This window comes from Bombilactobacillus sp. ESL1197 (assembly GCF_058107145.1).
Map to the genome: position 1 here is coordinate 980,414 of NZ_JBYLTY010000001.1, position 115,343 is coordinate 1,095,756.

The 115,343-nt window shown below is 38.5% G+C and carries 132 protein-coding genes, 1 tRNA gene, 1 pseudogene and 1 other annotated feature (2 of these 135 running past the window's edge); of the genes and pseudogenes, 118 read left to right on the forward strand and 16 right to left on the reverse strand.

Features of this window, described 5'->3' with window-relative positions:
* The 10 genes from AC3B6B_RS04510 to AC3B6B_RS04555 all read left to right on the forward strand — a co-directional run.
* Positions 1-22, forward strand: partial view of a carboxymuconolactone decarboxylase family protein gene (locus AC3B6B_RS04510; protein ID WP_489757478.1) — the end only. Its footprint begins 305 nt before the window's first position; only the last 22 of its 327 coding nucleotides appear in the window; the start codon falls outside the window, past its left edge; its stop codon occupies positions 20-22.
* Between the two features lie 2 nt (positions 23-24).
* Positions 25-450: a cupin domain-containing protein gene (locus tag AC3B6B_RS04515; RefSeq protein ID WP_489757479.1), complete on the forward strand. Its 426-nt coding sequence runs from the start codon at positions 25-27 to the stop codon at positions 448-450.
* Positions 450-1,100 carry an NAD(P)H-binding protein gene (locus AC3B6B_RS04520; protein WP_489757480.1) on the forward strand — a complete coding sequence of 217 codons (651 nt, stop codon included), beginning with the start codon at positions 450-452 and terminating at the stop codon, positions 1,098-1,100. Before AC3B6B_RS04515 ends, AC3B6B_RS04520 begins: the two co-directional genes overlap by 1 nt.
* A gap of 11 nt (positions 1,101-1,111) precedes the next feature.
* Positions 1,112-1,522: a MerR family transcriptional regulator gene (locus AC3B6B_RS04525; RefSeq protein ID WP_489757481.1), complete on the forward strand. Its 411-nt coding sequence runs from the start codon at positions 1,112-1,114 to the stop codon at positions 1,520-1,522.
* 152 nt (positions 1,523-1,674) lie between these two features.
* Positions 1,675-2,091 carry a MerR family transcriptional regulator gene (locus AC3B6B_RS04530; RefSeq protein ID WP_489757482.1) on the forward strand — a complete coding sequence of 139 codons (417 nt, stop codon included), beginning with the start codon at positions 1,675-1,677 and terminating at the stop codon, positions 2,089-2,091.
* 109 nt (positions 2,092-2,200) lie between these two features.
* Positions 2,201-3,043 (forward strand): SDR family oxidoreductase, encoded by an 843-nt coding sequence (locus AC3B6B_RS04535; RefSeq protein WP_489757483.1) that lies wholly within the window; start codon positions 2,201-2,203, stop codon positions 3,041-3,043.
* Between the two features lie 195 nt (positions 3,044-3,238).
* On the forward strand, positions 3,239-3,730 hold the full coding sequence (locus AC3B6B_RS04540) for a PTS sugar transporter subunit IIA (RefSeq protein ID WP_489757484.1): 492 nt from the start codon (positions 3,239-3,241) through the stop codon (positions 3,728-3,730).
* Between the two features lie 15 nt (positions 3,731-3,745).
* Positions 3,746-5,011: a PRD domain-containing protein gene (locus tag AC3B6B_RS04545; RefSeq protein ID WP_489757485.1), complete on the forward strand. Its 1,266-nt coding sequence runs from the start codon at positions 3,746-3,748 to the stop codon at positions 5,009-5,011.
* A complete protein-coding gene (locus AC3B6B_RS04550; protein ID WP_489757486.1) occupies positions 4,963-5,943 on the forward strand; it encodes a PTS sugar transporter subunit IIC in 981 nt (326 codons plus the stop codon). The genes AC3B6B_RS04545 and AC3B6B_RS04550 overlap by 49 nt, the downstream gene beginning before the upstream one ends.
* Positions 5,944-5,946: 3 nt before the next feature.
* On the forward strand, positions 5,947-6,708 hold the full coding sequence (locus tag AC3B6B_RS04555; RefSeq protein ID WP_489757487.1) for a ChbG/HpnK family deacetylase: 762 nt from the start codon (positions 5,947-5,949) through the stop codon (positions 6,706-6,708).
* Between the two features lie 95 nt (positions 6,709-6,803).
* On the opposite strand, the gene AC3B6B_RS04560 is transcribed toward AC3B6B_RS04555, so the two are convergent.
* The gene (locus tag AC3B6B_RS04560; RefSeq protein ID WP_489757488.1) at positions 6,804-7,265 is read right to left on the reverse strand and encodes a MarR family winged helix-turn-helix transcriptional regulator; all 462 of its coding nucleotides are present in this window, start codon (positions 7,263-7,265) and stop codon (positions 6,804-6,806) included.
* A 91-nt stretch (positions 7,266-7,356) separates the two neighbouring features.
* Here AC3B6B_RS04560 and AC3B6B_RS04565 point away from each other — a divergent pair, with 91 nt between their 5' ends.
* From AC3B6B_RS04565 to AC3B6B_RS04705, 29 genes are all read left to right on the forward strand, one after another.
* A complete protein-coding gene (locus AC3B6B_RS04565) occupies positions 7,357-8,322 on the forward strand; it encodes a quinone oxidoreductase family protein (protein WP_489757489.1) in 966 nt (321 codons plus the stop codon).
* Between the two features lie 60 nt (positions 8,323-8,382).
* On the forward strand, positions 8,383-8,940 hold the full coding sequence (locus AC3B6B_RS04570) for a TetR/AcrR family transcriptional regulator (protein WP_489757490.1): 558 nt from the start codon (positions 8,383-8,385) through the stop codon (positions 8,938-8,940).
* Positions 8,940-9,530: an NAD(P)H-dependent oxidoreductase gene (locus AC3B6B_RS04575; protein WP_489757491.1), complete on the forward strand. Its 591-nt coding sequence runs from the start codon at positions 8,940-8,942 to the stop codon at positions 9,528-9,530. Before AC3B6B_RS04570 ends, AC3B6B_RS04575 begins: the two co-directional genes overlap by 1 nt.
* Positions 9,531-9,611: 81 nt before the next feature.
* Positions 9,612-9,809 carry a CsbD family protein gene (locus AC3B6B_RS04580; RefSeq protein WP_489757492.1) on the forward strand — a complete coding sequence of 66 codons (198 nt, stop codon included), beginning with the start codon at positions 9,612-9,614 and terminating at the stop codon, positions 9,807-9,809.
* Between the two features lie 92 nt (positions 9,810-9,901).
* Positions 9,902-10,582, forward strand: coding sequence for an NAD(P)H-dependent oxidoreductase (locus AC3B6B_RS04585; protein WP_489757493.1), 681 nt, complete (start codon positions 9,902-9,904; stop codon positions 10,580-10,582).
* Positions 10,575-10,754, forward strand: a complete 180-nt coding sequence (locus AC3B6B_RS04590; RefSeq protein WP_489757494.1) for a hypothetical protein — start codon at positions 10,575-10,577, stop codon at positions 10,752-10,754. Before AC3B6B_RS04585 ends, AC3B6B_RS04590 begins: the two co-directional genes overlap by 8 nt.
* A gap of 142 nt (positions 10,755-10,896) precedes the next feature.
* Positions 10,897-11,136, forward strand: coding sequence for a hypothetical protein (locus tag AC3B6B_RS04595; protein ID WP_489757495.1), 240 nt, complete (start codon positions 10,897-10,899; stop codon positions 11,134-11,136).
* 60 nt (positions 11,137-11,196) lie between these two features.
* Positions 11,197-11,266 (forward strand) — a sequence feature (ribosomal protein L21 leader region).
* 8 nt (positions 11,267-11,274) lie between these two features.
* The gene (rplU, locus tag AC3B6B_RS04600) at positions 11,275-11,583 is read left to right on the forward strand and encodes a 50S ribosomal protein L21 (RefSeq protein ID WP_489757496.1); all 309 of its coding nucleotides are present in this window, start codon (positions 11,275-11,277) and stop codon (positions 11,581-11,583) included.
* 2 nt (positions 11,584-11,585) lie between these two features.
* Positions 11,586-11,945, forward strand: coding sequence for a ribosomal-processing cysteine protease Prp (locus AC3B6B_RS04605; protein WP_489757497.1), 360 nt, complete (start codon positions 11,586-11,588; stop codon positions 11,943-11,945).
* A gap of 5 nt (positions 11,946-11,950) precedes the next feature.
* Positions 11,951-12,232, forward strand: a complete 282-nt coding sequence (rpmA, locus tag AC3B6B_RS04610) for a 50S ribosomal protein L27 (protein ID WP_489755942.1) — start codon at positions 11,951-11,953, stop codon at positions 12,230-12,232.
* Between the two features lie 159 nt (positions 12,233-12,391).
* Entirely contained in the window at positions 12,392-12,955 is a 564-nt protein-coding gene (efp, locus tag AC3B6B_RS04615; protein ID WP_489757498.1) for an elongation factor P, read from the forward strand.
* Between the two features lie 28 nt (positions 12,956-12,983).
* Complete coding sequence (locus tag AC3B6B_RS04620) at positions 12,984-13,397, forward strand: Asp23/Gls24 family envelope stress response protein (RefSeq protein WP_489757499.1); 414 nt, start codon at positions 12,984-12,986, stop codon at positions 13,395-13,397.
* Positions 13,398-13,416: 19 nt separating this feature from the next.
* Positions 13,417-13,839, forward strand: coding sequence for a transcription antitermination factor NusB (gene nusB / locus AC3B6B_RS04625; protein ID WP_489757500.1), 423 nt, complete (start codon positions 13,417-13,419; stop codon positions 13,837-13,839).
* A gap of 115 nt (positions 13,840-13,954) precedes the next feature.
* A complete protein-coding gene (locus AC3B6B_RS04630) occupies positions 13,955-14,806 on the forward strand; it encodes a bifunctional 5,10-methylenetetrahydrofolate dehydrogenase/5,10-methenyltetrahydrofolate cyclohydrolase (RefSeq protein ID WP_489757501.1) in 852 nt (283 codons plus the stop codon).
* Complete coding sequence (gene xseA / locus AC3B6B_RS04635) at positions 14,803-16,161, forward strand: exodeoxyribonuclease VII large subunit (protein WP_489757502.1); 1,359 nt, start codon at positions 14,803-14,805, stop codon at positions 16,159-16,161. Before AC3B6B_RS04630 ends, xseA begins: the two co-directional genes overlap by 4 nt.
* Positions 16,136-16,390, forward strand: coding sequence for an exodeoxyribonuclease VII small subunit (locus tag AC3B6B_RS04640; protein WP_489757503.1), 255 nt, complete (start codon positions 16,136-16,138; stop codon positions 16,388-16,390). Before xseA ends, AC3B6B_RS04640 begins: the two co-directional genes overlap by 26 nt.
* On the forward strand, positions 16,383-17,273 hold the full coding sequence (locus AC3B6B_RS04645; RefSeq protein ID WP_489757504.1) for a polyprenyl synthetase family protein: 891 nt from the start codon (positions 16,383-16,385) through the stop codon (positions 17,271-17,273). Before AC3B6B_RS04640 ends, AC3B6B_RS04645 begins: the two co-directional genes overlap by 8 nt.
* Positions 17,273-18,100, forward strand: a complete 828-nt coding sequence (locus tag AC3B6B_RS04650) for a TlyA family RNA methyltransferase (protein ID WP_489757505.1) — start codon at positions 17,273-17,275, stop codon at positions 18,098-18,100. Before AC3B6B_RS04645 ends, AC3B6B_RS04650 begins: the two co-directional genes overlap by 1 nt.
* 12 nt (positions 18,101-18,112) lie before the next feature.
* Positions 18,113-19,825, forward strand: coding sequence for a DNA repair protein RecN (gene recN, locus AC3B6B_RS04655; protein WP_489757506.1), 1,713 nt, complete (start codon positions 18,113-18,115; stop codon positions 19,823-19,825).
* A 59-nt stretch (positions 19,826-19,884) separates the two neighbouring features.
* Positions 19,885-20,502 carry a guanylate kinase gene (gmk, locus tag AC3B6B_RS04660; protein ID WP_489757507.1) on the forward strand — a complete coding sequence of 206 codons (618 nt, stop codon included), beginning with the start codon at positions 19,885-19,887 and terminating at the stop codon, positions 20,500-20,502.
* A gap of 1 nt (position 20,503) precedes the next feature.
* Positions 20,504-20,788, forward strand: coding sequence for a DNA-directed RNA polymerase subunit omega (gene rpoZ, locus AC3B6B_RS04665; RefSeq protein WP_489757508.1), 285 nt, complete (start codon positions 20,504-20,506; stop codon positions 20,786-20,788).
* A 56-nt stretch (positions 20,789-20,844) separates the two neighbouring features.
* A complete protein-coding gene (gene priA, locus AC3B6B_RS04670) occupies positions 20,845-23,229 on the forward strand; it encodes a primosomal protein N' (RefSeq protein ID WP_489757509.1) in 2,385 nt (794 codons plus the stop codon).
* A gap of 3 nt (positions 23,230-23,232) precedes the next feature.
* Positions 23,233-24,174: a methionyl-tRNA formyltransferase gene (gene fmt, locus AC3B6B_RS04675; protein ID WP_489757510.1), complete on the forward strand. Its 942-nt coding sequence runs from the start codon at positions 23,233-23,235 to the stop codon at positions 24,172-24,174.
* The gene (gene rsmB, locus AC3B6B_RS04680) at positions 24,158-25,492 is read left to right on the forward strand and encodes a 16S rRNA (cytosine(967)-C(5))-methyltransferase RsmB (RefSeq protein WP_489757511.1); all 1,335 of its coding nucleotides are present in this window, start codon (positions 24,158-24,160) and stop codon (positions 25,490-25,492) included. Before fmt ends, rsmB begins: the two co-directional genes overlap by 17 nt.
* Before the next feature lie 3 nt (positions 25,493-25,495).
* Positions 25,496-26,254 carry a Stp1/IreP family PP2C-type Ser/Thr phosphatase gene (locus tag AC3B6B_RS04685; RefSeq protein ID WP_489757512.1) on the forward strand — a complete coding sequence of 253 codons (759 nt, stop codon included), beginning with the start codon at positions 25,496-25,498 and terminating at the stop codon, positions 26,252-26,254.
* Complete coding sequence (pknB, locus tag AC3B6B_RS04690) at positions 26,247-28,220, forward strand: Stk1 family PASTA domain-containing Ser/Thr kinase (protein WP_489757513.1); 1,974 nt, start codon at positions 26,247-26,249, stop codon at positions 28,218-28,220. Before AC3B6B_RS04685 ends, pknB begins: the two co-directional genes overlap by 8 nt.
* A 1-nt stretch (position 28,221) precedes the next feature.
* Positions 28,222-29,100 (forward strand): ribosome small subunit-dependent GTPase A, encoded by an 879-nt coding sequence (rsgA, locus tag AC3B6B_RS04695; RefSeq protein WP_489757514.1) that lies wholly within the window; start codon positions 28,222-28,224, stop codon positions 29,098-29,100.
* A gap of 4 nt (positions 29,101-29,104) precedes the next feature.
* Positions 29,105-29,767 (forward strand): ribulose-phosphate 3-epimerase, encoded by a 663-nt coding sequence (gene rpe / locus AC3B6B_RS04700; RefSeq protein ID WP_489757515.1) that lies wholly within the window; start codon positions 29,105-29,107, stop codon positions 29,765-29,767.
* On the forward strand, positions 29,764-30,399 hold the full coding sequence (locus AC3B6B_RS04705; protein ID WP_489757516.1) for a thiamine diphosphokinase: 636 nt from the start codon (positions 29,764-29,766) through the stop codon (positions 30,397-30,399). Before rpe ends, AC3B6B_RS04705 begins: the two co-directional genes overlap by 4 nt.
* 101 nt (positions 30,400-30,500) lie before the next feature.
* Here the strand turns inward: AC3B6B_RS04705 and rpmB are convergent, their stop codons facing one another.
* Positions 30,501-30,686 (reverse strand): 50S ribosomal protein L28, encoded by a 186-nt coding sequence (gene rpmB, locus AC3B6B_RS04710; RefSeq protein ID WP_489757517.1) that lies wholly within the window; start codon positions 30,684-30,686, stop codon positions 30,501-30,503.
* Positions 30,687-30,875: 189 nt separating this feature from the next.
* Between rpmB and AC3B6B_RS04715 the strand changes: the two genes are divergently transcribed.
* The 15 genes from AC3B6B_RS04715 to rplS all read left to right on the forward strand — a co-directional run bounded on the left by AC3B6B_RS04715 (position 30,876) and on the right by rplS (position 46,223).
* Entirely contained in the window at positions 30,876-31,241 is a 366-nt protein-coding gene (locus AC3B6B_RS04715; RefSeq protein WP_489757518.1) for an Asp23/Gls24 family envelope stress response protein, read from the forward strand.
* A gap of 16 nt (positions 31,242-31,257) precedes the next feature.
* A complete protein-coding gene (locus tag AC3B6B_RS04720; RefSeq protein WP_489757519.1) occupies positions 31,258-32,931 on the forward strand; it encodes a DAK2 domain-containing protein in 1,674 nt (557 codons plus the stop codon).
* A 45-nt stretch (positions 32,932-32,976) separates the two neighbouring features.
* Positions 32,977-35,001 carry an ATP-dependent DNA helicase RecG gene (recG, locus tag AC3B6B_RS04725; protein ID WP_489757520.1) on the forward strand — a complete coding sequence of 675 codons (2,025 nt, stop codon included), beginning with the start codon at positions 32,977-32,979 and terminating at the stop codon, positions 34,999-35,001.
* A gap of 13 nt (positions 35,002-35,014) precedes the next feature.
* Positions 35,015-36,022 (forward strand): phosphate acyltransferase PlsX, encoded by a 1,008-nt coding sequence (gene plsX / locus AC3B6B_RS04730; RefSeq protein ID WP_489757521.1) that lies wholly within the window; start codon positions 35,015-35,017, stop codon positions 36,020-36,022.
* Positions 36,023-36,036: 14 nt separating this feature from the next.
* Entirely contained in the window at positions 36,037-36,276 is a 240-nt protein-coding gene (acpP, locus tag AC3B6B_RS04735) for an acyl carrier protein (RefSeq protein ID WP_489757522.1), read from the forward strand.
* 39 nt (positions 36,277-36,315) lie between these two features.
* Positions 36,316-37,014, forward strand: a complete 699-nt coding sequence (gene rnc / locus AC3B6B_RS04740) for a ribonuclease III (protein WP_489757713.1) — start codon at positions 36,316-36,318, stop codon at positions 37,012-37,014.
* 12 nt (positions 37,015-37,026) lie between these two features.
* A complete protein-coding gene (smc, locus tag AC3B6B_RS04745) occupies positions 37,027-40,587 on the forward strand; it encodes a chromosome segregation protein SMC (protein ID WP_489757523.1) in 3,561 nt (1,186 codons plus the stop codon).
* Positions 40,574-41,950 (forward strand): signal recognition particle-docking protein FtsY, encoded by a 1,377-nt coding sequence (gene ftsY, locus AC3B6B_RS04750; protein WP_489757524.1) that lies wholly within the window; start codon positions 40,574-40,576, stop codon positions 41,948-41,950. The genes smc and ftsY overlap by 14 nt, the downstream gene beginning before the upstream one ends.
* A complete protein-coding gene (locus AC3B6B_RS04755; RefSeq protein WP_489757525.1) occupies positions 41,943-42,287 on the forward strand; it encodes a putative DNA-binding protein in 345 nt (114 codons plus the stop codon). Before ftsY ends, AC3B6B_RS04755 begins: the two co-directional genes overlap by 8 nt.
* 32 nt (positions 42,288-42,319) lie before the next feature.
* Positions 42,320-43,756 (forward strand): signal recognition particle protein, encoded by a 1,437-nt coding sequence (gene ffh, locus AC3B6B_RS04760; RefSeq protein WP_489757526.1) that lies wholly within the window; start codon positions 42,320-42,322, stop codon positions 43,754-43,756.
* A gap of 101 nt (positions 43,757-43,857) precedes the next feature.
* Positions 43,858-44,139: a 30S ribosomal protein S16 gene (gene rpsP, locus AC3B6B_RS04765; protein ID WP_489757527.1), complete on the forward strand. Its 282-nt coding sequence runs from the start codon at positions 43,858-43,860 to the stop codon at positions 44,137-44,139.
* Between the two features lie 11 nt (positions 44,140-44,150).
* Positions 44,151-44,405: a KH domain-containing protein gene (locus AC3B6B_RS04770; protein ID WP_489757528.1), complete on the forward strand. Its 255-nt coding sequence runs from the start codon at positions 44,151-44,153 to the stop codon at positions 44,403-44,405.
* 99 nt (positions 44,406-44,504) lie between these two features.
* Positions 44,505-45,032 carry a ribosome maturation factor RimM gene (rimM, locus tag AC3B6B_RS04775; protein WP_489757529.1) on the forward strand — a complete coding sequence of 176 codons (528 nt, stop codon included), beginning with the start codon at positions 44,505-44,507 and terminating at the stop codon, positions 45,030-45,032.
* The gene (trmD, locus tag AC3B6B_RS04780) at positions 45,022-45,753 is read left to right on the forward strand and encodes a tRNA (guanosine(37)-N1)-methyltransferase TrmD (RefSeq protein ID WP_489757530.1); all 732 of its coding nucleotides are present in this window, start codon (positions 45,022-45,024) and stop codon (positions 45,751-45,753) included. Before rimM ends, trmD begins: the two co-directional genes overlap by 11 nt.
* Before the next feature lie 119 nt (positions 45,754-45,872).
* Positions 45,873-46,223 (forward strand): 50S ribosomal protein L19, encoded by a 351-nt coding sequence (rplS, locus tag AC3B6B_RS04785; RefSeq protein WP_489757714.1) that lies wholly within the window; start codon positions 45,873-45,875, stop codon positions 46,221-46,223.
* Between the two features lie 114 nt (positions 46,224-46,337).
* On the opposite strand, the gene lexA is transcribed toward rplS, so the two are convergent.
* On the reverse strand, positions 46,338-46,964 hold the full coding sequence (lexA, locus tag AC3B6B_RS04790; RefSeq protein WP_489757531.1) for a transcriptional repressor LexA: 627 nt from the start codon (positions 46,962-46,964) through the stop codon (positions 46,338-46,340).
* Positions 46,965-47,047: 83 nt separating this feature from the next.
* On the opposite strand from lexA, the gene AC3B6B_RS04795 reads away from it, so the two are divergent.
* From AC3B6B_RS04795 to AC3B6B_RS04810, 4 genes are all read left to right on the forward strand, one after another.
* A complete protein-coding gene (locus AC3B6B_RS04795; RefSeq protein WP_489757532.1) occupies positions 47,048-47,308 on the forward strand; it encodes a DUF896 domain-containing protein in 261 nt (86 codons plus the stop codon).
* A 216-nt stretch (positions 47,309-47,524) separates the two neighbouring features.
* Positions 47,525-47,743: a YneF family protein gene (locus AC3B6B_RS04800; protein ID WP_489757533.1), complete on the forward strand. Its 219-nt coding sequence runs from the start codon at positions 47,525-47,527 to the stop codon at positions 47,741-47,743.
* Between the two features lie 177 nt (positions 47,744-47,920).
* Positions 47,921-49,654, forward strand: coding sequence for an ABC transporter ATP-binding protein (locus AC3B6B_RS04805; protein ID WP_489757534.1), 1,734 nt, complete (start codon positions 47,921-47,923; stop codon positions 49,652-49,654).
* A 12-nt stretch (positions 49,655-49,666) separates the two neighbouring features.
* Entirely contained in the window at positions 49,667-51,448 is a 1,782-nt protein-coding gene (locus tag AC3B6B_RS04810) for an ABC transporter ATP-binding protein (RefSeq protein ID WP_489757535.1), read from the forward strand.
* 50 nt (positions 51,449-51,498) lie between these two features.
* On the opposite strand, the gene AC3B6B_RS04815 is transcribed toward AC3B6B_RS04810, so the two are convergent.
* On the reverse strand, positions 51,499-52,128 hold the full coding sequence (locus AC3B6B_RS04815) for a lysophospholipid acyltransferase family protein (RefSeq protein WP_489757536.1): 630 nt from the start codon (positions 52,126-52,128) through the stop codon (positions 51,499-51,501).
* A gap of 54 nt (positions 52,129-52,182) precedes the next feature.
* On the opposite strand from AC3B6B_RS04815, the gene AC3B6B_RS04820 reads away from it, so the two are divergent.
* The 29 genes and pseudogenes from AC3B6B_RS04820 (at position 52,183) to AC3B6B_RS04960 (ending at position 88,243) form a co-directional block, all read left to right on the forward strand.
* Positions 52,183-52,908 (forward strand): tRNA1(Val) (adenine(37)-N6)-methyltransferase, encoded by a 726-nt coding sequence (locus tag AC3B6B_RS04820; protein WP_489757537.1) that lies wholly within the window; start codon positions 52,183-52,185, stop codon positions 52,906-52,908.
* Positions 52,901-53,173: a GIY-YIG nuclease family protein gene (locus AC3B6B_RS04825; protein ID WP_489757538.1), complete on the forward strand. Its 273-nt coding sequence runs from the start codon at positions 52,901-52,903 to the stop codon at positions 53,171-53,173. The genes AC3B6B_RS04820 and AC3B6B_RS04825 overlap by 8 nt, the downstream gene beginning before the upstream one ends.
* A gap of 368 nt (positions 53,174-53,541) precedes the next feature.
* Positions 53,542-57,306, forward strand: coding sequence for a BspA family leucine-rich repeat surface protein (locus AC3B6B_RS04830; RefSeq protein WP_489757539.1), 3,765 nt, complete (start codon positions 53,542-53,544; stop codon positions 57,304-57,306).
* A gap of 169 nt (positions 57,307-57,475) precedes the next feature.
* Entirely contained in the window at positions 57,476-58,264 is a 789-nt protein-coding gene (rpsB, locus tag AC3B6B_RS04835) for a 30S ribosomal protein S2 (protein WP_489757540.1), read from the forward strand.
* A gap of 156 nt (positions 58,265-58,420) precedes the next feature.
* Positions 58,421-59,299: a translation elongation factor Ts gene (gene tsf / locus AC3B6B_RS04840; RefSeq protein ID WP_489757541.1), complete on the forward strand. Its 879-nt coding sequence runs from the start codon at positions 58,421-58,423 to the stop codon at positions 59,297-59,299.
* Positions 59,300-59,401: 102 nt separating this feature from the next.
* Positions 59,402-60,127: a UMP kinase gene (gene pyrH / locus AC3B6B_RS04845; RefSeq protein WP_489757542.1), complete on the forward strand. Its 726-nt coding sequence runs from the start codon at positions 59,402-59,404 to the stop codon at positions 60,125-60,127.
* Positions 60,127-60,684, forward strand: coding sequence for a ribosome recycling factor (gene frr, locus AC3B6B_RS04850; protein WP_489757543.1), 558 nt, complete (start codon positions 60,127-60,129; stop codon positions 60,682-60,684). Before pyrH ends, frr begins: the two co-directional genes overlap by 1 nt.
* 338 nt (positions 60,685-61,022) lie before the next feature.
* Positions 61,023-61,745 (forward strand): undecaprenyl pyrophosphate synthase, encoded by a 723-nt coding sequence (gene uppS / locus AC3B6B_RS04855; protein ID WP_489757544.1) that lies wholly within the window; start codon positions 61,023-61,025, stop codon positions 61,743-61,745.
* A gap of 14 nt (positions 61,746-61,759) precedes the next feature.
* A complete protein-coding gene (locus AC3B6B_RS04860; RefSeq protein ID WP_489757545.1) occupies positions 61,760-62,575 on the forward strand; it encodes a phosphatidate cytidylyltransferase in 816 nt (271 codons plus the stop codon).
* Between the two features lie 15 nt (positions 62,576-62,590).
* Positions 62,591-63,862, forward strand: coding sequence for an RIP metalloprotease RseP (gene rseP / locus AC3B6B_RS04865; protein WP_489757546.1), 1,272 nt, complete (start codon positions 62,591-62,593; stop codon positions 63,860-63,862).
* Between the two features lie 28 nt (positions 63,863-63,890).
* Complete coding sequence (locus AC3B6B_RS04870) at positions 63,891-65,597, forward strand: proline--tRNA ligase (protein WP_489757547.1); 1,707 nt, start codon at positions 63,891-63,893, stop codon at positions 65,595-65,597.
* An 18-nt stretch (positions 65,598-65,615) separates the two neighbouring features.
* Positions 65,616-69,911, forward strand: a complete 4,296-nt coding sequence (locus AC3B6B_RS04875; RefSeq protein ID WP_489757548.1) for a PolC-type DNA polymerase III — start codon at positions 65,616-65,618, stop codon at positions 69,909-69,911.
* Between the two features lie 150 nt (positions 69,912-70,061).
* Complete coding sequence (rimP, locus tag AC3B6B_RS04880) at positions 70,062-70,535, forward strand: ribosome maturation factor RimP (protein ID WP_489757549.1); 474 nt, start codon at positions 70,062-70,064, stop codon at positions 70,533-70,535.
* A gap of 18 nt (positions 70,536-70,553) precedes the next feature.
* A pseudogene (gene nusA / locus AC3B6B_RS04885) lies at positions 70,554-71,636 on the forward strand (transcription termination factor NusA); the annotation flags it as partial.
* Between the two features lie 24 nt (positions 71,637-71,660).
* Complete coding sequence (gene rnpM, locus AC3B6B_RS04890; protein ID WP_489757550.1) at positions 71,661-71,969, forward strand: RNase P modulator RnpM; 309 nt, start codon at positions 71,661-71,663, stop codon at positions 71,967-71,969.
* Positions 71,966-72,271 carry a L7Ae/L30e/S12e/Gadd45 family ribosomal protein gene (locus tag AC3B6B_RS04895; RefSeq protein WP_489757551.1) on the forward strand — a complete coding sequence of 102 codons (306 nt, stop codon included), beginning with the start codon at positions 71,966-71,968 and terminating at the stop codon, positions 72,269-72,271. Before rnpM ends, AC3B6B_RS04895 begins: the two co-directional genes overlap by 4 nt.
* Before the next feature lie 13 nt (positions 72,272-72,284).
* A complete protein-coding gene (gene infB, locus AC3B6B_RS04900) occupies positions 72,285-74,999 on the forward strand; it encodes a translation initiation factor IF-2 (RefSeq protein ID WP_489757552.1) in 2,715 nt (904 codons plus the stop codon).
* Between the two features lie 11 nt (positions 75,000-75,010).
* Positions 75,011-75,361 (forward strand): 30S ribosome-binding factor RbfA, encoded by a 351-nt coding sequence (rbfA, locus tag AC3B6B_RS04905; RefSeq protein ID WP_489757553.1) that lies wholly within the window; start codon positions 75,011-75,013, stop codon positions 75,359-75,361.
* Between the two features lie 107 nt (positions 75,362-75,468).
* Positions 75,469-76,368, forward strand: coding sequence for a tRNA pseudouridine(55) synthase TruB (truB, locus tag AC3B6B_RS04910; protein ID WP_489757554.1), 900 nt, complete (start codon positions 75,469-75,471; stop codon positions 76,366-76,368).
* A gap of 7 nt (positions 76,369-76,375) precedes the next feature.
* Entirely contained in the window at positions 76,376-77,320 is a 945-nt protein-coding gene (ribF, locus tag AC3B6B_RS04915; RefSeq protein ID WP_489757555.1) for a riboflavin biosynthesis protein RibF, read from the forward strand.
* A gap of 92 nt (positions 77,321-77,412) precedes the next feature.
* Positions 77,413-78,489 carry a heat-inducible transcriptional repressor HrcA gene (gene hrcA, locus AC3B6B_RS04920; protein ID WP_489757556.1) on the forward strand — a complete coding sequence of 359 codons (1,077 nt, stop codon included), beginning with the start codon at positions 77,413-77,415 and terminating at the stop codon, positions 78,487-78,489.
* An 11-nt stretch (positions 78,490-78,500) separates the two neighbouring features.
* Positions 78,501-79,109, forward strand: coding sequence for a nucleotide exchange factor GrpE (gene grpE / locus AC3B6B_RS04925; RefSeq protein ID WP_489757557.1), 609 nt, complete (start codon positions 78,501-78,503; stop codon positions 79,107-79,109).
* Positions 79,110-79,136: 27 nt separating this feature from the next.
* Positions 79,137-80,984 carry a molecular chaperone DnaK gene (dnaK, locus tag AC3B6B_RS04930; RefSeq protein WP_489757558.1) on the forward strand — a complete coding sequence of 616 codons (1,848 nt, stop codon included), beginning with the start codon at positions 79,137-79,139 and terminating at the stop codon, positions 80,982-80,984.
* A gap of 207 nt (positions 80,985-81,191) precedes the next feature.
* Positions 81,192-82,328, forward strand: a complete 1,137-nt coding sequence (gene dnaJ / locus AC3B6B_RS04935; RefSeq protein ID WP_489757559.1) for a molecular chaperone DnaJ — start codon at positions 81,192-81,194, stop codon at positions 82,326-82,328.
* 394 nt (positions 82,329-82,722) lie between these two features.
* A complete protein-coding gene (lepA, locus tag AC3B6B_RS04940; protein ID WP_489757560.1) occupies positions 82,723-84,558 on the forward strand; it encodes a translation elongation factor 4 in 1,836 nt (611 codons plus the stop codon).
* 57 nt (positions 84,559-84,615) lie between these two features.
* A complete protein-coding gene (locus tag AC3B6B_RS04945; RefSeq protein ID WP_489757561.1) occupies positions 84,616-85,275 on the forward strand; it encodes a class A sortase in 660 nt (219 codons plus the stop codon).
* A 12-nt stretch (positions 85,276-85,287) separates the two neighbouring features.
* Positions 85,288-87,600 carry a single-stranded-DNA-specific exonuclease RecJ gene (gene recJ, locus AC3B6B_RS04950; protein WP_489757562.1) on the forward strand — a complete coding sequence of 771 codons (2,313 nt, stop codon included), beginning with the start codon at positions 85,288-85,290 and terminating at the stop codon, positions 87,598-87,600.
* A gap of 20 nt (positions 87,601-87,620) precedes the next feature.
* Positions 87,621-88,133: an adenine phosphoribosyltransferase gene (locus AC3B6B_RS04955; RefSeq protein ID WP_489757563.1), complete on the forward strand. Its 513-nt coding sequence runs from the start codon at positions 87,621-87,623 to the stop codon at positions 88,131-88,133.
* Positions 88,134-88,154: 21 nt separating this feature from the next.
* Positions 88,155-88,243, forward strand: a tRNA-Ser gene (locus AC3B6B_RS04960).
* A 217-nt stretch (positions 88,244-88,460) separates the two neighbouring features.
* Here AC3B6B_RS04960 and AC3B6B_RS04965 read toward each other — a convergent pair.
* On the reverse strand, positions 88,461-89,600 hold the full coding sequence (locus AC3B6B_RS04965; RefSeq protein ID WP_489757564.1) for a site-specific integrase: 1,140 nt from the start codon (positions 89,598-89,600) through the stop codon (positions 88,461-88,463).
* A gap of 357 nt (positions 89,601-89,957) precedes the next feature.
* Between AC3B6B_RS04965 and AC3B6B_RS04970 the strand changes: the two genes are divergently transcribed.
* The gene (locus AC3B6B_RS04970; RefSeq protein WP_489757565.1) at positions 89,958-90,149 is read left to right on the forward strand and encodes a hypothetical protein; all 192 of its coding nucleotides are present in this window, start codon (positions 89,958-89,960) and stop codon (positions 90,147-90,149) included.
* A gap of 5 nt (positions 90,150-90,154) precedes the next feature.
* Here the strand turns inward: AC3B6B_RS04970 and AC3B6B_RS04975 are convergent, their stop codons facing one another.
* The 5 genes from AC3B6B_RS04975 to AC3B6B_RS04995 all read right to left on the reverse strand — a co-directional run bounded on the left by AC3B6B_RS04975 (position 90,155) and on the right by AC3B6B_RS04995 (position 93,547).
* On the reverse strand, positions 90,155-90,730 hold the full coding sequence (locus AC3B6B_RS04975) for a TIR domain-containing protein (protein ID WP_489757566.1): 576 nt from the start codon (positions 90,728-90,730) through the stop codon (positions 90,155-90,157).
* Positions 90,730-91,176: a DUF4231 domain-containing protein gene (locus AC3B6B_RS04980; protein ID WP_489757567.1), complete on the reverse strand. Its 447-nt coding sequence runs from the start codon at positions 91,174-91,176 to the stop codon at positions 90,730-90,732. Before AC3B6B_RS04980 ends, AC3B6B_RS04975 begins: the two co-directional genes overlap by 1 nt.
* 90 nt (positions 91,177-91,266) lie before the next feature.
* On the reverse strand, positions 91,267-91,884 hold the full coding sequence (locus AC3B6B_RS04985; protein WP_489757568.1) for a DUF3862 domain-containing protein: 618 nt from the start codon (positions 91,882-91,884) through the stop codon (positions 91,267-91,269).
* Between the two features lie 141 nt (positions 91,885-92,025).
* Complete coding sequence (locus AC3B6B_RS04990) at positions 92,026-93,198, reverse strand: ImmA/IrrE family metallo-endopeptidase (protein WP_489757569.1); 1,173 nt, start codon at positions 93,196-93,198, stop codon at positions 92,026-92,028.
* Complete coding sequence (locus AC3B6B_RS04995; protein WP_489757570.1) at positions 93,188-93,547, reverse strand: helix-turn-helix domain-containing protein; 360 nt, start codon at positions 93,545-93,547, stop codon at positions 93,188-93,190. The genes AC3B6B_RS04990 and AC3B6B_RS04995 overlap by 11 nt, the downstream gene beginning before the upstream one ends.
* Before the next feature lie 244 nt (positions 93,548-93,791).
* Between AC3B6B_RS04995 and AC3B6B_RS05000 the strand changes: the two genes are divergently transcribed.
* The 3 genes from AC3B6B_RS05000 to AC3B6B_RS05010 are packed head-to-tail and all read left to right on the forward strand — an operon-like array spanning position 93,792 to position 95,036.
* Positions 93,792-93,998: a helix-turn-helix domain-containing protein gene (locus AC3B6B_RS05000; protein WP_489757571.1), complete on the forward strand. Its 207-nt coding sequence runs from the start codon at positions 93,792-93,794 to the stop codon at positions 93,996-93,998.
* Positions 93,999-94,010: 12 nt separating this feature from the next.
* Positions 94,011-94,775 (forward strand): phage antirepressor, encoded by a 765-nt coding sequence (locus tag AC3B6B_RS05005; RefSeq protein ID WP_489757572.1) that lies wholly within the window; start codon positions 94,011-94,013, stop codon positions 94,773-94,775.
* A 42-nt stretch (positions 94,776-94,817) separates the two neighbouring features.
* Positions 94,818-95,036 (forward strand): hypothetical protein, encoded by a 219-nt coding sequence (locus tag AC3B6B_RS05010; RefSeq protein WP_489757573.1) that lies wholly within the window; start codon positions 94,818-94,820, stop codon positions 95,034-95,036.
* Here the strand turns inward: AC3B6B_RS05010 and AC3B6B_RS05015 are convergent.
* Positions 95,020-95,397, reverse strand: coding sequence for a DUF2513 domain-containing protein (locus AC3B6B_RS05015; RefSeq protein ID WP_489757574.1), 378 nt, complete (start codon positions 95,395-95,397; stop codon positions 95,020-95,022). The two genes, AC3B6B_RS05010 and AC3B6B_RS05015, sit on opposite strands and share 17 nt — an antisense overlap.
* Before the next feature lie 54 nt (positions 95,398-95,451).
* On the opposite strand from AC3B6B_RS05015, the gene AC3B6B_RS05020 reads away from it, so the two are divergent.
* From AC3B6B_RS05020 to AC3B6B_RS05100, 17 genes are all read left to right on the forward strand, one after another.
* A complete protein-coding gene (locus AC3B6B_RS05020; protein WP_489755862.1) occupies positions 95,452-95,655 on the forward strand; it encodes an XRE family transcriptional regulator in 204 nt (67 codons plus the stop codon).
* Positions 95,656-95,660: 5 nt separating this feature from the next.
* Positions 95,661-95,981, forward strand: coding sequence for a DUF771 domain-containing protein (locus tag AC3B6B_RS05025; RefSeq protein ID WP_489757575.1), 321 nt, complete (start codon positions 95,661-95,663; stop codon positions 95,979-95,981).
* Between the two features lie 205 nt (positions 95,982-96,186).
* Positions 96,187-97,467, forward strand: a complete 1,281-nt coding sequence (locus AC3B6B_RS05030; protein WP_489757576.1) for an AAA family ATPase — start codon at positions 96,187-96,189, stop codon at positions 97,465-97,467.
* Complete coding sequence (locus AC3B6B_RS05035; protein ID WP_489757577.1) at positions 97,467-98,501, forward strand: ATP-binding protein; 1,035 nt, start codon at positions 97,467-97,469, stop codon at positions 98,499-98,501. Before AC3B6B_RS05030 ends, AC3B6B_RS05035 begins: the two co-directional genes overlap by 1 nt.
* 10 nt (positions 98,502-98,511) lie before the next feature.
* Positions 98,512-99,018, forward strand: coding sequence for a hypothetical protein (locus AC3B6B_RS05040; RefSeq protein WP_489757578.1), 507 nt, complete (start codon positions 98,512-98,514; stop codon positions 99,016-99,018).
* Positions 99,019-99,031: 13 nt separating this feature from the next.
* On the forward strand, positions 99,032-100,621 hold the full coding sequence (locus tag AC3B6B_RS05045) for a DEAD/DEAH box helicase (RefSeq protein ID WP_489757579.1): 1,590 nt from the start codon (positions 99,032-99,034) through the stop codon (positions 100,619-100,621).
* Positions 100,622-100,624: 3 nt separating this feature from the next.
* Positions 100,625-102,877, forward strand: a complete 2,253-nt coding sequence (locus AC3B6B_RS05050) for an AAA family ATPase (RefSeq protein WP_489757580.1) — start codon at positions 100,625-100,627, stop codon at positions 102,875-102,877.
* A gap of 227 nt (positions 102,878-103,104) precedes the next feature.
* Positions 103,105-103,497, forward strand: a complete 393-nt coding sequence (locus AC3B6B_RS05055; RefSeq protein ID WP_489757581.1) for a RusA family crossover junction endodeoxyribonuclease — start codon at positions 103,105-103,107, stop codon at positions 103,495-103,497.
* An 87-nt stretch (positions 103,498-103,584) separates the two neighbouring features.
* Complete coding sequence (locus AC3B6B_RS05060) at positions 103,585-103,770, forward strand: hypothetical protein (protein WP_489757582.1); 186 nt, start codon at positions 103,585-103,587, stop codon at positions 103,768-103,770.
* Positions 103,721-104,215, forward strand: a complete 495-nt coding sequence (locus AC3B6B_RS05065) for a hypothetical protein (protein ID WP_489757583.1) — start codon at positions 103,721-103,723, stop codon at positions 104,213-104,215. The genes AC3B6B_RS05060 and AC3B6B_RS05065 overlap by 50 nt, the downstream gene beginning before the upstream one ends.
* 10 nt (positions 104,216-104,225) lie before the next feature.
* On the forward strand, positions 104,226-104,426 hold the full coding sequence (locus AC3B6B_RS05070) for a hypothetical protein (RefSeq protein ID WP_489757584.1): 201 nt from the start codon (positions 104,226-104,228) through the stop codon (positions 104,424-104,426).
* A 12-nt stretch (positions 104,427-104,438) separates the two neighbouring features.
* Complete coding sequence (locus AC3B6B_RS05075) at positions 104,439-104,768, forward strand: hypothetical protein (RefSeq protein WP_489757585.1); 330 nt, start codon at positions 104,439-104,441, stop codon at positions 104,766-104,768.
* Positions 104,769-104,788: 20 nt separating this feature from the next.
* Complete coding sequence (locus AC3B6B_RS05080; RefSeq protein ID WP_489757586.1) at positions 104,789-105,358, forward strand: DUF1642 domain-containing protein; 570 nt, start codon at positions 104,789-104,791, stop codon at positions 105,356-105,358.
* A 1-nt stretch (position 105,359) separates the two neighbouring features.
* Complete coding sequence (locus tag AC3B6B_RS05085) at positions 105,360-105,884, forward strand: hypothetical protein (RefSeq protein WP_489757587.1); 525 nt, start codon at positions 105,360-105,362, stop codon at positions 105,882-105,884.
* 28 nt (positions 105,885-105,912) lie between these two features.
* Positions 105,913-106,122: a hypothetical protein gene (locus AC3B6B_RS05090; protein WP_489757588.1), complete on the forward strand. Its 210-nt coding sequence runs from the start codon at positions 105,913-105,915 to the stop codon at positions 106,120-106,122.
* 4 nt (positions 106,123-106,126) lie between these two features.
* A complete protein-coding gene (locus AC3B6B_RS05095) occupies positions 106,127-106,315 on the forward strand; it encodes a hypothetical protein (protein ID WP_489755846.1) in 189 nt (62 codons plus the stop codon).
* 90 nt (positions 106,316-106,405) lie between these two features.
* A complete protein-coding gene (locus AC3B6B_RS05100; RefSeq protein ID WP_489757715.1) occupies positions 106,406-106,825 on the forward strand; it encodes an ArpU family phage packaging/lysis transcriptional regulator in 420 nt (139 codons plus the stop codon).
* A 109-nt stretch (positions 106,826-106,934) separates the two neighbouring features.
* Here AC3B6B_RS05100 and AC3B6B_RS05105 read toward each other — a convergent pair whose 3' ends face one another.
* Positions 106,935-107,039: a type I toxin-antitoxin system Fst family toxin gene (locus tag AC3B6B_RS05105; protein WP_489755844.1), complete on the reverse strand. Its 105-nt coding sequence runs from the start codon at positions 107,037-107,039 to the stop codon at positions 106,935-106,937.
* 202 nt (positions 107,040-107,241) lie between these two features.
* On the opposite strand from AC3B6B_RS05105, the gene AC3B6B_RS05110 reads away from it, so the two are divergent.
* The 7 genes from AC3B6B_RS05110 to AC3B6B_RS05140 all read left to right on the forward strand — a co-directional run bounded on the left by AC3B6B_RS05110 (position 107,242) and on the right by AC3B6B_RS05140 (position 109,981).
* Entirely contained in the window at positions 107,242-107,946 is a 705-nt protein-coding gene (locus AC3B6B_RS05110; RefSeq protein WP_489757589.1) for a hypothetical protein, read from the forward strand.
* Positions 107,947-107,987: 41 nt separating this feature from the next.
* Positions 107,988-108,470: a phBC6A51 family helix-turn-helix protein gene (locus AC3B6B_RS05115; protein WP_489757590.1), complete on the forward strand. Its 483-nt coding sequence runs from the start codon at positions 107,988-107,990 to the stop codon at positions 108,468-108,470.
* Positions 108,463-108,690 (forward strand): phage terminase large subunit, encoded by a 228-nt coding sequence (locus AC3B6B_RS05120; RefSeq protein ID WP_489757591.1) that lies wholly within the window; start codon positions 108,463-108,465, stop codon positions 108,688-108,690. The genes AC3B6B_RS05115 and AC3B6B_RS05120 overlap by 8 nt, the downstream gene beginning before the upstream one ends.
* A 58-nt stretch (positions 108,691-108,748) precedes the next feature.
* Positions 108,749-108,901 carry a phage terminase large subunit gene (locus AC3B6B_RS05125; RefSeq protein ID WP_489757592.1) on the forward strand — a complete coding sequence of 51 codons (153 nt, stop codon included), beginning with the start codon at positions 108,749-108,751 and terminating at the stop codon, positions 108,899-108,901.
* A 46-nt stretch (positions 108,902-108,947) separates the two neighbouring features.
* Positions 108,948-109,244: a hypothetical protein gene (locus tag AC3B6B_RS05130; RefSeq protein WP_489757593.1), complete on the forward strand. Its 297-nt coding sequence runs from the start codon at positions 108,948-108,950 to the stop codon at positions 109,242-109,244.
* Positions 109,245-109,319: 75 nt separating this feature from the next.
* On the forward strand, positions 109,320-109,484 hold the full coding sequence (locus AC3B6B_RS05135; RefSeq protein ID WP_489757594.1) for a hypothetical protein: 165 nt from the start codon (positions 109,320-109,322) through the stop codon (positions 109,482-109,484).
* Positions 109,485-109,783: 299 nt separating this feature from the next.
* Positions 109,784-109,981 (forward strand): hypothetical protein, encoded by a 198-nt coding sequence (locus AC3B6B_RS05140; protein WP_489757595.1) that lies wholly within the window; start codon positions 109,784-109,786, stop codon positions 109,979-109,981.
* A gap of 154 nt (positions 109,982-110,135) precedes the next feature.
* Here AC3B6B_RS05140 and AC3B6B_RS05145 read toward each other — a convergent pair whose 3' ends face one another.
* The gene (locus AC3B6B_RS05145; protein WP_489757596.1) at positions 110,136-110,300 is read right to left on the reverse strand and encodes a hypothetical protein; all 165 of its coding nucleotides are present in this window, start codon (positions 110,298-110,300) and stop codon (positions 110,136-110,138) included.
* A gap of 206 nt (positions 110,301-110,506) precedes the next feature.
* Here AC3B6B_RS05145 and AC3B6B_RS05150 point away from each other — a divergent pair, with 206 nt between their 5' ends.
* Positions 110,507-110,968 carry a hypothetical protein gene (locus AC3B6B_RS05150; protein ID WP_489757597.1) on the forward strand — a complete coding sequence of 154 codons (462 nt, stop codon included), beginning with the start codon at positions 110,507-110,509 and terminating at the stop codon, positions 110,966-110,968.
* Here the strand turns inward: AC3B6B_RS05150 and AC3B6B_RS05155 are convergent.
* A complete protein-coding gene (locus AC3B6B_RS05155) occupies positions 110,960-111,610 on the reverse strand; it encodes a hypothetical protein (RefSeq protein ID WP_489757598.1) in 651 nt (216 codons plus the stop codon). The genes AC3B6B_RS05150 and AC3B6B_RS05155 overlap by 9 nt on opposite strands.
* A gap of 520 nt (positions 111,611-112,130) precedes the next feature.
* On the opposite strand from AC3B6B_RS05155, the gene AC3B6B_RS05160 reads away from it, so the two are divergent.
* Both AC3B6B_RS05160 and rbsK read left to right on the forward strand, forming a co-directional pair.
* Positions 112,131-112,511, forward strand: a complete 381-nt coding sequence (locus AC3B6B_RS05160; RefSeq protein ID WP_489757599.1) for a type II toxin-antitoxin system HicB family antitoxin — start codon at positions 112,131-112,133, stop codon at positions 112,509-112,511.
* A 1,155-nt stretch (positions 112,512-113,666) separates the two neighbouring features.
* Positions 113,667-114,608, forward strand: coding sequence for a ribokinase (rbsK, locus tag AC3B6B_RS05165; protein WP_489757600.1), 942 nt, complete (start codon positions 113,667-113,669; stop codon positions 114,606-114,608).
* Positions 114,609-114,630: 22 nt separating this feature from the next.
* Here the strand turns inward: rbsK and AC3B6B_RS05170 are convergent, their stop codons facing one another.
* A complete protein-coding gene (locus AC3B6B_RS05170; RefSeq protein WP_489757601.1) occupies positions 114,631-115,134 on the reverse strand; it encodes a hypothetical protein in 504 nt (167 codons plus the stop codon).
* 123 nt (positions 115,135-115,257) lie between these two features.
* A protein-coding gene (locus AC3B6B_RS05175; protein WP_489757602.1) for a hypothetical protein crosses the window boundary here: on the reverse strand, positions 115,258-115,343 show its 3' portion. Its footprint extends 109 nt past the window's final position; only the last 86 of its 195 coding nucleotides appear in the window; its start codon lies off the right edge, out of view; the stop codon is at positions 115,258-115,260.

Consider the following 115,343-nt stretch of genomic DNA (forward strand, 5'->3'; position numbering starts at 1 on the left):
CTATGAAGAACAGGGAGAATAATAATGGCTAAAAATGAAGATGTTAAAAATGGAGTAATTTTTGGTAGTGGTGACAAAAATGATGCCTTTGCCCAATATTTTGTCGGACAAAGTTATTTAAAGAATTTAGTCTCAGATCCTGACGTGAACGTTGGTGTTGGCAACGTAACTTTTGAACCAGGTTGCCGTAATAATTGGCATATTCATCATGATGGCTTCCAAATTTTATTAGTTACTGGTGGCGAAGGTTGGTACCAAGAAGAAGGCAAACCAGCGCAACATCTAACCCCTGGTGATGTGGTTGTAACGCACGACGGCGTGAAGCATTGGCACGGTGCTACTGCCGATAGTTGGTTTGAACATCTGGCAATTACAGCTGGTACTCCTGAGTGGTTAGAACCAGTGTCTGATGAAATTTATGATGCTTTGGATACGAAGGAAGCTAAATAATGTCACAAAATATTACTGTAATTGGCGCTAATGGACAAATTGCACGGTTGGTTGAGCAGCATTATCTCAACCATGATCAAGTTAATTTAAAATTATTTGCTCGTAATGTGCAGCGCTTACCACAAGAATTTGCAGCGGCCAATAATGTTCAAATTATTGAAGGCGACGCCCGTAATTATAACGATGTTTTCAAAGCGGTAGCTGGTAGCGATTTAGTTTACACTAATTTGGGTGGCGTCTTTACGCCGATGGTCCAAAATATTGTTCAGGCGATGAATGAGCAACAAGTACGGCGGTTAATTCATGTGACTGGTTTAGGCTTGTATCACGAGGTACCAGATCCTTTTGGTACCTGGGTCGAAGAATCTTGTGGTCATGCGGTCATGGAAGATACCAGAGATGCAGCCAAGCTAATTGAAGAGAATGGTCAGTTAGACTATACGATTATTCGGGCTGGTTACATGTCGAATGCGCCGGCAGTTGATTATGAATTAACTCATCGTCATGAACCTTTTAAGGGAACAACCATTTCACGAGCCAGTATCGCCGATTTAATTGAACGAATGATTGATGATCCCACACTGTTTGTCAATGATAGTTTGGGAATTGCCCAAGCAGGAACTGATGGTGCGACACCGGTTTACAAATAGGAGTCAATTAAATGACGAAAACTTATCGGATTGGTGAATTTGCGAAAGTTGTCCAAACCACGCCTTATACCTTGCGCTTTTATGAAAAGGAAGGTTTGCTGACTGTGCAAAAAGTTCATGGTCAACGTTTGTATACGGACCAAGATGTTTTGTGGTATCAATTTCTGCAACATCTCAAAGGCGCGGGTTTTAGTTTGTTTGAAATGAAGCAATACGTGACTTGGCGGGCTCAAGGTGATGCCACGATTGGCAAACGCCAAGAGTTACTGCAAACTAAAAAGCGTGAGCTAGAAGCCAAAATTCAACAAGAACAAGAGCATTTACAAGTTGTTCAAGATAAAATTGATTTTTATGCAGCGTTAAAACAACATGCTATTACCGATGACTTTGAAACTTTTCGGCAACAGCGGCATGTAAATTAAAATAAAGGAAACGTTTGGTAAATTGGCAAAATTTATACAAACGTTTTTTGAGTTTTCAATGTAAATGTTCGCATTTGGTAAAGGTCATTGCTTGAATTAGTCTAACTAGTTAAGATAGTTTTAAAAATAAATGAATAAAGGAGTGGGCAGTGATGATTAGTATCAAAGACGCGGCAGCACAAACTGGACTCTCAGCTGACACTATTCGTTATTATGAAAAGCTGGGCTTATTACCCGAAGTCCGTCGTTCCAGTACAGGCATTCGTCAATTCGATGCGGCCGTTTTGAGTCGTTTAGCATTTATCAAAAAGATGCGACAAGCAGGAATGTCACTAGATAGTTTACAAAAATATATTAATTTATATCAATCAGCTGAGGATACAACACAAGAACAATATCAACTATTAAAAGAACAACGGCAAATTATGGAGAATAAAAAACAGGCTCTTCAGGTGGCAATTGATCACTTGGACTTTAAAATTCAACATTTTAGTGATCATGTTTTACCAGCGGAGGATCAATTGCACCGCTTAGAAAATGAACGTTTGTCTGAAATTATTAAAAAATAAAATTATTGCTTGTCTTGGAGTCAACTCCAAGTTGTATCTTAATGATAGTCAATCGTAATAAGGCAAAGATCTTATGGATTGACGCTAATCTTAGATGCTCTTGAGGAGGATGTTGATAATGACAGAAGTAATGGTAGTCACGGGCGCTGGCCAAATCGGAATGGCCATTGCACGGCGCGTAGGTTTTGGCAAAAAGATTTTTTTAGGTGACAAAAATTTGGCGAATGCTCAGGCAATTGCGAAGACAATGACTGATGCAGGTTTTGATGTGACACCAGTGGAGATGGATTTAGCTAGTCGGACATCCATTCAAAATTTATTAACACAAGCGCAAGCTAGTGGTGAGATTACGATGGTTGTGAATGCGGCGGGGGTTTCACCAAGTCAAGCATCCATTGAAACGATTCTCAATGTTGATTTATACGGCACGGCTGTTTTGTTAGAAGAGGCGGGCAAAGTGATTGCACCCAATGGTGTCGGCGTGGTAATTTCTAGTCAATCGGGCCACCGAATGCCAGCCTTAACGCCACAACAGGATCGTCAATTAGCCATGACCGCGACTGAAGAATTGTTAGATCTAGACTTTTTGCAACCTGATCAAATCGAAGATTCCTTAAAAGCTTACCAATTGGCCAAACGGTGTAATGAAAAGCGCGTGATGGCCCAGGCCGTTGAATGGGGCAAAAGAGGAGCACGGATTAATGATATTGCCCCGGGGATTATTGTCACACCTTTAGCAATTGATGAGTTTAATGGGCAACGTGGTGACTTCTATAAGAATATGTTTGCAAAAAGTCCTGCTGGTCGCCCAGGAACGGCCGATGAAGTAGCCAATGTAGCAGAATTATTAATGAGTCCTGCTGGTCAATTTATCACGGGTTCCACATTTTTGATTGATGGTGGAGCAACTGCCTCTTATTACTATGGGCCTTTACAACCAGAAAATAAGTAGGAATTGAAATGCGGCTGGGCGTTAAATTGACATAGCTAAATCTGTTTTGCAAACGTTTTTTTGATATGCTATACTAAAGAAGTTCATTATAAGGATTGTTACTCGCTTTTTGAGGCATTACCTTTTCTATTTTGATGGAAAGGTAAGTTATACCTCAAAAAGCGTTTTTTAGTTTCAAGGAAAGGATGTGTCTTTTTGCCATTTTGGAAAGTTCAACAAGCCTCAATTTTAGAAATTGCCGCACCAATTGCTGGCAAAATTATCCCATTATCAGAAGTGGACGATGAAGTTTTTGCTCATAAAATGATGGGTGAAGGTTTGGCAATTCAACCGGCAGTAAGGGCTGATACCATCGTGGCTCCTGTCAATGGTCAAATTGTTGCTTTGCCGCCATCGAAACATGCAATAGGAATTAAGGTCGCAAAATTTAAGCTGGAAATTTTAATCCACATTGGTTTAAACACGGTGATGTTAAATGGAGAAGGGTTTAAAGCCTTAGTTCAAGTCAATGATTATGTTACGCAGGGCTTCCCCTTGATTCGCTTTGATCCCCAATTAATGGCACAGCATCATTTAGACATGACTACAATCTTAATTTTTACTAAGGGTTATGATCAGCAGTTACATTTGGGAAAATTAGCGCATTCTTTGGTCAAACGCGGTCAAATCTTGTTGCGAACAGAATAATTTTGAGGGTAAAGTATGCTAGCAATTAAAAAAATTAATAATAATGTTGCATTATGTCGTGATAATGATGACCACGAATTAATTGCCTTTGGTAAAGGAATCGGTTTTCCAACCATGCCGTATGAAATCACAGATTTAAGCCGAGTAACGATGACTTTTTACAAATTAAATTCACAATATTTACAGTTGTTAACAGAATTGCCAGAAGATGTAGTGGCTGTTAGTTTACAGATTGTGCAACAAGCCCGTAGTTTAATTACCCGTCCGCTAAATCCGAATATTGTGTTCAGTTTAGCTGATCATATTAACTTTGCCATTATTCGATCACAAAAGCAGCAAAACGCATCTTTGTTGTATTCCTATGATATTGCACAATTCTATCCGCAAGAAACGGCAGTAGGTCAATACGCACTTCAATTGATTGAACAACAATTGCATGTCAAACTACCACCAGCAGAAATCACGGCGATTGCTACACACTTTTTAAATAGTCAAGAAGTCGTTAGTGATGGCACGATTCAGCAAGAACAAAAAGTGATTGAACAGGCATTAGATATTGTGGAGCGACACTTTAATATAAAGATTAATCACCAAAGCTTTACTTATAATCGATTTGTGGTGCATCTGAATTATTATTTACGTAGGTTACAGCAAGCACAACAAATGGCTAGTAGCCAGACTGAAGGATTATATCAAGCTTTTCAAAAGCAATTTCCTGAAATTTATCAATGCGCCTGTGAAATTAGTAATTTGATGGTGAAGAGTAAAGAACAAACCAACCGTATTATTGCCCAGAAAGTCTTACAAGCAGTGGGCGGTAGTACTAATGTTGAGTCAGTAACACATTGTATGACACGCTTACGTTTTATTTTAAAAGACAACAGTTTGCCAGATGACCAAGCTGTGAACCAAATTGCTGGGGTCATTGGCGTCCGGCGTTCAGCGGGCCAATATCAAGTAATTATTGGGCAAACGGTGGACTTAGTGTACGACCAATTGTGCCAAATCGCTCATTTACAGACGACACCGCCCATTACAGAAAACCTCGATACTGAAAAAACGCAGTCTAAGTTAACATGGAAAAGTATTGGCACAATTATCATGAACAAATTAGCTGGATGTTTAACACCCTTGATTCCAGTATTAGTTGCGGCTTCCATGTTTAAAATGTTTGCGGCCGTTTTAGGTCCGAGTATGTTAAATGTTTTAAGTGTAATAGTGATACTTATCGTTTGTTCACGTTTGTTGGTGACGCTGGCTTTTATTTTTTCCCAATTTTAATTGGTTATACAGCCTCCAAACAATTTCATACGCAACCGTTAGTATCCATGTTCTTAGGTGCGATTATGTTACATCCAACATTAATTAAAATGGTCACTACCGGTAAACATTTTTCTGTTTTTGGCTTGCATATGCCATTGGTCAACTATAGTGCGACGATCATACCGATAATTTTGTCAGTATGGTTGATGTCTTATGTGGAACGTTTCTTGAAAAAATTTATTCCCGCTTCGTTAAGTACGATTTTTGTCCCCACATTAACGATCATTATCATGTTACCTATTACTTTATGTATTGTTGGCCCAGCTGGTGGCTTCATTGGCAAGTATATTTGTGACACAATCATTGGTTTTGGTAAATTAGGTGGTATTTGGAGCATTTTAGCGATTGCCATTATTGGTGCTGTTTGGGAGTTATTAGTAATGACGGGAATGCACTTAGTCTTAATTTGGGCAATGATGATGGTCATTGCCCAAAATGGTTTTGATAACTTTACGTTATTAGGATCTTTAGCCGCTAGTATGTCAGTAGCAGGTATGTGTATTGGCGCAGCGCTACGCTTGAAAAATAAGGATCAAAAAGCTTTAGCTTGGAGCTATTTTGTTGCTAGTTTTATTGGTGGCGTAACAGAACCCGCTTTGTACGGAATTGCGGTGCGCTATAAACGTAGCTTCTTAGGGATGATGATTGGCGGTTTTTGTGGGGGACTATATGCTGCCATTTGTCATATTAAAGGTTATGTTTTGGTGCCTGTGGCTAATTTTATGTCTTTGACGGCTTATGTTCATAATGATCCCACTAATTTGATTAATGGAATTTTGAGTGGGGTGATTGCAATCGTGGTGGCAGCTGTTGCAACTTACTTCATCGGTTTCCAGAGGAAAGATAATTCAGACACTAAAATTTCAGAATTAAAACCAGTGGAGGAATAAGCGATGAAAACTAAAATTATTGTAAGAGCGGATGATTTGGGTTACAGCGAAGCCGTTAATCTCGGAATTTTGAAAACTGTGCGCGATGGCATAATCAATAACATTGGTATTATGGTTAATATGCCCACTTCTAAAGCTGCAGTCCAATCATTGCTGAAGCTGACGCATAAACCGTTAGACTTGGGCTTACACGTAGTAATTTGTACTGGCCGTCCCGTTGTTAGCGCCGCTCAAGTGCCTAGTTTGACCACTGCTACTGGTGAATTTAAGCCATCCAAAGTTTATCGCAATTCCGTAAAAGATTTTGTTGATTTAGATCAAGCCGTTATCGAAATTGAAGCGCAGTATGCCCGTTTTGTCGAATTAGTAGGGCGTAAACCGGATTATTTTGAAGGTCATGCTGTGGTTAGTGACAACTTTGTTAAAGCGTTAAAAATTGTAGCGCAACGACATCAATTACGCTTTTTAGAATATCATTTTGACGACAGTCCGACGCTATTAAATCATCAAAAATTATATCTAGAAATGAAAAGCATGCAACCAAATTATAATCCTTGGAAAACCTTACAAACAGCGGCACTAACGCAGCATAATGATGGCTATGAAGTGATGGTTTGCCATCCAGGATATTTGGATGACTTTATTTTGACGCACTCTAGTTTGACGATTCCGCGAACACAAGAAGTTGCGATGCTGTGTGCTCCCCAGACTAAGATTTGGTTATGGGACCATGAGGTGGAGTTAATGCGCTATAGCCAAATTTAACCAATCATTAAATTAACTTGACTGGCTGTTGATTACAAAAAGTGAATAACCTCAAAATGGGCCTAGGCATAGGCCCATTTTTAATAGAATTGTTGTTACTTTTGATTGTTCAAATCAATATTTTCAAAGGCCTGATTGAGTAAAGTTATGTCATCTAAAATTTGTAACTGCTTGCTTGAGGGAACAGAGTTGAGTATTTGCTTGATCATTCGTAAACGTGTTTGCGTCAAACTGTGATTTAAAGTTTGACCGAGCTGGCTTAGTTGAACCTCACGTTTGCGTGAATCGTGCGTATTAATCTGTGTTGTAATCAACTCGGCACGTTCTAAGCGGTCAAGTTGACGGCTGATGGTGGAATGAGAAGCTCCCAAAAAATGTGCTAAGTTTTGGACATTGGTCGGCTGTTGGCGGGCAATGGTAGCAAACAAAGGAAATAATTTATAATCAAGTTGCACGTGCGCCGCTTTAATCAAAGCTTGGTCATTTTGGGGTTGATTAAAAAAATAAGCTAGTTCAATTAATTGTTCGTAAAAAGTTTGGATTTGTTGATTATTCATAATATCAATTATACTAAATTAACGTGCAAAATGCACGTAAGTATGCTATTCTTTTTGTGTGCAAAATGCACCTAAAAGGAGGACATTAATTATGCAAGCAGCGATAGTTCAACAACCAGGAATGGTTCCGGTACTGCAAGCAGTTGCTGAACCAACGGTTAATTCTCAGCAAGAAGTGATTGTTATGCCGCAAGCGAGTGCTTTAAGTACAGTTAGTAAAGCTCAGTCGATGGGCCAACATTATTCTAGTAGTGCCCAGTTTCCGCGGATTGCTGGTACTGAAGGCGTCGGACGTTTAGCTAATGGGCAAAGTGTTTATTTTGCTAAACCACGCTGGCCATATGGTTCCTTGGCAGAAAAAACAGTGGTTTCAAAACACTCGCTGATTCCGGTGCCTGCTAAATTAAATCCGATCATGGCGGCAGCAATTGCTAATCCGGGTATGAGTTCCTATGCAGCGTTAGTCTATCGTGCCCAAATTCAAACAGGTGATGTGGTCCTTATTAATGGAGCAACCGGTACTGCTGGAGCGTTAGCGGTACAAATGGCGTATGCTTTAGGGGCAGTAAGAGTTATTGCTTTAGGACGTAATGCAGAGAAACTAGCCCAAGTTGGTGCTGATGAGTACTTTTCCTTTGGAGATTATGATTTAACGGATGCTCAACAATTTGATCAATGTCAATTGGCATTGCAAGCAATCATTGCCCAAGCAACGATTGTCTTGGATTATTTGTGGGGAGCCAGTGCTGAGCTACTGTTAACAATCTTATCTCACAGCAAATCATCCCAAGCAATTAGATATGTAGAAATTGGTTCCACTGCGGGTCAACAAATTAGCTTGCCAGCGCCGCTTTTACGCTCCTTCAATATTCAACTCATAGGTTCGGGAATTGGTTCTTTGGCCCCAAAAGAACTTTTTACTTCCATTCAAAAAGTTTTTACTTTAGCGTCTCAGAAGCAATGGACGGTCCCAATCAAGCAATATTCATTGCCGGAACTGGCGCAAGCTTGGCAAGCACCTAATGCTCCACGAGCTGTGATTAAAATTGCAGATTGAATTTAAAAAAGGCTTGTAGTTTGAAGATAACAGTGTTATCTTTTTTCTAGGAGGCTTGATATGAAAGATAATCAAACGAAAGCACAATTGTTAGATTGTGCGGTGCAATTACTTCAAGAAGATAACTTGGAGTCATTATCTTTACGTAAATTGTCACAAAAACTAGGTTTAACGACAGGAGCTTTTTACAAACATTTTAAAAATAAAACTGAATTATTGACTTTGGCAATGCAGAGACTGTCACAACAGATTACACAACAATTTGAGCAACAAATTGGCTCGTTGGCAGAGCTTGATGCCCAAGAAAAGTTAGTTCAATTAGGAAAGTTTTTTGTAGAATATTTTGTCCAGCACCCCCAGTTAGTTAATGCCTTATTTTTTAGTGAGATAGGTAAAGCAGCGTTACAGCAAACTAACGGTCAATTCGCGTTATTAAATTTGACTAGACAGTTAATTCATCAAATCAATGTTAATTCAGATATTTCTGATGATGCTTTATTTGTGCAGACGTGGTCATTTATTCAAGGCTACGCTTTGTTAGTACAAAAGCAGGTAGTTAGTTTAGATTTAACGTTGATTCGCCAGACTTTATGTGCATTTATGCAAGGAGAAAATTAATGGCCCCCGTAATCGTTATTTATTGTCATCCCTATCCCAATAGTTTCAATCATGCGGAATTAGAAGCTGTTCAAACTAATCTGCAGCAACATCACCAGCCTTTTGAAGTGATTGATTTGTACCAAGATCAATTTCAACCATATTATGATCAAGAAGAGTTACGTTTATATCATACTGGTGCCAGTCATGATCCGTTAACGCAAAAATATTTACACTTATTACAAGCAGCGCAAGGATTAATCTTTATTACGCCAGTTTGGTGGAACACACTGCCCGGAATGTTAAAAGGTTTTATTGACAAGGTCATGAAAGAAGGCCCTGGTTTATCACATACCGTGACCAAGTATGGCATTCATGGGGAACTCAAAAATTTACGGCAAGCGTATGTTTTAACGACTTCCACATCACCGACTTTTTATTTGAAATGGTTTTGTGGCGATGATATTCAAAAGGTTTTTGTTAAAAAAACTTTGAAACAAGTTGGCGTTAAACATGGTCATTGGCAAAACTTTGGGAGAATCTCTAATTCGACTCTAGAACGCCGGCAGCGATATTTACAGCAGTTGGTTCAGACAACATTTAAGTTTTAAAAGCAGCTTGGCAAGCACTTTACTTTACGAAAAGATTACTCACCTTTTACAATAAGTTTAGATATAATAGGGGGCATGAAGATGAGTAATGATGGTAAAATGAATCAAGCTAAAGGTAAAATCAATGAAAGTGTTGGTAAAGTCGTCGGCGATGATTCCAAAGAACTCAAAGGTAAGGCCGAACAAGCTTTGGGTAAAGCTAAAGATCAGCTGGAAGATGCGAAAGACGACGTTTCTAAAAAAATCAATGAAAAAATTGATAAGCATAAACAGGATTAGTGCTTTATACTAATACTGAGATTATGAACTGTGGCAAAACGGTCTAACTGTTTGGAGGTCACAGTTTCTTTTTAATTAAGGGGGCCGAATTTTTGAAGACGTTAATTATTGTTGCTCATCCCCAGCTTGACAATTCCGCAACGCAACAATTTTTAAAACAAGGAGCTGCTATCGCTCAGGCAACTTGGCATGAAGTAAGTGCAACACAATCAACTTCCAGTGTGCAAGAACAGCAGTTACTACAACAAGCTGACCGAATTATTTTTCAGTTTCCACTCTATTGGTACACAATGCCGGCGCAATTGAAACAATGGCAGGATCACTACTTGACGACGAAATTTATTGAACAAAAACTAATCGGTAAACAATTAGGAGTAGTGGTCTCAACGGGTTTACCACAAACAGCGTTTCAAGCTGGAGGGCGCGTAGGCTTTAGCTTAGATCAATTACTAACGCCCCTACAAGCCTTGGCGCGCCAAGCGCAAATGATTTGGCTGTCAGTGTTTCCAATTTATCAATTTGCTTACTTAAATGAAGCCGAACAACAGCAATTATTGATGGATTATCAGCGTTATTTAAGCCAAGACCAACCAGATTCTTTAATTAAGCGTAGTCAATGGTATTTACAACAACTAACCCAATTGAACGCAACTGCAACTAATCCGCTGATTGATTTACTACAGGAACAATTGAGTCAAAATTTGTTACAACTAGAAACCAGTAACGATACCTTAAAATTAATTAAAGCAGGTGAAACAGATAATCTTGAATGATAATAATCAATGGGCCGTTGCGCAATTAGAGCAATTAATTCAGCAGGAGCCACAATATGAAAAACGAGCTTTTTGGCGCGGCTTAACTACTTTAATCAAAGAGCAAGATCGGAGATTGCAGCAACTACAATCAGAGATCGATGGTCGTTTATGGAATCATGATCAATGGTAATAATCTGTTAAACAGTTTTTAGACATGAAGCTATCACCAAAAGAAAAAGGTGGTTACACAATTCGGGGCAATTTTTGTTCCCACACGTTAAATGTGGTAAGATTAAAAATAAATAAATTTTAATTGCTTGGTGATTATGATTATGAAGAAAAAAACAATGAAAGCAATGCTTAAAAAATCTAAATCTGTTACGCGTCCCCAAATTACGGCGCAGTTAACTTTTTCTAATGGTCGGATACTTAATGTGCCGGTATATGCTGATGATCAGGCAGCAATTGATCATTTGAAGCAGCAATTGCGTGATAAAGATGGCAACTTTACGGATGTCCAAGGTCGAGATTATGACCTACGCAGTTTAGTACACTATGAATTTTTAGATTAATTAAATTTAGTTGACGAACCAATATTTTTTTTGTACAATTAAACAGTTGTAATTGTGCTACCACAGCTGCAACCGCACATGACTAGGTTAAAGCTTAACAGCGCCTAGTGTGGCGAGTCTAAGAATGGAGGTGTACAAATGTACGCAATTATTAAAACTGGCGGCAAGCAATACAAGGTTGAAGAAAACAAAGCCATCTTTGTAGAAAAGCTTGATGTCCAAGAAGGTCAAGAAGTAACTTTTGATCAAGTTCTTTTGATTGGTAGTCGTTCGATTACTATTGGAACTCCTACAATTGAAGGTGCTAAGGTTACTGGTACTGTTGAAAAGCAAGGCCGGGAAAAGAAAGTTATTACTTACAAGTATAAGCCTAAGAAACATTCCCATACTAAAAAGGGTCATCGTCAACCTTATACTAAAGTTGTAATTAAAAAGATTGAAGCTTAAAGATGATTCAAGCAACTTTTGTTTGTAATTCAGCTAAGCAATTAACAAAGTTTGTGATTGAAGGTCATGCCGATTCTGGCCCTTATGGTCAAGATATTGTTTGTGCAGCCGTCTCAGTGATTGGACTGGGAACGATTAATTCGCTTCAAACTGTGGCTCAAGTTAAGCCACAGGTTAATAGTGAAGCACAAAGTGGTGGTTATTTAGAATGTCAGGTTGATTATTCTCAAATTACTGCGCATGATCAATTGGTTCAAACACAAACTTTAATGGCTAATTGTTATCAGATATTACACTCGTTAGTTGACAATTACGGAGATTTTATCCGGGTTGATTTAAAACAAGAAACAGTTGGGAGGTAACAATTATGTTAGAAATGAATTTACAGTTCTTCGCTCACCATAAGGGGGGCGGTTCAACTGCCAATGGTCGTGATTCTGCTGGTCGGCGTTTAGGTGCTAAGAGTGCTGATGGCCAAAGAATTAATGCTGGAACTATTATTTATCGGCAACGTGGAACCAAGATTCATCCTGGTGCTAATGTTGGTCGCGGTAGCGATGATACATTATTTGCTTTAAAGCCAGGCGTGGTTAAGTTTGAACGTCTTGGTCGTGATAAGAAGCAAGTTTCAGTGATTACTGAAGATTAAATTAAAGAAGCCGCGTGAGCGGCTTTTTTTAAACTATCAAGTTTTAATTGGGTTTATGATATAATAAATTAGTATAGTAAAGACTACTGAAAATAATTATAAAAATTTTCAAAAATGTTTTTTTGTTTTATGCACAATTTTATAACACAGGAGTTTATGATGATTTCAGTTAATGAATTTAAAAATGGTTTAACAATTCAAGTTAATGGTGAATTATGGCGGATTGTTGAATTTCAGCATGTCAAGCCTGGTAAAGGTAGTGCTTTTGTTCGTTCCAAATTAAAAAATTTGCGTTCCGGGGCCGTTCAAGAAAAGACTTTCCGTTCCACTGAAAAAGTTGAACAAGCTCAAATTGACAATAAAAAGATGCAGTATCTCTATGCCGACGGTGATAATTATGTCTTTATGGACACTAATACCTATGAACAATTATCACTACCCCGGGAAAATATGGGTGATGCTTTAAATTATTTAGTGGAAAATATGGAAGTTAATGTCATTATGCATGATGGTGAGACATTAGGAATTGATATTCCAAACGTTGTGGACCTGAAAGTGGCCGCTACGGAGCCGGGCATTAAAGGTGACACTGCTTCTGGTGGTAGTAAGCCAGCTACGATGGAAACTGGTTTGGTTGTGCAAGTGCCATTTTTCGTTAATGAAGGCGATGTTTTGACTATCAATACAGTTGATGGTAGTTACAGTTCACGGGCCAATAAATAATTGTAATTTGGATTAAGGAGGCTTTGGGATGACTGATGGTAAATATTTACAAATAGCACCAACACAAGCCAATGAATTAGGACAAATTCATGTGGCAACAGATGTCTTGGAAGTTTTGTTGGGTATTGCAGCTACACAAGTTGCCGGTGTTTATGAAATGCGCGGTACGTTAGCGAATAATATCAATTCGTTGTTAGGTCGGCAAAATCGTGCGCAAGGTGTCCGGGTTTCTTATGATGAACAAACGCAGCAGTTAATTGCCGATGTTTATGTCTATTTAGAATATGGTGTATCAGTTCCTAAAGTAGCCAATGATTTACAGAAATCTCTTAGTCAACAATTACAATTTATGACGGATCTAACAATGGCCCAAGTAAATGTGCATGTGGTTGGTTTAATGGCTAAGAAGAATGATAGTTCAGAAAAATTAGCTAAAATTTAATCCAGAAAGTGGCGTGGAAGTGACTTTAAATAGACATAATGTACGGGAAATTGCTTTTCAAACTTTGTTTTTGATAGATTCTTTACCCGATCAAGATATTGATGCGGCTTTACAGGAAGTTTTGAGTTTACAGAATATAACAGAAGCGCCGGCTTATTTAGATTTTTTAGTACGTGGTGTTGTTGAACATATTAGTGAACTAGACGAACAGTTAAGTCAACATCTCAAAAAGGGCTGGTCTTTAAAGCGGATCAGTCGTAGTGACGTGAACTTGATGCGTTTAGGATTATTCGAAATTTTGTATAGTCCGGCAGTTCCTGCAAAAGTAGCAATGAATGAAACACTAGAATTGACAGAGCAGTTCAGTGAACCACAATCAAAAAAATTTATTAATGGGGTGCTCTCTCATTTCCTGGATCAGTCACCGACTGAACCAAAGTAAGGTGCTGGTAAAACAGCACCTTTTTTGAAATTATGTTAAAGCTGCTTAAACAAGCAAGCTTTTAATACTCAGAATTTAAAACCAACAGATTTAAAGACTTAAAGGAGGAACAGCAATGGTTGTCATAATGGATGGTAAACAAGCTGCCCAACAAGCTGATCAACAGTTTGCCCAGCAAGTTCAGGATTTGAAGCAACACAATGTTATCCCAGGGTTAGCTGTTGTTTTAGTAGGAGATAATTCAGCGAGCAAAATTTATGTTCGTAATAAAAAACGACGAGCTGAAAAAATCGGCATTAATTATCAGCTATATCATTTGCCGGCTGATGTTAGTCAAAGTGAAGTGTTAGCTTTAATTAAACGCCTAAACCAAGCCGCAGACATTGATGGCATTTTAGTACAAATGCCTTTGCCCGCACAAATAGATGCTGATTTGGTAATGAATACCATTGCGGTACAAAAAGATGTTGATGGTTTTGGCTTATTAAATATTGGACGTTTGTGGTCCGGAGAGGCGGGCAATTTTCCCGCAACACCGCGCGGCATTTTGCGGTTGTTACATGATTATCAGATCCCCATTGCGGGCCAACATGCTGTGGTAGTAGGACGCAGTAATATTGTTGGTAAACCAATGGCTGGTTTGTTATTGCGCGAAAATGCTACCGTTACGATGGCGCATTCCCATACACAAAATTTACAAGTATTGACCAAAACTGCGGATATTTTAATCGTGGCCATTGGCCAGGCGGAGTATATTACGGCTGATTTTGTTAAACCCGGAGCGGTAGTCATTGATGTAGGGATGGATCATAATGCCGCTGGTAAATTAGTCGGCGATGTTGACTTTGCTACAGTGCAAGAAGTAGCCGGTTATTTGACGCCAGTACCCGGTGGCGTAGGGCCCATGACCATTACTGGTTTGTTAGAGCAAGTGATTACTTTAGCACAACAGAGGGTAGCAGTTTGAGTACACCAGAATATTTGACAGTTAGCGCGCTAACACAGTACTTAAAACGTAAATTTGATTTGGATCCCTATTTAAATCGTCGAGTTTATTTAACCGGCGAAATCTCTAATTTTCGACTGCGTCCGCGCCATCAATATTTTTCACTCAAAGATGCGCATGCTAAGATTTCTGCCATTATTTTTCAGAATGCTTTTCAAAAATTAAAATTTACTCCTGAAGAAGGCATGAAAGTCTTAGTTTGCGGTCGTATTTCCATTTATGAAGCAACAGGGCAATATCAAATTTATGTAGAACAAATGCAACCCGATGGTGTTGGTGCCTTGTATCAAGCTTTTGAACAGTTAAAGCAAAAATTACAAAAAGAAGGTATTTTTGCTTTACCGAAACAAAAGATTGCTCCTTTTCCGCAAAGAATTGCCGTCATTACGAGTCCTTCAGGGGCCGTGATTCGTGATATTATAACGACTGTTCATCGCCGTTATCCGATTGCCCAATTAGTTTTATTTCCCGCCCAAGTTCAAGGTGATAGTGCGGCGGCGAGTTTAGTCCAGCGCTTAGAGCAAGTTAATCAACTAGGAAATTTTGATACGATTATTATGGGCCGTGGTGGTGGTTCAATTGAAGATCTCTGGCCTTTTAATGAAGAAGTAGTCGCGCGGGCGGTTGTGGCTTCCAAAATTCCGGTGATTTCGTCAGTTGGTCATGAGACAGATACGACGATTACAGATTATGTAGCTGATTTACGAGCACCAACGCCGACCGCCGCCGCTGAATTAGCCACGCCGGTTTTGAGTGAAGTATTGGCTGATTTGCGTCAAAGCAAGGTGCAAATGTATCAAGCAGTTAAGCAAATTTTAGTGCGTAAACACCAAGAACTAGTTCGTTATCAAAATAGCTATTTATTTCAAAATCCACAAACCTTGTATCAAGAGTATTTACAACGCGTGGATCAATTAATCACAGCTTTAAAAGACGCAATGTTGCAATTATTAAAAGAACAACAGCATCGCTTAAAGTTGTTGCAGCAGAGCTTACGATATCAACAACCCCAATTAGTAGTCCCAGTACAACAAGTAGCGAACTTAAAACGTAATTTAAAGCAAAATTATCATAATTATCTGGAGCAACGATCCCAACAAGTCATGGGCTTGATTAATTTGTTAGAGGATTTAAGCCCGTTAAAAACGTTAACTCGCGGTTATGCTGTGGTGCAAAAGCAAACCCAAGTCGTGACTAGTGTGCAACAAATTCAAGCTCAAGAACAAGTGCAAATTCAACTCCAAGACGGTAGCTTGACAGCCACTGTCACAGAAGTGAAGGAAGGTCAACATGACGGAAAAAAAGCAAAGTTTTGAAGAAAGTTTAGCCAGCCTGCAGCAGATTGTTGAACATTTACAAAGTGGCGACGTACCTTTAGAAGAAGCCATGGATCAATTTCAAACAGGTGTCGCTTTAAGTAAAAAATTGGAGCAAACTTTAACACAAGCGCAGGAAAAATTAACTAAAGTAATGAGTGAAGATGGTCAAGAGACTGATTTTCAATTAAATGCACAAACAAAGCAGGATAAGACAACTGATGAATAAATTTGAAATTTTGCAAAAGCAGTTATTAGTTCCATTTAATGAATTTTTAGAGCAGCAGTTAACTAAAGAAATACAACAACCGCAATTACGAGCAGGGATGTTATATTCTTTACAAGCTGGTGGTAAACGGTTGCGCCCTCTTTTGTTTTTGGCAACCTTACAAGCGGTGCAGATTAACCAAGACATTGAGTTAACGAACTATTTTAAAATTGCGGGCGCTTTAGAGTTGGTGCATACCTATTCGTTAATCCATGATGATTTACCAGAAATGGACAATGATGACTATCGGCGTGGACAATTAACTAATCATAAGCGTTTTACAACGGGACGCGCGGTTTTAGCGGGTGATGGTTTGTTAACCCATGCTTTTGTTTGGCTGACAGACAATGGTTTACCCACAGCTATTCAAGCACAATTAGTTTATACGTTGGCTAAAGCGGCTGGTGTCCAAGGCATGGTTGCTGGGCAAATGACGGATGTAGTACAAACAGGTCATAGCTTGACCGTAGAGCAAATCACCCAATTGGATCGGCAAAAAACGGGGGCTTTAATTCAAGCTAGTGTGGAAATGGGAGCAATTTGCTTAGAGCTACCAGTAGACGTTAAACAACATTTGATTGCGTTTGCCCAAAATTTTGGCTTGGCTTTTCAAATTTATGATGATTTACTAGATATAGTTGGTGATCAAACTACTTTAGGTAAAGCAGTTGGCAAAGATCAATTAGTAGGTAAAAATACTTATCCAGCAATTTTTGGTGTTCAAAAGGCCCAAACCAAACTGCAACAAGTTATAACAACGGCTCAACAGGAATTAGCGGCCATTGCTTTAGCAGATAGTTGTTTAGCTGATTCTTTAGCTTATTTCCAATTGGAGGATCAATAATGGCTGCTAATAAAGAACGGGTGGATGTTTTAGTCGTTAACCAAGGTTTAACTGCTTCAAGAGAACAAGCAAAACGCTCAATTATGGCTGGTGAAGTTTATAACGCAGATAATTTGCGTTTAGATAAACCCGGAGAAAAAATTGCGAGTGATACCCAACTCCATTTAAAGACCTTAAAACATCAACAATATGTCGGTCGCGGGGCTTTAAAATTGGCGAAAGCCATTAAAGTGTTTAAGATCGACTTAAAGGATTTATTGTGTCTGGATATTGGTGCTTCGACTGGTGGTTTTACAGATGTAGCTTTACAAAATGGAGCGCGGCGAGTCTATGCGTTAGATGTTGGCTACAATCAGTTAGCTTGGAAATTACGGACTGATCCACGGGTAGAAGTTATGGAACGGGTGAACTTTCGTTATAGTCAACCACAGGATTTTGCCCAAGGATTGCCAGAATTTGCAATGACGGATGTTTCTTTTATCTCATTGAAATTAATTTTGCCACCCTTGACCAAAATTCTATTACCAGATCATGATGTCGTTTGTTTGATTAAACCACAATTTGAAGCAGGCAAAGAAAATGTTGGCAAGCACGGAATTGTTCGTGATCCACAAGTTCATCGCCAAGTATTACAAGATATCTTAAGCTTTGCCACGGCCCACAATTTTGATGTTTTAGGTTTGGATTATTCACCGATTACTGGTAGTGGTGGGAATATTGAATTTCTAGTTCATTTGCGATTACGCCAAACGACAGGGACTATTGCACCAACAGTACAAATTGAGCAAGTTTTAACGCAAGCATATCAACAATTGAAGTCACATTAGTGAGGGATCCAAATGTTGCAAGAGTTAATTATTCAAGATTTTGCGATTATTAAGCGGATAGATGTTCATTTTCATCAAGGATTGACGGCATTAACTGGTGAAACAGGAGCCGGCAAGTCCATTATTATTGATGCATTAGGATTATTAATTGGGCAACGTGGTTTGAGCGAATATGTGCGTCACGGTGCTGATAAGGCGTTAGTTCAAGGTATGTTTACAATTGAACCGGATAACCAGGCAGTTATCGCCAATTTTTGTCAAAACCTTGGTTTGGATTTTAGTGAGCATAGTTTAATTGTGAAACGCGAGTTGCACCAAAACGGGCGCAATGTTTGTCGTATTAATGATCAGTTAGTGCCAGTAACTACCTTAAAACAATTGGGGCAATATTTAGTAGATATTAGTGGTCAAAATCAAAGTCAGCAACTATTGAATCCCCATAGTCATGTACATTTGTTAGATCAATTCGGTGGTTCTGCAACACTAACGAGTTTAAAACAATACCAACATACTTATCAAAAGTATCAACAATTACAACAGCAGTATCAAGATTTACAGCAAAATCAACAACAACGTGCCCAACAAATAGATATGCTCCAGTTCCAAATTAAAGAAATTACCGCTGCACAGCTACAGCCTGGTGAAGAAGAAGAGTTATTAGCTCAAGAGCAGCAATTGGCTAATTTTGAGAAAATTAATACGGCTTTGAATAATACTTATCAGTTATTAGCCGGCGGTGAACGTAATTTGCTTGATCAGTTGAATCAAGCCGTGCAAGAGATGCAAACTATTAGCGACTTAAGTACCAATTTTTCCGAAATAGAGCAAGAATTGTCCGGTGCTTACTATGATTTACAAGATAGTCAAGAACAGTTAGCTCGACAGCTAGATGAACAGGATTTTGATCCACAAAAATTACAGGCGACCGAAGAACGCTTGCAATTAATTCATAACTTAGAACAAAAATATGGAACTAATATTTCGGATATTTTGCAATTTGGTGAACACGCACAACAACAGTTAACGCAGTTACAAGCCCAGCTGGTTGATCCACAAAAGTTGCAAACACAGCTGCAATCATTGCGGCAGACTCTTCAGCAACAAGCGGCGGTTTTAAATCAAAATCGCCAACAAGCAGCTCATCAGTTAACTAAACAAGTGATGAAACAATTACAGGCCATGTATATGGAAAATACGCTGTTTAAAGTTCAATTTACACCACAGGATTTTACGCTTCAGGGGAATCAATTAGTTGAATTTTATTTGCAAACTAATCCTGGAGAAGGTCTAAAACCATTGGCTAAAATTGCTTCCGGTGGGGAATTGGCGCGAATTATGTTAGCACTTAAAACAATTTTAGCGCGCTATCAACATGTAGAAACATTGGTCTTTGATGAAATAGATACTGGAGTTAGTGGGCGTGTGGCGCAAGCGATTGGTGATCAAATGCGCCAGTTATCACAAACGTTGCAAGTCTTATGTATTACGCATTTACCGCAGGTGGCTGCCAATAGTGTTCACCAATATTTGGTACAAAAACAAGTGCAAGCTGATCAAACAACCACGACGGTTGAGTCATTAACGTACAATCAACGCATTGAAATCATTGCACAAATGTTAGAGGGAACCAAAGTCACGGCAATTACGCGTCAACATGCGGCCGAGTTATTGACCTTAGCACAAAAAAATTTAACGAGAACTAGCACCCCCTTGAAAAAGAACTGAAAATGGTGCATTATGTTAAGTAAAATAATTCGTGATTATTAAAGTAAAAGGATGTTTATATGGCTTCAGGAAAAGGTATGTTAATTGTGCTGTCCGGTCCGTCAGGAGTAGGTAAAGGGACTGTGCGTAAGGCAATTTTACAAGATTCGGCAATTCAATTTAAGTATTCAGTTTCGATGACTACTCGCGAAAAGCGTGCCGGTGAACAGGAAGGCGTTGATTACTTTTTTCGAACCAATGAGGAGTTTGAAGCAGAAATCGCTAACGGCGGTATGCTAGAGTACGCGAAGTACGTTGATCATTATTACGGAACACCATTAAGTTATGTTCAACAAACTTTAGATGCTGGAATTGATGTTTTTTTGGAAATTGAAGTCAATGGTGCCATGCAGGTTCGCCAAAAGATGCCGGATGGGGTATTTATTTTTTTGACGCCGCCCGACTTAGCTAGTTTACGGAGTCGGATTATCAATCGTGGTTCTGAAGATCAGACAACGATTGATAAGAGAATGGAAAAAGCTAGACAGGAAATTAAAATGATGTCAAACTATGATTATGCAGTAGTTAATGACGAAGTTCCCAAAGCTGTCCAGCGGATTGAACAGATTGTTCGTAGTGAGCACTTACGAGTGCCTCGAGTGATTGGTAGTTATAAAAAAATGATTGGAGCTAACTAAAATGATTTCTTATCCCTCAATTGATAAATTATTAGAGCAGGTTAATTCGCGTTATTCTTTGGCTGTTTTGTCGGCCAAGCGGGCGCATGAAATTGATGATGGTGATGTGGAGATGTTAAGTAGTTATGAGTCTCCACGTTCAGTTGGTAAAGCTTTGGAAGAAATTGCGGATAATAAAATTAAAGTTGATCCGCAATCAATTCTTAGTGAACGTAGTGCAGAGCGGATTGATTATCTGGAAGAAGCTGAACATGAACGTTTAGAAGATTTTAAAAAGGGAATGTAATGCTACTCCATTCAGATGAACTCTGATGGAGTTTTTTAATAGTTGATGGGAGTGAAGTGTGCTTGTATGCTCAAGTAATTGTCGATGTACCCACTAAGCAAACTGACCATACATTTGACTATTTAATACCACCTGCTTGGCAAGGGTTAGTTTTGCCCGGAATGCGTGTAAGTGTTCCGTTTGGACGTTCAGGACGATTAGTGCAGGGCTTTGTTCTGGCAGTTCAAGCAGAAAGTGCGTTTACGGGTAAAGTTAAGCAGATTGTGGCAGTTTTTGATTTAAAACCAGTTTTAAATACAGAATTATTACAATTGTCCGAATGGTTGGCGCAAAATACGTTTGCTTTTCGGATTTCTTGTTTACAGACAATGTTACCTAACGTTATGCGCTCTAAAACACAAAAATTGGCCGTTTCGTTAGACCCTATTGTGACTAACTCAGATTTGTTTAACCAAAAACCAGTATTAGCTTTAAATACACAGTTAACACCGGCCAACCAAAAACAATTAATTCTTTGGCAACAGCAAGGCTTAATTCAAATACAATATCGTTTAAAGAATCAAGCACATCATTTAACTCAATTAGTTTTAAAACGGCGCCCGCTTGATTATGCAGCTTTGCTGAAACAATTAACACCGAGAGCAATCCAACAGCGCAAATTATTACAACTATTTGTGGATAGTGAGCAGCAATTTTTTAGTTATCGTCAGCTGCAACATGATTACCAAATAAGTAATGCAACGATTAATGCGGCCTTAAAAAAAGGTTGGTTTGATAAAGATCAGGTACTTTTACGGCGGCAGCCGCAAACTTTAGCAGTTCAAAGAACTACTCCGAAACAATTAACCCCTGAACAAAAACAAGCTGTAGAACAGATTATTCAAGGTCCAATTAAACCTACCTTGCTGGAGGGAGTTACTGGTAGCGGTAAAACTGAAGTTTATCTGCAACTAATTCAATATTATTTACAACAAGGTAAAACCGCATTAATGTTAGTCCCAGAAATTGCACTTACTCCACAAATGGTGCAACGAGTACAAGAGCGTTTTGGGCAGCAAACCGCAGTTTTGCATAGTGGTTTGTCACAAGGCGAACGGTATGATGAATGGCAAAGAATTCAAGATGGAACTGCTCAAGTAGTTGTCGGAGCTCGTTCAGCAGTGTTTGCACCTCTAACAAACATTGGCATTATTATTATTGATGAAGAGCATGAAGCTAGTTATAAGCAGTCAGATAATCCCCGCTATCATGCACGGGATGTGGCGCTCTGGCGTGGGGAGTATCATCATTGTCCCGTGGTTTTGGGCAGTGCAACTCCCAGTTTAGAGTCGCGAGCTCGGGGGCAAAAAAAAGTTTATAATTTGGTACGCTTAACTAAGCGAGTTCATGATCAACCGTTACCAACTGTGCAAATTGTTGATTTAAGAGACTCACAGCAATTGTCCAAGTATTTAGACTTATCAAAACCGTTACTGCAAGCAGTGCAAACTAATTTATTACAGCATCAACAAACCATTTTACTGTTAAATCGGCGCGGGTTTGCCGCTTATTTACTTTGTCGTCAATGTGGTTTCGTACCTAGTTGTCCTAATTGTGATATTTCATTAACAGTTCATTTAAAAGAGCACCGGTTATTGTGCCATTATTGTGGTTATCAGGAACCAATTTATCAAAGTTGTCCGCAATGTGGTAGCAAAAAATTAAAATTTGATGGTACTGGAACCCAAAAAGTGGAACAAGAATTAGCAGAATTGTGGCCGCAGGCTCGAATTATTCGCATGGATAATGATACAACTAATAAAAAGGGCGCTCATCAGCGTTTGTTAAGTGAATTTGAACACCAGGGTGATATTTTACTCGGGACACAAATGATTGCTAAAGGTTTGGATTTTCCCAATGTAACTTTGGTAGGAGTGATTAATGCGGATACGGGTCTAGCGACGAGTGATTTTCGTGCTAGTGAACGGACGTTTCAATTATTAACGCAAGTTAGTGGTCGCGCCGGTCGTGCTCACAAAGCGGGCCGAGTACTGATTCAGACTTATAATCCGGATCATTATGCCATTCAATTAGCTGCGCAACAAAATTATGAACAGTTTTACCAGCGGGAAATGGTTTTTCGACATCAGGCTGGTTATCCGCCATATTTTTATTTAATCAAGATTAGTATTTCACATAAATCTCAAGCAGCCGCTTTAAAGATGGCTTATAATATAGCTAAGCAGTTAAAACCGCTACTGCTGCAGCGTGAACAGTTATTAGGACCTACACAGCCAGTAATTGGCCGGATTGATAATCATTACTATTATCAGATTGTCATTAAATATCGTAAAAATGCCGCTTTATTTAAAAAATTAAATCAAATTATGAATAGTGTTCAAATTGATCATCGCCAAGGCTTTTTAGTAGCCATTGATCATGAACCTCAGCAATTGGAGTAGAATATGACAAAAATTATTTTTATGGGAACCCCCGACTTTGCAGTGACGATTTTGGCCGGTTTGCTAAAAGAAAATTATGAAATTAGTGCTGTTGTGACGCAACCAGACCGCCAGGTGGGTCGCAAGAAAAAATTGGAATTTTCGCCAGTGAAACAATATGCTTTGCAGCATGATTTACCGATCGTGCAACCTCAAAAACTTAGTCACAGTGCAGAATTGGATCAATTGATTGCTCTGCAACCAGACTTGATTATTACCGCTGCTTTTGGCCAATTTTTACCTACTAAGTTATTACAGGCAGCGAAAATTGCTGCGATTAATGTTCACGGATCACTCTTACCACATAATCGTGGTGGTGCGCCAATTCAGCGGGCGATTATGAATGGTGATCAGATAACAGGAATTACGATTATGTATATGGTTGCGAAGATGGACGCAGGTGATATTATTAGCCAAGAACAGTTGCCCATTACGAACCAAGATACAGCGGGTTCGTTATTCGCTAAATTAGCCGTCATTGGTCGAGATTTATTATTAAAAACACTTCCACAAGTTATTAATCACACGAATTCGCGTGTGCCACAAGATGAATCTCAAGTGACAATTACGCCTAATTTAAAGCCAGCTGAAGAACAAATTGATTTGCAACATTCAGCATTAGAGATTGATCGCCAAGTGCGGGGATTAAATCCTGATCCAGTAGCTTATCTCTTGGTCCACGGGCAGCGTGTTAAAGTTTACCAAACAGCTTTGAGTGATCAAACTACTACTGCGGTGCCAGGAACCATTGTTGTCCGCAATAAGCATCAACTGGGTTTGGCGGCAGGCAATAATTCCATTATTTATTTGGAACAAGTGCAACCCGCAGGCAAGAAATTGATGACTATTAGTTCATATTTAAATGGTCAAGGAAAGGATCTTCAAGTAGGTGACGCAATCAATTAAGCACAGTGTTCGCGCGATAGCGATACAAATTCTAACTAAAGTCTTTGATAATGCGGGTTATTCCAACCAACTAATTAATCAAGCACTAAAGCAACAACAGTTCAATGATGCTGATCAACGCTTATTGAGTCAGCTAGTGTATGGCGTTTTGCAGCATAAACTAACGTTAGATTATGAATTAGCACCATATTTACGGGGAAAAAAATTAGTTCCGTGGGTCAAAAACGACTTGCGGGTGGCGGTTTATCAATTAAAATATTTAGATCGAATTCCTAATCACGCTATTTTATTTGAGGCAACGCAACTGGCTAAGGTTCAAGGCAACTTAGGTTTATCCAAATTGGTCACAGCAGTATTACGGAATTTGTTACGCAATGGCTGGCGTTCTCTAGCAGATTTAGCGCCATTAGCACAATTAGCTATTCAATATAGTGTGCCCCAATGGATTATTGAACAGTTGCAACAGCAAGTTGGGTTGGATAAAACCCGGACATTGCTAGCCAGTTTGAACCAACCACCGAAGCTATCGTTGCGGGTTAATTCAGCTAAAATTTCGCGAGCAAAATTGCAACAGCAATTACAAACTGAAGGTTTGTCGGTCAAACCGAGTCCCGTCAGTGAAGATGCTTTAGTGGCAGAACATGGCTTTGGTGCTGGCACAAAATGGTTTCAACAAGGTTTTTGTACGATTCAAGATGAAAGCTCAATGTTAGTTGCACCAGCTTTAAAAGTTGCACCGGATAATCGAATTCTTGATGCCTGCGCCGCTCCCGGTGGTAAAACCACACATTTGGCGAGCTTCTTAGGGCAAAAAGGACAGATTGTGGCCTTAGACATTCATCAAAAAAAATTACGGTTAATTCAAAATAATGCGCAACGCTTAGGGGTGCAACAGTTAATTCAAACCCGAGCCTTGGATGCGCGCAAAGCTGGCCAAGAATTTGCGGCAGCTAGTTTTGACCGTATTTTAGTTGATGCACCGTGTTCAGGATTTGGATTGATGCGCCGCAAACCAGAAATTCGCTATGGTCGCCAATTAAGTGATGTTTTACATTTAGCACAAATTCAGCGCGATATTTTAACGGCAGTAGCGCCGTTATTGAAAGTTAATGGTTATTTAGTTTATAGTACATGTACGATTTTTGATCAGGAAAATCAACAAGTGATTGAGCAGTTTTTAGCGGATCAACCGCAGTTTGAATTAGTACCAGTTACCACACAAAAGAAGTTAGCTTTAAGCAATCAAATGTTAAAAATTTATCCAGACGATTATCAAACTGACGGCTTTTTTATTGCTTGTTTAAAAAGGGTGAAGTAAAGTATGCAAATTGCATTTACAACGGATATTGGTCAACAACGCAAAACTAATCAAGATGATGTGCAGGTTTATCAAAATCAACAAGGTGTCGTTTTAGCCTTGGTGGCTGATGGTATGGGCGGTCATCGGGGTGGTGACGTGGCTTCTAATATGGTTATTCGACATTTTAAGACGGCATTTGAAAAAAACCAAATGCGGGATATTCGCCAGCTGGCGCAATGGACGGAAAGTTTTTTGATTCAGGAAAATCAGCGCGTGGTCACAACGGCTAGCGAACACGTCGAATTAAATGGTATGGGCACGACGATTGTGGGGGCATTTGTTTTACCTCAACAATTGGCGGTTTTTAATGTTGGCGATAGTCGTTGTTATTTATTAATGCAAAAACAGCTGCGACAAGTCAGTTTTGATCATTCATTGGTTAATGAATTGCTGGTAGCTGGCGAAATAACCCCAGAACAGGCCCGCAATTCACCTAATAAAAATATTATTACCCAAAGTTTGGGTGTCTCCACCGATGTCAAACCAACTTTTGGTTTTTTTGATTTGCCAACTGACGCGCAGATTTTGTTATGCAGTGATGGCTTAACCAATATGTTGTCTGATCAGCAAATTCAACAAATTTTGGAACAAAATCTATCACCTCAAGCCAAGTGTGACTTATTGATTCAGCGTGCTAATCAAGCAGGCGGTTTAGATAATATTACCGCTTTAGTAATTGATATGGCTGCTGGTCGTACTGAGGTGAACTCCAATGATTAATAAAGGGGACTTAATTGCTGACCGCTATCTAATTTTGGACACCTTAGGTGAAGGCGGGATGTCCAATGTTTATCTGGCAGAAGATACTTTTTTACATCGCCGCGTAGCATTAAAAAGTTTACGTTTGGACTTGACGGATAATCAACAATTTCGACAACGATTTCAACGTGAATCACGAGCCATGAGTGAATTATCTAGTCCTTATATTGTCAACATTTTAGATATTGGTGATGAAAGTTTCCCCTATATTGTGATGGAGTATGTCAAGGGCCCAAGTCTAAAAAAATATCTGCGGCAAAACTTTCCCATTAGTCAGCCACAAATTTTAAGTTTTATGGCGGAGATTTTGCAAGGCGTTGCCGTTGCGCATCAACATGGGATTATTCATCGCGATTTAAAACCACAAAATGTTTTCATTACTTCGCAAGGTCATGCGAAAGTGGGCGACTTTGGTATTGCTTTATCTTTAGGCGAGCAGTCGATTACACAATCGGATGCCACTATCGGTTCGGTTCATTACATGGCTCCCGAACGAGTGCGCGGGGCTCAGGCAACGGTTCAGTCCGATATCTATTCGTTAGGGATTATTTTGTTTGAAATGTTAACAGGACGCTTGCCGTTTGACGCTGAAACCTCGATGGCCGTAGCGGCTAAACATTTTAATGAACCGATGCCGAATTTATGTCAAATTGATGCCGCTATTCCCCAGCCGTTGGCTAATGTAGTTTTAAAAGCGACTGCCAAGGTTCCCAGCCAGCGGTATGCAACCGTTAGTGAAATGGCCCAAGATTTAGAGACAAGCTTAAATGCTGATCGAAAAAATGAACAGCCTTTTATTCCTGAACCGATCAATACTGAAGAGACGAAGGTTTTATCGAATGTTCATGAACAAACTACTGCTCCTAGTGTTAATCCGCAATCTGATTTAACGTCTGGCCAGAAAAAGCCAGTAGTTAAAAAAAAGCATCACCGGCGGTGGTTAATAGTGCTACTGGTAATACTAATTATTATCATCGGTTTTGTTTTTTGGTATAATCGCAAAGAAGTGACGGTGCCGGATGTTCGTGATTTGAGCCTTAATCAAGCACGGGCAGTGCTGAATAACTCTAGCTTAAAAGTTGGGACGATCACTAAGAAAACGAGTAACACGATCCGCACTCAAAATGTTATTAGCTCCATTCCTCCGCAGGGTAGCCATCTCAAAACCGGAACGAAAGTTAAACTAATTCAAAGTACCGGTCCCGTCAAAAAAAGCTTACCAAATGTGCAAGGCTGGAATTATTATGCGGCTAAAAAAAGATTACACCAAGCAGGATTTAAAGTTCAGCGGAAAAATCGCTATTCTAAGACAGTGCCTGCGGGTAAGGTCATTAAGCAAACGCCCAGAGCTACTAAACGCAAAACCGCGCAAAATCGGGTCGTTCACTTAACAATTTCTTTAGGAATTAAAAATACTGGGGTTACTGTGAAAGATTTGACAGGTTATAATTTGCGGGGAGCGCAAGATTACGCTAATGAGTCCGGGTTACACTTAGTGGTGAAGACAGTTGCTTCAGAGAGTGTGGACAAGGGCTTAGTTATTTCGCAAAGTCCCGTCGCGGGTACGCGAGTGATGCGGGGGAGTGATTTAATTATCAGCGTGTCTAGTGGTGGTAATAATGTCGTCAATAATCCGCCACAAGCTCGATCGACTGCCAATGATGATGCGACACCAACGGATAATGTTCAAAATGTTTCCCGGACCGTGACGGTGCCGTTTAATGCACAAACTAATAATGGTACTAATGTGGTAAAAATTCATGTTCAAGATCTCAATCATAATATTAATGATGTTTATCAAACATTGAATATTACTGCTGATACTCCCGTAACAATCAATTTACAACTGAATAAAGGACAAAGTGGACAATATAGTATTGAACGTGACGGTCAAACGATTGATTCACAGACAGTAACAGGCAATTAATATGCAAACAGGAAAAATTATTAAATCTAATAGCGGCTTTTATGAAGTACAATTACCAACCGGTCAAGTAGTCACCACTCGTGCTCGCGGCAATTTTCGCCAACAAAAGATCAAACCGATTGTGGGTGATGTTGTTGATTTTGAAGAACAGTATTTACTAAAAATTCATCCGCGAAAAAATGAAATCGTGCGGCCACTCATTGCCAATATTGATCAAGCTTTGATTGTCATGTCGGTTGTTCAGCCAGATTTTTCGACTAATTTATTAGATCGCTTCTTAGTTAACTTGCAGTTACAAAAAATTAAACCTTTAATTTATCTCAGTAAGACCGATTTGGCGACTAAAAAGCAATTAATTGCTTTACAACCGATTATTGATTATTATCAAAGTTGGCATTATCCAATCTTTACGCACGACACTTTGCCGCAGTTAAATACCGCGTTAACCAATTGTGAAACGGTCTTAACGGGCCAAACGGGTGTGGGAAAATCTACGTTATTGAATCAAATGCTGCCGCAATTAAAATTAAAAACGGCCGCAATTTCTAATAGTTTGAATCGGGGGAAACATACAACCCGCTTAGTAACTTTATATCCATTTGCGGGAGGATTAGTTGCCGATACACCCGGTTTTTCTGCACTACAATTTCAAGACTTGACTAAAGAACAACTTCCCCAATTGTTTGTTGATTTTCAACATTTTCAAGGTAATTGCAAATACCGCAGTTGTCTGCATCTAAAAGAGCCTGGTTGCGCTGTACAACAAGCCGTGGCGACAGGTGAAATTTTGCACAGTCGGTATCAAAATTATTGTCAATTTCAAGCAGAGTTAGCACAACGCCGACCAGTTTATCAAAAAACTCCTAAAAAAAAGAGGTAGTCCAATGACTAATTATGTAATTGCACCTTCGATTTTAAGTGCCAATTTGTTAGCTTTACAAACGGATTTAAACCAGGCAATTGCGGCTGGAGCAGATATGTTTCATATTGATTTAATGGATGGTGCCTTTGTTCCACATTTGACGTTTGGTCCCGATATGGTGCAAGCTATTCGGACCATGACTGATTTACCATTAGATGTGCATTTGATGGTGCAGCACCCTGGTAATTATTTTGACCAGTTACTCCAAATTCCTAATTGTTTGTTAAATATTCACGTGGAGAGTACGGTTCATATTTATAGTTTAGTGCAGCAGGTCAAAGCAGCAGGTTTAAAGGCGGGCATTGTGTTAAATCCTGGTACTGCTGTGGCAAGTGTGACGCCATTACTTCCTTTAGTAGATAATGTCTTAGTGATGACTGTTAATCCAGGATTTGGTGGTCAAAAATTTTTGACTGCCATGACTAATAAGTTACAGCAATTACAGACATTACGGCACCAAAATGCGGATTATACTTATACACTTGAAGTGGATGGTGGAATTAATGATCACACTATTCAATTGTGTCAGCAAGCAGGAGCCGATACGTTCGTAGCCGGCTCATACGTGTTTGATCACAATATTGAGCAACAAATGCAAAATCTACGACAGGCATTAGTTAAATGAATAAAGTTAATGTAATGTTAGGCAGTTCCTATAATTTACCACTGAATTTGTCAGAGATTAATGGCCCTTGGGTGGGCGCCGATCATGGAAATATTACGTTATTAGCCAATAATATTGTTCCCCAAATTGGCGTGGGTGATTATGACTCTTTAACGAGAGTGGAAAGAAATTGGCTAGAAGCGCAAGTTGCTGATTTAAGATATGCTAAACCCGAAAAAGATTTTACGGATTCTCAAGCAGCGGTGAAAATCGCTTTGCGAGATTTACATGCGCGTCAAGTAGATATTTACGGTGCGACTGGTGGGCGCATCGATCATGAACTGGTTAATCTTTGTTTACCTTTAGATTTTCAACCACGAGATGCCCAAAAGTTACGGCTGATTGATAACCAAAATGTTATCACTTATTTTGCTCCCGGAACTTATCAAATTCAAAATTGGACACAAGATAAGTATCTAGGTTTCTATAATTTAGTACCTGTCAAACATTTTTGGATTCAAGATGCCAAGTATCCCTTAAAACCAACTGATTTAACGCGCCCCGTTTCGTTATCCAGTAATGAATTTGTGGGTGCGGTAGTGGAATTTGGCTTTACCAGTGGTTTGATGGCTGTGATCCAGTGCCACGATTAATTAATAGTTGCTGATTGGTGCTCACGTGCTGGATTAGAATTGTCCGAATAAAACTAAAATAAAAAAACTGCCCAAGTTGGACAGCTTTTTTATTTTAATTATTAGACACGAGTCACTTTACCAGACTTCAAAGCGCGAGTTGAAACCCAAACACGTTTGGGTTTACCATCAACTAAAATCCGGACTTTTTGCAAATTAGCTTTCCATGCACGTCGTGATGAATTCAAAGCATGAGAACGTTTGTTGCCAAAACTGGTCTTGCGTCCAGTAATAATATCTTTAGCCATGGGACAAACCTCCTTGTCCTATATACTTTCTATAACAGAATACTTTAAACATGTTATCATTTACCTATTGAGAAAGCAAGTTCTAATTCAAGGAAAAATACTTGACAGTTTTGTAGATAGCTGTTTTTTATAGCTTTGCTATGATAAAATTTAATTGTTAAAAGAGATTATAAAGCGGGGTGTTAGACTTTGGCAGTAACTATTCAAACAAAATATGGACAAGTAGATGTCTCTAATGAAGTCATTGCTTCGATTGTCGGCTGTGCTGCGACTGATATTTACGGTATCGTCGGGATGGCTAGTAAAAATCAGTTACGTGATGGCGTCAATGAGATTTTAAATCGCGAAAATTACACACGTGGGGTAGTTGTGCGCCAACAGGAAAATCAAACCGTAGTTGATGTATATATAATTGTTGGTTACGGCGTGAAAATTTCTGAAGTTTGTCGTAATGTCCAGAGCAAAGTAAAATACAATTTAGAAACAATGTTAGGTGCACCGACAGCGCAAGTTAATGTTTACGTGCAAGGAATTAAGATTTTAGAAGAGGATTAATTGGAGGAAAAATTCATTGTCTGTTGAAAGAATTACGGCACAAGAATTTGTCGATATGATTCGCATGGGAGCACACCGTTTAGGTCAGAATGCTCAATTTGTGAATTCTTTAAATGTTTTTCCGGTACCTGATGGCGATACCGGAACCAATATGGATTTAACATTTAAATCAGGCTATAAAGCAGTTAATGAAGCCGATACGAAGCACGTTGGTGAATTAGGTCAAGTCTTAGCCAAAGGATTGTTGATGGGCGCACGGGGCAATTCGGGAGTGATTACGTCCCAAATTTTCCGTGGTTTTAGTAAAAGTATTGAGGCGAAGCCAGTTTTAACGCCCCAAGATTTAGCCCAAGCGTTCGCTGATGGTGTGCAGACGGCTTATAAAGCAGTGATGAAACCAGTCGAAGGCACGATTTTGACAGTTGCTAGAGGAGCTAGTGAACAGGCCCAACAGGTGAGTGCAACAGCAAGCGATGTGGAAACAGTGATGGCTGCAGCCTTACAAGGAGCTAAACAAGCGCTGGCCCAAACGCCAGATTTATTGCCAGTATTAAAAGAAGTTGGCGTAGTCGATTCGGGAGGCCAAGGCTTGGTCTTTATCTATGAAGGCTTTTTACAAGCTTTAGGTGGCGAAGTTAATGATAGTAATATTCATCAACCTGATGCTACTGAAATGGATGAAATGTTAAATGCAGCCCATCATCAATCAGTGCAAACGCAGTTTAATAATGAAGATATTGTGAACGGTTTTTGTACTGAAATGATGGTTCAATTAGGGGTTCAACCAACTACTGACCAACAGTTTGATTACGAACAATTTCGCAATACATTAAGTGAAATTGGCGATTCACTATTGGTGGTTGCTGATGATGAAGTGGTGAAAGTTCATGTGCACACACAGCATCCTCAAAAAGTCTTTACCTATGGTCGGCAATTTGGCGCGTTAGCTAAAGTTAAAATCGACAATATGCGGATTCAACACGAAACCATTATTGAAAATGACACCGCACAAGCTCCAGTAGCGACCGAGCCAGTCGATTATGCAGTTATTGCCGTGGCTTCCGGTAATGGTCTACAAAAACTGTTTCGCAGTTTAGGCGTGACTACTGTTATTAGCGGTGGTCAAACGATGAATCCTTCAACGCAAGATATTATTCACGCTATTGAGAATAGTAATGCCAAACAAGTTATTGTTTTACCAAATAATGGTAATATCGTCATGGCTGCCCAACAAGCTTGTCAAGAAGTTAATTTACCAACGGCAATTGTGGCCAGTAAATCAATTGCTCAAGGAATGACGGCCATGTTAGCTTTTGATCCAACTGCAGATTTAACAGACAACGAAGCTAACATGACTGAAGTGTTAACCACAGTTAAGAGTGGTCAGATTACAACAGCTGTGCGCGATAGTGTCATTGGTGACTTAACAATTAAAAAATCAGATTTGATCGGACTGGTTGATGGCGATATTGTCGTTAGTGGCACTGATTCACTTACAGTAGCTCGCCAGATGGTGGCTAAAATGGTGGATGAAGATAGTGAAGTAGTGACTATTTTAGTGGGTGCACAAGGAAATAATGACAGTGCCCAACAAATTGCGGAAGCTATTACGAATGATTTTAGTGAATTAGAAGTTGAAATTCATGAGGGCGATCAACCCGTGTATCCGTATTTGATTGCTGTTGAATAAAGAGATCATTGAGGCTGTGAATAATTGGTGCACTAAGGAGCCAGTATGCAAGAATTATTACAATCGGTTAGTTATTTAAAGGGTGTTGGTCCTAAAGTTCAAGCTGCATTAGGAACTTTAGGAATTACTACGGTACGTGACCTACTTTATTTTTTTCCTAAACGCTATAACGATCTTATTGTTAAGACGCTTGCTGAAATTAGTGATCAGGAAAAAGTAGTTTTAAAAGGAGTTGTGGGTAGTCCCGCTTTACTTAAACGTTTAGGTGGTAAAAGAAATTTAGTCATTGTTCGTTTATTGGTTGACAATGAAACGATCCCAGTGACTTTTTTTAATCAACCGTGGTTAAAGCGCCAGTTTACAGTTGGTCAAGAAGTTTTGATTTATGGGCGTTTTGATGCGGCTAAACGATCTTTGACGGGGATGAAAGTTCTCAGTGATGATCAAGCAACTAATCAACTGGCGGCCATTTATCCCACTAATCGGCAAATCTCGCAAAAAAGTTTAATTAAGCTGATTCACCAAGCCGTCGACCAATATTTGCCCCAAGTTCCCAATCTTGTTCCGCTTGCTCTGCGGCAAACCTATCACTTATTAACTGATCAACAAATTATTGTGGGGATGCATTTTCCAAAGTCCAAACAACAAGCCCATTTGGCTCGCAGAAGTGCTAAATTTCGGGAATTATTTTTGTACAGTTTACGGCTATGTGATTTAAAAGTAACTACGCAAAAGCAGACAGCAGGTTTGGCACAACATTATGACGAACAATATGTGCAGCAATTTGTGAGTGATTTTTCGTTCCAATTAACAGCAGCACAAACAAAAGTTTTAACGGAAATTTTAACCGATTTAAAAGCACCTCAACCGATGAATCGTCTATTACAAGGTGATGTAGGCAGTGGTAAAACTGCCGTCGCGGCTACGGCGATGTTTGCCTCAGTAACGGCGGGTTACCAGACGGTTTTAATGGCTCCCACGGAAATTTTGGCGCAACAGCATTATCAAAAACTGGCGCCGTTATTTGAGCAGTTTCAAATGACAACGAGCTTGCTAACTAGCTCGCTAAAGGCGCCACAAAAAAAGTTGATCTTAAATAATATTCAACAAGGTCATACGAACATTATTATTGGAACGCAAGCAGTTTTTCAAACGGCGGTCCAGTATCAACGTTTGGGATTAGTAGTAATTGATGAGCAACATCGTTTTGGTGTTCGCCAGCGGAAGGCCTTACGCCAAAAGGGAGGCAATCCCGATGTCTTGTTAATGACAGCCACGCCGATTCCGCGGACCTTAGCAATTACTTATTATGGTGAAATGGATTTATCGATTATTGATGAATTACCCGCGGGGCGCCAAGCAGTCAAAACTTACTGGTTGCGCTCCAATAAGTTAGAGCAAGTCCGTCATTTTATGACGGTGCAGCTTCAGCAACAAGCTCAAATTTTTATCGTCACCGCACTGGTCGAGGACTCTGACAAGATGACTTTAACTAGTGCCAAAACTCTCTATCAAGAATTGCAACAACAGTTTCCCCAAGCACGAATTGGGCTGGTGCACGGACAATTAACAGCGGCCGATAAAGCGCAGACAATGGAACAGTTTAAACAACACCAATTGGATATTTTAATCGCTACGACGGTCATTGAAGTTGGCGTGGATGTGCCAGATGCAACGGTTATGATTATTCTAAATGCTGAACGCTTTGGTTTATCGCAGTTACATCAATTACGGGGGCGGGTTGGTCGTGGCCAACAAGCAGCCTACTGTATTTTAGTGGGAGACCCTGCGAACCAAACGGCAATTCAACGTTTAAAAATTATGACACAAACCAATGATGGTTTTAAGTTAGCACAAAAAGATTTAGAATTACGTGGTAGCGGGGACTTCTTTGGTGATCAACAATCAGGTTTGCCACAGTTTGAATTGGCAGATCCAGTGAGTGATGTTAAAATGCTTGATATTGCTTACCAAGAAGCACGAAAATTGATGCAAACGGATCCTAATTTGACTCAATTTCCCCAATTAAAGCAATATTTACAAACAGTAATACATGATAATTTAGATTAGTGAGGTTATTTGAATGAAAATTGCAGTTGATGTCATGGGTGGCGATCACGCACCAGAAGTGGTCGTACAAGGAGTAGAGCGAGCCCGGAATGAATTTACAGATTTAGAATTTAGTCTATTTGGCGATCAAACGGCAATTAAACAATATTTACAAGATTCTAAGAGAATTGAAATTGTGCATACTACGACCCAAATTTTAGGCACGGATGAGCCCATGAAAGCTATTCGGCAAAAAAAGGATTCATCAATGGTTCTAGCTGCGCAAGCGGTGAAAGCCGGTCAAGCCGATGCAATGATTTCGTTAGGAAATTCCGGGGCATTGTTAGCTGCGGGAATTTTTATTGTGGGACGTTTGAAAAATATTTCTCGCCCGGCCTTAATGCCCACGATGCCCATGATTGGTCAAAACAATGCTTTTGTCTTTTTGGATGCGGGGGCCAATGCTGAGGTTAAAGTTCCTTATTTGACACAATGGGCGGTAATGGGCTCGTTTTATGCCAGTGAAGTTTTAAATACTGCTCAGCCACGAGTTGGTTTATTGAATAATGGTAGTGAATATGATAAGGGTGATAAGTTACACCAGCAAGCTTATCAAGCATTAAAAGAGTTACCAGGAATTAATTTTGTTGGTAATGTGGAAGCTGATAATTTATTAGTTGGTGCTGCCGATGTGGTAGTGACTGATGGTTTTACTGGTAACGCGGTCTTAAAAGCGATTGAAGGGACCGCTTCATTAGTCATTAAAGAATTAAAAGCGGCATTACTCAATAATGGTTTGCGGGCGAAAACGGGAGCACTGTTAGCTAAACCAGCGCTCAAGTCGATTAAATCTTTATTTGACGTTTCCACATACGGTGGTGCAGTTTTGATGGGTGCTAAAGCCCCAATTGTTAAATCACACGGGTCTTCAGATGCACGTACGGTCTATTATGCCTTAGCGCAATTGAGAATGATGTATAATAAGGGAATGCTTGATAAAGTAATGGCTTACTTTAATCAAGAACAAAAAACTAATAATTAGGAGATCAGTTAATTATGAATAGAGAAGATATTTTTCAAAAAATTGCTCAAATGTTAAGCGAACGCTTTGGTGTTGCAGTCGATAAAATTACGGATGCAACTAATTTCCAAGAAGATTTAAAAGCTGATTCCATTGATATGGTGGAATTTGAGTTGGAACTAGAAGATGATTTTGGTGCCGAAATTCCTGATGAGGAAGCTGCTAAAATCCAAACTGTTGGGGCGGCAGTTGATTATATTGTTTCACAACAATAATAAATGGAGGTTATTTGACCTTTGACTAAAAATAAAACAATGGATGATCACCAATTAGTACAGCTATTAGCTGATCATTATCAAATTAAATTTCACAATATGGATTTATTGCATTCAGCTTTGACACATTCTTCGTTTGCAAATGAACACCGCGAGTTAGCGGTTAAAGATTATGAACGCTTAGAATTTTTAGGTGATGCGGTTTTAGAGTTAAATGTGTCAGAATATATTTTTAAAAAATTTCCACAATTACCTGAAGGACAACTAACCAAATTACGAGCAGATATTGTTTGTACAGCCAGTTTTTCGCGCTTTTGTCGCGAAGTAGGCTTGCCACAGTTTATTCGCTTGGGTAATGGTGAGGAAAAAGCTGGTTCACGTAACCGTGATACGTTACTAGAAGACGTCTTTGAAGCTTTTGTGGGAGCTTTGTATTTAGACCAAGGCAATGACAAAGTGGTCACTTTTTTGCAAGCAGTGGTTTATCGGCATATTGATGCGGGCGAATTTAGTGATGATAATGACTTTAAAACAGAGTTACAAGAAGAATTGCAACAAAACGGTGATGTGCAAATTGATTATCAAGTTTTGAAGACGGAAGGCTCTGATGATCAGACGGTCTTTACAGTTCAGTTGGTAGTTAATCAACAACCCTTAACAATGGGCGTGGGTCACAGTAAAAAAGATGCAGAACAACAGGCAGCTCACCGGCAATTACAGAAATTGCATCAAAAATAGGAGGAGTTTTGTTTGGTCTTAAAGGCACTACAAATGATGGGTTTTAAGTCTTTTGCAGACAAAACAACGCTTCATTTTGATGAAGGTATTACGGGAATTATCGGTCCCAATGGTAGTGGTAAGAGCAATCTCACCGAAGCTATTCGTTGGGTAATGGGTGAACAATCACCCAAAAGTTTACGTGGCGATAATATGCAAGATGTTATTTTTGCGGGCAGCGCCACACGAGCGCCGTTAAATCGGGCAGAAGTGGTGCTCAAGTTTGATAATCGTGATCGGCAATTGCAATTTGACCATGATGAAGTACAAGTTACTCGGCGACTATTTCGCAATGGTGAGAGTGATTTTTTGATCAATAACCGTAAAGTTCGACTCAAAGAAATTACGAATTTATTCTTAAGTTCCGGCTTGGGTAAACACTCTATGGCTATCATGTCGCAAGGTAATGTCGAAGCTATTTTTAATAATAAGCCACAAGATCGTCGGTTTATTATTGAAGAAGCAGCTGGTGTCGCTAGTTTTAAACTAAAGAAAAAGCAGGCGCAGCAACAATTAGAGCAGACTGATGACAATTTACAGCGAGTTAATGACATTGTTACTGAGTTAGCAAGACAGGTGGAACCACTCAAAGAACAAGCCAGTCTGGCTCGTGATTATCAAGAGCAGCAAGCCAAGTTTAGTCACCTGGAACAACAGGTCTTAGCAATTGAGATTGCCGATTTGAATCAAAAGCAAACCACATTATTACAAAAAAGACGATCTATCAAACAACGCTTGGCTGATATTAGTCAACGCTTGACGACCACTAATCAACAAGTTAGTGAAAATAATCAAGCTCAAGAACAATTAGCTTTGAAATTGGACCAAAAACAGGTGCAATTGACGCAATTAAGTCAAAAACTGACGGAAACTAAAGGCCAAGCTACCCTCCACGCTGAGCGCTGGAATAATAGTGATGCTCAGTATCAAACACTGCAGCAGCAACAAGAAGATTTACAGCAACAACAACAGCTTACGCAAACCCAAATCGCCAATTTAACCACTGCTGAGCAAAACCTGCAAACTAAATTGGCTGCTTTGCAAGCTACTTTGCAACAAAAACAGTCTGATTTAAAAACGGATCCCCAACAAATTCAACAAACTGTGACCGACTTACAACAGCAACGTGTTACGAACTTGCAACAGCAAGCAGCATTGACTAATCAGTTGCAGTTTCAAACAGAACAATTGCAGAAAAGTCAACAACAGCTCCAAGATGTCATTAAAACGTTAACTGAACAACAAGCTGCTGGTCAAACTCAACAACAACACTTAACGCAATTAAATGCGCAAGTTCAACAACAGCACCAACAGTTAAAAACACAACAGCAAAGTGTTCAGCAAGTGACGTTAAAGTACCAGCAAACGCAGCAGCAATTACAAGCAGCTCAAAATCAGTATTATCAACAATTACGAACGGTGCAACAAGTTCAAGCTGAGTTAAAATCGCTACAAAAAATTCAACAACAACACCAAGGTTTTTATCAAGGTGTACGGGCAATTTTGGCGGCCCAATTAAGTGGTATCATTGGAGTTGTAGCAGAGTTAATCAATGTTCCAGAAACTTATCAAGTGGCCATTCAAAGTGCTGCTAGTTCAGCCTTGCAGTCGATTGTTACGACTAATCAAGCTAGTGCGAAGGCTGCGATTGACTATTTACGGCAACATCGGCAAGGACGGGCTACTTTTTTACCGCAGACGGTGATGAAAAGTCGGAAGATTTGGCCTGAACAGTTGTCAGCTTTACAAGCGTTAACTAATTGGCAGCTAGCGAGTGATGTGGTACAGATTAATCCTGATTTACAAAATATCGTGGATTACCTTTTTGGTAATTTAATTATTGTAGATCAGCTTAATACAGCAACGAAAGTTAGTAACCTATTGCAACATCGTTACCGGGTAGTGACGTTAAAAGGTGATTTGATTAATCCGGGCGGATCAATGACTGGCGGGCAAGTCCGCGCCAATTTAGCTATTTTGGGACAAAAAGAGCAAATCAAACATCTCGCACAATCTGTTCAAAGTTCACAAAAACAATTAGATAAAAGACAACAGCAAGTGCAAACTTTGCGGCAAGAAGTACAATTGATCGGTGATCAAAAAAAGACACAGGAACAACAGTTACAGCAGTTGTTGCCTAAACAACAACGGTTAGAAAGTGATTACCGATTACACCAGCAGCAATTCCAACAACACCAAGGCCAATTAGTTGACTTTAAGCAACAACAACAAGCTTTAGCACAGCAAATTCAGCAGTTTCAACAACAAGCAGCTGCTAGTCGTCAACAATTACAGGACTTAGCGCAAAAGTTGCAACAAATTGAGCAAAACAATCAACACCAGCAAGCTTTAATTCAAAATTTGGACCAACAAAAGAGTTCTTTAGCGCAAACATTGCAAACGACGAAAACACAAATCATTGTCACAAAAAATGATTTTCAGAATCAGCAAAAAGAGTTACAGCAAAAACAGCAGTTGCAAGCAGACTTACAAACAAAACTTCAGCAATTGCAACAAGAACAGCAGCAACTACAAGTTACACAGGATGATTTTGCTCAGACCAAGCAAGATTTACATCAGCAAGTTACGCAGTTAACGCAAAAAGTGCAGCAATTACAACAACAAATTACGCAATGCCAGCAGCAACGCGAACAGCTTCAACAAACTTCTCAAGAGTTAAATCCCTTGAATCAGCGCCTAGTTGGCTTGCAACAGCAGGCAATGGATGAGCAAAGTCAGTTGTCGGTGCAACAAGCTGAAATAAAACAACAATTACAGCAGCGTTTGAAACATTTGGAGCAAGATTACCACCTCAGTTTTGAGGCAGCCATGGCGCAAGTGCCAGCTAATTTTGATTTAACTCAAGCACAAGATCAAATGCGACTCCTACAACAAGGATTAACGGATTTAGGGACAGTTAATTTAGCAGCCATTGCCGAATACGATCAGGTTAAAGACCGGTACGAATTTTTAACACAGCAACGTGCAGACTTAAGGGCCGCACGTCAGCAGTTAACAACCACAATGGGTGAGATGGATCACGAAGTCAGTCAACGCTTTGCAGCCATGTTTCAGCAAGTTGCGGCGGCTTTTGAACAAATTTTTCCGCGGATGTTTGGTGGTGGACATGCCAAACTAGTGTTAACTGAGCCAGGTGATTATTTAACTAGTGGTATTGAAATTATTGCACAACCGCCGGGGAAAAAGTTGCAACGAATGAGTCTGCTGTCTGGTGGTGAACGAGCATTAACTGCCATCACTTTGTTATTCGCTATTTTGCAGGTTAAGCCCGTGCCGTTTTGTGTTTTGGACGAAGTGGAAGCATCCTTGGATGATGCTAACGTGTTGCGCTTTGCTAATTTTTTACAGCAATATGATCAAGCAACACAGTTTATCGTGATTACACACCGTAAAGGAACAATGCTCAAGGTAGATCGCTTATACGGAGTAACGATGCAAGAATCCGGAGTTTCTACGATATTAACCGTTAAATTAGAACAGAATGGAGTTGAAAACATTCATGGGATTGTTTGATTTATTTAAGAGAAATAAAAAAGCTGTAGATGATGAAAAAGCCGAAAAAGCCGAAAAAGCCGAAAAAGCCGAAAAAGCCGAAAAAGCCGAAGCTGAACAACCATTAGATGATGCCAAAGAAGTGGCGCCAACTGCCGAGAATCTAAAACCAGCTGCTGCAGAGCAATCAGCTGTAACTGATGTTAGTGATGCACCAAAAGTAACAAGTCAAACTGTAGAAAATCCAACAACGGAAAATGCTGAACCAGAGGACAAGAAAGCTCAGATTGAAAACGATACTGCAGAGTCTGATAGCGAGCAGCCCGAAGTTGCTGCTACTTCTGCTGTTTCTGAAACTGCTGATTCCATTACTTCAGAGACAACTGCAGCGTCTTCTAATGCAGAGTTAGCGCCCGCAACTGATGAGGAGCCAGATTCTCAGGAAGAAGAATATAGTCAAGGTCTGCAAAAAACTCGGCATACTTTTCGGGATAAATTTAATGCATTTATGGCCAATTTCCGGTCAGTTGATGAAGACTTTTTTGATGATTTAGAAGATTTGTTAATTCAATCCGACGTTGGTTATGAAATGTCGTTAAAGATTTCTGATGCCTTACGCGAAGAAGTTAAATTACAGAATGCTAAATCGAAAGCGGAAGTTTCGCGCGTTATTATTCAAAAAATGGTTGAATTATATCGGGCAGATAATCATAAATATGATTATCAACTGAATTTGGACTTTCAGCGCCCATTAAATGTTATCTTATTTGTGGGAGTTAATGGTGCTGGTAAAACGACGACAATCGGTAAGTTAGCTGCACGGTTGAAACAGCAAGGACACAAGGTATTATTAGCTGCCGGTGATACTTTTCGCGCTGGGGCGATTGAACAATTACAAGCCTGGGGCCAAGCGACAGGGGTTACTACCGTTGCTAAAAAAGCGGGCAGTGATCCTGCCGCGGTAGTTTATGAAGCTTTGCAAAAAGCACAAACGGAAAACTATGATGTGCTACTGGTAGATACCGCCGGCCGGTTACAGAATAATGCTAATTTGATGAAAGAACTAGAAAAAATCAAACGGATTATTACGCGTGAATTGCCAGATGCACCACATGAAGTTTTATTAGTCGTTGATGCAACCACAGGGCAAAATGCGCTGAGCCAGGCCAAGCAGTTTCAAAAGGTGACGCAAGTAAGCGGGCTGGTCTTAACCAAATTAGATGGTTCATCGCAAGGTGGCATTGTTCTGGCAATTAATGATGAGTTACAGATACCGGTTAAATTAGTGGGCTTAGGTGAAAAAGTGAGTGATTTGCGGGACTTTGACCCAGAGCAATTCGCACAAGGTTTGTTTAGCCGCTTATTGGATGAAGCTGATGAATGATAATTTAGCGCAAAAAAATTATGTTAATGTCTTGTATAGTTTTTACCAACCATTGCTAACGGCTAAACAAGATCAGTATATGCAGCTATATTATGGTGATGATTTTTCGTTAGGTGAAATTGCTCAGAATTATCATGTCAGTCGACAGGCTGTTTATGATAATTTAAAACGAACAGTTAAAATTTTAGAAAAATATGAGCAGAAGTTACACTTGTGTCAAGAATTTCAAAAACGGGAAACCTTATTAGCACAATTAGAGCAAATTATTCAAACTGATTATCCACAGGATCAAGCTTTAAAAACAATTTTTCATAAATTGCAGCAGTTAGATGTTTGATAAAAAACAAGGAACTGGTAGAGGAGATAAATATGGCTTTTGAAGGATTAAGTGAGCGGCTCCAAAAGACGTTTGCCAAATTACGCGGCAAAGGTAAAATAACTGAAAATGATGTCAAAGAAATGATGCGTGAAGTGCGTTTGGCATTGTTAGAAGCCGATGTTAATTTTGATGTCACAAAGACTTTTATTCAAACGGTGCGCCAACGAGCCATCGGTAGTGAAGTCTTGGAGAGCTTAACTCCTGCACAACAAATCATTAAAATTGTTAATGAAGAGTTAACTAAAATTATGGGTACCGAAGCGGTTGCTTTAAATAAAGCAGCCAAAATTCCGACAGTAATTATGATGGTTGGGCTGCAAGGTGCTGGTAAAACGACTTCGGCTGGTAAATTGGTTAAGTATCTACAAGAAAATAATCATGCCCGCCCCTTGTTAATTGCCGCTGATGTCTATCGCCCTGCTGCGATTGAACAGTTGAAAACTATCGGTCAACAATTGACAGTTCCGGTTTATGATGAAGGTACAGACCAAAATCCGGTGTCAATTGTGGAACACGGTCTCCAACAAGCTCGTGAGCAAAAGAATGATTATGTCTTAATTGATACTGCTGGGCGCTTAGAAATTGATGACCAATTAATGGATGAATTGAGTCAGATTAAGGCAGTTGCGCAACCCAATGAAATATTGTTAGTTGTGGACTCCATGACCGGACAAGCAGCAACGCATGTGGCCGAAGGATTTAATGAACAGCTCGATATTACCGGTGTGATTTTGACTAAGTTAGACGGTGATACTCGTGGTGGGGCAGCTTTGTCCATTCGTTCAGTCACCGGTAAGCCTATTAAATTTATTGGTTCTGGTGAAAAATTAGATGCACTAGAGGTTTTCCATCCGGATCGAATGGCTGATCGTATCTTGGGCATGGGTGATATGATGACGTTAATCGAGAAAGCCCAACAAGAATACGATGATAAACAAGCGGTTGAGTTAACACGCAAAATGCAGGAGAATTCGTTTGACTTTAATGATTTTATTGATCAAATGGATCAAGTGCAAAAAATGGGTCCAATGGATGAATTAATGAAGATGATTCCTGGCATGGCGAACAATCCGGCTTTACAAAATGTGAATCTTGACCCGAAAGATATGGATCATTTAAAAGCAATTGTTTATTCTATGACGCCTGCTGAACGTCAAGATCCCGAATTATTAAATCCATCACGCCGCCGCCGCTTAGCAGCAGGCTCTGGGCGACCAATTGTTGAAGTTAACCGCATGATTAAGCAATTCAAACAGATGCAAACCATGATGCAAAAAATGTCCAAGGGTAATTTTGCCGGCATGGATCAACTAATGGGCGGCGGTTTACAAGGTAAGCTGGGCAAAATGGCCATGGGTTCCATGGTGCGCCATAATAAAAAACGTAAGAAAAAGCGTCTAAAAAAAGTTAAACGATTCAAATCTTAAAAGTTGCTACTTGTAAAGAAAAAAAGCTTTACACTATTATAGAAAACGAGTATACTATTGAACGTTAAGTTAAGAAGCTAAATTTATGGAGGAATTTAATTATGGCAGTTAAAATTCGGATGCATCGTATGGGAAGTAAACGTCGTCCTTTCTATCGAATTGTGGTAGCTGACTCAAGAGCACCACGTGATGGTCGTTTTATTCAACAAGTTGGTCATTATAACCCATTACACAAAGAAGATTTAAAATTAGATGCTGATTTGATTTTGGATTGGTTACAAAAGGGTGCCCAACCTTCAGATACAGTACGTAACTTGTTACAAAAACAAGGCATTATGAAGCAATATCATGAATTGAAATTAGCTAATAAGAAAGCTAAGTAGTTTTAACAAAGATGGAAACTGACATTGTAACCTTAATTAAAGCAATTGTTTTACCACTAGCGAATGATAAGGATCAAGTTCAAGTTCGCGTTGAAGATGAAGCAGATTGTTTGGTTTATGAATTATCTTTGAGTACAGCAGATGCTGGACGGGTCATTGGTAAACAAGGTCGCGTAGCACAAGCAATTAGAACGATTGTTTATTTAGAAAATGATCAGAATTCAAAACGAGTTAAACTAAATATTGTACCAATTACTACTGATTAATATGTTGGGTGGCTGCAGCTAAAAGTTGCAGCCATTTTTCAAATTAAGGTTTAAAAGTGCCAGCAGTTTAGCACTTGTCATGAAGTAAAGGAGTTATTAATGACCCAAACAGACTATTTACGTGTTGGTAAAATCATAAATACCCATGGTTTAAAAGGCGAAGTTAAAGTGCAAGCTCTAACGGACTTTGCGGACGAACGCTTCCAACCTGGTCAAACTTTATTCATTGAAACTGCACCTGATCATTATCAATCGGTTCAGGTGACTAGTGCGCGGATTCAGAAGAACTTTTGGCTCATTCAATTTGCGGAAATTAAGGACATTGAGAGTGCACAAAAAGTTCAAACGCATGAATTGTGGATTGATGCGCAACAATTGCAACCATTACCCGATGGTCAATATTATTATAAAGATATTATGGGCATTACAGTTTATGATCAAAAGCGGGGGTTACTGGGATCAGTAGTGGATATTTGGGATTTAGGTCCGAATGATATCTGGGTTATTCAAGGTGCGAAATACGGCGAAATTTTGTTACCCATTCTCAAAGATGTGTTGGTGACGGTTGATTTGTCAGCGCAACAAGTGCAAGTCAATTTACCAGAAGGATTAATTGATGAAGATTGATATTTTAACGTTGTTTCCTAAAATGTTTGCGGCACTGGATGAGTCACTTTTAGGTAAGGCTCAAGAAAAGGGATTAATTGACATAAATATTTGCGACTTTCGGCAATACTCTGAAGATAAACACCATCATGTTGATGATACCCCCTATGGTGGTGGTGCCGGAATGTTACTGCAGCCTCAGCCTTTTTATCGGGCCATGGATGAAATTAATCAAGTAGATCCTGCTCCCAAACGGGTCATTTTATTAGATCCCGCGGGGCGCAAGTTTGATCAAACGGCGGCCCAAGAGTTGGCCCAAGAACAGCATTTGGTTTTTTTGTGCGGTCATTATGAAGGCTTTGACCATCGCATTGAAAAGCTGGCGACGGATAAATTTTCGATTGGTGATTTTGTCATTACTGGTGGTGAAATGGCAGCCATGTTAATGATTGATGCTACTGCGCGCTTTGTACCAGGAGTTTTGGGGAATGGCCAGTCGGCATATAGTGATTCGTTTACCGATGAATTGTTGGAATATCCCCAGTATACACGGCCAGCAGAGTACCGCGGGATGAAAGTTCCTGACATTTTGTTAAGTGGTAATCATCAAAAGATTGCCACTTGGCGGCATCAACAAGCCTTAAAGAAGACTTATCAAATGCGACCAGATTTATTAGCCAAAGCACAATTGAGTCCGGAAGATCAGGCTTTTTTGCAACAATTAAAAGCAGATGATGATTAAAAGTTTCAAAAATAAAATTTTGTGTTATAATCTAATTTGTGTGATTACACGACAACAATATTCCGCTGAACTGTTATTAAGTTTAAGAGTATTAGTATAAAGGAGAGATTTATATGGGTATGAAGAGTCCCTTAATTGATGTTGTAACGAAGTCCCAATTACGTGATGATATTCCTGATTTTCGCGCAGGAGATACTGTGCGGGTTTCTGTTAAAGTTGTCGAAGGTTCTCGGGAACGGATTCAGTTATTTGAAGGTGTTGTAATCAAGCGTCGCGGTAGTGGCATTAGCGCAACTTATACTGTTCGTAAAATGAGTAGTGGTGTTGGTGTTGAACGGACATTCCCATTACACTCACCACGAGTTGCTAAAATTGAAGTCATTCGCCAAGGTCGCGTTCGGCGTGCTAAGTTGTATTACCTACGTAACCGTCGTGGTAAGGCTGCTAGAATTGCTGAAAAGCGTCGTTAATAAATTAAAGATTAATTATCAAAGCACAATCTCTCTTGATTGTGCTTTTTGATAACCATAAAAAAACTAGTATCGAAAAAATAATTTTTCAGTACTAGTTTCTTAAGTTTAATCTTAAAAAATATCTGACCGGTATAAACCGACTACCTTGCCTAAAATAGTAACATTAGTCAAATAAATAGGAGCAAAATCTTCGTTTTCCGGTTGTAAACGGAATTGATGGGTTTCTTTATAAAATCTCTTGCAAGTGGCCTCATTATCATCATTCATGGCAATGACAATTTCACCATTTTGCGCGGTGTTTTGTTGACGAACAATAACTTGATCACCATCTAAAATACCAGCATCTTGCATACTACTGCCGTGGATGGTTAACATAAAGAGTGGTTGATTTTCGTTCGCCAGATCAGGCGGTAACGGAAAGTATTCAGCATCAGCTTCTTGGATTGCCAGCGCTGGTTGGCCCGCAGTAACGGTTCCTAAAATAGGAATGCGCGTGTTAGGAATATCTAGTTGGTCTAAACCAGCAGTCGTTAACATCAAGGCGCGGGGCTTAGTGGGGTCGCGTTCTAAAAAGCCCCGAGTCTCCAAGCGTTCTAAGTGACCGTGAACGGTAGAAGTTGAGGATAGGTTCACAGCTTGACCGATTTCGCGAACAGTGGGCGGATACCCGTGTTCTTGTTGTTGATCATAGATAAATTGTAAAATTTCCAGTTGTTTAGCACTGATTGGTTGACTCATAACGCCACTCCTAGTAAGTTTAAACTAAGATTAGCATAAGTTTGTAGTAGTTTCAAATTGACATTGGTTGAAAGGAGAATTTGATGGCTGAAATTAATGAGAATAAAAAACAAACGGAATTAATTCAACGGATTAACACTTTAGCACACAAACAAAAAAATGAGGGTTTAGATCCAGAGGAAAAACGGGAACAAGCAGCTTTGAGACAAGAATATTTGGCTAATTTTCGTTCCGGCTTAAGAGATCGGATTGAGCATACGAAGTTATACGATAAGGCTGGTAAAGAAGTTACGTCGAAAAAAGTGCGTCAGATTCAGCGCGAACAAGGCTGGCGTGAAGATTAAATTGTAATTTAACCACAATTAGTGGGAATGACTATGCTATAATTAAAAAAGTGGCTACAGTATTAATAAAGAAGTTAAGAGAGCATGATCAGAATAAAATATTCGTCTAAATTGACGAAAACTTATTTTGATCTCGGCTCCAAAATATTAAAAAATTTATTGTTATTGTAGTATTGCTAGTTAAATCTTAAAAGATAAGTCAAGGGTGGATGAATAATGTTAGTGACAGTTCTAGTGGGAATAGTAATGTTGATTGTCGGATTAGTTGGTGGCTTTTTCGGAGCACGTGCTTATATGAAGAAGTATCTGCAAGACAACCCACCTATTTCACCAGATATGATGCGGCAAATGATGGCACAAATGGGTCAAAAACCATCACAAAAGAAATTAAACCAAATGATGCAAATGATGAAAAACCAATCCAAAAAAGCATAATGAAGTCAACTAATTTAAAACTTCAAATGCTCTGCTAAATAATCACAGCAATGATTACAGCTAAAGCGCTGATTTTAACTATTACTAGTTAGAATGAGTGCTTTCTTTGTGTTGAAATATTAAAAATATTTGTTAAAGTTAAAATAAATTAATAAAGTGCAAACGTGAGGTTTTATTGTGACAATATTCAAAAAATTGAATTGGTTTTTTAAAGAACAAAAAAAGCATTATTTAATTGGCATTATGTTTCTGATTTTAACAGCCATTACGAATCTAATTATTCCCCAAGCGATTGGACGCTTTTCAGATTGGGTGAATCAACACCAGTTGACTTGGACCAAAACCATTTGGTTGTTGCTCATTGTAGCAGGTGCGGGGCTTTTGCAATATTTGTTTCGGTTTGGTTGGCGCCGCGAAATTTGGGGTGGTGCGGCACAATTAGAGCGCCAATTACGTAGTCGTTTATTCTGGCATTATTTGAACATGGATGACCCTTTTTTTAAGCGGCATCGCATTGGCGATCTGATGGCGCATGCGACTAATGATATTTCGGCTGTACAAAATGTTGCTGGTTCAGGGATTTTGACTTTAGCTGATTCGATCATTACTGGTGGTTTAACGATTGTAGCGATGGTTTGGTTGGTTGATTGGCGTTTGACGTTAATTGCCGTTTTGCCTTTACCGTTGTTAGCCATGATGGCGCGCGTTTTAGGAAGCAAGTTACATTATCACTTTGCTCAGTCGCAAGCAGCTTTTTCACAATTGAGTAATAAAACACAGGAAAGTATGACCGGAATTAAAGTCATTAAAACTTTTGGTCAAGAACACGAAGATATTGCCGATTTTGACCAAAAGGTTGAGCAGACGATTCAGATTAATCGACGGGTGAACTTTATTGATGCTTTGTTTGATCCCTTAACAGGTTTAATCATGGGCTTGACGTATGTGATTACGATTATTTATGGTTCACACTTAGTCCTTAATCAGGTGATTACAATTGGTCAATTAATCACTTTTGTGGGTTATATCAATGCGTTAGTGTGGCCGATGTTTGCGATTGGGCGCTTGTTCAATATTTTGGAACGCGGTAATGCGAGTTTTGATCGCATTCAAGCGATCTTAAACGAAAAATCAGCCATTATTGATTCCAATGTAGGCCAGACTCAAGTAACTGGTGGCCAACTGCAAGTTGATTTACAGAGTTTTACTTATCCCGACGGGTCTGTTCCTTCATTACAAAAAATTAAGTTTGACTTGTTACCTGGACAGACGTTAGGCATTGTGGGGCGGGTTGGCTCCGGTAAAAGTACTTTGATTAAACTTTTGTTACGCCGGTTTGATCAGTACCAAGGGCAAATTACTTTGGGCGGTGTGGATATTCGCCAGTACAGTTTAGATACTTTATTAAAAAATATCGGTTATGTACCCCAGACGAGCTTCTTATTTTCAGCTACAGTGCAAGATAATATTCGTTTTGGCAATAATCACAGTCCTCAAACTGCAGTCAAAAAAGCGGCACTGGCCGGCGCGATTGATGCGGATATCCAAGAACTAAGTGCGGGTTATCAAACTTTAATTGGTGAAAAGGGTGTTAACCTGTCTGGTGGTCAACAACAACGTTTAGCGATTGCTCGGGCGGTGATAGGACAGCCACGGATTCTGGTGTTTGATGATGCTACTTCCGCACTGGATGCTAAAACTGAGGTGCAAATTAATCACAATTTACGACAGTTACGGACACAGCAGCAATCGTTAATTATTATTTCCCAGCGTCTGCGGAGCGTGATGGACGCTGATGAAATTTTAGTTTTACAACAGGGGCAAATCCAACAACGCGGTACGCACCAACAACTCATACACCAACCGGGTTGGTATCAAGTCATGTGGCGACGGCAGCAAATGAATTATTAGGAGCTAAGATTAATGTCTGAAGTGAAACAAAAACAAGTCATATCTGCCAAAGAACAACATCAGATTGTATGGCGATTATTAAAATTTGCTGGCAAGCATTATTGGTCGTTTATCATTGCGGCCTTAGCAGTGACATTACAATCAACGATGAATATTTTGTTGCCCAAATTCTTACAATATTATATGGATCATTATTTGACTCGGGCTACTCTGACGCAAACTATCATTATTGGTTGTGCTTTACTTTACCTGTTAGGGGTAATTCTGCGCTCCATTGGGCAATTAGTTACGACGTTTGCCTTTAATATGGGCAGTGAGTATATGCTAGAAGACTTGCGGCGGGCGTTGTTTGCTAAATTACACCAACTAGGGATGAGTTATTTTGATCGGGTGGCTCCCGGGGCGATTGTGTCGCGCGTTAATAATGATACAATGTCCATTTCGGATTTTATGCAGGTCTTTTTATCAGGGATGATCGGAGTTTTCTCCATTATTGCGGCCTTTATTGCCATGTGGGTCACTGATTGGGTAACCGCATTAGTCGTCTTAGCGTTTGTACCGCTATTGTTATTGACGATTAAACTTTATAATAAGTATAGTTTGGCGGCTTATCGGTATATGCGTAATAAACTAAGTGAAATTAATACGCGAATCAGTGAAACTATTCAGGGCATTCAAATTATTCAAAATTTTCGCCAACAAAAGCGGACGCAACAAGAATTTGAAACGACAAATAGTCAATATTTGAAAGCGCGCCAATCCATGATCCGCATTAATTCCTTATTATTGTCACCAATTGTCAATTTACTCTACACACTGGCATTAGTTGCAGCTTTAGGGCTTCTAGGTTTCAAAGATCATATTGGGATTTTGCAGGCTGGTGTAGTATATGCTTTTACCACTTATGTGAGTCAGTTTTTCAATCCTATTACTAATTTTATGGATAATTTATCCTTTTTCCAAGATGGAGTAGTTGCTGGTAAGCGCGCCTTCAAAATCTTAGATAGTCAAGAATATGGTCCCCAACAGTTATTACCTCATCGTGGCACTATTACGCAAGGAGCGGTGGAATTTCGTCACGTGAGTTTTGCTTATCCCAATGGGCCAGAAGTTCTGCATGATGTATCGTTTAAACTACAGCCGGGTGAGAGTTTGGGCATTGTAGGCCAAACAGGTAGCGGTAAAAGTACGATGATCAATATTTTATTACGCTTTTATGAATATGGTTCGGGACAAATCTTGATTGATGGTTATGATCTGAGGCATTTACCGCTAAAGCAAATTCGGCGCCAGATAGGCTTAGTCTTACAAGACTCGTATTTATTTTATGGGACGATTAATTCGAATATTCGCTTATTTGATCAAGCAATTACGGATCAACAAATTAAACAAGCCGCTCAATTAGTTCATGCTGATGAATTTATTGAACAATTGCCCCAAAAGTATCAAACTCAAGTGACGCCGGGGACCAGTAGTCTCTCGGCTGGGCAGCGGCAATTATTGTCCTTTGCCAGAACATTAGTGACGGATCCGACAATTTTAGTTTTAGATGAAGCAACTGCTAATATTGATACGGAAACGGAAGAGCAGATTCAAGCTGGCTTAAAGAATTTGCGTGCGGGGCGCACGAGTATTGCGATTGCTCACCGCCTGTCAACGATTAAAGAGTCGACGCAAATTATTGTGTTGGATCATGGGCGGATTGTCGAACGAGGTAATCATGAGCAATTATTAAAACAACACGGTTCTTATTATGAGTTGTATCAATTACAAGAGAGTGAAAGTTTGTCATAATAAAAAATCTGCCAGCAGGTTGATTAGGCTGACAGATTTTTTTGCAAGAATTATTGCTTTTTAACTGGGGGCACGTATTGAAAATGAGGATCGATAGAATGATCAATTTGTTGCCACGCTTGACTCATTTGTTGGTTAACGAGTTCAGTATTTTCTTCGTTAACTTTGAGAGTCCGTGGGATAGCAATAGGTTCCCCAAATTTGATAACACAACGTTGTCGTTTTAAAAAGCCCGTGAATTTGACTGGACCTTGGTAGACAACTGGCACTAGTGGCTTCTTAGACAATTTGGCAATTAAGACCGCACCGCCTTTTAATTGGCTGGAGTAACGGGTGCCAGAGGGAAACATAATCAAACTGAGATTGCGCTTGTTCAGATCTTTGACAGGTGTTTTAATAGTTGATGGTCCCGGGTGCTTGCGGTCAACCGGAAACGCATTGGCGTGCTTGAGAATAAAGGCTAAAAACGAGTTTTTAAATAATTCTTTTTTGGCCATAAAAGCACAGGGAGTAGGGCTAACAGCTAAGGCAAACAGGAGCGGTTCCCACCAGGTACGATGCGGGGCCACCATAATGTAAGATTCATTGGTCGGTAAATTTTCCCGGCCTTCATAGCGTACGTGACCATTCAGCAACCAGACAATAAAGCGAACAATTGGAACCATAAATTTATAAAACATAATTTTACCTCAAATATTAATTTTCAAATTTATTATAGCAAAAGGAAACATGTGATGACAAAAACCTTCGAACGAATTCCCGGATTTGACTTAGATTTAATCCAAGACACCCAATTATACCGCAGTTCCATTGACTCGGTTTTATTAGCTAATTGGATTACTATACGCAATGCCCATGTTGTAGTTGCGGATTTATGTAGTGGCAGTGGCATTATTGGCTTGTGTCTAGCTAAGAAATACCAAGTAACGACTTATTTATTAGAATTGCAAACAGCATTGGCGCAGTTGGCGCAACAGTCGATTCAAAAAAATCAGTTGCAAGAAAACGTACACTTATTTAACACAGATATTGCTGCCGCTTTAGATTATGTGGAACATGATAGTTGTGATGTTATTAGTTGCAATCCGCCGTATTTTGCTAAGAAGGATACGCCAACTTTAGGTAAATCGCGCTCTCACAATATTGCGCGGCACGAATTATTCTTTTCGCAAGAGTTATTGGCACAAGTTGCCAGTCAACTGTTAAAAGATAATGGCAGTTTGTATATTGTTTATCGGCCAGATCGGTTATTAGAATTGCAGCAAGTCTTACAGCAATACCACTTGCCTGTGAAAGAATTACTGTTTGTTTATCCGCACCAAGGGGATTTGGCTAACTTAGTGTTAATCAAATGTCGTAAAACGCGGCGGACAAATGGGCTCAAGATTTGGCCGGGGTTGGTTTTGTACAATCAAGATGGGAGTTACACCCAACAATTGCGGGAGTTTGTCCATGAATGAATATAGTGTCTACATTGTTCAATGTGCCGATGGTACATTATACACGGGTATTTCGAATGATGTTGCCCACCGCATTCAAATGCATAATGCGGGTAAAGGGGCGAAGTATACCAAACCGCGCCGGCCGGTGCGGTTAAAGTATCAAGAAGAGGTAGGTAATCGTTCCCAAGCTTCTAAGCGCGAATGGCAAATTAAACAATTAACACGGCAACAAAAATGGCAATTAATTAAAAGATGTGTAAATAGTCAGTTGAGTGGTAAATAAAAACCAAGCGGCTGGCTTTTATTTTTTATTTTTGATGGGGAAATTTTAATTTAAAAAGCAAATAGTAATTTACTCGAAAAAGTGCTTTGTTCGCTAAAAAGCGGGGTAGAGCCAAATTAATTGACAAAAAAGAAAAACTATCTTTTAAATTAATTAAACATTAAATTAATGACCCAAAAATCATTCTAGTTATCATTTAATGAGCATGCTATAATTTATTCGAAATTAACTGATTAAGATGTTCAGTGGATATTGTTGCCAGCTTTAATGAAAACGCTATTAATCATTCGCTATTATCGGAAGTAGTTCAGAGTGGTTGGAGGCTCACGGCAAAATCTGTGTAGATAGTTTAAGCAATGGAGATTATAATGAATAAACAATTTAAATTGCTAATGTTACTAATAGCCTTGTTATTTGCGGGTGGGGGCGCGCGACACACGGTTCATTCTGTCCAATCGACGACGAAGCCGATTGCGATCATACATAAAAGTGATGATCTCTTGGTTAATCCCCAGAACTTTAACTCGTTAACGCAAACAGAGCCGAAAACTGACGAAAAGTCAGCGGTACCGACCAAAAAAGCTGAGCCGTCCATTAGTAATTTTATGACCTTAACTGCGCCAGTGACCGGTATGGCGGGCACTTGTTCGTGGACCTTAGCTACAGATGGGACTTTAACGATTAATTCAGGAATCTTAGCAGTTCGTGCTGAGTACACTGATGTGGATTATTCTTGGAGTATGTATGCAGGTGAGAACTGGATACCTTATCATGCTTACATTCAAAAAGTGGATATTGAACCAGGCGTAGAGCTGCCGACAGACAGTGGTTATGTGTTTGCCAATTTAACTGCTTGTAAGATAATTACCGGCTTGAATAATTTGGATACCAGTAATGCGACAGATATGAGTGAATTGTTTTATAATGACTATTCTTTAACAGATTTAGATTTGACCAGCTTTAATACGAGTCAGGTAATTAATATGCCTGCGATGTTTCGGGAGTGCAGAAATTTAACAAGTTTAAATTTGACCCACTTTGATACTGCTAATGTCAAGGACATGTCGAAAATGTTTTATGATACTAGTCGGTTGACGGATTTAGATTTGAGCAATTTTGTAACTAATAAGGTTACTGATATGTCTCTAATGTTTTACCAGTGTCGTGCTAAGACTATTGATGTAAGTAGTTTTAATACTGATTCGGTTATTAATATGAGTCGAATGTTTGAATACGCGGCAAATGTTACTGTTTTAGATGTAAGTCACTTTAATACATCTTCCATAACTGATATGAGTTCTATGTTTTTGTTTTGTGAAAGTTTAACTGATTTAAACCTAACTGGTTGGGATACAAGTCATGTTATTGATATGAGTCAAATGTTTGATTATTGTTCAAATTTAACTAGCCTTGATCTGACGGCCTTTGATACGTCTAATGTACAAAATATGTCTTCCATGTTTTATCACTGTTCCCAACTAAAAAATTTAAATATAACTAAGCTGAATACTACAAAGGTAACAACGATGAATAATATGTTTAGTTTTTGCAGTAGTTTGACTAAACTAGATTTTACGCAAGATCCTAATTTTAGTACTGCTAATGTGTTAGATATGTCGGAAATGTTTGAAGATTGCGAGGGGTTAACAAGTTTGAATGTGACCACCTTTGATACAGCGAATGTTCATAATATGTCTGAGATGTTTGATAGATGTATCAGCTTAACAAATTTAGATGTAACCAAATTTGACACTAGTCAAGTGAATAATATAGTTTATGTTCATTCTGATTCGCTATGTGGTATGTCTGGGATGTTTGCTGGTTGTAGAGACTTAAAGGATTTAGATGTGACCAACTTTGATACAAAACAAGTAACTAATATGTCTTCGATGTTTTCTGGCTGCAGTGGCTTAACGGATTTAGATGTGACGCATTTTGTGACAGCTAAAGTGACCGATATGTCTGCAATGTTTAGAAATTGCAGTGGCTTAACGGATTTAGACGTGACCAACTTTGATACAAAACAAGTAATTAATATGTTTTCGATGTTTTTTGGTTGCAGCGGCTTAAAGGATTTAGACGTGACCGACTTTGATACAAAACAAGTAACTAATATGTCTTCGATGTTTGCTGGCTGCAGTGGCTTAACGGATTTAGACGTGACCGACTTTGATACAAAACAAGTAACACGTATGTCTTCGATGTTTTCTAGTTGCAGTGGCTTAAAAGATTTAGATGTGACGAACTTTGTGACAGCTAAAGTGACCGACATGTCTTCGATGTTTGCTGGTTGTAGAGGTTTAAAGAATTTAGATGTGACGAACTTTGTGACAGCTAAAGTGACCGACATGTATTCGATGTTTTCTTATTGTAGTGGCTTAACGAATTTGGATGTAACAAATTTTGATACTGGCGCCGTTAAAAATATGTATTCGATGTTTTCTTATTGTAGTGGCTTAAAAGATTTAGATATTACCAACTTTGATACAAAACAAGTAACTAATATGTCTTCGATGTTTGCTAATTGCAGTGGCTTAACGAATCTAAATTTAACAAATTTTGATACTGGCGCTGTTAAAAATATGTCTGATATGTTTGAGTATTGTCTGAATTTAACAAGTTTGGACTTGGGTAATTTTCAAACTCAAAATTTAACAGACTATTTGTCGCTTAATGATATTTTTATTGAAACTCCTTCACTACGTAAATTAGTTTTAGGCCCAGATGCCGTTTGGAAAACTGTTACCAATAGCCATGACACTTATAGCACATATCTAAGTTGTCCTAGCAATAATTCTAAATTTACTGACGCTATAACAGGTAAGACTTATCAGACTTTAGGTGGTTGGCAAGAAGTGGGTACTGGCAGTGATGACTTTCATCCTAATGGCGCCATTTACGATAACGTTGATGATTTAAATGACTTTTTAGGTACTGCGCGTCCTGCTAAGACGACTCTAGTTTGGCGTAGCAAGTTAACTAACCAACAACCTTTAATTAAATTGGGTGCTAGTGCGACTACTTCGTTAAGCATGAACTATTGTCATGATTATCGACAAACTACACCACTACCTGAATTAGACATTTCTGGAACCGTTGCGGATTCAGATAGTAATAATGTGCAATTATATTATGCAATTGATCCAACGACACCAATTACCAACATTGCTGAGGTCACTAATAATTGTCAACCGGTGGGTTCGGCTCTAACTGCAACGGGTGATGATTTAGCGGGCGGGGCTGCTTGGCAACTAGCGTTGACTGACCCGACAGATTTAAAAACGTTAGCTACCCCGAAAGCTGGTGGTCACCAAATCCAGTTTTATGCAGTTGATAGTGGGGCGCAGTTTACGACAGAAAATCCGCAAGTTTCTCCGGCGGCAACCGTGAAGGTAGCGGAGAATAGTTTGGTGCAAATCAATTATTTAGACCAAAGTACGGGGACGCCCGTTCTGGATACTAATGAAGCAGGGCATTCTAAACCAGCGCAAACGGTTGTTGGGACCGTTGGCTCGACCATTCCTACGGCTGATGTCCCACCAGTGATTAAGACTAAGTATCACCGTTATACTTTGCAGTCGACACCGATCGCAACTTTTCCTTCCATTGTAACCTCTGATAATCCGTTACTCCAACCGTATCAAATGAATTTGCAATATCGTTCGGGGACGATGACCATGAAGGTTCCTAATGATTTAGATTTTGGTAAGAAAATTGTCCAGACTTCTCGACAAGTTTATGCTTTGAAAGCTAGTGCTTTGGATCAAAAATTGGCGGTCAATGATGATACTGGGGCTCCGAGTTGGCAGTTATCATTAGCTATGAAAGATGATTTTAATTATTCTGGCGGTTCTTCCGCGACGGCATTGACGAATATTTTGCAGTATTTAGCTCCTAATCATAGTAGTTTAGCCATTACCAAAGTGCCAACACTGATTGATAGCTATGCTCATTACAACACACCCGTTGATAGTTCGGGCAACGCTGTGACGAATATTTCAGATCGCTGGTGGAATAATAGTCAACAACAAATTGCTGGTCCTCAATTAGACTTGCGCAATCCTGCTAATCCTGTGCATGCTGCTAATTATAGTGCCACAGTGACGTGGTCATTAGAAAATTCTTTACAGTGATTTGCTTTGTAATGGCTAGCGTTCAATTTATTAGTTGCGTGTGAATTAGTTCTTTAGTATAATAAGTGATTGTATTAAATACTCACGTTGATTTTTGGTTTGTTGGTGCACGAAGGTGTGACAAATCAGTTAAAGTCAACGGCGGAAAAACCATGGAGGTTATGGAATTATGTCTGTTTTATCAATGAAACAATTATTAGAAGCTGGTGTTCATTTTGGACACCAAACACGGCGTTGGAATCCAAAGATGAAGCCGTATATCTTTACACAAAGAAACGGTATCTACATTATTGATCTACAAAAGACTGTGCATATGATTGATGATGCTTACAACTTTATGAAAGATGTTGCTGCTGATGATGGTGTCTTCTTGTTCGTTGGTACCAAGAAGCAAGCTCAAGACTCTATTGCTGAAGAAGCAACTCGTGCTGGTCAATTTTATGTGAACCATCGTTGGTTAGGTGGTACTTTGACTAACTGGGATACAATCCAAAGCCGGATTAAGCGTTTGAAAGAAATCAAGAAGATGTCTGAAGATGGCACATTCGAACGTTTACCTAAAAAAGAAGCTGCTTTATTAGTTAAACAAGAACAAAAATTAGAAAAATTCTTGGGTGGTATTGAAGATATGCCACGGATCCCTGATGTAATGTTTGTAGTTGATCCACACAAAGAAATCATTGCTGTTCGGGAAGCCCAAAAGTTGAACATTCCAGTTGTTGCGATGGTTGATACGAACACGGATCCCGATGACATTGATGTGATTATTCCATCTAACGATGATGCTATTCGGGCCGTTCGCTTGATTACTTCCAAGATGGCTGATGCGATTATTGAAGGTCGTCAAGGTGAAGAAAACGTTGATTTGCCAGAAGAACAGATGGCGCAAGCTGCTGCTAGTGAAGACAATGACGGCGAACAATCGATCGAAGAAGTCGTTGAAGATTCTGATAAATAAATAAAATTATTATTTTAAGTCATTTTAAGAAGCTGTAACTGAAGTCAAATTAGTATTAAACTGTGAGACTTTGGTAAGATAACCGTGAAAGTGTTTCGTTAATGAAACTTTGCGATTCAGCTTCTTTTGGTGTGTATAATGTTAGGAGGACTAGAGATGGCTAAAATTACAGCTGCGCAAGTTAAAGAATTACGTGATAGAACAAGTGTTGGTATGATGGATGCTAAAAAGGCCTTAGTCGCTGCTGATGGCGATATGCAAAAGGCGATTGACGAATTACGTGAAAAAGGTGTTGCCAAGGCTGCCAAGAAGAGTGACCGGATTGCTGCTGAAGGTTTAGCTGCGATTGAAATTCAAGGCAATACAGCTGCCATTATTGAAGTTAATTCCGAAACTGATTTTGTGGCTTCCAATGACAAATTTACCAGCTTAGTTTCCCAAATTGCGAGTGCAATTGCGGAACAAAAGCCTGCTGATTTAGCAGCTGCTTCCCAAATTAAGTTGGCTGATGGTAACAGTATTGCTGATGCCATTACGAATTTAACAGCCGTGATTGGTGAAAAAATCACTCTGCGGCGCTTCACAGTAGTTACCAAAAAGGATAATGAAAGTTTTGGCTCCTATTTACACAATGGTGGTCAAGTAGCTGCTTTGACAGTGATTGCTGATGCTGATGAAGCAACAGCGCATGATGTTGCTATGCACGTAGCAGCGATTAATCCAGAATATTTGGATCGTTCGCAAGTGCCAGCTGATGTCATTGACCATGAACGCCAAGTTTACACTGAAGAAACGATCAATGAAGGCAAACCAGAAAAGATTGTGCCAAAGATCGTTGAAGGTCGTTTGAATAAGTACTTGTCAGAAATTAGTTTAGCTGATCAAGATTTTGTCAAAGATCCTGACCAAACTGTTGCTAAGTTTGTTGCCTCTAAAGGTGGCAAGTTAGTTTCATTTGTTCGTTATGAAGTTGGCGAAGGAATTGAAAAGCAAGAGAATAACTTTGTTGATGAAGTTATGGGTCAGATTAAATAAAAGCGCGCAGCGCTTTTTTTTTGGCTAATTTTAGGTAAAATTCAGTATTGATTACTGGTTATGGTAAAATGAACCCTAGAAGAAAATTGTAAGGAGTTAACGATGACTGTTAAATATCAACGAATTGTATTGAAATTAAGCGGTGAAGCTTTAGCAGGTCAAAATGGTTTTGGCATTAATCCGCCGGTAATTGCAAATATTGCCCAACAAATTAAAAAAGTTCATGCACTCGGAGTGCAAATTGCTATTGTGTGTGGTGGCGGTAATATTTGGCGTGGAGAAACTGGTGCTGAATTAGGAATGGAACGCGCCCAAGCTGATTATATGGGAATGTTAGCCACCGTGATGAATGGTTTGGCGTTGCAAGATGGTCTAGAAAAGGTCGGCGTTCCCACACGGGTTCAAACTTCCATTGAAATGCGGCAAATTGCTGAACCGTATATCCGTCGCAAAGCCATTCGCCATTTAGAAAAGCAACGCGTGGTCATCTTTTCAGCAGGAACGGGTAGTCCTTATTTCTCGACTGATACGACTTCAGTTTTACGGGCAGCCGAAATTGGTGCTGATGTGATTTTAATGGCGAAAAACGGGGTGGATGGTGTTTATTCCGCTGATCCGCAAAAAGATCCTTCAGCAGTTAAATATAATGAATTGACCCAACTTGATGTGATTAATAAAAAACTTGGTGTGATGGATTCGACGGCTAGCTCATTATCCATGGATAATGATATTCCGTTAGTGGTCTTTAACTTAAATGAACCGGATAATATTTTACGAGTTGTTCAAGGCGAAAGTATTGGAACAACTATTCAAGGAGGCAAAAATTAATGACCCAAACAATTATTGAACAAACACAAGCTCATATGCAAAAAAGTGCCGATGCCTTGCAACGCGAACTCGGTCAAATTCGCGCAGGTCGGGCGAATGCTAGTATTTTAAATGGTATTAATGTGGAATATTATGGCGCTGAAGTGCCAATTAACCAAGTGGCTTCCATCAGTATTCCAGAGGCCCGGGTAATTTTGATTACGCCGTTTGATAAGTCTGCGTTAAAAGATATTGAAAAGTCTTTATTAGCTTCTGATATTGGCATTAACCCAGCTAATGATGGCAATGTGATTCGCTTGGTAATTCCACAATTAACTGGTGAACGGCGCAAGGAATTAGTCAAAGAAGTTGGCAAAATTTCCGAAAATGCGAAAGTGGCTGTTCGCAATATTCGCCGTGAAGCCATGGATTCTTTGAAAAAGCAACAAAAAAATCATGAGATTACTGATGACGAAATGCATGATTTAGAAAATCAAGTGCAAAAGGTAACTGATCAAAATATCAAAAAAATTGAGCAGATTACTGATGACAAATCCAAAGAATTAGTAGTTCTTTAACCGATAGAGGAAGATATCAGATATCTTCGTTTAGAACATTAAGAGACTGGAAGAATTGGTTAGCAGTTGCATGAGTTTTGGCGCATTATAATAAGTAAAACTTCGTCTTGAATGACGAAAACTTATTGTGTTCTCGCTTCTTGTTGGAGTTGTTAACTATTTAAGGTATTAATGATCTTAGGTGGCTGAAACCAAGGTTGGTCAGTAAAGTAACCGGATTGACTTTGAAGTATACAATAGGTTAAGTGGTTTTTCATTGAACTATCTTAACCTAGTTGAATTAGCTGTATAATGATCTTTTACCCCAGTCTCTTTAAACTTTATTAGGAGTTTTCAAAATGGTTAATCAAGTTCTACCACGTCATGTAGCAATTATTATGGATGGCAATGGGCGTTGGGCACAAAAACGCGGCTTGCCAAGGATTGCGGGACATCGCGCCGGAATGAATAATTTACAAGTAGTAGCGAGTGCTGCTAGTCAAATGGGCATTTCTGCTTTGACAGTTTACGCTTTTTCGACTGAAAATTGGAAACGTCCTTCCAAGGAAGTGCGCTTTTTAATGAATTTACCAATTGATTTTTTTGGAAAATTCATGCCAGATTTGATGAAGAATAATGTTAAGGTGCTTATCACAGGTTTTGTGGAACAGTTACCTGCCAAAACGCGCGAAGTTTGCTTAAAAGCCATTGACCAAACCAAAAATAATACGGGCATGATTTTGAATTTTGCATTTAACTATGGCGCTAGAAGTGATATTGTTAATGCTGTTAAATTATTTGGCCGCCAAGCTCAAGAACATCCTGAGTTGTTAGATCAACTAGATGAAAAAATGTTTGGTCAGTATTTGATGACTGCGCAATTAGCCGATTTGCAAGAACCTGATCTGTTGATTCGCACCAGTGGAGAACAGCGGTTATCTAATTTCTACTTATGGGAATTAGCATATTCGGAACTGGTTTTCGTGGATGAATATTGGCCTGATTATAGTGCCCAAAATCTGCGGCGTGATGTCTTAAGTTTTGGGCAAAGAGATCGGCGGTATGGCGGCATAAAACAATAGATTAGGAGTTTATTTTGAAAACAAGAATTATTACAGCAGTAATTGCTTTACTTATTTTTATTCCAATTTTAGTAGCAGGTGGAGTTTGGATTGATGTAGCGGCTTCTGTCCTGGCAGTGATTGGTTTATCTGAAGTTTACATTATGCGTAAACGCATTATTGTGTCCCCTGACTTTTTAATTGGGGCCATCGGCGTGTTACTACTATCTTTGCCCGAAAAAGCGTTAACTTGGTTACCCGATGCCTTTTCACGATTTGATTTGGCATACGTGTTTGTCGCCTTGTTATTAATTTTGACGGTTTTCACCAAAAATAGTTATAATTTTGAAGATGCTGGGACAACAATTTTATCCATGTTTTATATTGGAAATGGTTTTCACTATCTAGCTGCGATTCGTAATTCGGATGCTGGTGGTTTGTCATTGCTCTTATTTGGAATGATTATTGTATGGGTAACAGATAGTGGTGCTTATTTTATTGGTCGCGCTATTGGTAAACATAAGTTGTATCCAGCCATCAGTCCTAATAAAACCTGGGAAGGTTCGATCGGTGGGGTCATCTGTGCCGTGATTTTTGCCTTGATTTATATGTTAGGTTTTAACCAATGGAATTATATGGACAATGTTCCACATAATATCTGGTTATTAATTTTAATTACGATTTTTCTATCAATTATTGGACAAGTGGGCGACTTGGTCGAATCAGCTTATAAACGGTATTATGGCGTTAAGGATTCGGGCAAAATTTTACCTGGTCATGGTGGCATTTTAGACCGCTTTGATAGTATGTTATTTGTCTTACCGTTAATTCATTCGTTGGGCTTCATGTAATCAGGAGGAAGTTATTTGGTTGCAATATTAACTTTTATCATTGTTTTTGGACTTATTGTGTTTGTTCACGAATTTGGACATTATTATTTTGCTAAAAAATCCGGCATTTTGGTGCGCCAATTTTCCATTGGGATGGGGCCAAAATTGATTTCTTATACACGCAACCATACCTTATACGTCATTCGACTCTTGCCGTTGGGCGGGTATGTGATGTTAGCGGGGGCCGAAGATGATGACGAACAGCTGAAACCCGGTACTTTAGTCGGTCTGAAACTCAATGAGCAAGAGCAAGTTGTGGAAATTGATAATTCACAAAATACTAATAATTCCACTTTAATCCCTTTTCAAGTTGTCCAGAGTGATTTGGAACGGGAGTTGTTTATTGAGGGTTATGAAGCTGGTGATGATGAACATTTAAAACGGTTTTCAGTTGATCATGATGCGGTTTTAATTGATCAAAGTAATAATGCTATGCAGATTGCACCACTGGATGTGCAATTTAATTCAGCTAGTTTGTGGCACCGGTTTTTAACGAACTTAGCTGGTCCGTTGAATAACATTATTTTTGGTATGTTAGTCTACATTTTATGTGCGTTTATTTTGGGCGGAGCACCGAGCAATTCAGCTCAGTTGGGGACAATTCAATCCCATTCGCCAGCTGCGCAAGCACAATTACAGACGGGCGATCAGATAGTTAAAGTTGCTAGCAAACCCATTCATAATTGGACTCAATTAGTCCAAGCGATTAGTCAAAGGCCTAAGCAAATGACTCAATTAACGGTTAAAACGCCGCAAAAGCGCATTAAGCATGTGACTATTAAACCGCGGGCTGTTAAAGAAGGTAAGCAAACTATTGGTCAAATCGGGATTATGCAAGCACGTGATCACCGCCTAGGTCCCACCTTAAAATATGGCGTTCAATCAGCCGTTGGTGCGGTGGCAACAATTGTGAATGCGCTCAAGAAAATGGTTACTGGTGGTTTTAACATTAACCAACTGGGTGGTCCCGTAGCAATCTATTCCGAAACTAGTCAGGTAGCAGCCATGGGTTGGCAACAAGTGTTACTGTTTATTGGTTGGCTGTCAATTAATTTAGGTATTATGAATCTACTACCCATTCCGGCTTTAGACGGTGGAAAGTTATTGTTAAATATTATTGAAGCCATTCGCCGTAAGCCCGTTTCTCAAAAGACAGAAGTTGTGGTTAATTTGATTGGTGTGGGCTTGTTACTGATCTTAATGGTCGCAGTGACTTGGAATGATATTACGCGCTTCTTTGTGAAATAATCTTTAGGAGTAAGGGAGAAAATAATTTATGAAACAATCACGGGTATTTATACCAACATTAAAGGAAACCCCTAGTGATGCTGAGGCAGTTAGTCATCAATTGATGTTGAGAGCAGGTTTTATTCGTCAAATATCAGCTGGAGTCTATGCTTATTTGCCTTTGGCCTATCGGGTTTTAAGGAACATTGAACGAATTGTTCGTGAAGAATTGGAACAAGTTGGCTGTGTAGAAATGTTGGCTCCGGCCGTTTTGCCGGCTGAATTATGGCAACAAAGTGGCCGTTATGACACCTATGGTGATAACTTATTTAAGTTTAAGGATCGCCACCAACGTGACTTTATTTTAGGGCCTACACATGAAGAGACGATGACTTCGTTAGTTAGCAACGTTTTGAATTCTTACAAAAAAATGCCACAAGTGTTATATCAAATTCAAACGAAGTTTCGTGATGAAGATCGTCCACGTTACGGTTTGTTGCGGGGGCGTGAATTTTTGATGATGGATGCTTATTCTTTTACTGCCAATACGGATGATTTGGATACAATTTTTGATCAAATTGAACAAGCTTATCGCAAAATTTTTGAACGTAGCGGTTTAGATTTTCGGGCAATTTTGGCGGATTCTGGTGATATGGGCGGTAGTGGTTCGAAAGAATTTCACGCTGTGGCCCCGATTGGCGAAGATACGATTGTGTATTCGGATGTGAGTGATTATGCTGCCAATTTAGAAATGGCTACGAGCGTTTTAACTCCTAACCCGCAAGCTGAAATGTTGCCATTATCAGAAATCAAAGTTAATCCGCAAGTGAAGTCGGTGGCCGATTTAGCACAGGATATTGATGTCACTGCTGCGCAAATTATTAAGTGTGTGGCCTATTTGGCTGATAAGAAGCCGGTATTGGCTTTGATCCGTGGTGATTTTGCGGTGAATGAAACGAAGTTAAAGAACTTATTAGGGGTGAACGAATTAACTCCCGCTTCAGATCAACAAGTTGCCGAAATTTTTCATAGTGTGCCCGGTTTTATTGGTCCCATGAATTTAGCGTCGGAAATTCAAGTGATTGGTGATTTGTCCATTCAGGATTTGACTAATGCTGTAACCGGTGCTAATCAAAAAGGATTACATTATCAAAACGTGAATGCCCCTCGAGATTATCAGGTTGAACAATATGCCGATATTCGGACTGTCAAAGAAGGCGAGCTCTCACCAGACAATAAGGGAGTTTTACATTTTACACGGGGCATTGAAATTGGCCATATCTTCAAGTTGGGTACGAAATACTCTGAAAGTTTAAATGCGAACTTCTTGGATGAAAATGGTAAACAACAACCCATCATTATGGGCTGCTATGGCATTGGTATTAGTCGTTTATTGTCTGCCATTGTAGAACAACATCATGATGATGCGGGGATGATTTGGCCCTGGGAACTAGCACCTTATCAGGTTCATGTAGTTGTCATGAATGCTAAAAAAGAAGAACAAATGTTACTCGCTGAGCAGATTGAAACTGATTTGACCGCTAGTGGTTTAAGTGTTTTAGTCGATGATCGTAAGGAACGGCCAGGGGTTAAATTTGCGGAAGCTGATTTAATCGGTTTGCCCGTACGGATTACCGTTGGTAAGAAAGCCAGCGATCAAATCGTAGAAGTTAAATTGCGGCAGCAACAAGAATCCGTGGAAGTTGCCGTGGGCGATATTAAAGAGACCATTAAGATCTTATTACACAATAATTAAATAATTTGAGGTGATGATATGACTGATTCACGAGCAATGTTTCAGAATCTCTTGGATCAAATGCAGTTACCGGAAGATATTCGACAGACTGCGATTTTTCAATCAGCTCAAATTCAAAAAGTTAAAGTCCATACTGAATCTCAGCAATGGACTTTTGTTTTAGAATTTGAACAAATTTTACCTGCCAAAACGTACCAAATTTTTTACCAACATTTACAGACCGCTTTTGAGGGCGTGAAGCTGGTGGACTTAGTTATTCAAACAAGCAATCAACAGTTCGATCAACAATTGCTCAATGCCTATTGGCCAATAGTGGTGGAACGCCAACAATTAAATGCGGCCATTTATCGAGAATTACAACAACAAGCCCCGCCTCAGTTGCTGGAACAAGAGCTGTTACTAACAGTTAATAATGAAGTTTTAAAAGATTATTTAACAAGTAAGTATTTGCAAGAGATGGAAACTACATTGCAACAGATGGGTTTTCCAAAAATGCGGATCAAAGTCTTAGTTGATCAATCGCAAACGCAGGCTCGAATTGAACAATTAAAACAACAGCAACAACAGCAGCAGCAACAATTGGTGGCAAATGTCAAAAAGGCCCAGGCTAACCCGACTAGTTCGGGGAAAGCCAGTTCCATTATTGGCAAAAAAATTGCTAGTGACACCCCCGTGGTAGCAATGAAAGATATTGTGGAAGAACAGCAATCAGTCGTAGTGGAAGGTTATATTTTTAGTTCCGAAGTACGCCAATTACGTTCAGGACGGCAATTGTTGATTTTAGAAGCCACTGATTATACGTCTTCCTTTGTTATTAAAAAGTTTTCCAAAAATGGTGATAGTGACGCTGTGTTCGCTGATTTTACGAAGGGGACTTGGCTGAAAGCGCGCGGCTCGGTACAAGAAGATAACTATTCCCGGGAATTAACGATTAATGCTTATGACTTAAATGTAATTAAAAAAATTGGGCGGCAGGATCAAGCTGAAGAAAAACGGATTGAACTGCATGTGCATACTAATATGAGCCAAATGGATGCGGTCAGTTCGACGACTGACTTGGTGAAACGGGCAGCGGACTGGCAGCAACCAGCAATTGCGATTACAGATCACTCGACAGCCCAATCATTTCCGGATGCTTATAGTGCTGGTCAAAAATACGGTGTCAAAATTATTTATGGAGTGGAAATTAATTTAGTCGATGAAGGAGAACCCATTGCCTACAACTTACGTGATGAAGCTTTGGCAACTGCAGAATATGTAGTCTTTGATGTGGAAACGACTGGTTTGTCGGCTGTTTATGATTCCATCATTGAATTGGCAGCTGTCAAAATGCAAGCTGGCAAAATCGTTGCGGAATTTGATGAATTTATTGATCCGGGACATCCTTTATCACAAACGACAATTAATTTAACTTCAATTACTGATGAAATGGTGCATAACAGTAATTCTGAACAAGAAGTGATGGATAAGTTTAATGACTTTGTTGGTGATGCCGTCTTAGCTGGTCATAATGTTACGTTTGATATTGGCTTTTTAAATGCAGCGCGCAGGCGTTGCGGCTATCAACCTGTCACGGTACCGATCATTGATACCCTAGAAATGTCGCGGACTTTACATTCAGAATATCGTAATCATAAGTTAGACAGCTTAGCTAAACGGTATGATATTAAGTTAGAGCACCACCATCGAGCTAATTCGGATGCCGCTACCACGGGTTATTTATTGTATGCTTTGTTTAAAGAAATGTTAGAGCAATTTGAAACGACGAACATTTTGCAATTAAATGATCATTTAGGTGGCCGCGAAGCATACAAACAAGCGCGGCCGTATCATGCAACTTTATTAGCCACCACCCAGGCTGGACTTAAAAACCTATTTAAGATTATTTCCAGTTCGATGACGGAATATTATTTCCGCACACCACGGGTACCGCGCCGAATTTTGAATGAATATCGTGCCGGAATAGTGGTCGGTTCTGCTTGCAGTTCCGGTGAAGTGTTTACAGCGATGATGCAAAAGGGCTACGATGAAGCTTATCAAAAAGCGCAGTTTTATGATTATTTAGAAGTCATGCCCCATGCGATTTACCAGCCCTTACTTGATTCTGGTTTGATTCAAGATCAAAGTGCGTTAGAAGAAATCTTGGGTAATATTGTGAAGCTGGGTCAAACGTTAGATAAGCCAGTCGTGGCGAGTGGGGACGTGCATTATTTAGATCCGAAAGATGCGATTTATCGTGATATTATTGTCAAGGCAGTAAAGAGTAACCCATTGGCACGACAAAAATTACCGCTAGCGGACTTTAAAACAACCACGGAAATGTTGCAAGAATTTCAATTCTTAGGTGAGCAAACTGCGCACCAAGTGGTCATTGATAATCCACAGATTGTTGCTGATTGGGTAGATGGTGCGATTACACCTGTAAAAAATAAATTGTATACGCCTAAGATGCCGGGGGCGGAACAAGAGATTCAAGATTTAACTTACAATAAAGCGCATGAGTTGTACGGTGATCCGTTGCCAGAAATTGTGCAAAAACGCTTGGACCGGGAGTTGAAGAGTATTATTGGTAACGGCTTTTCGGTCATTTATTTAATTTCACAGCGCTTAGTTTATAAGAGTAATAAAGATGGTTATTTAGTTGGTTCAAGAGGTTCCGTCGGCTCTAGTTTAGTGGCCACGATGACCGGAATTACCGAAGTTAATCCATTACCGCCCCATTATCGGTGTCCTCATTGTCAATATAGTGAGTTCTTCACGAAGGGTGAAGTGGGCTCTGGTTTTGATTTGCCTGATAAAGTGTGTCCACAATGTGGTCAAGAGTTGGCGAAAGATGGCCATGATATTCCGTTTGAAACCTTTTTAGGTTTTAATGGTGACAAAGTTCCGGATATTGATTTGAACTTTTCAGGTGATTACCAACCAATTGCCCATAATTATACAAAGGTCTTATTTGGTGAAGACCATGTTTTTCGGGCGGGAACGATTGGTACGGTGGCTGACCGGACAGCTTATGGTTACGTGAGCAACTATGAAGAATTAACGGATCAAAAATTTCGTGGTGCGGAAAAGGATCGTTTAGCAGCGGGAGCAACTGGCGTTAAGCGAACCACCGGTCAACATCCGGCGGGCATTATTGTTGTGCCAGATTATATGGATATTTATGATTTTACGCCCATTCAGTATCCAGCTGATGATCAAAGTGCTGCTTGGAAAACGACGCATTTTGATTTTCATTCCATTCACGATAATATTTTGAAACTGGATATCTTGGGCCATGATGATCCCACGATGATTCGGATGTTGCAAGACTTGTCAGGCATTGACCCGCAGACAATTCCCACTGATGATCCTGGGGTTATGGCGTTATTTTCCGGAACTGAATCATTAGGCGTGACGCCGGAGCAGATTGATTCCAAAATGGGAACATTAGGGGTACCGGAGTTTGGAACTAAATTTGTCCGAGGCATGCTGGAAGAAACGCATCCGACCACTTTTTCTGAATTATTACAGATTTCAGGGTTATCCCACGGTACGGATGTGTGGTTAGGTAACGCGGAAGAATATATTCAGCAAGGCATCGTCACGTTAAAAGATGTGATTGGTTGTCGTGATAATATTATGATGGACTTAATTCATTGGGGCTTAGAGCCGGGCATGTCTTTTCAAATTATGGAACATGTTCGTAAAGGTAAAGGAATCCCGGATGAATGGCAAAAAGTGATGCGCGCCAACGAAAATGTTCCTGATTGGTATATTGAATCTTGTTTGAAAATCAAGTATATGTTCCCGAAGGCGCATGCGACAGCATATATTATGATGGCGTTACGAATTGCCTACTTTAAAGTGCATATGCCGCTTATTTATTACTGCGCTTATTTGTCTGTCCGTGCAGATGTCTTTGACTTGGTTGCGATGGCCAGTGGTAAACAAGCCGTGAAGGCGGAGATGAAGTCTATTAATGAGCAGGGCAATGATGCGAGCGCTAAAGATAAGAGCTTGTTGACGGTTTTAGAAATTGTCAATGAATGTTTGGAACGCGGTATTCAGATTAAAATGGTTGATTTAGACCATTCGGATGCGATGAATTTTAAAATTTTGGATGATCATACATTGTTAGCCCCATTTGTGGCAGTCCCCAGTTTAGGCTTAAATGTGGCTAAACAAATTGTGGCCGCCCGTGAAGAACAGCCCTTTTTATCGAAAGAAGATTTATCGAAACGGGGCCATGTCTCCCAATCAATTATTGATTATTTAACCCAGAACCACGTTTTAGACGGCATGCCTGATGAGAATCAGTTGTCGTTGTTCTAAGAGTTCCAGTCTAAAACTTGAAAAAACCAGCTGGTAGTTATATACTTTAACTAAGTTGATTTCACATGACGAGTGAGCAGGAATGCTCACTCTTTTTATTGCAGGCTGCATGAAACTAGCTGAATAAGCACGATAGAAAGGGGTGTTGATTTGAATTCTGTTATTGACCAAGTTAAAAGTTTAGTCCAACCAATTTTAGCTGATCATGGTTTTTATTTAGTTGATTTAGAGTATGTCAAAGAAGCAGGTAGCTGGTATTTACGGCTGTATATTGATAAAGACGGGGGCATTGATATTGAAGAATGCGCTGTGGTTAATCAAGAATTAAGCGAACAATTAGATGCTCAAGACCCAGAACTGATTCCTAATGCTTACTTTTTGGAAGTATCTTCACCTGGTGCTGAACGTCCCATTAAGACGCAGCAAGATTTAACAAATGCACTGGACCAATACATTCATGTTAGTTTATATCAAAAGCTCAATGGTCAAAAAGTTTTTGAAGGTACTTTAAAAGAATTTGACGAGCAACAATTAAAGTTGGAAGTTAAGATTAAAGCGCAACGCAAAGTAATAGCTATCCCACGTCAACAAATAGCATCAATGCGTTTAGCAATTGAGTTTTAACTGTAAGGAGATCACGTTATGAGTAAAGAATTAGTGGGAGCACTAGATGCCTTAGAAAAAGAAAAAGGTATTTCTAAAGAATTAATTATTGATGCAATGGAAGATGCTTTAAAATCAGCTTATAAAAGAAATTATGGTCAAGCCCAAAATGTCGAAGTAATATTTGACGATAAAAAAGGCGATTTTCATATTTACACAGTCAAAGAAGTGGTGGAGCAAGTAGCAGATCAACGTTTGGAAATCAGCTTAACTGATGCTCAACAGGTGAATCGTGGCTATGAATTAGGCGATCATCTTAACGAAGAAGTCACTCCGAAAAACTTTGGCCGTATTGCCGCCCAAACGGCCAAACAAGTGGTGATGCAACGCGTTCGTGAAGCAGAACGGAATAACATTTATAATGAATATAGTCAGTACCAAGATGAAATTATTCAAGGTGTGATTCAGCGGCGCGATAATCGCTTTGTCTACATTAACTTTGGACGCGTTGAGGCGGTGATGGAACGAAAAGATCAAATTCCGAATGAATCATACCAACCTCAAGATCGGATTAAAGTTTATGTTTCTAAAGTTGACAATACTACTAAGGGACCACAAATTTTCGTTTCTCGGTCGCACCCCGGCCTAGTGAAACGCTTGTTTGAACAAGAAGTTCCGGAAATCTATGATGGAACCGTGGAAATTGTTTCGATTGCACGTGAAGCGGGCGATCGTACCAAAATTGCGGTACGGTCAACTGATGAAAATATTGATCCTGTCGGTACGACTGTGGGACCACGAGGCCAGCGAGTACAAGCAATTGTTGATGAATTAAACGGCGAGAATATTGATGTTGTTAAATGGGAGCCCAATCCTTCTGATTTTATTGCCAATGCTTTAAACCCTGCGGAAGTGATTGCCGTTCAATTTGATGATGAGACGAATCCCAAGTCTTGTATTGTCATTGTCCCCGACTATCATCTCTCTTTAGCCATTGGTAAACGCGGTCAAAATGCACGTTTGGCTGCGAAATTAACTGGTTTTAAGATTGATATTAAGCCTGAATCAGAAGTGGAATTTGTTGATGAAGCAGGCGATGAAGTCGATGAAGAGGATCTTGATTAAATGAATTAAGGTGGTGGTTGTTTGAAAACGAGAAAAGTACCGATGCGTAAAGATGTCTTAACTAATGAAATGGCCCCCAAACGTTTGTTAGTCCGGATTGTTCGGAACAAAGACGGCGAAGTTAGCGTTGACGAAACGGGCAAAAAGCCAGGGCGCGGAGCTTATGTGGGGTTAGACCCCGCAGCAGTTAAGCAGGCACAAAAAGATCATAAGTTAGACGAAATTTTAAAAACGAAGTTGACAGCTGAGTTTTATGAAGAGCTATATAATTATGTCGATCATCAAAAAGCACGGTTAGATTTGTTTGGTGAACTAGGTAAAAAACATTGACACAACAACGTATTTTGAATTTCTTGGGTCTGGCGAAACGAGCCCGTAAAATTGTTACTGGCCAAGAATTAGTTTTAAAAGCCATGAAAAATGGTCAGGTCTATTTTGTCTTTTTGGCAACAGATACTGGGGCTGTGGCTCAAAAATCATTTCAAACAACCCTCAAGCGACAGCAAATCCCATTTGATCAGACCTTTAATCAAATTCAACTCAGTCAGGCAATTGGTCAGGCAACTAAAGCCATTGCCATTACCGATCGGGGATTTGCTCAACGATTTCAAGAATTAATAACAAATAATTAAGGAGCGTGAATTTATGGGAAAGAAACGAGTTTATGAATTAGCAAAAGAGCTCCATGTTCCAAGTAAAGATTTGGTGGATATAGCCCGCAAGCATCATATGGAAATCTCGTCCCATATGGCAGTTTTAGATGATGCACAATTAAATGATTTAACTAAGATTGTACGTTCAACTAATCAGTCTCCAAAAACTCAATCACCAGTATCGAAAGATACGACTAATGCTAAAAGTAAAGGAAAAACAAAAATTAAAGTTACAGCTATCCGGCATGCGCCTAAACCTAATGATGTTAAGAAGAACCACCAGCATTCTAATAATAACCATAATAATAATGGTAATGAGCACCGTACACATCAAAATAATGAACACAGTCGTGGTCCAGTGACGACTAATAATAATCAAGGTCGTACTAATCAAAATCGTAATAACACGAATGCGCGACCAAATAATTCGCGCACTAATAATCGCAATCGTAATTTAAATAATGACCGGCGTTCATCCATGATGAATCGGGCTAGTGCGGGGCGGAAACATTTAGCGCAATATAAACAAAATGCGCAAGCTTCCGTGGAATCAATCGAACAAGCACGGCATCATGAACAGCGACAAAAAGAGCAAAGAGCAAAGCGTGCTAATGAGCGTGCAACTCAACAACGCTCACAAAGACCAACTACTAATCATTCCAGTCAAAGTGCTAACCGTAATCGGAATAATAGTAGTAATCAACAAGTTACGCGGAAGCCAACTACGACGCAAAAGCCAACGGTTAATCGCCCAACAACGCAACCGACTGCTGAAAAAACTACTTCGGATAATAATAATAAGCGACAACATGAGTTTACGAACAATCGTCGCAAAAATGAGCATATTGATTATCGCAATCGGCCCAAGCATAAAAACAAGCGTAAATTACGCAAGCAACAAGCTAGTCAACCGAAAAAGCCAATGCCACAACGGAAAGAACGGCCGTTACCAGAGGTTTTGGAATACTCAGTCGGCATGAATGCGCAAGACTTAGGTAAAATTTTACATCGGGAACCAGCTGAAATTGTTAAAAAGTTATTTATGTTGGGTGTGATGGTTAATCAAAACCAATCCTTAGATAAAGATACAATTGAAATTTTGGCCGCCGATTATGGCATTGATGCGCAAGAAAAGGTTGAAGAAGATATTACCGATTTGGATACCTTCTTTGAAGATGAAGTCAATAATACTGATAATTTGACTAATCGGCCACCAGTAGTTACGATCATGGGTCACGTTGATCATGGTAAAACTACTTTATTAGATAATTTACGGCATAGTCACGTCACGGCAGGTGAAGCGGGCGGTATTACCCAGCATATTGGTGCTTATCAAGTTCAATTAGATGGTCGCTTAATTACCTTCTTAGATACCCCAGGACACGCAGCCTTCTCTAACATGCGGGCGCGTGGTGCTGATATTACCGATATTGTTATTTTAGTAGTAGCGGCCGATGATGGTGTAATGCCCCAGACAATTGAGGCGATTAATCATGCCAAGGCAGCTAATGATCCAATTATTGTCGCTATTAATAAGATTGATAAACCAGATGCTAATCCCCAACATGTGACGGAAGAATTAATGAATTATGGTTTAATTCCTGAAAGCTATGGTGGTGATACCATCTTTGCTAATATTTCCGCTAAACAAGGCACGGGCATTGATGAATTATTACAAATGGTCTTATTAGAAGCTGACGTGTTAGAGTTAAAAGCTAACGCACAACAAAAAGCCGTGGGTACCGTAATTGAAGCCCGCTTAGATAAAGGCCGCGGTCCAGTTGCTAGTTTATTAGTGCAACAAGGAACCTTACACAAGGGTGATCCAATTGTCGTGGGGAATACCTTTGGTCGCGTTCGGGTGATGACGGATGATCGTGGTCGGCAAATTGAGTCTGCTTTACCATCACAACCAGTGATGATTACTGGCTTAAATGACGTACCACAGTCAGCCGATAAGTTTGTGGTCTTTGAAGATGAAAAGACAGCCCGGGCTGCTGGTGAAGAACGTGCTGAACGAGCACAAATGGAAGAACGCAAGCGGACTAACGCGGTCACCTTGGATAACTTGTTTGATACCATGAAACAAAATGATATGAAGAAAGTCGACGTCGTGATTAAAGCTGATGTCCAAGGCTCTGTGGAAGCTTTGCGCAATAGTTTGGAAAAAATTGAAGTCGAAGGTGTGCGGGTCAATATTATCCATGCTGCCGTAGGGGCAATTAATGAAAGTGATGTTACTTTAGCTTCAGCAAGTAATGCCATTATTATCGGTTTTAATGTACGGCCAACCGTGCAAGCTAAAATTCAAGCTGATAGTGAAAGTGTTGATATCCGGTTGCATAATGTTATTTATAACGCAATTGATGAAATTGAGTCAGCTATGAAGGGTATGCTAGAGCCTGTTTATGAAGAAAAGGTAACTGGTAATTTGACTGTACGGGAAACTTATAAAGTTTCTAAATTAGGAACGATTGCTGGGTGCATTGTGGATACCGGCTTGATTCAACGTGATAGCGGAGTTCGTTTAATCCGTAACGGAATTGTTGTTTATGAAGGAAAACTGGCCTCTTTGAAACGCTTTAAAGATGATGTTAAGGAAGTTAAGCAAGGCTTTGAATGTGGTTTGATGATCGAAAATTATAATGATATTAAGATTGATGATCAGATTGAAACTTATGTCATGCAAGAAGTTCCTGTCAAGTAGGAGGTGTTGTAATGAAATATCGTGTTGGTCGAGTTGAACAAGAAATCCAACGAGAAGTTAATGATATTTTGTTAAAACGGGTGCGTGATCCGCGTGTCAAGGAAGTAACTATTACGGGAGTCGAGGTAACTGGCGATTTACAGCAAGCTACAATTTACTTCAGTGTTTTGGCAGAGACCGCTAGTGCGGCGCAAAAAGCTACTGCTGGTTTGAATAAGGCCAAAGGCTTGATTCGGCGCGAATTAGGACACCGTTTATCAATTTATAAAACTCCAGATTTAATCTTTAAACAAGATGATTCCATTCGGTATGGTGAGCATATTGATGAATTGTTACGCCATTTAAATGAATCAGACAAATAGTCGCTTAGCGGCTTTTTTGTTACATATAATTGTATTGCGGGAAATCTTTCTAGTTAAGGCAATGCTATACTAAATTAGTTAATTAAATTATTAATGAGGTTATGATAATGAATGGTATTATTCCCCTGTATAAACCACGCGGTGTGACTAGTGCGGATTGCGTGTACCAATTGCGGAAGTTATTACATGAAAAAAAGATTGGTCATACTGGTACCTTGGATCCCGATGTCGATGGTGTCTTGGTCGTTTGTGTTGGTCAAGCCACGAAGTTAGTTAATTGGCTCTTGAACTCTGATAAAGTTTATCAAGGTCAAATCACTTTTGGTAGTGCGACGACAACTGAAGATGCCAGTGGTGAAGTCATTGCGCAGACAAAATTACGAGCACCAATTGCCGATGAGAAGATTAAATTAGGAATGCATAGTTTAACGGGTTTAATCCAGCAACAACCGCCAATGTATTCGGCGGTAAAAGTTAACGGTAAACGGCTGTATGAATATGCCCGAGCTCATCAGGAAGTGGAGCGTCCAATTCGGCAAGTAACGATTAAACAATTTGATTTATTAGCGGCCAGCCAATTTGATGAAGTGCAACAACAACAAACTTGTGAATTTTTAGTGCGGTGCAGTAAAGGCACCTATATTCGGACTTTGGCCGTGCAATTAGGGCAATATCTTCATTTGCCGGCGCACATGAGTCGTTTAACGAGAATTTATGGTGGTGGTTTTAAACTACAGGAGACTTGGACTTTAGAACAAATCAAACTGCAGTTGGCTCAAGGCCAAATGGATTTTTGTTTGCCGTTGAATGCAGCTTTTACAGACCAAATGCCACTGTATGAATTGACTGCTGCGCAATGGCAAGTGGTGCAAAACGGCGGTGCTATTCAGTTGCCTTCAACTGAGGAACAGGTTTTACTGATTTGGCAGCATCAAGTCAAAGCATTGTATCATTTACAAAATCAGAACTATGTTCCGCAAATTATGCTTTTAAAAAATGATAGGTGAGTAAATCGTGGAAGTTCAAATTTTAAAATATCCCTTTCAGCAGCAGTTAAAAATTCCGGCACGGCAAGTTTTAGCGGCGGGTTTTTTTGATGGCGTGCACCTCGGCCATCAAAATGTGATTAAAACGGCAGTACGGCTGGCGCATACGCGGCAACAACCAGCGGCAGTTTTGACGTTTGACCGCCATCCTATTGAAGTTTATCAACCGCAAAAAGTGACGGGAACGTTCCAGTATCTGACGCCATTTCAACGCAAACTAGAATTGTTTCAAGAATTACAAGTAGATATTGTCTATGTAGTAGAGTTTAATCCCATTTTGGCGCATTTAGCACCGCAAAAATTTGTCGAAGATTTTTTGTTGCGCTTGCATATTACAACTTTAGTGGCCGGCTTTGATTGGACCTTTGGCCCCAAAGAGATTGCGACCATGACGTATTTACGCCAGTTAGTCCAACAACGCTTTGAAATTGTAGAGATTCCTTCTTTAAATTTCGATCATGAAAAAATTTCTTCTACTAATATTCGCACAGCGTTACAGACGGATCAGATTCAACACGCTAATTTATTATTGGGTTATAATTACCAAAACCAAGGTCCAGTGGTTCACGGTTATCAAATGGGGCGGCAGTTGGGTTTTCCCACAGCTAATTTAGCTTTAAGCGCAGAGCAATTAGTTCCTAGCTTGGGTGTTTACGTCACACGAGTCAAAGTTGGTGATGACTGGTTCCCAGCGATGACTTCCGTTGGCCGGAATGTGACTTTTAAAAGGGGCAATAATCCAGTCACAGTAGAGGCTAATCTCTTAGACTTTGATCAAGATCTCTATGGTCAAGAAGTCCAAATTCAGTGGTTAAAATATTTACGTCCCGAAATTAAATTTGCTGACGCCCCGGCATTGGTGCAGCAATTACGACAAGATCAGCAAGCTACCGAAAATTATTTCAGAAAATAATAGCAACTAACTTGACATAGTGCTAATAGCTTGCTATATTTAACATTGTTAGCACTGATATATCAAGAGTGCTAAAAGCGAGGTGATTTGGTTTGATAACTGATCGTCAAGCTGCAATTTTAAAGGCAATTGTTCAACAATATATTGAAACGGGGCAACCTATTGGCTCGAAGGCTTTAATGGATCGGTTACCAATTCATGTGAGTTCGGCAACTATTCGCAATGACATGGCAAATTTAGAGAGTTTGGGTCTGATTGAAAAGATTCATTTGTCATCAGGACGGGTGCCTTCAGATAGTGGTTATCGGTACTATTTGGATCACCTGTTAACGCCGATAGATGTTTCGGAGCAAACTTCAGAAATCATTCATTCTGATTTTGCCAAACAACGCTTTACCAAAATTGATGAGATTGTTGCGCAGTCCGCTAAAATTCTCTCAACTTTGACAAGTTATACGGCCATTGCTTTAGGACCTGAGAGTGATAATACTGTTTTAACTGGTTTTCGAATTGTAGACTTGGGTAACAGTCAAGTCATGGCTATTATGGTAACTAGTGATGGAGCTGTTTATAATCAAGTGTATCGCTTAGAAACGGATATTGCAGCTGATCGTTTAGAAGCGGTCGTACGCATTATCAATGATCAATTAGTAGGTCAGACTTTGAATGAGGTTTCCAAGCGATTAAAGACTGATTTTCCTAAACTGGTGGCACAATATTTACAGACTCCAGATGGTTTTTTGTCAATTTTTGATGATATCTTAGATAAAGTTGCCGCCGATCATTTCTTTGTGGACGGTAAATCTAATTTATTTAACTACGTTGATACCCGTAATAGTGACAGTTTAAAGAGTTTGTATTCATTGTTTGACAGTGACCATAATTTAGCCAAGCTTTTGGGAATGGATCAGAATCTCAGTGATGATGATTCTAATAATCAAGGAATTAAGGTCCATTTGGGTGCTGAATTAGCGCCGCAAATATTGAATAATTATAGTTTGATTACCGCCAAATATAGTGTGGGCGTTCACGGTGATGGCTTAATTGCCCTCTTAGGTCCCACTAATATGCCTTATTCACAAGTGATTGGTTTAATTACCTCTTTACGTTATGAATTGGCAAAGCGGTTAATTGATTATTTTCAAGAACTAAATGGTAATTCAAGTTAGGAGGCGTGTTTATGACGAAACCCGAAATAGATCCGGAAGAGTTTCCTTCAGAAAAAGCTTCAGCAAAGAAAGCAGCTGCTAATGATCAAGAAAAAGTGGCATCCAGCAAAGATCAGGATGAACCAGCCACAGCCAAGCCAGCTGCTGATGAAGTGGTAGACAAACTATTAGATGCTAATCAAAAATTAGAAAAAGATTTAAAAGCTAGTCAAGATCAGGAGTTACGCTTACAAGCGGAAATTCAAAATATTAAAAAGCATAATCAACAAGAACAGGCTAGTTTAATTAAGTATGATGGACAAAAGTTAGCGACAGCTATTTTACCATCAATTGACAATTTAGAACGTGCACTACAAGCAAGTAGTGCCGATCAGACCAATGACGGCTTAATTACTGGTGTGCAGATGGTTTTAAAACATTTGAAGCAAGCATTAGCGGAAAATGATATTACTGAAATTAAAGCTTTGAATGAAAAATTTGATCCGACGATTCATCAGGCGGTGCAAACAGTAGCAAGTGATGATGAGCATCCAGCAGACACAGTGGTGCAAGTATTACAGGCCGGTTATCAATTAAAAGATCGCGTTTTGCGGCCAAGTATGGTTGTTGTGGCACAATAAATTAATTTAATGGAGAAGGTTTAATTAATGTCAAAAATTATCGGAATTGATTTAGGAACAACTAATTCAGCAGTTGCTGTTTTAGAAGGTGGCGACCCGAAGATTATTGCTAATCCAGAAGGCGGCCGGACTACACCATCAGTAGTTGCTTTTAAAGATGGTGAAACACAAGTTGGTGAAGTGGCTAAGCGGCAAGCAATTACCAACCCGAATACGATTTCTTCTATCAAACGCCACATTGGTGAAGCTGGCTATAAAGTCAATGTTGATGGCAAAGAATATACACCACAAGAAATTTCGGCCATGATTTTGCAATACATTAAAAACTTTGCAGAAAAATATTTGGGTGAAGAAGTTACTGAAGCGGTAATTACTGTACCAGCTTACTTCAATGACTCACAACGGCAAGCTACCAAAGATGCTGGTAAAATTGCTGGTTTAGATGTTAAACGGATTATTAATGAACCAACAGCTTCTGCTTTAGCTTATGGTTTAGATAAAAGTGATGCCGATGAAAAGGTCTTAGTTTACGATTTAGGTGGTGGGACTTTTGATGTTTCCGTTTTGGAATTAGGCGATGGCGTTTTCCAAGTATTGTCAACTAATGGTGATACCCATTTAGGTGGCGATGACTTTGATAATGCTATTATGGATTGGTTAGTCGCTGACTTTAAAGCGCAAAATCAAATTGACTTATCACAAGATAAGATGGCTTTACAACGGTTGAAAGATGCTGCTGAAAAAGCGAAAAAAGATTTATCTGGTGTGAGTGAAACGGAAATCAGTTTGCCATTTATTTCTGCTGGCCCTGCTGGCCCGTTGCATTTACAGACTACTTTATCGCGCGCTAAATTTAATGAATTAACAGCTGATTTAGTTGACCGGACAAAGATTCCGGTACAAAATGCTTTAAAAGATGCCGATTTAAGCAGTTCTGATATTGATAAAGTTATTTTAAACGGTGGTTCAACCCGGATTCCTGCGGTACAAGAAGCAGTTAAACAATGGACTGGTAAAGAACCCGATCATTCGATTAACCCTGATGAAGCTGTTGCTTTAGGAGCAGCCATTCAAGGTGGTGTGATTACTGGCGATGTGAAAGATGTGGTCTTGTTAGATGTTACGCCATTATCCTTAGGAATTGAAACAATGGGTGGTGTTTCCACTAAGTTAATTGATCGGAATACGACAATTCCAACCAGCAAGTCACAAGTCTTTTCAACAGCTGCGGACAACCAACCAGCAGTAGACATTCATGTTTTACAAGGTGAACGTTCGATGGCCGCTGATAACAAGACTTTAGGTCGGTTCCAGTTAACAGATATTCCTGCTGCTCCGCGAGGCGTCCCACAAATTGAAGTTAAGTTTGATATTGATAAAAACGGAATTGTTAATGTTTCTGCGAAAGATTTAGGCACTGGCAAATCACAGAAGATTACAATTAAGAGTTCATCTGGTTTATCCGATGAAGAAATTGAACGGATGAAAAAAGAAGCTCAAGAAAATGAAGAGTCTGATAAGAAGCGCAAAGAGGAAGCCGATCTCCGTAACGAAGTTGATCAATTGATCTTTACAACTGATAAGACTTTGAAAGACTTAGAAGGTAAAGTTTCTGAAGATGAAATTAAGAAGGCTACAGATGCAAAAGAAGCTTTGAAGAAAGCCCAAGCTGACAATAATTTGGAAGAAATGAAAGCCAAGAAGGACGATTTGAATAAAATTGTTCAAGATTTATCAGTGAAATTGTATCAACAAGCTCAAGATGCGCAACAAGCCCAAGGTGATGCGAACGCTAATAATTCTGATGCTAAGAATGATGGCGATAGTACCGTAGATGGCGATTTTAAGGAAGTTGACCCTGATAAAAACAAATAAGAGCGCGAATTAACTTGGAACCATTATTTGGGGTGTAGCTACTTGTTAGAATTAACGGCCTAGATTAAAAGTTCAAAGTTTGTATCTAAAAAAGTCAAATTACTAAATCCAGGTTTGGACGTTAGAATTTGACTCTTTTAGTGTTTAAAAGTGCTAGTTTGTGATTTTGGGAAAATTTTAGTTATTGAAAGAAAGGTTAAGTCAGATATGGATCCTTATGAAACTTTAGGTCTGGACCGCAACGCTTCAGAAGACGAGATTAAGCGGGCTTACCGTAAATTATCTAAAAAGTATCATCCCGACCTGAATAAAGCACCTGATGCGGAACAAAAGTTTAAAGAAGTTAATGAAGCCTACGAAATCTTGAAAGATCCGCAAAGAAAAGCCCAGTTTGATCAATACGGTTCCACTGATCAGCAAGCTGGCGGCCAAGGTTTCGGTGGTCAAGGCTTCGGTGGTTTTGATACGAATGGCTTCGGCGATTTTGGCGATATTTTTGACTCGTTTTTTGGTGGCGGCAGTCGGCGCCAAGCTGATCCTACCGCTCCACGGAAGGGCCAAGACTTGGAATACCGGATGAAAATTACTTTTGAAGAAGCTATTTTCGGTGGTAAAAAGACGATTCGCTACAATCGCAGTGAACAATGTCCAGATTGTCAGGGCTCAGGGGCCAAGGCTGGGACAAGCCCCAAAACTTGTCATAAATGTCAGGGAAGCGGACATATTACCGTTAACCAGCGTACTCCATTAGGGATGATGCAGAGTCAACAAGTCTGTGATGTCTGTGGTGGAACTGGTCAAGAAATTGAAGAAAAGTGTCCTACTTGCCATGGACGAGGCAAGATTACCAAAAGTCATGCAGTCGAAATTGATATTCCTGCAGGAATTGATAATTTGCAGCGGATGCGCTTAGATGGTCAGGGGGCTGCTGGTGATAATAAAGGTCCTTATGGTGATTTGTTTGTCACGTTTGAAGTTGAAGCCAGCAAACATTTTGAACGGCATGATATGACTATTTACTCGCATGAAACAATTTCGTTCCCACAAGCCGCTTTAGGTGATGAGATTAAAGTCAAAACGGTGCGTGGACAAGTGGAATTGCGAATTCCAGCTGGCACACAGTCAGGAACGGTCTTTAAACTTAAAGGGCAAGGAGTACCCGGTTTGCATGGTGGTGTCGGTGATCAACAGGTTCGCGTAGAAATCGTGACCCCCAAGCACTTAAATGAAAAACAAAAAGAAGCCTTACAGACTTTTGCACAATTAGGTGGTGCTAAGGTCAAAGAACAGGACAGGAATTTCTTTGAGCGGATGCGTGACAATATGAAAGATAAGTTTAAATAAGTGACCTGTTTACACGATTAGTCAATCAGGTTAGCGATTTTGCTCAAAAAATTAATTATTGTGTTTCAAAAAGTAAATTGTTTAATTGAGGCGCAGACTAGTTCATTCAAGCGAGTTGTGCGACTGTCGTCCCAATTTTTAGTGACAATTTATCAAAAATTAAATTGATTACTCAAGTAACCAGTTGCAAATTAATTGCAGGACTTAAAGCTGTTGATGGCTTTAGGTCCTTGTTTGTAATTAAGACGTCAGTGCGTCGCAGAAAAAATTAGTTTACAATTATCGTGTTCACGAGCTGGAGATTAGCCGGGGAATGGTCTTTTGTCAGCGGGAAATTTTTGATATAGTAAACCAAGAGAGCTATAAATGTGAATTTGGAATGAGGATTAATAATATGCCACAATCTGATTTAGAAAATAAACAAAAATATATTCGTAATTTTTCCATTGTTGCTCATATTGACCATGGTAAATCGACGATTGCCGACCGAATCTTAGAATTAACAGATACTGTCTCACAACGAGATATGGAAAATCAAGTTTTGGATGACATGGATATTGAACGTGAACGAGGGATTACGATTAAGTTAAACGCAGTTGAATTGAAGTATCAAGCTAAAGATGGGCATACTTACACGTTTCATTTAATCGATACCCCCGGACATGTCGATTTTTCTTATGAAGTATCGCGGAGTTTAGCGGCTTGCGAAGGTGCCTTATTAGTAGTGGATGCTGCGCAGGGTGTGCAAGCACAAACAATGGCGAATGCGTATTTAGCGGTTGATAATGATTTAGAGATTGTGCCAGTGATTAATAAAATTGATTTACCATCGGCGGATGCGGAACGTGTTAAATTAGAAATTACAGATATGATTGGCATTGATGCCGAGAATGCTGTATTAACGAGTGCCAAAAGTGGCTTAGGCATTGCTGATTTATTGGAACGGATCGTGCAAGATGTGCCAGCACCGACAGGCGATTTGACGGCTCCGTTAAAGGCCTTAATTTTTGACTCTGTTTACGATAGTTATCGTGGTGTGGTATTAAGCGTGCGGATTTTCGATGGCCAAGTCAAAGTTGGTGATCACATTAAATTAATGAGTAATGGCAAAGTTTTTGAAGTCACAGAAGTGGGTGTCATGTCTCCCAAAGCTGTTCCACGGGAATTCTTGAGTGTTGGTGATGTCGGTTATATTACTGCTAGTATTAAAAGTGTTCAAGATACGCGAGTGGGTGATACGATTACTTTAGCTGAGCAGCCGACCGCCCAAGCTTTGGCCGGCTATCGGCAAATTACCCCAATGGTCTATTCTGGTATGTATCCGGTAGATAATGCCAAATACGGCGATTTACGTGAGTCATTAGAGAAATTACAATTGAATGATGCTTCCCTGGAATTTGTACCTGAAACTTCCCAAGCCTTAGGGTTTGGTTTTCGGGTCGGTTTTTTAGGTTTATTGCATATGGATGTCATTCAAGAGCGGCTTGAACGGGAATTTAACTTGGACTTGATCATGACAGCTCCGTCCGTTAACTATAAAGTAATTTTGACGGACCAAACGACGAAGATTATTGATAACCCATCACAAATGCCGGATCCTTCGGAAATTCAGGAGATTCAAGAGCCGATGGTTAAAGCTGAAATTATGGTTCCGAAAGATTATGTCGGCGCAGTGATGGAATTGGCTCAACGCAAGCGGGGCCAATTTGATACGATGGATTATTTGGATGATTACCACGTTAATGTAGTTTATCGTTTACCATTAGCCGAAATTATCTATGATTTCTTTGATACTTTAAAGTCTAATACGCGTGGTTTTGCTTCCTTAGATTATCAAATTATTGGCTATCAACCTTCGAAAATGGTTAAGATGGATATTTTATTGAATTCACAACCCGTTGATGCGTTAAGTTTTATCGTCCATGAAGATTTTGCTTATCGGCGGGGACGGCAAATTGTCCAAAAGTTAAAGGGAATTATTCCCCGGCAGCAATTTGAAGTGGCTATTCAAGCGGCGATTGGTAATAAGATTGTGGCGCGTTCTACTGTGAAAGCTTATCGTAAAGATGTGACCGGACCACTATATGGTGGGGATCAAACCCGGAAAAATAAACTATTAGATAAACAAAAGCGGGGTAAGAAACGCATGAAAGAAGTGGGGAGTGTGACTGTTCCCCAAGCAGCCTTTATGGCAGTTTTACAAATGGATGATGATGATTTACAAAAATAGTTCAGTTGTTTTGGCAAAGTTAATTTGATTCTTCAAAGGCAGGTCCAGGGGTAAGCCATGAAAAAAATTGTAAAATATTGCGGAACATTCATTATTTTGGTAGTAGCATTAGCATTAATTTTTAATGGGCAAATTAAGTCTTTTATGGTTCGTCAATTATCACAGCAAAGTTTGTCATCTTTGACAGCTAAACAGGTTCATCAGAATAATTTAAAATCAGCTTCCTTTGATTTTTCTAAAGTTAAATCTATTAGTGTGCAACAAGTGGCGAAAGCCAGTGTACAAAAAAATGCCCCCATGATTGGCAAAATTGCTATTCCGTCCGTTAATTTACAGTTGCCGATTGTTAAAGGAATTGACGATAATGCTTTAGCGACCGGAGCGGGCACTATGAAACCTGATGAAAAAATGGGGCAGGGTAATTATGCTTTAGCTGGTCATTATATGACCCAAAAGGGCGCCTTGTTTTCGCCAATTTCTAATACGCAAATTGGGGATTTAATTTATATAACCGACTTATCCAGCGTTTATACGTATAAAATTACTTTAAAGCAAGTTATTTCACCCAAAGCCACTTGGCGGATTGATGATCAAGGTAAGCAGAAAATGATTAGTTTGATTACCTGTGCCGATGGCGGTGCGAATCGGTGGATTGTTCAAGGCAATTTGGTTAAAGCCCGCGTGGCTAATCGCGCAACTTTAGCAATTTTTGATTAGAGGTTAAAAAATTTGAGTTTACTATATCAATGGCAAAAAGCCGATTTGAACCAAACAGCTCAATTAAAGCAATTGGCTCAAAAACTCCAGTTGCCGTTATTTGTGGTGCAACTACTGAATCAACGTGGGATCAAAACTAGTCAAGAAATTCAACAATTTTTACAACCAGATCTGAAACAGTTAGCAGACCCATACCTTTTACATGATATGCAGCCAGCAATAGATAGGATTACTCAAGCAATTGTTGCTGGAGAGCAAATTTTAATTTATGGGGATTATGATGCTGATGGAATTACTAGTACGACTATTTTGACAGAAGCCATTACTAATTTGGGTGGTCAAGTGGATTACTTTATTCCGGATCGCTTTCAAGATGGTTATGGTCCAAACCTTGAACGTTACCAACAGTTTATTGCTCAAGGAGTCCAATTAATCGTTACTGTCGATAACGGCATTACTGGTGTGCAAGAGGTGGCATATGCGAACGCGCACGGAGTTGATGTTATTATTACGGACCACCATACACTGCCGAAACAATTGCCAGCAGCGTTAGCGATTGTGCACCCAGCCTTAGCTACCAATCAACGGGCGGCATATCCTTGTCCATACCTATCGGGTGCCGGAGTAGCTTTTAAAGTCGCGAGTGCTTTGTTAGACGAAGTCCCCGTTGATTTATTAGACTTGGCAGCAATCGGGACGATAGCTGATGTGATGGAACTGGTAGGTGAGAATCGCATTATTGTTACTTTTGGGTTACAACAAATGCAGACTCAAGAACGCAGCGGCTTAGCGGCATTAGCTAAAGTGGCCCATTTGAACTGGTCTACTTTAAATGAAGATGATGTCGCTTTTCAAATTGCTCCGCGGTTAAATGCGTTAGGCCGGCTGGACCAGGCTCAAAAAGGAGTCGACTTATTGTTAACTTTCGATGAAGAGCAAGCGCAAAGTTTGGCGAAAACAATTGATCAGTTTAATCAGCAACGTAAAGATTTAACACAGGAAGTATTTACAGCTGCTTGGCAACAGGCACAAGAGCAATTGGCAGCGGGACAACACGTCTTAGTTTTGGCTGCTGAAGATTGGCATCAGGGAATTTTAGGAGTTGTAGCTGGTAAAGTTTTACAACAAAGTGGTTGTCCAACCTTAGTGTTTCACATTGATGAACACCAGGTGGCAACTGGTTCTGGGCGCAGTAATGAGCAGTTTGATTTATATACGGCGCTAGCAAGTCAAGCCGATTTATATCAAAAATTTGGTGGTCATGCGCAGGCTTGTGGTTTAACGTTAGATGCAGCTTTGTTAGAGCAACTCAAGCAACGGTTAAATCAATTACCGCAAGCTTTACAATTAGATTTAACGCAAAAGCCTCAACAAACGTATGATTTAACAGTAGCGGCAACGGATTTGTCATTAGATTTTTACAAACAACTGCGGCGATTAGCGCCTTTTGGTCAGGGCAATTCCCAGCCCATGTTCAAGATTATTAATTTTCAGCATGCTCAAGTAGAATTTTTGGGTAAAAAAACGCAAACGCATTTGAAATTTCTGGTAGATCAACAACTCGAATGTTTGGCGTTCAATTGGGGTCAGTATAAGGAGCAATTAGCTACGAGTTCCATTCAAGTTTTATATGGCACGGTCATGATTAACAATTGGCATCGCCAACCCACAGTGCAATTAAAAGTAGTCGATGTCAAATTGGCCAATGAATTGGAGCAGCTGGTGGTACAACAACAGCAATTTATTGATGCGCGCGGGATTAGTTCGTTAAGCCAAATAACTAATGCCACGCCGCTGCTTTTTTTCCAGGAAAAAAATCGCCAGCATTTTGTACAGCAAATGCCCGGTTATTTGACTTATTTAGCTTCAGCAGAAGTACAACAATTAAAAACGGCAGTTTTAATGGATTGCCCACAACATATTCAGGATTTTGAAAATTTAATTGTTAAGTTGCCACAATTATCAAAATTGATTTTTATTTTTAAAAATCGCTTGCAACCATTGATGATTACGCCACAGCAATGGCATTTAGCTTTAAAATATTTAGTGACGCATCAGCAGTTACAAGTACAAGATTTACCAGTAGTAGCGCGGTACTTGAAACTAAATAATTCACAAATTAAATTAATAATTAAAGTGTTTTCTGAGTTGAAGTTTGTTACAATAGACAGTGGCTTGTTAAAATGGCCGGCTACGATACCGGCACGACAACTGAACGAATCACCGTTGTATCAGCAAAATCAAGCCCAGCTAAAGATTGTTCAGACTTTAATTGATTCGGATTTTCAACAATTAGTGCAATATGTTATTAAATTACAAAGTTAGAACTATCGAAGGAGAGTTATATGGATTTTAAGAAGTATGTAGCAGATGTTCCTAATTTTCCTGAACCAGGAATCTTGTTCCGTGATATTTCGCCATTAATGCATAATGGTGCCGTTTATGCGCAGGCAACTGATGAAATTGCCGCATATGCTAAAAAGCAGCAAACAGAAATGATTGTTGGTCCGGAAGCGCGGGGATTCATTGTGGGTTGCCCAGTAGCTTATAAATTAGGGGTAGGTTTTGCGCCAGCACGTAAAAAGGGAAAACTTCCTCGTGAGACAGTTTCTGTTTCTTATGATTTGGAATACGGTCAAGCGTCGTTGTATATGCAAAAAGATGCTGTGCAACCAGGACAACGAGTTTTAGTGGTTGATGATTTAATGGCCACAGGTGGAACCTTAGCTGCAACCATTAAATTGGTTGAAGAATTAGGGGGAATTGTGGTTGGAACTGCATTCTTGATCGAATTGACAGAGCTTCATGGTCGTGATAAAATTAAAAACTATGATATGTTTACTTTAATGCAATATTAAAGCAGGTTAACTGCTTTTTATGGAGAGTTGGCAGAGTGGTAATGCACCGGACTCGAAATCCGGCGAACCGATTCGATATCGGCGCGCAGGTTCAAATCCTGTACTCTCCTTTTAGACACGTTTTTTAAAGGCTTTTAAGCCTTTTTTATTTTACTCAAAAGTGGTACGAATGCTGTTAAATCAACGTTTATAAGATGTTTTTTAAAAACAACAAAGTGTTTAAAATATTTTAAATTTAAAAAGTCAGTGACCATTTGTGTGACCATTGACCTATTTTAGCTAAAAATGGTCACATGAAGTGGTGCTAGCTCATGTGACCCAAAGGATTTAAGATAAATTTTTTAAGATGTCGTTGGCACGTTCGTTCTCTTGCTCGTTTTGTTCCTTGAGCAGGTGCTCGTATGCTTTCATGGTTATGTTGGAATTCTTGTGACCAAGAATTTCAGATACATATTTGATTTGTAAATTTTGTGATAGAAGATAACTTGCAAACGTGTGCCGTAATCCGTGCATTCTGATTTGTTTAGAACGCGGAATGTCTATTTGGTCCTGAATGTAAATTAAGCTCTTAGAACAGCCTTCATTGGTAGGAATAGATAATTGTTCAGTTAAGAATACGATATTCTTTTCATTTCGTAATCCTGTTTGAAGCAACCATTCTAATTGATCCGTGTGTAATTGCATTAATATTTCTTTTAACGGGTCCATTAATTTAATCACGCGTTTGGAGCTGGCAGTTTTGGTTCTGGGAATAATCTTTTTGGTGTCCACATAATCATAGGTTTGATCAATGGTGATTTTCTGATTCTTAAAATCAATTTTATCCCAAGTTAAACCAGCAATCTCTTCATAGCGCATGCCAGTATAAGCACCGGTTAGAATCATGTAATAGGTGAGAGAGTGTAAACTCTTATTTTGACTAGCGTACTTGATTAACTGTTTAAATTGGTCAATAGTTAAATACTTAGCGGCACGCTTGCGACTTTGAGCACCATTCAATGTGACGTTTTTAGTGAAGTCTGAAGCAATGATTTGGTCGTTAATGGCGTCTTTAACACAAGAACGAATAATAGAATTGGTTTTAGAAATCGTGAGAGTAGAACGAGTCTTAGAATAGTCATTCATGAAGCTTTGATATTCAATTGGAGTGATGTCTTTGAGCTTAGTGTTAGGGAAGTAGTTGTTGATGACATTACCAATATTGTTAAAACGGTTCATTGAACTTTTGCCAACATTAGGCTTTTTAAAAACATCAACCCAATTCATATAATATTCATGGAAAGTGATGTTCCGTTTAGATAATGAACCACTGCGAACATGAATTTTGTATTCTTCTTCAGTTGCTGCTACTTTGGCTTCAGCCTTGGTTTTAAAACCTGATTGAGTTAAATATTTACGGTTATGATCATCATCAAAATAAGAGATACGATATCGCCAAAAATTACCACGTTTTTGAAAGCTTGCCATTGAATTTACCTCCAATTATCTGTAAAATGGTACACGAAAAGCGCATACCATATGTATGTTTTTCAGTTTAGTCATGTCCTGGACTTGGTAGGTGGGGGATATGGCTATTTTAATTATTTAATTTATCTAAAGATTCAAGCAAATGGGTTTACATTGGCTTAACAAAAAATTAGTATATACGTATAAGATAACTTGTGAAGGATAAACGCTGGGTCCCAAAATGGGGTAGATACATTATTGTATTGAGCATTCCTATGTGCCTGGGGTTATCTTTTTTATATATATGTTATTTGCTTCTACAATGTTTACATTTTATTATGCTGTAATTATAATAAGTTCATATAGGGATAGAGGGTGATGAAAATTATGGAAATGTATGTTAAAAAAAGAATTCCTGTTCACGCTTATCAAACCAATAAACCTGTTAATATTAAAACATTAGAAGGAACTATGCATGCAAATATTGGTGATTGGATAGTTATAGGTTCAGATAACGAAAAATGGCCGGTAAAAAAAGAGATTTTTGAAAAAACATATGAAAAGTATTAGGTTATTTATTTTGGAAACACTTTTATTTTTTTAACTATAGGTTCAAATCGTTTATCAAAAGCTCTATTTATATAAAGATTTGGATCTTTTTTGAATTTATCCCATTTAACTAAATTACAATATCTTTCCTCATAACTCCAACCACATCCCTTCTCTTTGGGTATATAGTAATTATAATTAAATTCTCGTATGGTTGTACTATTGTCAATACATATGCGATTGTGGTATTCACCACAATTAGGGCATTTATACTTCCCTTTGTAAATTTTTTCATACATATTTGGTAATACTATTCCTAATATTCCATTGGGAGAGTCATATAAAGATGCTTGCAGTTCTTTTTTTATATATTGTTGATCTGTAAGAACACTATATTCAGAACTATATTCTCCAATTAAGGATATCGTTACCGTAGAATCTTGAAGGTGATCTTCTCTAATTTTTCTCATAATATAATCAGGGTTATCTGAATTAATAGGGTGGTTTAGAGACTTATCTATAAAATCAATATCCATGTCTTGTATTTCTTCTTTATAGCTTTTATCTTGTGTTTTGAATGATATAAATGTTTTATGTCTCATTATTTATTTTTTCCTTCTTTAGCATTATCTAAATTTGCCCAATTTATATTTTCACTGGAGATTAATGATTCACATCTTTGAACTAAGGTTTTAAATTGGTCAGTATTAGGCTCATCATATACTCCTGAAGATGTTTCAAACATATATTTTTCACGTTTTAATGATTCACATATTTGTCTATACTGTATCCATTTCTCGTGAAATTTAGACATTGAATTTATTCCTTCTATAATAGTTACTAATCCACCTAAAAAAGATATTATTATTAAAATTTTAGGAAATTTATCAGCTATCCCAGCTAGTACAGGAATTAACGCTGATACTATAATTTGTAATCCATGAAGATGGTAATAATGCTTTTTTTCAGATTGGCTTTTTTTGTCGTACCAATTTATTTGCTCACTTAGCCTAGATTTGTCATATTCTTCGTAATCTATGTTGTACATTTAATACCTTCTTTTTTAAAACATACAGCCTTTACTGTCATCAGCTTTGTTGAACTTTTGTCATTCTCCTAGGGTGGGGAAGAGTTAATATTATTTCATCTGTGTTTGAGTCTTACCAGTAACAGCGTTGTTAACTGTGGTAATCACCATATTAGCACCGATATTTCCTTGAATATCAGAAGTATAAGTTAAATCTTTGGCTTCTTGGCCAGCGGCGTTAGTTTCTGAATAGCCATTAGGTTGACCGAACTTCTTAGTTATATCGTCAACGGATTGTCCGTTTTGAATATTATTAAAATCTTCAAGAGTGATTTTTTTATCACGTTTAACTTTTAATCCAGTGATAGCTTTTAAGACAGCTTTGCCATTAGAAAATCCAACTGTAAAAGTAGAACCTAATCCGCCACCATTAACTTTATTCCAAATTTTGTCGTCAGCTTGAATTGGTCCCACAGCTTGACTGGAAGTGGTATTAGGTTGCCCGTATTTATTAACAATATCAGTATCTGAAGTACCATTATCTGTACCTAATTGAATAGCATTAAAATCATTCAATGTTGGGCCATTCTTTTTAGGATCAGCTTTTGCTTGTTGTTCCGTTTTGTTACCTGAATTATTGGATTTATTAGAACTAGAGTTGCTTCCACATCCTGCTAAAAGTCCTACTGCTAATAACCCCACAATAGATAATTTAGTTGTACTTTTCATTACATATTCCCCCTAAGTATCAGCTTTTAAAGTCGTCAGTGTTTGGACTATTTAATTAAAAATATATTCTGTAAATTGTAATCTGATTAAATTATTAGACACTATTCATATAACGTTTACAAAAAGTGGAAAGTAATTATATTAAAAAGGAAACGCGTCATCTGGAATATCTATTACTTGATTTTCTATATCGATATCAATAGCATTCCATCCCTTTAATAAGCCATTAATAAAGAAGGTAGACTTAGCACCACATATAGGGCAATATCTATCAGAACCTTTTAGCACAATGTCACACGGCTTGTTTTCCGTTTCAATACCAGTTTCACCTGTGACTATTCCAGTACATTCATTCACAATATATACTCCACATATTGAACAATAATTTCCACTTACATGTTTGTTTCCACAAATAGGGCAGTTCTCTTTTAAATGCCCTTTTTCATCAACTTTTAAGCTTGAATATGACATTAAGTTCCTTTCCTCAGTTTCGTGAAACTTATAATACTGATCTTCTTTGATTTTTAATAAATTGTCATTTCCACATATGGGACAATACTTTAATTCCGATAAAAATATCTTTTCTCCATTATTACAATTTTTGCAAAAATATATTATTGGACTGTTAATTAATGTAAAACCAATTGATTTTTGATCTGCTTCTTTTAAGTCTCTTGCTTTTTTTTGATTAAAATCAAAATGAGATTTAAAAATTTTATTTGTATTTTTTAAAGATCTAACAAGTGTTCCAGACGGTTTCAACCATGGATGTTTTAATTTTATGTTTAAAGAAATTTGAGCTGCAGAATTACTAACATCAAATAAACTATGAACAGTGTGAGCGTTTAATTTAGTATTCATTAAGCTAGGAGGAACTAATAATTCATTAGCAAATGAATCTGCCTCATGTTCATATTTTAAATATTCTTCATCATCTAGTCCTCTTCGCAGTACAGGTGAATCATTTTCATCAAAATGATTTAGTAGTATATGACCTAATTCATGTGCTATAGAAAATCTTATTCGTTCTACTATATTACTTTTAATATCACCATTATAAAAAATAACAAATTTGTGCGTTTTTTCATCTTCTTTTAAAGCTACAAATGCATCTGGACCTCCATAAGCTATAATAAGTTCTACACTGATGTTAATTTTTTTGCTTAATTCATTATATGTGCACAAATTTATTGCATATTCGATGTTGGATATAATCTCTAGAAGATTGACAGGGTAGACGTGACTAGTTGTTTTGCTAAAAGTCAAATCAGCAATATAGCGTGCTTTATCGTAATTGGGTTTATTATTTGTCATCTTTATCATCAAACATAGCATCAACAAATGAACCAATTGCATTACTAATAGAATCTATTTGAGCATCGCTAAGCTTTTTACTATCCATTTTTCTAGCCAATATTTTTATTTTAGGGTTTTTAATTTCTGATTCCGTATTTTTATCATCTAAAGCACCTTCATCTCTTCCTAAAAGATAATCTGTTGAGACGTTCAAAACCCTTGCAACTTTTTGCAAACTAGAAGTACTAGGAACCTTTGTATCCCATCTGTAAATGCTATTCTTACCTACTCCAGCTTTTTCAGCTAGCGTTTGCAATGACCAACCTTTTTCTTGAGAAAGATTTTTTATGCGATCTAATGTAGTCATATTAACCTTCCTAACTTTTTTGATATTTATTTTTACCACTAATGGTAAAAAATGGTTGACTTTTTATCACGTATGATTGATAATGTGTTTATCAAGTAATTTTGCAATAAAAAAGACATACCTACAATTTACATTTAATGCTAATTGTATGCGGTATCGCTTATTTACTGTACCCTTATTTTATCACGAATGATAAAATACGCAACTATTTGATAAACAAATTATGAAAGGTAGGTGAACTTAAATGCTAGATCAAACGTTAATTGAAGCTGCTAAAAATACAGAAACAGAATTTAAGATGGCTTTACTAAAGCGTGGAATTACTCAACGAGAAATGGCATCAATGTTAAATGCTAATCCTGCTCAAATTAATCGTGCGATTAAAGGTGATGTATCACCTAAATCCAATGAATTGAGAACAAAGATGAAACACATTTTAGATATTAAATAGGAGGTTAGCTAAATGAATGGTGATGTTGAGTTATTTATTTTTGATAATCAAGAAGTTAGAACTTTAGTTATTGACGATGAACCATTTTTTGTTGGCAAAGATGTGGCAGTTATTCTTGGGTACAAGAATACAAGAGATGCTCTTTCTAAGCATGTAGATATTGATGATAAGAATACCGTCGCAATTCACGACGGTATTGGAAACCCCAATAAAACTGTAATTAATGAGTCTGGATTATACAGTTTAATTCTTTCTAGCAAATTACCAACTGCTAAAAGATTTAAACATTGGGTAACTTCAGAAGTGTTACCAACTATTAGGCAACATGGTTCTTATTTAATAAATGAAACAGCTTTTGATATTACGCATAATCGTGAGGCTTTAGCTAATTTGTTACAAGAAGCAGCTGATCAGTTAAATGAAAAAGATGCGATTATTCATAAACAGCAACCTAAGGTTGAGTATTACGACTCACAAATGCGTAACCCGGGGCTAATGACTACTACTGAAATTGCTAAAGACTATGGTTGGTCGGCACGACGATTGAATAAAGAATTGCATGAACGCGGTGTGATATTTAAGCAGGGTAAGCACTGGGTGCCTTATCAGAAATATTGCAGTCAAGGTTACACGCAGTATGAGCCGTTTGCTTTTGAAAAAGATAGTAGACAGCAGGGAATGCACAATAATCTCAAATGGACGCAAAAGGGTCGCAAGTTCATTTACGACTTACTCAAGCAAGACGATATTTACCCAACGATTGAAGAATTAGTTTAAAGATTTTTCGTTCTTTGAAAAACTGAAAGGAGGTGAGAACCAATGAATATTAGAGAAGCTGCTATTAGATGTGATGAAGAACATGTTATGTATCGTGAAGCATTTCCTCAAATTGCGGTTAAACCAACTAATGGTTACAGATGCTGTATTCTAATTGATTTAACTGGAAATAAAGAGTCTGCATCACGATGGAATCCTTATTTGGAAGATTTGATCACTGAAGATTGGAGAATAAAAAAATATTCTAAAGACCAAATTTAGATTTTATATATTTTTTTGCAAATAAACCGATCATTTGCAAAGTAAAAGGTATACCTTGGTCAATCATTTCTTTCTTTATTTTGTTCCAAATAGTTTTGTCTTTTATAGAATTCAAATATTCATTGTCTTTATAAGTTAAATTTCCTGGCATGATTGCATAAAATTGATCACTAGCTGGAAGAGCTGAACCCGTGATGAATCCTGCATCATGCAAGGCGTTAACGGTAAAGCCTGCTTCTTGATATGAATGATTTTTATTTTTAGCCAATTGAGCAACTTCTTTATCTGTTGGTCCAGAAAAATTTTTGCTATTGGCACAAAGAATCAAAATATCACGTACAAAATCATAATTTAATTCCATTTTTATTCACCACCTTTCTGGTAGTGATTATAACAATTAAAGAAGGTGATTCACATGCCAGCAACATTAGCTGGAAGAGAGTTGATTAAGCAGTATTTAAAGGAGAACCACATTACCATTTCTAGTTTAGCTGCAACATTTGGTGTCGGTAAAGTCTACATGGGCCAAGTTTTAAGTGGTGAACGGGCGACCACGGCTGCTAATGAGTTAATCCTAAGAATTATTGAAACTTTTAAAATCCGACCAAAGAAGGAGTGATAATCGTGGTTCAAAAAATAACGAGCACGGTAGAAATTACCATTCCATCAGAATATGTGCTAGTCAAAAAATCCGAACTTGAACAGTTACAGGAACGTTCAGACTATGACTGCTGGTGGAACTCTAAAGATTTAAAAGAACGCTATGGTCACGACTTACAGTGGTTTCGCGAGCATGTTTTATACGTTTCACGCTTTAAGCAGCGACTAAGTAAATGTGTCAAATACCCCAAAGCTTCAGGTAAAAATGGTTGGCAATTTGAACCACATGGTTTCAGCCGATTTATGCAAGATTACTTTGGTGAGATATGTAATGAGAGGAGGTGAAAATATGGTTGTACCAATTGATGTCATTAGCGTAATTATTGGTGTTTTGTTTGGCTACGGACTCAAAGATTTAGTTGATGCTAAAGGAGGTTGGAAAAATCTATGGGGACTGTAAATAAAAAAGACGCCACAGAGCAGGCACTCTGGCTGGCGTCAAATGCAATATTCATTACGAAGTTAAGTATAACACGAAAGGAAGATGAACATGCCAGTCAAAATTGACAAACTAGAAATTGAGAATGTCAAGCGTGTTAAAGCAGTTGAAATTGTACCATCAGATAACGGTTTAACCATTGTTGGTGGCAAAAATAACCAAGGTAAGACTAGCGTGTTAGATGCGATTGCTTGGGCATTAGGTGGTAACAAATACAAACCGTCGCAAGCACAGCGTGAAGGTTCAGTAACACCACCCAAGTTACACGTGGTGTTAAACAATGGCTTAATTGTTGAACGCAGTGGTCCTAAGTCAAACTTAAAAGTGATTGACCCTAATGGTGAGAAGGCAGGGCAACAACTGCTCAATAGTTTTGTTGAGGAATTAGCCATTAATCTTCCAAAGTTTATGAATGCCAGTAATAAAGAAAAGGCTAATATTTTGTTACAAATTATCGGCGTCCAAGAGCAATTAGTTAAGTTAGAGCAACAAGAAACCCAAATTTATAACCATCGTCATGAGCTTGGACAGATTGCCGATCAAAAGAAAAAGTACGCTGAAGAGCAACAATATTATCCTGGTGTACCCAAAGATTTAGTAGCTGTCTCGGATTTAATTCAACAGCAACAAACGATACTGGCACAAAATGGTGAGAATGAACGCAAACGCCAACAGCTTAGTCAATTAATGAATCAATCGCAACAAGAAGAAAGTAAGATTCAACAATTAAAAGACCAGCTAAATAAGCTTCAAACACAGCATGAACAGACACAAAATGACGTTCAAGTTGCCAAGCAATCTACTGAACAACTGCAAGACCAATCTACTTCAGAGCTGGAACAGAACATTGCAGACGTGGATGAAATTAATCGCAAAGTGCGAGCTAATTTGGACAAAGATAAGGCGGAAGAAGACGCTAAAGATTATACCAACCAATATGTTCAGTTAAGTACCCAATTAGATAATGTCCGACAACAAAAAGCTGATTTATTAAAGCAAGCACAACTACCATTACCAGGTTTATCTGTTGAAGATGGTGAGCTGGTTTATCAAGGCCAAAAGTGGGATAACATGTCGAGTTCTGATCAGCTTAAAGTTTCTACCGCCATTGTTCGCAAGCTCAAACCAGAATGTGGCTTCGTATTACTAGATAAGTTAGAACAAATGGATTTGGACACTCTAAAAGAGTTTGGTGACTGGCTCAAAGATGAAGGCTTACAAGCTATCGCTACCCGTGTTTCAACTGGTGATGAATGCTCAATCATTATTGAAGACGGTTATGGTGAAACAAAAACTGCCACTACTAATTGGCAAGGAAAGGGAGCATTTTAATGGAAATTACAAGTGGAATTGTTCCGAAAGCACAAAAAGTTGTTTTGTATGGGGTTGAGGGAATTGGTAAAACAACTTTTGCGAGTCACTTTCCTAAACCGGTTTTTATTGATACTGAGGATTCATCTAATTATTTAGATGTTAACCGGTATCCAAAACCCACGAGTTGGGAAATGTTGATGCAAGAAGTTGAAGAAACTATTGTAAATAGACCATGTCAAACTTTAGTTTTAGACACAATTGATTGGGCTGAAGATTTATGTAAGAAACACCTTTGCTCGCAAAACGGTTGGAAAATGATTGATTCAACCGATTATGGGAAACGTTATGTTGCATTAGCGACCGAAATGGGTAGCTTACTCAACAAATTAAGCGAAGTTATTGATTGCGGGATTAATGTCGTAGTTACCGCTCATGCCTGGTTACGAAAGAAAGAAGAACCTGATGAGATGGGTGCTTATGACCGCTATGAGTTGAAGTTAGAAAAGAAAACTGCGCCAATGGTCAAAGAATGGGCAGATATGGTTTTATTTGCGAATTACAAAACCATTGTGGTCACCGACAGTAAAATCAATTCTAAAAAAGCCCAAGGTGGCCAACGGGTAATGTACACGACCCACCGTCCGACGTGGGACGCTAAGAACCGGTTAGGTTTGGCTGATGAATTGGACTTTGATTATAACCAAATTGCTGATGCGTTTAATAAAGTGACACCCAAACCAACACCAACTGTACAATCAACCGAGCCTGAACAGCCACCTTTACCTCCTGAACCAGCAATGGAGCAAGAAGCACCGCAAGCTGATCCACGAGAAGAACAGACAAAATCAATACCAGCTGTTATTCCAAAAGCTGTTGCTGATTTAATGCAATTAAACCATGTTTCAGTGGATGAGATGCGTCAAATTATTTATGTCGGTGGTTTTATGCCAGCTGATACGCCGTTAGAAAATGTGCCAACTGATTTATGGCAACATTTGGCCTCTAAATGGGATGCGGCTATGGGTCTATTAAATACAAAAGTGAGAAAGTAGGAAAAATAATATGAACAACGAAAATGAATTTATCTCATGGGATGGCGCGTTTGAAGCTGAAGAAACGCAATTTGTAACTTTACCAGAAGGCAAATATCCATTTGAGGTTACTGATATGGAACGTAAAAATTACGAGGGCAATTCTGATAAGATTCCCAACGGTGCACCATTTGCTGAAGTTACCGTTAAGATTACGTCGCAAGATGGTCAGTCAACGTTAATTAGAGAACGTCTTTATTTATTGAAGAAATTCTCTTGGAAATTAACGCAATTCTTTAAGGCAATCGGGCAACCAGTTGTTGATGGACAACAGTTTAAACCTAATTGGAATCAGGTTGTGGGCAGTAAGGGGCAGGCTGAAGTAGAAATTAACCATTATCAAAAAGAAGGTCAAGACCGAACGAACAATCGGGTTAAAACATTTTTAAAACCCGATCCAAATGCCGCAGTTGTTAATGCACAACCACAGACACCACCAGTTCAAAACGGTTATCAACCAGGAACCGGAGCATTTTAATGGGGTGTAAATTATGGAATTACGACCGTATCAACAAATGTCAATTGAGAAAGTGCAAGCTGAATGGCAAAAGGGTCATCAAAGAACCTTACTGGTACTTCCGACCGGAACCGGCAAGACCATTGTGTTTACTAAACTAGCTGAAGAGCTAGTGCGCCAAGGGCAGCAAGTATTAATTATGGCTCATCGGGGCGAATTATTGGAACAAGCAGCCGATAAATTATATCAAGCAACTGGGTTAAAAGCGGCCGTAGAAAAGGGCGAACAAACAAGCGTTAATTCTTTCTATCGCATCACAGTTGGTTCCGTGCAAACTTTGCAACGAGACAAGCGTTTAAAGCAATTTCAACCTAACAAGTTTGACACGATTATCGTTGATGAAGCCCATCATATTCTTTCAAATGGCTATCAACGAGTGATGGATTATTTCAAAAGCGCTCAAGTTTTAGGCGTCACTGCCACGGCAGACCGGGGCGATATGCGAAACCTGGGTGAATACTTTGACAGTTTAGCCTATGAATATAGTTTGCCGGCAGCTATCAAAGATGGATATTTATCACCAATTAAAGCAATTACTATTCCTCTGAAGTTGGATATTTCGGGTGTTAAGCAACAATCGGGTGACTTTTCTACGAAAGATTTAGGAACGGCTTTGGATCCGTACCTGGAACAAATTGCTGTCGAGATGACAAAGTATTGCGCTGAACGCAAGACTGTTGTGTTTTTACCGCTAGTTAAAACTTCTCAAAAGTTCTGCCACATGCTCCAACAGCATGGCTTAACCGCTGCTGAAGTTAACGGTGAATCAGTCAATCGCAAGCAAATATTACAGGATTTTGCTGATGGTAAGTATCAAGTTTTATGTAATTCCATGTTACTAACCGAAGGTTGGGATTGTCCAGATGTTGATTGTGTTGTTGTTTTACGACCGACAAAAGTGCGAGCCCTTTATAGCCAGATGGTGGGTCGCGGGACCAGAATTGTCCCTAATAAGAAAGATTTATTATTGCTTGATTTTTTGTGGCATACCGAACGCCATGAGCTATGTCATCCGGCAAGTGTGATTGCTACAGATGCTAAAGTTGCTCAAAAGATGACTGAGAATATTGAAAAAGCTAATGGCGAAGCAATTGATTTACAAGAGGCAGAACAAAAAGCTAGTGATGAAGTGGTTGAGGAACGGGAAGATTCGTTAGCGGATCAATTAGCCGTAATGCGCAAACGTAAGCGCAAGTTAGTCGATCCATTGCAATTTGAAATGTCCATTCAATCATCTGATTTAGCTAATTATGTACCGCAATTTGGCTACCAAATGGGACCGGCAACGAAGAAGCAAAAAAGCGCCTTAGAAAAAATGGGTATTTTTCCTGATGAAATTGAGAATGCTGGAAAAGCCGAAGTGTTACTCAATCATTTAAGCAAACGACGTGATGCTGGGCTAGCCACTCCAAAGCAGATTAGATTTTTAGAAAAACGTAACTTCCAACATGTTGGCACTTGGAATTTTGAAGCGGCTAAAAAGATGATTAATCGAATTGCTGCCAGTGGTTGGCGTATTCCCAAAAATATTAAGCCGGCAGAATATCAACCACAGAAAGGATAGTTTATGGAAGAGAAATTTGATTTGTTACCTCTTTTAGAATATATCAACCCTGCTTCTTTGGACTATCAAGAATGGGTCGATGTTGGAATGGGGTTAAAGCACGAAGGCTACACTGCTCAAGATTGGGCTAATTGGTCTCAAAGTGACAGTAGTCGTTACCATGAAGGTGAATGTGAAAGCAAATGGAATAGCTTTGATGGTGCTGATTCACCAATCACTGGGGCGACGATTACGCAAATGGCTAAAGATAATGGGTGGCAACCAACAAGTAGTGGTGATGACACTGCTTTTGGTTGGGATGATAGCTTTATGGCGACCGAATCCAAAATTGATAAGGGTTATAAATTATTTAATACTGATTGGATTATGGGCGAACAAGTCGTGGAACCCAAGAATTGGAATCCCGCCCAACAGATTATTGACTATCTTAATGCCTTATTTCGACCGGGAGATATTGTTGGGTATGTCAATAATGCCTACCCGAAAACGAGTAATGAGAGTGGAGAAGTCGAAAAGTGGTTACCATCGAAAGGCGTTTATACACGGACGGCTGGTGAATTAATTGAAGAATTACAGCGTAGTCATGGCGATATTGGGGCGGTAATGGGTGACCCCAATCCTGAAGCTGGTGCTTGGGTACGACTTAATCCGTTAGACGGACAAGGTGTTAAAAATACAAATGTGGTTGATTACCGGTATGCCTTAATTGAATCTGATACGACGGAAATTGAAAAGCAAAATGAAATCTTGCATAAACTTGAATTACCAATTGCAGCCCTTTCCTATTCGGGTCATCGTAGCTTACACGCAATCGTAAAAGTTGATGCGATTAATTACCCACAATATCAAGAACGAGTAGATTATCTTTTTAAAATCGTTGAGAAAAATGGTCTGCAAGTTGATAAGCAGAATAAAAATCCATCACGTTTAACACGTTTGCCCGGCTTTCAGCGCGGTGATCAAAAACAATTTTTAATTGATAAGAGCATTGGTAAAGCTAGCTGGGAAGAATGGGAAGAATATATTGAAGATTTAAACGACAACCTGCCCGATATCGAAAGTTTAGATACCTTGTTTGATCAAGAAATTGTCTTGGCTCCCGAATTAATTCACGGGATGTTGCGACAAGGACACAAAATGTTAATTGCGGGACCGTCAAAAGCTGGTAAGTCCTTTGCCTTAATGGAATTAGCGATTGCCATTGCTGAAGGTTGGGATTGGTTGGGCTTTAAATGCACCCAAGGTCGAGTTTTATATGTCAATCTCGAATTAGACGAACGTTCTGCTAAAAAACGTTTTGTTGAAATCTATAACACGATTGGTAAAGGACACCCTGATGTCAGCAATATTGATGTATGGAATTTGCGGGGTAAGACGAGTCCAATGGATAAATTGGCCCCGAAGTTGATTCGCCGCGCCATGAAAGAAAATTATATTGCCGTCATTATTGACCCAATTTATAAAGTTTTGACTGGCGATGAAAATTCAGCGCATGAGATGGCCAACTTTACTAACCAATTTGACAAGATTGCCACGGAATTAAATTGTGCGGTAATTTACTGTCACCATCATTCAAAAGGTAATCAAGGTGGTAAAAATTCAATGGACCGTTCTAGTGGTTCAGGAGTGTTTGCCCGTGACCCCGATGCCATTTTAGATTTGATTGAATTACCAGTTAGTGAAGACCGTTATACGCAATTGGAAAATGAAGAAATTTGTCGTGTTTATCAACAAGCTATTAATAAATATGCTCCGAGTTATGATGCCGTCAGTTTGGATGATCAATCAAGTAAGTCACAGATGAGTCACCATTTAATGAGTGCAGTTGCAAGCTTGCCTAACTCTCAAGTGATTTTAAAAACAGTTGAAGCAGTTAAAGACCAAGCGATAGCGGTTGTTCGTCAAGAAACAGCTTGGCGATTAGAAGGAACGCTGCGTGAGTTTCCACGATTTGCCCCAATTAATGCTTGGTTTAGATATCCAGTACACGTTTTAGATGATTCGTTAGCTGATATTCAATTGGAAGAAGATCCTAAAGAAAAGTGGAAGCAAGGTACTAAAAAATCTAATCAATCCCGTAGTCAAAAGGCTCAACAGGAGTTAGAAGAGGCATTCAACATCATTAGCGAAGATGGAGAGAGTGCAGATATTGGTGATGTGGCTGCTTATTTAGGAATTAAGAAAAATACAATTTATAGTCGTGTAAAAAAGCATGAAAGTTTTCATGCTGAAGACGGTAGACTAATTAAAAATTAATTCAATTTATATTGTCGAACCTATTTAGCTTCGACTGGATTCGATAGAAATATTTATTACGTCGTGGCTATTTAGCTTCGGTTAGCTTCGACAGTAGTCGAAACCGCTTGTCCATCAGTCTTGTCTAAGCTCCCCCTTGTGGGGAGTAGCTTAGACAAATGACTGGAACGGTAACTAGCGATGGCGTGGACAGATTTTTAAAAATAAAAAATTAAAGGAAGATTAAAATGTATGAGTTTTTTATGCCGATGAAAATTCCAACTGTGACGCATCAGGAAAAACAAGTACATGTGGTCAAGGGTAAGCCAATATTTTATGAACCAGCAGAATTAAAAACTGCACGGCAAAAATATTTGGATAGCTTAGCTCAACATGTACCTAAAGAAAAGTTTTACGGCAGTGTGCAGCTGATGATTAAGTGGTGTTTTCCAATTAATGGTAAACACGTTGATGGTGAGTTCAAAGATACCAAGCCTGATTTGGATAATTCGGTTAAGCTGTTGCAAGATTGCATGACGAAGTTAGGATTTTGGCAAGATGATCGTTTTGTGGTTAGCTTGATAACTGAAAAATTTTGGGCGAAAGTCCCCGGTATTTATATTCGAATTGAGGCGGTGTGATTGGAGTTTTGGAAGAATGTCTTCACTGATTTATTGCGAGTGATGTGGCAATAAAACAAAAAATTACAACAGTTAGATTTTGGTTCAGTGGAATATTGGGAATGGCTAAGTGACCGCTTGAGTCAAATTGAGTTGAAGTACAATCATCATCCGTTAGTAGTGAAGTTTTTAGTGGCTATTTTTGAATACCAAGATGAGAGTTTACAAGCTAAGGGGGCAGAACATGAACCCAATGTTAAAGGTAATGCCGCAGATTCAAAAGCTGGAAGATGAATATGGCGACTTGATGCACGTACCGGATGACAATTTAGAATTGAAGCAAATTCGTCGGACCATGAAAGTTGTGAAGATTGATCCACAAAGAGCCGTAGAAGATAAAAAGTTAGTCAACAAAGCTTTAATTTATATGGCTAATCATAACGCCGGTATGGTTGAAACTGCGCAAATGTTGCAGATTGATTATTGCCGACTGAATCAAGCGTTCAATAATAATCATGTACAGTTACCAATTATTTATTCAGAAAAGATATGTAATGACCACCGAGTTTATTACACGGACAATTTGAAAAATATTACTAAGTTTTTGGATTGTTCTAAAACACAGTTGGTTAATGCTAAACGAGAACACGAACGTGTAAATGGCTATCAGATCGAGAGTTGCCGGGTGTCGTCAGTTAATGTGCCGTTGTATGAGCGGTTAGATTTCTTGGTTCATTGAGAGGCGCTTGATGAAGAAAACTGTGCGGATTAATAAAAATCACTTACTGGCATCATTAAAGTTCTTGGCAAATAGTGCCAAGATTACTATTGATAAAACTGATAGCGATGATGCCATTATATACGAAATCTATTTAAAAATATTAGATTCTCTGTATCAGGAAGTTTTGAAGCGACCGAATTCCGATTTGAAATTGAAGATTAAGTTATAGGGGAGTATTGAAGTGAAGAAATCAATTAGTAAGCATTCAATTAAAATGGGTTGTCTCGTAGGTATAGTAATTATTATTTTAGGAATAGCTGGCTGTACCAATTGGTATTTCCATGATACAGGTTCAGGTGTGAGAATGGCGAAAAATTTTAAGTCTGAAACACATAATGGACTGAAGCGTAAAATTACGGTTTACAATGTTGACGGCAAAGTTTTATTCACTCAAAAAGGTAAATTCGATATTGAATATCATGATCACGATTTACAGTATGTAGATTCACATAATAAGAAACACAATATCTATATTGGTTCAGGAACAGTTGTTGTTGATGATTTAGAATAATTATTTTTGGGAGATTGAAAATGAAAATTGATGTTAATTTAAGTGACGTTCAAGAACGATTGAATGATATGAAGAATGATTCTTCACACAAAACTAGTTTAATAAATAGTATTAACGGGCAAATTAATTATGCTGTGAGAAATGGTTACAATCCAAAATTACGGTTTGAAATTCCTAAGGTGGAAGTACCACAATATGTAGCTAATACGCTAAATGACGTTGAGAACGGAAATGTGACGTTAGAAGAGTTGATTAAAAAAACAATGTCTACGCCTTATGTTGCTAATGGCGAAGATGAATTAGATACCATTTTATGGTGCAAAGATAATGGACCATTAGCATTATTAAATGCTTACCAAATTGGTTGGAAAGTAAAAAAGCCGAAATACTATATTCACTTCAAACAAGAGTCGGGATATGCTTATTTACAGACTGATCCAGATACTCTTAGTAATGCTGCTGAATGGGAACTCGGAACCAATGAACAAATAGATGATACGTATCAAAATCAGTTTACGATGAACGAGATTGAAGAACATTTCCCGCAATTTAAACCATTTGCTGAGCTGGTAGAAAAGGAAGGTTATTAAAATGATTAAAAATAACCAAAAACAAGATGCTTTTCAAAGTTTAGTAATTAATAAAATTATTAAACCTGCTGTTGAACAGATTACGGACGTAGAAGTATTAACCGTTGAAGATATATCTTACTGGACAGATTTTTATACAAGATTAGAAGAACTAGATGATGAATTTAAATTGGAAACACAGGAGTTAGTTAATTTATCCAACAATGTAGATAATGATATAAAAGAACTACTTGAACACGTTTCTGGAATGTATATTACAGAAAATTCTATGGATGAATTAACACTTCTTTATAAACAAAAATATTCTGATTTAATTTATGCGAGAGATTATTTAAGCAATTATGATCCTAATCCTGAATATGTCTTAGTAGATACCAAGCATCATTTTCTTGCATATACTACTAAGGATCAAATTAAAGGTGAATCAGGAAAAGAAAAATTTCCTCTGTTAGCATATGCTAATCGTTTCTTTGAAATCTTTCTTATTTTATTGACTGGCAATTCAGATTTGTTGGAAATAAAGTGAGCCAGTGGATGAGGAAAGAGAGTGAATTATGTACGTCGTAAAAACTGGTAATTATTTTTATCAAGGGCAAAAAGACCCTGTATTTGCTAAAGAAGGAAATATCTTGTTTGCTAAGTCTTTTAGTGAGGCTTGTGTTTTTAAGAAAATTGAAGCAGCCAATAAGATTGCTCAAGAAATCAATGGTCAAATTTATTCAATTAACTTGAAATTGGCTATGTATGATCCAAAGGAGGATTAAGATAATGAACGGTAAAGTATTACAATTTAAAGGACAGATTGATAGTTTTAAGACGAAAGATGATGAAGTGACAATTCAATTTAAAGCCAATACCAAAGATATTTCATTGGACCGTTTGAATGAATTTACTAAAGACATGATCAGCGTCAATTTAGAATCAGCACAAACGGAACTAATCCCACAAAATGAGTAATAAAAAACTCCGGTCGTTAAACCGCAGCTTCCACTAATCGTAATTAAATTATATCATAAAGGAGCTGGCGGCTTGGGATTATTCGATGAGTTGGACAACAAGCAAAGTAGAGCAAACGCACGGAATGTTTTAAGTAAATTTAGAATGTGGGCACGAATAGCAGATTATCACATTGACACCCTCAAGTCGCCGATTATTGACGGTATGCCTAAAGCTACCAGTGGTGACCATGATGGACAGATGATACCGCTGCTCACTAAATTAGACCGTAAGCATGAAGCACAGCTGGATATTGATGAGATGACCACGGCTATTTTGAAGTTGGACCGGGAAGAATGTTTGAGTTTGTATTACACGTATTTAGTGCCTGAAAAACTAAAAGATTTAGTCATTTCCGAACGAATTTACCACAATCTAATTTCGGTACGAATGATGCAAAACCGACGTGATCGGGCGTTAATTGGATTTTGTGAAGTTTACCAGAACGGCAGGTTGTTAGTTTTTAAATAATCGTGTTATAATGACTTTGCGAGATGTTAGGAAATCTTAGCATGGAAACACAAAAGCCACTCCTACGCCGAATAGGAATGGCTTTTTTTGTGTGGTTGCAAGCGACAACTCATTTTCGTTTGTTATGTTTGCTGTGCAACCATTCAGCAATCATTTGATTCACTGCGCCAACAATAATTGGTGCAACGATCAATGTTAGGAAATCTCTAAACATGGAGCCACCCCCTCTCGGGGCGAGTTGCCATGTAAAATTATATCATAAAAAATTTCGTAATCTGGGGGAAATCCAGAGGAAATGTTATGGGAGAAACGATTGATTTAAGAGGTATTATGATAGTGTAAATAATTTAGGGAGCTGGACTAAGAGTCTGGCTTTTTTATTGCCTAGGCGATATGATTGTGCCGAGGTGTGAATTATGAAAAATAGTAAGTTTATTAATTGGTTTAAAAACAACAAGGCTTTTACTTTAGGCATTGTTATAGGCATTATAATTGGCGTTATGGTAACTTGTCTAATATATATTGAATCTGGTATTTTGGATAGGGCATGGAATAATTTAGTATATTGGCTTAGTAATGGATCAGCTGCCGATTGGTTTAGTGCAATTGGCACGATTTCCGCAGTTATAGTTTCTTTATATTTGTCAAAAAAAAGTGATAGAGATCATAAAAAGAGTGAATTTAATAAGATATTACCCTACTTTGATCTTGATCATATGTCTAATACTACGGACACATATTTTAATGTTCTTATTTCAAGCATTAATAATAATCTTCCTCTTTCGAATGTTGTTTTTAATATTTATGTAAAATATGATGATTGCGAAGATTTAACGAACTATAAAATTAACAGGGGGCATATGCTGCCAAATAAAAATGAGCAAAAGATTGTAATAAAAGACTGTATTAACCATAAGAAGTCGTATCTAATACATAGAGTAGATATTAAATGTAAAACTATTAATGGAACAGATATATTTTTTACTTATGGTAATGGTGTTGAACATATTCACATTTATGATGATAAAAAATATGGCAGTAAAGTGTATACACATGGACCTCACGATGGATTAGATGCAGAAAAAAAAGCTAAAAAAAGAAAAAAAGATTTTATAGAATAACTGATTTTGAAATTGAAAATTAGGAGGTGTGGTGAGATGACGTGACAGTACACAAAAATTCACAAAATAAGGCTTTTCATAGCTTGAACAGTGACCGTAAAAAGGCGGTTAAGTTGCTGTTTGAAGATACTTTGACTGATGAAGAGATTGCCAAACAAGTGAATCGCAGTCGCAGGACGTTGGCTAAGTGGAAGAATGATCCATTGTTCATTGAAGCACAACGTGAATACAGTATTTCTCAACTGGATGAGGCTTTGCCAGATTCCGTTAAAGAGTTAATTAAGCTAATCAAACATGGTAAATCAGAGATGGTTAAATTGCAGGCTATTCAAACTGTCTTTAAGCGAGCAGGATTATTTTCGGACAATGGTTCGCCTGATTTAGATAAAGCAAAGGTTCGAAAAGCACTTGCCGAAGCACGTATTTCCGAGCATCAAGCTGACCAATTGGAATCGAACGATTCAAATGATGCTGTAATTGATATTAATTTTAATATTCCACCAAAGGAGGGAACGGATGGTTGAAGTAAGTCTAAAAGATAACGTTTCACCGGCGTTCTACAGCATGTTCTGGGATATTCACAATTGTAAGCATTCAAATTATTGGCTAAAAGGAGGGCGGGGTTCAACCAAGTCTTCCTTTATTAGTATCATGATTGTGCTTGGCATTATGCAGGACAAAGATGCCAATGCGATTGTGCTTCGGAAAGTTGCCAATACGTTGCGTGATTCGGTTTTTGAGTAATATTTGTGGGCGATTGACCTGCTGAAAGTATGACTATTGGCAATCATAGGTTAGTCCAATGCAGTTAACGTTTCGTCCAACTGGCCAGCAAATTAGGTTCAAGGGCGCTGATGATCCACGCAAAATTAAATCGCAGACTTTTCGGCAAGGCTATACCAAGTTTAAGCATTTTGAAGAGGTTACCGAATTTAAAGGTATGGAAGAAATTTAGTCGATTAATCAATTACTTGGTCGTGGTGGTTTAGGTATTATTACCTTTGAAAACGGACAATGAGAAAGCTTGCCGCCATGAATATCTTGGTGAAGTCACTGGTACAGGTGCGGAATTATTTAACAATATTACTACTCGTGAGGTTACTGATGAAGAAATCAATAATTTTGATAAGATTTATCACGGCTTGGACTTTGATTTTGCACACGATCCAACGGCATACGTAAATATTTATTGGGACTCTGCCAGACGGTGGATTTTTATTTACAACGAAATCTATCAAGTAGGGTTAAAGAACCGTGAAGCTGTGCAGCAGATTAAACAACTTAAATTAATCCATTGAATGAACCCGTGACTGCTGATTCTGCTTCTCCTGGTACAATTGCCGAATATCGCAATTTAGGATTGAATATTTGCGGTGCGCGCAAGGGTCAAGGCTCACGCGACCATTAGTGGAAGAGATTTAAAAGGTTATAATGATAATGAAAAAGAAGTATTGTTTAAACGTAATACTAAATTTAGATTTATTAAACGTTATATTGATGACAATGGTCGTCCAGTTTTAGTTGTTGAGGAAGAGTAATGAGTGATAAAAAGCCGTATTAAGATAGTCGTTGGAAAGGTCAAGCTAACGAATTTCATTCAATTGGTAAGCCTAAAAAAGTAACTCCTGAAGAACAAAAGAATCGTGACGAGTTTCTTAAAAAAGCTAGAGAGTTTATGATTAAGCAAAATAATAAGTAATTTACTCATAGAAATGTATTTTTGATGGGCATATTCAATTTTAATAATTGGTACAAAATTATATTAAATTAGCTAAAAACGTCTTAAAACTTAAATTAAGGCGTTTTTATTATGCGCAAAAACAGCGGAGAAAATAAAATGATAGAAATTACAACCAAGAAAATTAATGTTTTAATAATTTGGTTTCTTAATGGTAAAACAGCAAAGTTTTACCAAGTTACTGATTTTTCTGATGTCAATAGCTTAAGTTTTTCATATCTTGGAAAATCAGAAAATATAAAACGCAAAGTTCACTTTAATTTACATCAAATAGCTGGATATGCAATTAATGAATAATTTAATGACCAAGCATTGAGTCACTTTAAAAGAAATGTAAAATCGAGAATAAAAAATATGAATTTTAGATTTATTGAGCAACATTTCGTTTATCATAACGTGGCATCAAAGAAAAGCGCATTACAAATAATTATTTGTAAATCAAATCCATACATCATACATCATCAGGTAAATTATCTTCATATGGTTTATTTTCTTTCAAGCAATTATTGACTATTTCAATAATTCTATTTTCGTCATTTCCAATATTGAATGTAGGAAAATTCTCTCCAAATATACTTTTGTACTTATCAAGTAAGTAAAATGTTGATTCTGTCATTTGAAAAATCATCTCCATAAATATATTTGCTATTATTCAAAAAATGGTAAAAGATAATTGAAATAAAAATTCTACTTAATTCGCATTTTGCATATCTGCCTTGATTTCAAAAACTAAATTATCAGATTTACTTAAGTTTAATCAATAATTTTACAATTTTCAATTTAACCTTAGATCATACAGTGACAATTTATGACTCGTCTGTTTTGGAATTAACAGCAACTGCTTCCTCAGGGACACAAATTACTGGCGGATCAGGTGCAATTGCTATTACTAAAGATGGCATTTCTTCGGCTGATTTAGGTGATTGGATTAGTTCTAATACAGATTTGCCAAAGAGTTCGGTAGATATTTTGATTAATAAATCAGGTTTAGCGTCCGCATTTACCAAGATTAAAGAAGGCAACGTGACAATTAAGTCTTCTGTTAATAGTGATAAGAGTTATTCCGTTTCAATTGCTTTGGATGTTATGAAAACAGATTTAGGATATCTGGAAAATACTTTATCCATTGAGTTTGGAGAAAAAGTTAAAATCAATGATTTCCCTAATATTGATCCTAAGACGGTATTGGTCGTTGTTGGCATAGCAGTTTTGGCTGTATTAGGTATAGGAGGACTTGGAACCTTAGGAGAAGTAGTAGGATCGTTAGTAACTGCTTTAGCTTGATTGATCTACGAATAAATAATTGTTTGCTTTTTTCTTCAGGATATTGATTGAGAATTTAGAATTATTTAGTATGTTTAAATTATTTTTGCTTTTATGGATGGTGTGAACTAGAGTTTGTTTTTTAGAGTTTTGTGTATCGTCTGATAGAAATAGTAAATAATCTTCAGTTTCTATAAGTGTGTACTTTTGGTTACTGATGTGTTGGATATTTAATTGTTCATATAATTTTTTGAACAAGGGATCTTCGTTTATTTGATAATTAGGAGAATTTGGAGATAGAATATTCTTTCTTCTGTAAGCATTTTGTAAAATATCAGATTTGGAGTATATATCAATATATTGTAGCTGCGTTTCTTTGTCATTAACAACAAAATAAAAAGTGTATCTGTCTTGGTATTTTAATATATACTTTTTTTGGAATTTATATTTCATAGCAAAAAATTGAAGTATGTTAATGATTATGGCTGCAATAATTATTATCTTGACCATTGAAAAGGCACACAACCATATTATTGTTATTACAATGATGTCAGCAATACAGTTTGTGACAAATATATTTTTTGATCGCTTAATTCCATAATTTTTCCAAATTATTCGTGATAAATTCTTCAGTTGTTGTTTATTTAAAAATGAAATTATCATTTTGATCTCCTTGTTTTACATGTTTTATATATTATAGCCGAAAGGCTATATTATGGCAGGAACGGTTGAGTCATGATTTACAATTCCTTTTTCGAAATTTATAACCTCAGTGATTAAATGAAATATTCCCACATGTCGGTTCAGCTATCTTGCTATCTGTTATGGCTAATGTCTAATTAAATACTTTAAATGAGATAAAAATAGTCGTCAAAATAGCAAGTTAGCTTATTTGGCTAATAACGGCTTATACAGATATTTTAACTATTCTGAATATAGAGTACTGACGTAAATTAAATTTAAATTGCTGTATCAAGTTTTGTGAAAGATGTTTTTTGACACTTTTGAGATCTTTAAGGCAACCAGAGATGATTGTCTATTTTAATGCAATTTTATATTGATTAATATGCATAAAGTATATAATGGTGTAAATGTGGAAGGGGGGATGATATGCCAATACGTTCAAGGCAGTAAAAAGCAAGCATGGCTTAAATGAGCCTTGTTCGGCATATCCTAACAATTTGTGAAAAAATTAGTATATCCAGTGATTATTACTGAACACAACGATGACAGCAATTACTTTGTTGTAACTTCTCCTAATATTCCAGGAATGGTCACTCAGGGAGACACATTCTCTGATGCGGCATATTGGGCAGAAGATGCTATTGCAACGATGCTAGAGGGAGAGTCTGAATATCCTAAAGTGCAAGACCCAAGTCATTGGCATTTAGATGATAACGATAAGGTAGTTTATGTAACGGTAGATATGGAAAAGTATTTGAAAAAGAATACTAGACGAACAATTACAGTTACAGAGTATTTAAACGAGATGGCGAAACAACAAAAGATTAATGTTTCACGATTAGCAACTGATGCTTTAAAAGAGAAGTTAGAAGTTAATTAACGTTGATTAGCACTCAGCCGAGTGCTTTTTTGTACAGGAAAAATAATAATCCTCTTGTTTTTATACACATCATTGTGTATAAAAGTATTTGTAATAAGGAAAAATGAATAATCCTAAGACGAAAGATACGACTTTTGTTCCAATACACTCAAAATAATTGAAACAGGGTATGGAACGAGCAATTTTTAAAGAAGCAAGGCTCAAATGAGTCCTTGTTTCTATACCCCTAAAATCTAATTTAGAGTAGGAGGCTTAGCATATGATGAAAAAAAGAAAGCGTAAAGACAGAACTTATGAAGAAAAAATGCATAGATATACAGCTTCTGCGGTTATTGCTTTGGTTTTAGGTGTTGCACTTCAGTTGTTGTTTCAAGTTTAATTTTAAGACGGAGATGTTAAGGATGAATATTGACTTGAATAATGATGATATTATGAATGCAAAAACTGCTTCTTTTTGTGGGAAAAAATGAATCTTATGTTTGCATAACGTATAAGCAGAATCCGGGGAAGTTTTCACCTGGATCTATTAGAAAGTTTGGAAAAGCGCGGGTAGTTATTACTGAGGATATGGAAGGCTACTACTGGCATTAAGTATTCGCGTAAATAAAGTTTAATACTCCAGCATAAGTGTTTTTTATGGAATATAATCTTGTAAAAAGAAAATAATAAACTCTAATTATTAAAAATTAACCAATTGACAGTTATTTTCAAGCTAAGTAGTATCTCTATAATTAAATATTTTAAATCAAAAAATGGTGACTAAATAATTTGATTAAATTATTTAGTCACCATTAACTGAATTAATGACAGTTAAAAAAGAAAATTGCTAGTTATGATAAACTTTATCTAAAAATGTCAAAGAAACCACTAACATCTTGCAAAATTCCAGAGCTCATTTGTAATGCGCTTTGAACAATATCCATCCATGACATAAGTTTCACCTTCTTTTTTTAGAATATCAGTATTATATCATAATTATTAAAAAATATCTTTATCACATTTCTTGATAAATAATAATTTATATTAAAAAGATCATATATTCTTTGATGTTTAAGACTGAAAGTGGCTACTTAATTACTATATTGCAAAGATTAATAGTACGTGTTACTTTAACAGGGAGAAGAATCTAATTAATTGTGATGGCGAGATGAGAAAATGAATAAAATAACGATCGTTGGTAGTATTAATTGGGACACTAATTTACGAGTACCACATTTGGTTCGCCCTGGCGAAACAATTCATGCCAAAGAGCATTATAGTGTCGGTGGTGGTAAAGGAGCCAATCAGGCAGTAGCCGCCCAACGCGCCGGCAGTGCAACTTCTTTTATTGGCGCAGTGGGCGCTGATTCGATGGGGGAATCCTTATTAAAACAGTTGCAAACAGAAGGAATTAATATAGCGGGCGTGAAGACGATTGCCAACGAATCAACAGGACAAGCCTTTGTCACTGTCGATGATAATGGTGAGAATAGTATTACTATTTATTCCGGCGCCAATTTTTCTTTTGACACTGCGGAGGTAAAGACTAATCAACAATTAATTATAAATAGTGATTTTGTGATTGCACAATTAGAAACACCCTTAAGTGCTACTCAAGCGGCATTTCAATTGGCTCATGATCATCACATCAAAACGATTTTAAATCCAGCGCCAGCCATTGATAACTTAGCTCCGGAATTGTTGCAGTTGTGCGACGTCATCATTCCTAACGAAACCGAGGCGCAAACCTTAACCCAAATTCCAGTAACTGACTTAACTTCAGCGCGTGCTGCTGCAAAGAAGCTACACCAATTAGGTGTGCCTATTGTCATTATTACTTTAGGTAGTCAAGGAGCTTTTTTGGATGATGGCCAATCTGCGAAATTAATTCCGGCATTTAAAGTTCATGCAGTAGATACTACAGCAGCTGGTGATACTTTTATTGGCGCCTTCAGCAGTGTCTTGAAGCCGGACTTTTCCAATTTATCAGCCGCAGTCTTGTTTGGTAACCAGGCATCGGCTTTAACCGTCCAACGTTATGGGGCACAACCCTCAATTCCTTATCAAACTGAAATTTTGCAATCTTCTTCAAAATGCATAACTGATTTTGCTGATTAAATTAGCAAAATATTAATTGGACTTAGTTGGTCTGTTGGTGCAATTTAGCAACTGTTTGTAAGTGTTGTTGAGCTTTGGTTAACTTAGTATTTTCAGTAGAGATATTTAGTGCTTGGCGCACCTTATGATCGGCTGCTTGATATTGAGCTTGATAGGTTTTAATTTTAGTGAAATTATTCTGTTGATAACAAGTATTCATTTTTTGAAGGCTTTGAATCATTTGCAAAAGATTGTCTTTAGCAGTTTGATTGAAAGCTTTTTTTTGCAATGTTCTTTGGCTATGCTGAAACTCTTGTTGTGCCGTTTGAGTAGTTGCTTTAGTTTCAAGTTTATTATCCCGAATACTGTCAGCGTAGCTATTAATAACATTAGCGTACTGATTATTGGTGCTGTTATAAATGGTTGTTAATTTTTGGTTACTCAGGGTAGTGGGGACACTTTTAGGAGCAGTGGTCTTAGAAGCACAGCCACTAAAAACAAGGGTTGTCATAAATAATGTTCTGATTAAAATAATTAACTTTTTCATCTGAATTTGATCCTTTCAATTAAAACTAGATCTATTATATCAAAATAGTAGCTTGACAAAAAAATAAAGTAAAAGTCAACGTATGAGTTGATTTTTACTTTTATGGAAATCTTTTGGCAAAAGTTAATGTTGGACTAAATTTAAAATGGCCCAGATTATTAAAATTGGAATGATCAGCCAAATTAAGTGGAAAAACAAAATAATAATTG

Bases quoted from the DNA above. Each gene is read 5' to 3' on its own strand.
- AC3B6B_RS04515 (WP_489757479.1), top strand. From the start codon at position 25: ATGGCTAAAAATGAAGATGTTAAAAATGGAGTAATTTTTGGTAGTGGT.
- AC3B6B_RS04520 (WP_489757480.1), top strand. From the start codon at position 450: ATGTCACAAAATATTACTGTAATTGGCGCTAATGGACAAATTGCACGG.
- AC3B6B_RS04525 (WP_489757481.1), top strand. From the start codon at position 1,112: ATGACGAAAACTTATCGGATTGGTGAATTTGCGAAAGTTGTCCAAACC.
- AC3B6B_RS04530 (WP_489757482.1), top strand. From the start codon at position 1,675: ATGATTAGTATCAAAGACGCGGCAGCACAAACTGGACTCTCAGCTGAC.
- AC3B6B_RS04535 (WP_489757483.1), top strand. From the start codon at position 2,201: ATGTTGATAATGACAGAAGTAATGGTAGTCACGGGCGCTGGCCAAATC.
- AC3B6B_RS04545 (WP_489757485.1), top strand. From the start codon at position 3,746: ATGCTAGCAATTAAAAAAATTAATAATAATGTTGCATTATGTCGTGAT.
- AC3B6B_RS04555 (WP_489757487.1), top strand. From the start codon at position 5,947: ATGAAAACTAAAATTATTGTAAGAGCGGATGATTTGGGTTACAGCGAA.
- AC3B6B_RS04560 (WP_489757488.1), bottom strand. From the start codon at position 7,265: ATGAATAATCAACAAATCCAAACTTTTTACGAACAATTAATTGAACTA.
- AC3B6B_RS04565 (WP_489757489.1), top strand. From the start codon at position 7,357: ATGCAAGCAGCGATAGTTCAACAACCAGGAATGGTTCCGGTACTGCAA.
- AC3B6B_RS04570 (WP_489757490.1), top strand. From the start codon at position 8,383: ATGAAAGATAATCAAACGAAAGCACAATTGTTAGATTGTGCGGTGCAA.
- AC3B6B_RS04575 (WP_489757491.1), top strand. From the start codon at position 8,940: ATGGCCCCCGTAATCGTTATTTATTGTCATCCCTATCCCAATAGTTTC.
- AC3B6B_RS04580 (WP_489757492.1), top strand. From the start codon at position 9,612: ATGAGTAATGATGGTAAAATGAATCAAGCTAAAGGTAAAATCAATGAA.
- AC3B6B_RS04595 (WP_489757495.1), top strand. From the start codon at position 10,897: ATGAAGAAAAAAACAATGAAAGCAATGCTTAAAAAATCTAAATCTGTT.
- rplU (WP_489757496.1), top strand. From the start codon at position 11,275: ATGTACGCAATTATTAAAACTGGCGGCAAGCAATACAAGGTTGAAGAA.
- AC3B6B_RS04605 (WP_489757497.1), top strand. From the start codon at position 11,586: ATGATTCAAGCAACTTTTGTTTGTAATTCAGCTAAGCAATTAACAAAG.
- rpmA (WP_489755942.1), top strand. From the start codon at position 11,951: ATGTTAGAAATGAATTTACAGTTCTTCGCTCACCATAAGGGGGGCGGT.
- efp (WP_489757498.1), top strand. From the start codon at position 12,392: ATGATTTCAGTTAATGAATTTAAAAATGGTTTAACAATTCAAGTTAAT.
- AC3B6B_RS04620 (WP_489757499.1), top strand. From the start codon at position 12,984: ATGACTGATGGTAAATATTTACAAATAGCACCAACACAAGCCAATGAA.
- AC3B6B_RS04630 (WP_489757501.1), top strand. From the start codon at position 13,955: ATGGTTGTCATAATGGATGGTAAACAAGCTGCCCAACAAGCTGATCAA.
- AC3B6B_RS04640 (WP_489757503.1), top strand. From the start codon at position 16,136: ATGACGGAAAAAAAGCAAAGTTTTGAAGAAAGTTTAGCCAGCCTGCAG.
- AC3B6B_RS04645 (WP_489757504.1), top strand. From the start codon at position 16,383: ATGAATAAATTTGAAATTTTGCAAAAGCAGTTATTAGTTCCATTTAAT.
- AC3B6B_RS04650 (WP_489757505.1), top strand. From the start codon at position 17,273: ATGGCTGCTAATAAAGAACGGGTGGATGTTTTAGTCGTTAACCAAGGT.
- recN (WP_489757506.1), top strand. From the start codon at position 18,113: ATGTTGCAAGAGTTAATTATTCAAGATTTTGCGATTATTAAGCGGATA.
- gmk (WP_489757507.1), top strand. From the start codon at position 19,885: ATGGCTTCAGGAAAAGGTATGTTAATTGTGCTGTCCGGTCCGTCAGGA.
- rpoZ (WP_489757508.1), top strand. From the start codon at position 20,504: ATGATTTCTTATCCCTCAATTGATAAATTATTAGAGCAGGTTAATTCG.
- fmt (WP_489757510.1), top strand. From the start codon at position 23,233: ATGACAAAAATTATTTTTATGGGAACCCCCGACTTTGCAGTGACGATT.
- AC3B6B_RS04685 (WP_489757512.1), top strand. From the start codon at position 25,496: ATGCAAATTGCATTTACAACGGATATTGGTCAACAACGCAAAACTAAT.
- pknB (WP_489757513.1), top strand. From the start codon at position 26,247: ATGATTAATAAAGGGGACTTAATTGCTGACCGCTATCTAATTTTGGAC.
- rsgA (WP_489757514.1), top strand. From the start codon at position 28,222: ATGCAAACAGGAAAAATTATTAAATCTAATAGCGGCTTTTATGAAGTA.
- rpe (WP_489757515.1), top strand. From the start codon at position 29,105: ATGACTAATTATGTAATTGCACCTTCGATTTTAAGTGCCAATTTGTTA.
- AC3B6B_RS04705 (WP_489757516.1), top strand. From the start codon at position 29,764: ATGAATAAAGTTAATGTAATGTTAGGCAGTTCCTATAATTTACCACTG.
- rpmB (WP_489757517.1), bottom strand. From the start codon at position 30,686: ATGGCTAAAGATATTATTACTGGACGCAAGACCAGTTTTGGCAACAAA.
- recG (WP_489757520.1), top strand. From the start codon at position 32,977: ATGCAAGAATTATTACAATCGGTTAGTTATTTAAAGGGTGTTGGTCCT.
- plsX (WP_489757521.1), top strand. From the start codon at position 35,015: ATGAAAATTGCAGTTGATGTCATGGGTGGCGATCACGCACCAGAAGTG.
- acpP (WP_489757522.1), top strand. From the start codon at position 36,037: ATGAATAGAGAAGATATTTTTCAAAAAATTGCTCAAATGTTAAGCGAA.
- rnc (WP_489757713.1), top strand. From the start codon at position 36,316: ATGGATGATCACCAATTAGTACAGCTATTAGCTGATCATTATCAAATT.
- ftsY (WP_489757524.1), top strand. From the start codon at position 40,574: ATGGGATTGTTTGATTTATTTAAGAGAAATAAAAAAGCTGTAGATGAT.
- AC3B6B_RS04755 (WP_489757525.1), top strand. From the start codon at position 41,943: ATGAATGATAATTTAGCGCAAAAAAATTATGTTAATGTCTTGTATAGT.
- ffh (WP_489757526.1), top strand. From the start codon at position 42,320: ATGGCTTTTGAAGGATTAAGTGAGCGGCTCCAAAAGACGTTTGCCAAA.
- rpsP (WP_489757527.1), top strand. From the start codon at position 43,858: ATGGCAGTTAAAATTCGGATGCATCGTATGGGAAGTAAACGTCGTCCT.
- AC3B6B_RS04770 (WP_489757528.1), top strand. From the start codon at position 44,151: ATGGAAACTGACATTGTAACCTTAATTAAAGCAATTGTTTTACCACTA.
- rimM (WP_489757529.1), top strand. From the start codon at position 44,505: ATGACCCAAACAGACTATTTACGTGTTGGTAAAATCATAAATACCCAT.
- trmD (WP_489757530.1), top strand. From the start codon at position 45,022: ATGAAGATTGATATTTTAACGTTGTTTCCTAAAATGTTTGCGGCACTG.
- rplS (WP_489757714.1), top strand. From the start codon at position 45,873: ATGAAGAGTCCCTTAATTGATGTTGTAACGAAGTCCCAATTACGTGAT.
- lexA (WP_489757531.1), bottom strand. From the start codon at position 46,964: ATGAGTCAACCAATCAGTGCTAAACAACTGGAAATTTTACAATTTATC.
- AC3B6B_RS04795 (WP_489757532.1), top strand. From the start codon at position 47,048: ATGGCTGAAATTAATGAGAATAAAAAACAAACGGAATTAATTCAACGG.
- AC3B6B_RS04800 (WP_489757533.1), top strand. From the start codon at position 47,525: ATGTTAGTGACAGTTCTAGTGGGAATAGTAATGTTGATTGTCGGATTA.
- AC3B6B_RS04810 (WP_489757535.1), top strand. From the start codon at position 49,667: ATGTCTGAAGTGAAACAAAAACAAGTCATATCTGCCAAAGAACAACAT.
- AC3B6B_RS04815 (WP_489757536.1), bottom strand. From the start codon at position 52,128: ATGTTTTATAAATTTATGGTTCCAATTGTTCGCTTTATTGTCTGGTTG.
- AC3B6B_RS04820 (WP_489757537.1), top strand. From the start codon at position 52,183: ATGACAAAAACCTTCGAACGAATTCCCGGATTTGACTTAGATTTAATC.
- AC3B6B_RS04825 (WP_489757538.1), top strand. From the start codon at position 52,901: ATGAATGAATATAGTGTCTACATTGTTCAATGTGCCGATGGTACATTA.
- AC3B6B_RS04830 (WP_489757539.1), top strand. From the start codon at position 53,542: ATGAATAAACAATTTAAATTGCTAATGTTACTAATAGCCTTGTTATTT.
- rpsB (WP_489757540.1), top strand. From the start codon at position 57,476: ATGTCTGTTTTATCAATGAAACAATTATTAGAAGCTGGTGTTCATTTT.
- tsf (WP_489757541.1), top strand. From the start codon at position 58,421: ATGGCTAAAATTACAGCTGCGCAAGTTAAAGAATTACGTGATAGAACA.
- pyrH (WP_489757542.1), top strand. From the start codon at position 59,402: ATGACTGTTAAATATCAACGAATTGTATTGAAATTAAGCGGTGAAGCT.
- frr (WP_489757543.1), top strand. From the start codon at position 60,127: ATGACCCAAACAATTATTGAACAAACACAAGCTCATATGCAAAAAAGT.
- uppS (WP_489757544.1), top strand. From the start codon at position 61,023: ATGGTTAATCAAGTTCTACCACGTCATGTAGCAATTATTATGGATGGC.
- AC3B6B_RS04870 (WP_489757547.1), top strand. From the start codon at position 63,891: ATGAAACAATCACGGGTATTTATACCAACATTAAAGGAAACCCCTAGT.
- AC3B6B_RS04875 (WP_489757548.1), top strand. From the start codon at position 65,616: ATGACTGATTCACGAGCAATGTTTCAGAATCTCTTGGATCAAATGCAG.
- infB (WP_489757552.1), top strand. From the start codon at position 72,285: ATGGGAAAGAAACGAGTTTATGAATTAGCAAAAGAGCTCCATGTTCCA.
- rbfA (WP_489757553.1), top strand. From the start codon at position 75,011: ATGAAATATCGTGTTGGTCGAGTTGAACAAGAAATCCAACGAGAAGTT.
- truB (WP_489757554.1), top strand. From the start codon at position 75,469: ATGAATGGTATTATTCCCCTGTATAAACCACGCGGTGTGACTAGTGCG.
- grpE (WP_489757557.1), top strand. From the start codon at position 78,501: ATGACGAAACCCGAAATAGATCCGGAAGAGTTTCCTTCAGAAAAAGCT.
- dnaK (WP_489757558.1), top strand. From the start codon at position 79,137: ATGTCAAAAATTATCGGAATTGATTTAGGAACAACTAATTCAGCAGTT.
- dnaJ (WP_489757559.1), top strand. From the start codon at position 81,192: ATGGATCCTTATGAAACTTTAGGTCTGGACCGCAACGCTTCAGAAGAC.
- lepA (WP_489757560.1), top strand. From the start codon at position 82,723: ATGCCACAATCTGATTTAGAAAATAAACAAAAATATATTCGTAATTTT.
- AC3B6B_RS04945 (WP_489757561.1), top strand. From the start codon at position 84,616: ATGAAAAAAATTGTAAAATATTGCGGAACATTCATTATTTTGGTAGTA.
- AC3B6B_RS04955 (WP_489757563.1), top strand. From the start codon at position 87,621: ATGGATTTTAAGAAGTATGTAGCAGATGTTCCTAATTTTCCTGAACCA.
- AC3B6B_RS04965 (WP_489757564.1), bottom strand. From the start codon at position 89,600: ATGGCAAGCTTTCAAAAACGTGGTAATTTTTGGCGATATCGTATCTCT.
- AC3B6B_RS04970 (WP_489757565.1), top strand. From the start codon at position 89,958: ATGAAAATTATGGAAATGTATGTTAAAAAAAGAATTCCTGTTCACGCT.
- AC3B6B_RS04975 (WP_489757566.1), bottom strand. From the start codon at position 90,730: ATGAGACATAAAACATTTATATCATTCAAAACACAAGATAAAAGCTAT.
- AC3B6B_RS04980 (WP_489757567.1), bottom strand. From the start codon at position 91,176: ATGTACAACATAGATTACGAAGAATATGACAAATCTAGGCTAAGTGAG.
- AC3B6B_RS04985 (WP_489757568.1), bottom strand. From the start codon at position 91,884: ATGAAAAGTACAACTAAATTATCTATTGTGGGGTTATTAGCAGTAGGA.
- AC3B6B_RS04990 (WP_489757569.1), bottom strand. From the start codon at position 93,198: ATGACAAATAATAAACCCAATTACGATAAAGCACGCTATATTGCTGAT.
- AC3B6B_RS04995 (WP_489757570.1), bottom strand. From the start codon at position 93,547: ATGACTACATTAGATCGCATAAAAAATCTTTCTCAAGAAAAAGGTTGG.
- AC3B6B_RS05000 (WP_489757571.1), top strand. From the start codon at position 93,792: ATGCTAGATCAAACGTTAATTGAAGCTGCTAAAAATACAGAAACAGAA.
- AC3B6B_RS05005 (WP_489757572.1), top strand. From the start codon at position 94,011: ATGAATGGTGATGTTGAGTTATTTATTTTTGATAATCAAGAAGTTAGA.
- AC3B6B_RS05010 (WP_489757573.1), top strand. From the start codon at position 94,818: ATGAATATTAGAGAAGCTGCTATTAGATGTGATGAAGAACATGTTATG.
- AC3B6B_RS05015 (WP_489757574.1), bottom strand. From the start codon at position 95,397: ATGGAATTAAATTATGATTTTGTACGTGATATTTTGATTCTTTGTGCC.
- AC3B6B_RS05020 (WP_489755862.1), top strand. From the start codon at position 95,452: ATGCCAGCAACATTAGCTGGAAGAGAGTTGATTAAGCAGTATTTAAAG.
- AC3B6B_RS05030 (WP_489757576.1), top strand. From the start codon at position 96,187: ATGCCAGTCAAAATTGACAAACTAGAAATTGAGAATGTCAAGCGTGTT.
- AC3B6B_RS05035 (WP_489757577.1), top strand. From the start codon at position 97,467: ATGGAAATTACAAGTGGAATTGTTCCGAAAGCACAAAAAGTTGTTTTG.
- AC3B6B_RS05040 (WP_489757578.1), top strand. From the start codon at position 98,512: ATGAACAACGAAAATGAATTTATCTCATGGGATGGCGCGTTTGAAGCT.
- AC3B6B_RS05045 (WP_489757579.1), top strand. From the start codon at position 99,032: ATGGAATTACGACCGTATCAACAAATGTCAATTGAGAAAGTGCAAGCT.
- AC3B6B_RS05050 (WP_489757580.1), top strand. From the start codon at position 100,625: ATGGAAGAGAAATTTGATTTGTTACCTCTTTTAGAATATATCAACCCT.
- AC3B6B_RS05055 (WP_489757581.1), top strand. From the start codon at position 103,105: ATGTATGAGTTTTTTATGCCGATGAAAATTCCAACTGTGACGCATCAG.
- AC3B6B_RS05065 (WP_489757583.1), top strand. From the start codon at position 103,721: ATGAACCCAATGTTAAAGGTAATGCCGCAGATTCAAAAGCTGGAAGAT.
- AC3B6B_RS05070 (WP_489757584.1), top strand. From the start codon at position 104,226: ATGAAGAAAACTGTGCGGATTAATAAAAATCACTTACTGGCATCATTA.
- AC3B6B_RS05080 (WP_489757586.1), top strand. From the start codon at position 104,789: ATGAAAATTGATGTTAATTTAAGTGACGTTCAAGAACGATTGAATGAT.
- AC3B6B_RS05085 (WP_489757587.1), top strand. From the start codon at position 105,360: ATGATTAAAAATAACCAAAAACAAGATGCTTTTCAAAGTTTAGTAATT.
- AC3B6B_RS05090 (WP_489757588.1), top strand. From the start codon at position 105,913: ATGTACGTCGTAAAAACTGGTAATTATTTTTATCAAGGGCAAAAAGAC.
- AC3B6B_RS05095 (WP_489755846.1), top strand. From the start codon at position 106,127: ATGAACGGTAAAGTATTACAATTTAAAGGACAGATTGATAGTTTTAAG.
- AC3B6B_RS05105 (WP_489755844.1), bottom strand. From the start codon at position 107,039: ATGTTTAGAGATTTCCTAACATTGATCGTTGCACCAATTATTGTTGGC.
- AC3B6B_RS05110 (WP_489757589.1), top strand. From the start codon at position 107,242: ATGAAAAATAGTAAGTTTATTAATTGGTTTAAAAACAACAAGGCTTTT.
- AC3B6B_RS05120 (WP_489757591.1), top strand. From the start codon at position 108,463: ATGGTTGAAGTAAGTCTAAAAGATAACGTTTCACCGGCGTTCTACAGC.
- AC3B6B_RS05125 (WP_489757592.1), top strand. From the start codon at position 108,749: ATGCAGTTAACGTTTCGTCCAACTGGCCAGCAAATTAGGTTCAAGGGC.
- AC3B6B_RS05140 (WP_489757595.1), top strand. From the start codon at position 109,784: ATGATAGAAATTACAACCAAGAAAATTAATGTTTTAATAATTTGGTTT.
- AC3B6B_RS05145 (WP_489757596.1), bottom strand. From the start codon at position 110,300: ATGACAGAATCAACATTTTACTTACTTGATAAGTACAAAAGTATATTT.
- AC3B6B_RS05155 (WP_489757598.1), bottom strand. From the start codon at position 111,610: ATGATAATTTCATTTTTAAATAAACAACAACTGAAGAATTTATCACGA.
- rbsK (WP_489757600.1), top strand. From the start codon at position 113,667: ATGAATAAAATAACGATCGTTGGTAGTATTAATTGGGACACTAATTTA.
- AC3B6B_RS05170 (WP_489757601.1), bottom strand. From the start codon at position 115,134: ATGAAAAAGTTAATTATTTTAATCAGAACATTATTTATGACAACCCTT.